The following is a 115,343-nucleotide window of genomic DNA, read 5'->3' as shown; positions in this document are numbered from 1 at the left end:
GATCCATGTGGTCGGCGGCGCCTGCTCGTTCAAGGATTTTGCGGCGGTTCTCGTCAGCCATACCGGACGCCGGGTCATCAAGCCCGTCGAGCCGCTGCTGGTCACGCCGCTTGGGATCGCGATGTATGAAGATGGAGGCTTGGCATGAGCATCGATGCCGCTCTCGATCGTATCCTGCTCGATCTTCTGTCCGATCGCATCATCGCGCGGATGGGTGGCAGAGCGCAGGCCAAGCCACGCTCGGCGCTGGTACTGTTTGCCGAAACGGATTTCGGGATCGAGGCAGCACTTGGCCAGCTGCAGCAGCTTCGCGATGCGGGATGGGCATTCGAGACGGTGATTGCGCCGGAGGTTCGGCCTCTGTTGGCGGATAAGCTTGCCGGGTTCGAGATGGTCGAAGCCGAAGGCAGGGCCGGGGATCTTCTGGATCGTCACACGATCATACTGGTTCCGACGCTCAGCGTTTCGCTTGCCGCCAAGGTAGCGCTCGGCATTGCCGACGATCCGTTGTCGAAAATTCTGCAGGGTGGACTTGAGAGAGGTACCCGCATCATCGCCGCCCGCGATGGCGTCTGCCCTAACGGACGGGATCGGCGCGCGCGCGGCCTGCTGCCGAATGCGGCCTATCAGGCGACGATGAGCGGCCATCTGCAGACATTGATGGGTTACGGCATCGAATTGAGCTGGGCGGCACGGTTTGCAGTCGCCTTCGAGGGTGACACGCTTGCGGCTGCACCGCCGATAGCTGCACAGAGGCTCATTGCTGTTCGAACCGAGGGCGTGTTCGGCCTGCGCGAGGCACGCAGCCTCAACGCCACGGAACTGCGTCTGGGGCATGCCGTGATCGTCACGCCGGCCGCTGCGGAAGAACTGCGCGCGCGCGACATCGCGCTTGTGAGGGAGTGAGGATCAAGCCATGTATCTCGCCAAAGTCATCGGACGGGTGGTCGCCACGACCAAGGATGCGAGCCTCTCGGGCTCGAAACTGCTGATCATTACCCGGCTCAATGAATTGTTGCAGCCACAGGATGTGACGCTAATTGCCGTCGATACGGTAGGTGCCGGCAAAGGCGAGACGGTCATCGTCACGTCCGGCAGCGCCAGCCGCTTTGCCGGCACGCTGCAACAGTCCGTCGTCGACGCCACGATTGTCGGCATTGTCGATACGGTCGAAACAGACGGGGGAGTGAGCGATGTTCGCCACCCGTGATTTCGCCCCCTGCGACCTGCGGCGGATCGAGATGGCACTTGCCGCCGAATTGGCTGGCCGGATTACCGACAGAAGTGTTGTTGCGCCGGGCATTTCGCTTGCCCATGCCTGCGCCATTGCTGAGCGCGCGGAGAGCCGCGCGCGGCAGATGTCGGTGCCGGTCTGCATCGCAATCGCCGATGCCGAGGGACGGCCAATACTGTTTCACCGGATGGAAGGCAGCCTGCTGGCCAGCACGAAGCTTGCGAGCGCCAAGGCCTGGACCGCTGCCGCCTATCGCATGGGAACCGATGAACTCGGGCTGCTGGCACAGCCAGGTGGCATGCTTTTCGGCGTTGGCGACACGGGCAGCGGCGCCGGCAACGGCTCGGGCGAAGGCCAGGTCGTGCTTTTCGGCGGGGGCATTCCCTGCCGCTCTGGAGGCACCGTGATCGGTGCCATCGGCATCAGTGGCGGAACGGTCGCTGAAGACATGGAGATCGCCCGCTACGCGATCGATGGATTTCCCGAAAGAAGGGGAACGGTCCCCGAGGAAGGAAGAGGATTATGAACGACCAAGACATCAACGCCGCCGTCAATCGCGTGCTTGCCGGGTTCAACGGCGCAATCGCTCCGGCTCCGACCCCTGTTCCCGTTCCTCCTCCGGTTAAGAGTGCATCATCCTCGGTTGAAGATACGGTAGCCCGCATTATCGCTGAAATGGGCGGTTCCAGGCCGGCTCCGGCCGCCGATCCGACCGCACCATTCAGCCAGGGCTGCATCGTAGCAGACGGCATGGTGACGAAGTCGGCCGGTGAGGTGAACTGCTCCTGCTGCGAGCGCGGTGATTGCGCTTTGTCTGCCGCATCGGTCTCGCTCGATATTTCGGATGAAGAAGCGGTCATCCTCGGTGACGGCGTGTTCGCCAGCATGGACGAGGCGGTGGAAGCCGCCGCTGAAGCGCAGAGGCAATATCTGTTCTGCTCCATGGCCGCGCGAAAGAGTTTTGTCGACGGAATCCGCGATATCTTCCTCGATCCGGCCATGCTGGAGAGGATTTCCAGGATGACGGTCGAACAGACCGGCATGGGCAATGCCAGCGACAAGGTGATCAAGAACCGGCTGGCCGCTTCCAAGACCCCCGGTATCGAGGATTTGAAGACCGAAGCCGAAAGCGGTGACGGCGGCCTGACGCTGGTCGAATATTCCGCCTATGGCGTCATCGGTTCTATCACACCGACCACCAATCCGACGGAAACGATCATCTGCAATACGATCGGCATGCTGGCAGCCGGCAATGCCGTCGTGTTCAGCCCCCATCCGCGTGCGAAGGTCGTGTCGCTCTTGGCAATCAAGCTGATCAACCGCAAGCTTGCGGGCCTCGGTGCGCCTGCAAATCTTGTCGTGACCGTTCAGGCACCGTCGATCGACAATACCAATGCGATGATGGCGCATCCCAAGGTGCGCATGCTGGTGGCAACCGGCGGCCCGGCCATCGTCAAGACGGTGATGTCGACCGGCAAGAAGGCCATCGGCGCCGGTGCCGGCAACCCGCCGGTCGTGGTCGATGAAACGGCCGATATCGAAAAGGCCGCCAAGGACATCGTCAGCGGTTGCAGCTTCGATAACAACCTGCCCTGTATTGCCGAAAAGGAAGTGATTGCGGTCAGCCAGATCGCCGATTTCCTGATCTCGCAGATGCAGAAGAACGGCGCCTATCTGGTCAAGGATATGGCGATCGTGAAGAAGCTCGAGGAACTGGTCCTGACGCTCAAGGGCGGGCCGCAGACCAATTGCGTCGGCAAGAGTGCCGTCTACCTGCTCGACAAGGTCGGGATCTCGGTCGGTCCGGACATCCGCGTCATTCTGATCGAACTGCCGAAGGACCATCCGTTTGTGCAGGAAGAGCTGATGATGCCGATCCTGCCGCTGGTGCGGGCAGGGGATGTCGATGAGGCGATCGATCTCGCCGTCGAGCTGGAGCATGGCAACCGCCATACGGCGATGATCCATTCCACCGACGTGCGCAAGATTACCAAGATGGCGAAGCTGATCCAGACGACGATCTTCGTGAAGAACGGCCCGTCCTATGCCGGCATCGGCGTCGGCGGCGAGGGCTACACGACCTTCACCATTGCCGGGCCGACCGGTGAGGGGCTGACATCGCCCAAGTCGTTCGCCCGTCGTCGCAAATGCGTGATGGTGGAGGCGCTGAACGTCCGCTGAGGCAAAGACGCTCACTGAAGTAAGGGCGTCCGCTTCGAAAGCAAGATTGGAAGAGAGGAGATCCGCCATGGCGACCCGCATCATCAACGCTCCGCATCCCGACGTGTTGCAGATGCTGCAGCGACGGATGCCGCCGCACGGCCGGGCCTGGGTGCAGGCCAACCGGGTGGATTCCGTCGGGCTGATGCAGATCCCGGTGGCGGACCTCTTCTACTTCTCCGATCTCGCATTGAAGGCTGCAGGTGTTTTCACCGTCGAACTCTACGGCACCTGCCCGCAGCACGTCACCTCGCTTGCCATCATGGGAGAGACCTCGTCCGTCCGCATGGCGATGGATGCCATCGCAGCAGCACAACAGTCCGAGTTCTGAACGGCGCCGGAGGAGGCGCCGGAACCCGGCATAAAAAGACAGAATATTGAAATGACCACGATCGACTACGACAAGGAAGGCATTGTCTTCGACATCCAGCGCTATTCCATCCATGACGGGCCGGGTGTGCGCACGATCGTGTTTCTGAAAGGTTGCCCGTTGCGGTGTCGTTGGTGCTCCAACCCGGAATCGCAGAACCCTGAGCCGGAACTGTTCTACCGGCGTTCGGCCTGCATCAAATGCGGCCAGTGCATCCCCGTCTGTCCAACAAAGGCGCTCGATCCCGGCAATGCCGGTTTCGTCGATCGCAGCAAATGCATCAAATGCGGAAGCTGTACGAAGGTCTGTCCGACACAGGCACTGAAACGTGCCGGCAAGACGATGAGCATTGCCGAGGTGATGCAGGAATTGCGCAAGGATGCCCATCATTACCGTCGTTCCGGCGGCGGGATAACTCTGTCTGGCGGAGAGCCGCTGTTCCAGCACGAGTTTGCAAAGCATCTGCTGATGGCCTGCCATGAACAGGGTTGGAATACGGCGATGGAGACGACGGGCTGCACGACGCGCGAGATCGTTCGCGATGTCATTCCGTTTGTCGACCATGTGCTGATGGACCTGAAGGCCATCGATCCGGCGGTGCATCGGGCCAATACCGGCATCGACAACCGCATCATTCTTGAAAACGCGCTCTGCATCGCCTCGCTCACCCATACGGTGGTGCGTATTCCAGTCGTGCCGGGGGTGAACAACAGTGTCGAGGCGATTACAGCGATCGGCAATTTCGCCAAGCTTATGCCGGGCGTCGATACCGTGCATCTCCTGCCCTACCACACCTATGGCGAAAACAAATACGAGCTGCTCGGCAGGCCTTATCCGATGGCGGATGCTCCCAATCTCAAGCCGGAGGACATGGACCCGTTCAAGGCGGCTGTCGAAGGGCTTGGCTTCAATTGCGTCATCGGCGGCTGAACCAAAAAGACGATGATCCGGGACGTGCATCCCGGGCCTGGATAAAGGAGGCGATCATGGTCGCGCGCTACACGACGGCAGAATCGGTGACGGAAGGTCACCCCGACAAGGTTTGCGACCAGATTTCGGATGCCATTCTCGATGCCCATCTTGCGCAGGATCCGATGGCGCGCGTTGCCGCCGAAGTCATGGTCTCGGGCAATACCGTCCATATCGCAGGCGAGGTGACGTCACGGGCTTCGGTCGATGTGATCCGTATCGCGCGTGATGTGATCCGGCGCATCGGCTATACCGATCCAGACCTTGGTTTCGATGCCGATGGATGTTTCATTCTCGCCGACCTGCATGAACAGTCGCCGGATATTGCGCTGGGCGTCGTGCGCGAGAAGGATTTCGGCGCAGGTGACCAGGGGATTTTCTACGGTTACGCCAGCAGCGAGACCGAAAGCCTGATGCCGGTTTCGATCGACTTTGCCCACAAGCTGACGCGCAGGCTGGCAGAGGTGCGCAAGAGCGGAAATCTTACCTGGCTGCGGCCGGACGGCAAGGCACAGGTGACATTCGCCCATGATAAGGAGGGGCGGCCGGAAAGGCTGATCAGTGTTGTCGTCTCGACCCAGCATTCAGAAGAGATCGAGCGCGAGCAGTTGCTGCGCGGCGTGCTGGAAGAGGTCATCGCGCCGGTGATGGGGCCATGGCTAAAGCGGGATACGCGGGTCCTCATCAATCCAACGGGACGTTTCGTCAAAGGAGGTCCGGCGGCCGATACGGGGCTTACCGGCCGCAAGATCATTGTCGATACCTATGGCGGCATCGGGCGTCATGGGGGAGGCGCCTTTTCCGGCAAGGATGCGACCAAGGTGGATCGCACTGGCGCCTATATGGCGCGGTATATTGCCAAGAATGTCGTCGCTGCCGGACTTGCGACAAATTGCGAAATATCGCTGGCTTTTGCGATAGGTCAGAAAGAACCGGAAATGGTCGCGGTATCATCCGCGGAGAAATTGTCGGTCGATTCCGCTTTGCTTGAGGAGGCGATACGCGAGCTTTTCCCGCTCAGCGTATCCGGAATGATCGATGTGCTTGGACTGAGACGTCCGATATTCGAGAAAACCGCATCCTATGGTCATTTCGGCCGAGATGCGGAGGGGTGGTCATGGGAGCAGACCGACCGAGCGGGCAGCCTGAGGAGGTGGTGCCGCAGATAAATCCGGAGATTCTGATCTTTCCGGAGGTTTTTCCTGCTGCGGCGGATCGACCTGCGGAAACCGCGCACCTGAGCAAGGCAGCGCGGCGCAAGAGGCTGCTGGAACTGATGAGCACCGAAATGCTCCAGAAGGTCCAGGACAATTTCAGTGCCGCAGTCGGGGTCGCGATGGTGATCGTCGATCCGGAAGGTGTTCCTGTCACCAAGCCGTCCGGGTTTTCGGCATTCTGCCAGGCCGTTCGCGCCAGAGCCGAGTGGCGGGAGCGGTGTTTTCATTGCGACGCGGTGGGCGGCCGCACCGCACTCTCTACCGGTGAGCCATCCATTTATCGATGCCATTGCAGCCTGGTCGATTTTGCGGCGCCCATCATCGTGCGCGGGGAATATCTGGGCGCGGTCATCTGCGGCCAGGTCAAGCTTACGTCTGATGAGGGGGCGACCGGTCTCGTCGATCTTTCCAATATTTTCCCGATAGAAGGGTCGTGGCGAGAACACCAGCCGCTGCTGGATGAACATCACCGGATCAATTCGGTCTCCTATGAGAAACTGCGCTCGGCTGCCTATTCGCTGTTCTACATCGCATCGCATATCGTCGAGGAGAGCTATTCGCGCGGCGTAGCCCAGGAGCTTTATGCGAAGAACCTGCGGTTGGCCGAGGAGTCGAAACGGCGGGCAGAGCTTGAAAGACTTCTTCGCGAGGCGGAACTGCAGGCGCTTTCCTATCAGGTCAACCCGCATTTCCTGTTCAATGTCCTGAATACGATCGGCAGGCTTGCGCTGGTCGAAGACGCTCCGGAAACCGAAAACACCGTGCATGCATTTGCTGATATGATGCGCTATGTCCTGAAAAAGAGCGGGTCGCAATTCGTGCCCTTGCGGATGGAGGTGGAACATGTCCGCAATTATCTGCATCTGCTGAAGCTTCGGGTTGGTGACCGCTTCGAATTTACTCTCGACATACCGGATGAATTTCTGGACGTGCTCTGTCCGGTGATGGTGCTTCAACCAATCGTGGAGAACTGCATCAATTACGCGATAGAACCGCGTGAGAGCGGCGGGTTGATAGAGATCACTGCCTATCGCGACGGGGTCGAGTTGATCATCGATATCGTCGACAACGGCGACGGCATATCGCCGGAGCGCAAGCAGGCTGTTCTGCGCGGCGAGGCCGATCGCGGCGGCCGCAAGAGCATAGGCATCTATAATATCGATAGCCGGCTTCGTTATTACTTCGGCACGGATCATGGGCTGGAGATTCTCAGTCCTTTTCGCCAGGGGCGCGGGACGCTGGTGCGCATGCGTTTCCCTCTGGAATTCGAGCCCTTCGACTTCTGAAGGCGTGGGGGCAGATTGACGGGAGATTTTTATGTTCAACATGGCCATCGTCGAAGATGAGGAACTGGAAAGGCGCGCTCTGCGCTCCATCATCGAGCGCAACGCCGATGACATAAGGATCGTCGGTGAGGCCAAAAATGGTTCTGAGGCGGTCAAGCTGCTAGAGAGCGAGCGTATCGACGTGATGTTGCTCGATATCAGGATTCCGCGCCCCAATGGGCTGGAATTGCTGCAGATGGTGCGTGAACGACATTTGGCTACAAAAGTGTTGATCGTGACCGCCTATGACTATTTCGACATCATGCAGGCAGCAATCCAATACAAGGCTGACGGTTTCCTTCTGAAGCCGGTGCGGGCCGACGCATTGCTCGACGGCGTTCGCGATTGCCTGGCCCTACCAGCTCCGGACAAGTCGCAGCAGAGCCTGCATCTGGTCCCGACAATGGATGTGGCCGAGGATGAAGCGGACGATGAGGCTGGCACTGCCGAAGAAATCCGGTCCTTGGTCGAAAGGCGTGCCTATCGGGATTGTCTGCGTTTCGTGCGCATGCGGCTTGAAAGCATTTATGCGCACAAGGACGTGGCGCCGCGCCATGAGGTGCTCGATCTTGCCGAGATCCTGACGGATCTTCTGGAGGAGATGGGCCGCAAATTGAGCCTGCCGATGGCGCGACAGGTGGACGAACTGGAAAGCCAGCGTCTCGATGTACGCAGCCAGTACAAGGTTCAGGAACTTTTGTGTCAGATCATCGACGTTCTGTTCGATCCCGGCCAGGAGCAGGGCGGGGCTGCCGGGGAAAGAATAGAAACAGTACTTCATTTTATCGAGCGCAACCTATCCAAGGGGGTGACTCTGGAAGAGGCGGCTGAATTCGCGCATGTCAGCCCGTGCTATCTCAGCCGGCTATTTCGCAAGAAAATGAATACGACCTTCATTTCCTACCTCAAAGGCCAGCGTATCGAACGCGCCAAGGTGCTGCTGCAAAACAGCGATCTGCCGATCAGCAATGTCTCGCTAGACCTTTCCTATGCGGATGCAAACTATTTCTGCAAAGCCTTCAAGAAGGAGGTGGGTGTTTCGCCGTCCGAATACAGACAGCAATTCCAGAAGGCTCGGGTCGGCTGACTGAAGCTCAGTCGGCTGGCCTGTTCTTTTCCTTCGGGCAGATGCCTATACAATCTTCATCGACCGTGACGAAGGCTAGGCCGCCTTCTTCAAAGGCTCGGCGGAGTTGGGCTTCCGTCGAGCGGTGGACTTCATGGCGGTCACCTTCGTAGTCCCTGATCGTGCTGCGAGACACGCCGGAGCGATCCGCCAGATCGCATTGCGTCCAGTCCAGAAAGCCACGGCCCGCCCGACAGAGCGCCGGCGACAAAATCTTTCCCTGATCCGGTTGACCCATTGTTCCAAATTGCCCATATTGGTCAGAATCAATCATATATGGCAGTTTGATCCGATTGGCTAGTGGGGCGCCCCATTACATGATAAAGGACTGAAATGCCTTGGAAATGAAGGAATAGGTCATTGGGATAACGCTTGCGCCGCACTTTCTCGTTCTGCTGCTGGCCCTGCCGTTTATCGGAAGTCTCCTTTCCGTAATGCTCCTGAACACGGCATCCGCGGCCCTTCCGTCGCGTCTGGCGTCTCTTGTTGCTTTCTCCTGCCTTGTCATCACCGTGCTGGCCTATCCGCAGGTGACCGATGGAAATGTCCTTCGCTATAACCTGGAATGGATTCCTCAGCTCGGGCTGAATTTTTCGCTGCGTCTGGATGGTTTTGCCTGGATGTTCAGCGTGCTGATCAACGGCATCGGTTTCCTGGTTACCGTCTACGCCCGCTATTATATGTCCGAAGAGGATCCGGTTCCGCGGTTCTTCTCCTTCTTCCTCGCCTTCATGGGGGCCATGCTCGGCATTGTCCTGTCGGGCAATGTCATCCTTCTGTCGATCTTCTGGGAATTGACGAGCATTTCGTCCTTCCTGCTGATCAGCTACTGGAACAATTCGGCCGCCGCGCGTGACGGCGCGCGTATGGCGCTGACGATTACCGGTATCGGCGGCTTCTGCCTGTTGATCGGCCTTTTGCTTCTCGGCAATATCGTCGGCAGTTATGATCTCGACAAGATCCTTGCATCCGGTGATCTGATCCGCAGCCACGCGCTCTATGTTCCGGCGCTCGTCTTCATCCTGCTCGGCGCATTGACGAAAAGCGCGCAGTTCCCCTTCCATTTCTGGCTGCCCAACGCGATGGCGGCGCCGACGCCGGTTTCCGCCTTCCTGCATTCGGCCACGATGGTGAAAGCCGGGGTTTTCCTGCTCGCCCGTTTCTCGCCGGCGCTGTCTGGAACCTACGAGTGGTTCTTCATCCTCGGCGCAGCGGGCATCCTCACATTGCTGATCGGTGCGTTTTTCGCGATCTTCCAGCAGGACCTGAAGGGGTTGCTCGCCTATTCGACGATCAGCCATCTCGGGCTGATCACCACGCTCTTGAGCCTCGGCAGTCCACTCGCCACGGTGGCGGCGATCTTCCACATGCTGAACCACGCGACGTTCAAGGCGTCGCTGTTCATGGCGGCCGGCATCATCGACCACGAGACCGGAACGCGCGACATGCGGCGGTTGAGTGGGCTTTTCCGCTATCTGCCCTATACGGCGACGCTTGCCATGGTCGCGAGTGCGGCGATGGCCGGCGTGCCGCTGCTCAACGGCTTCCTGTCGAAGGAAATGTTCTTTGCCGAAGCGATCGAGACCCATGCGGATTCGATCCTTGACGTCATCCTGCCCTACGTCGCAACGCTTGCCGGGGCGTTCAGCGTCGCCTATTCGCTGCGCTTCATTCACACCGTCTTCTTCGGTCCGTCGCCCACCAATCTGCCGAAGGATACGCCGCACGAGCCATCGCGCTGGATGCGTTTCCCAATCGAACTGCTGGTGGTCATCTGCCTGATCGTCGGTATTGCACCTGCGTTCTCGATCGGCCCGTTCCTCCAGGCGGCGGTCGTCAGCGTGCTGGGCGTCGATACGCCGGAATACAGCCTTTCCATCTGGCATGGCTTCAATCTGCCGCTGATCATGAGCCTGATTGCGCTTGCCGGCGGTGCGGCGCTCTATTTCGTGCTACGCCATTATCTCGCCACCTGCGAGGATGGCCCACCGCTTCTGCGCCGGCTGAAGGGCCAGCGTATCTTCGAACGCATTCTCGTCGAGGTGTCCTGGCGCTGGGCGCGTATGGCCGAGCAGCGGCTCGGTACGCGCAATCTGCAGCCGCAGCTGCGCTGGGTGGTCGTTACCGGCTTTATGGCCGGGCTTCTGCCGCTCTGGCTTTCCGGCTTCGAGCCGCGGGCCTTCGTCTTCTCCGGCGTCGACAAGGTTTTTGCCGGTATCTGGCTGATCGGCATCTGCCTTGCCATCGGCACGGCCTATCTGGCGAAATACCACCGGCTTGCGGCGCTGATCATGCTTGGCGGCATCGGTCTGATCGTCTGCATCACCTTCGTCTGGCTCTCGGCGCCGGATCTGGCGATTACCCAGCTGCTTGTCGAAATCGTCACCACCGTCCTCATCCTGCTCGGGTTGCGCTGGCTGCCAAAGCGGACGGAGAAGATGGATGAGTCGGTGACGTTCCGTGCAAGGTTCCGCCGCTTCCGCGACCTTCTGATCGCGATCATCTGCGGGATCGGCATGACCTTCATCTCCTATGCCGTGATGACCATGCCGGTGCCGGATGCGATCGCCAATTACTTCCTTGAAAACGCCTATTCGGAAGGCGGCGGGCGCAATGTCGTCAACGTCATCCTGGTCGATTTCCGCGGTTTCGATACGCTCGGCGAAATCGCCGTCCTCGGCATCGTGGCGCTGACCGTCTACGCCCTGCTCCGACGTTTCCGCCCCGCGCCTGATACGATGCTCATGCCGGAGCAGCAGCAGATCCAGGCCCGTTTCGATGAGGAGCGCCCGGAGCGCAATGCAGGCGACACGGTTCGCGAATATCTGCTGATCCCCTCGGTGATCATGCAGTGGATGTTCCCGGTGATCATCACCTTCGCGGTCTATATCCTGATGCGCGGCCATGATCTGCCAGGCGGCGGTTTCTCGGCCGGCCTGACATTGTCGATCGCCTTCCTCCTCCAGTATCTCGCCGGCGGCACACGCTGGGCGGAGGATCGCATCCGCATTCTGCCGCTGCGCTGGATGGGGGTCGGGCTCATCATGGCAACCGTGACCGGCATCGGCGCATGGTTCCTGGGCTACCCGTTCCTGACCTCGCATTTCCAGTATCTCACCGTGCCGCTGATCGGAAAGGTGCCGGCGGCGACGGCGCTGCTCTTCGATCTCGGTGTGTTCCTTCTGGTCGTCGGATCGACGGTTCTGATCCTCGTCGCGCTTGCGCACCAATCCATCCGCATCAACCGCCTGCGCGTCATCGAAGCCGAAAAGGGGAGGGACGACTAATGGAAATCATCCTCTCCATCGCGATCGGCGTGATGACAAGCTGCGGCGTGTGGCTGATCCTGCGCCCGCGCACCTATCAGGTCATCATCGGGCTTTCGCTTCTGTCCTATGCGGTGAACCTGTTCATCTTCAGCACCGGCGGGGTGAAGACCAATGTTCCCCCGATCCTCGGTGAGGGCGCATCCAGCAGCATGCTTGCCGATCCGGTGCCGCAGGCGCTGGTTCTGACCGCTATCGTCATCGGTTTTGCGACCACCGCGCTGTTTCTCGTCGTCCTGCTCGCCTCGCGCGGCCTGACCGGCACCGACCATGTCGACGGCAGGGGGGACAAGCGATGAACGGCTGGTCGCATCATCTCATCATCGCGCCGGTCCTCATCCCGCTGGCGGCCGCCGCGATCCTGCTGTTCATTGACGAAAGGCGCCGTGTCGCCAAGGCAATGGTGAGCCTCGTCTCGACGATGCTGCTGCTGGCCGTTGCCTTTATCCTGTTTGAGATCGAAAGCGGGCCCAACAGTTTCGAAGGTGTCTATCTGCTCGGCAACTGGGCGGCTCCCTTCGGCATCGTGCTCGTGCTCGACGGGCTTTCCGCGCTGATGCTGCTTCTGACGGCGATCGTCGGGTTTGCGGCGCTCGTTTATTCGCTGGCGCGCTGGCATGCGATGGGCGCGCATTTCCATTCGATGTTCCAGCTGCTCTTGATGGGCGTCAACGGCGCGCTTCTGACGGGTGACCTGTTCAATCTCTTCGTCTTCTTCGAAGTGATGCTGGCTGCATCCTACGGCCTTCTTCTGCACGGATCGGGTCCGCTCAGGGTGAAGGCGGGCATGCACTATATTGCCGTCAACCTGGCGGCGGCGCTTCTCTTCCTGATCGGCGTCAGCCTGATCTACGGTACGGCCGGTACGCTCAACATGGCCGATCTTGCAGCCCGCATTCCGGACATGGAAGCGGACCGGCGGATGCTGATGGAGGCGGGTGCGGGCGTGCTCGGCATCGCCTTCCTGATCAAGGCCGGCATGTGGCCGCTCTGCTTCTGGCTGCCTACCGCCTATAGCGCGGCGTCCGCCCCCGTTGCCGGCGTCTTTGCCATTCTCAGCAAGCTCGGCATCTATGTCATCCTGCGGCTCACCATGCTGTTGTTCGACAACGGTCCTTCCGCCGGTTTCGGCTCGACGGTGCTGCTCTATGGCGGCATGGCGACGCTGATCTTCGGCACGATTGGCGTTCTGGCGTCGCAGGCGCTTGGCAGGCTTGCCGGTTTCTCTGTTCTGGTCTCGTCCGGCACGCTGCTGATGGTTCTCGGCATCAATGACGGTGCGGTGTCTTCCGGCGCACTCCTCTATCTGGTCAGTTCCACGCTGACGATCAGTGCCTTCTTCATGCTGATCGAGCTTGTCGAGCGCAGCCAGGATGCGGGTGCAAACGTTCTGGCCGTGACGATGGAAGCTTATGGTGATGCCGATGAGGACGAGCCGGAAGAGGGTGAAGGTGTCACCATGCCGGGCACGATGGCGATCCTCGGCACCTGTTTTGCCATGTGCGGCATTCTTCTCTCCGGCCTGCCGCCGCTTTCGGGCTTCATCGCCAAGTTCGCCATGCTGTCTGCCATGATGGGGACCGGTGCGATCGGCGTGCCGCCGACCGCTGCGGTTTGGGCGCTGATCATTCTCGTTATCCTGTCGGGTGTCGCAGCACTCATTTCCATGACCCGCGTCGGTATCCGCACCTTCTGGACCTCGCTTGAAGGCGTAGTGCCGAGGGTTCTCGTTATCGAGATCGTGCCGGTCATGTTCCTTCTGGCTCTGACGCTTTTCCTGACGGTGCAGGCGAATGCGGCGATGCAGTACATGGATACGACGATCCGCTCGCTCAGTACTCCGAGCCTCTATATCGATGCGGTTCGCAACGCGATCGTCGTGCCGGGCGTCGACAGCGAGCTTGGTGGGGGAGATCACTGATGCTTCCCTATCCGATCCTGACGGTATCGCTGATCCTGATGTGGCTTCTGCTGAGCGGGTTCACGCTCGGGCAACTGGTCATGGGCTCGCTGGTTGCCGTCTTTGCCTCATGGGCGATGGCGTCGCTCAGGCCCGACAAGCCGAAGCTGAAGAAATGGTGGCTGCTGCCGAAACTGTTCTTCATCGTGCTTTTCGACATCATCCTGTCGAATATCGCGGTGGCGATGCTGATTATCCGCGGCCGCAAGAAGGGGCGCAAGGCCGGGTTCCTGACGATCCCGCTGGAACTCAAGGATCGCACCGCGCTTGCGCTTCTGGCGGTCATCCTGACAAGCACACCCGGCTCGGTCTGGCTGGAATATGATTCCTATGACGGTTCGATCCTCATGCACGTGCTCGATCTGGAAGAGGAAGAGCAGTGGGTCGCAACGATCAAGAACCGCTATGAGAAGCTGCTGATGGAGATATTCGCATGAGTGCCGTCATCATCTATACCGCAGTCGCAATCGCCCAGTTCATGCTCGTGGTCGCTATGGCGATTGCTGCGGTCCGGATGTTCCGCGGTCCGCGGGCGCAGGACAGGATCATCGGTCTCGACACGATCTACATCAACGCGATGCTGCTGCTGGTGACGTTCGGCATCGGCACGGGGCGGATGATCTATTTCGAGGCGGCGTCGGTGATCGGCTTGCTCGGTTTCGTCTCCACCGTGGCGCTGGCGAAATTCCTCATGCGCGGGGAGGTGATCGAATGATCTATCCTGCATCCGACCTTTCACTGCCAATCGCGCTCGCCGTGGCCTTCTTCCTGCTGCTCGGGGCGGCGCTCGCGCTGATCGGCGCCATCGGCTTCCTGCGTCTGCCGACCTTTTATGAGCGGCTCCATGCGCCAGCGCTCGGTACGAGCTGGGGTATCGGCGGGATCATGCTCGCGTCGATGATCTATTTCACTGCCGCGTCCTCGAGCCTCGTCGTTCATGAAATTCTGATCGGCACGTTCGTCACCTTCACCACGCCGATCACTTTCATGCTGCTGGCGCGTGCAGCGCTCCACCGTGACCGAACTGCTCGCAGTCATGGTGTTCCGCGCAAATACCCGATCGGCCCGGAAGAGCGTCCCCGTAAGGACGACGATCCGCAGGCTTCCTGACTCCGAAGCCATCTGCCCTAAAAATCACCACCGAGACGATCTGCCGCGTTGAGCGGCAATTCGTAATTGTGTGTATAGGCCGTCAGCCTCGCTGAAACACGCATTGTTTGCGTCGCAGCAGGCGCTTTCGCTCTGCGAATGCTGGACTTTATCGGTTTCGTGCTGCAATGCAGCATTCGAACGGCTGTCCTGCAGGCAGGGCATCGTCGCATGCTGTAGATCGCCGATACTACTGAATTCCTTTTCGAATTTTCTCCTCGTTCCGCACATACGTGTCGGGTCGAAGCCTGTCCCGGAGTTATCCATCCATGAGCAAGGGTGTCTCAGCCGCCGCGCTGCCGAAGCAGCAGGTTGTTCGTGCGGCAGATGTGCTTACCTTGGCGGCTGCGTTTCTCTTTGTCATCGCCAGCGTGACCTCCGGTTCCATCTGGTTGCTCCGGGCTGCTGCTGCGCTGGCTGCGGTCGCGGTGCTGTCCGATTGGAAGCGGCTGGCGACGATCGCGAAAGTGTTCGTGACGGCGGGTTTTGTTCTCTGCGCCACATCGGAATTCTTGGCTCCCGCCGACAAAGCTGCGGTCGTCGAGCGCGCGCTTTACCAGGGCGTCGGCTTTTCCTCGTTCCTGTCCGTGCTCGGCATGCTGCGTTACGCGGTCGGTAGTTCCGAGATTATCAGAAATGCGGCGGAATATCTGATGAGCATGCCCGGTCGCAGACGGTACCAGGCGGTCAAGGTCGGCAGCCATCTGCTCAGCCTGCTCTTCAATATCGGTATCATCTCGCTGCTCGGACAGATGGTGGCGAAGGCGACAGAGGGGCAGGATCGGCAGGGTGAGCGCCGCTCTATCCTGCTTGCGGCCATGCGCGGGACGGTTCTGATGACGATCTGGTCGCCGCTTGGTGTCGGGTTTGCCATCATCACCCAGTCTATTCCCAATCTTGCGCCAACGGCCTTCATCATCGCAGCCTTTGCGACTGCTGCGGCGCTGATCCTTGTGACGACCCTTTTTCATACCGAGGTGACCGGCCAGACAATCAATGTGTCGGCTGATGACGCGGACAGGCTATCGGCAGGCCCGCTTGCGGTAACGCTCTGCGCTTGCGTCGGGCTGTTTGGCGGCACGCTGGCAATTCACGCTGCGATCGATGTGAGCCCGCTTGTCGCCTCGCTGATCCTTCTGCCGCTGTTTGCCCTTGGCTGGATCGTCTATGAACAGCGTGTGCCGATTTCGGGGCTCGGACGCGAGGTAAAGGGCATGGTCGGCAACATGTCGGTGATGCGGACGGAGAGCGCGATCTATCTGTCGGCCAGCGTCATCGGGGCGACCGCTGTAGTCTTTCTCGATGGCAGGGGCGATTTTCTGGCGGATCTCAACCAGCTGCCACCTTCAGTACTGGCGGGGCTGTGCATCGTGGCGATCGCGACAAGTGCACTTCTTTTCGTGCCGCATTCGATCGTGGTGGTGTTTCTTGCCCAGCTGTTCGGGGCCGCCGCCTTCGGCAATGCTCATCCGATGCTTCTGGCGCTCTCACTTTCGCTTGGCTGGGCGGCTGGTATCGCGCTTTCACCGATTAGTGCGATGTCGATCACCATGGCGCGCCTGACATCCACTTCGGCCACGACGATCGTGCTCAAATGGAATGGCGCATTCGCAGCGACCGTGATGGCCAGCTCACTGCTTCTGGTGCTGGCCGTTTCATTCTTCTGATTGCTAGAAAGTTTCCGCGATCTCGGAAACCCAGGTATAGAGACGATGGTATTCTCAGCCGGAAAGCTCAGAGTTCGCGGTCGGCTATCTGCTGTTCGATGAGTTCGCGGGCGAGCTCATGCGTCCCGTCTTCATCATCACCGGCGACTTCACTGATCTTGTCCATCGCGGAGAGGTAGATTTCCTTTTCCTCGTCCGGGGTCAAAATACCCTTCTCGACCAACGTATCGATCAAGGAGGAAAGAACAGCCGCCGAAGAAAGCGTCATAGCCTCAGACATAAGTCTGGCGGATTCGTAAGTCATGCCGCACCTCAATTTTCCGATTCAGAAACACGCACTAAAGGGCGTCCGCAACATTGCTGTGACGTCCCCACCTTGCGGGACTATCAGCTCCGCGAGCGCTCTTATTTAATGAAAAGTGCCCATTTTTCGGCTTTGAGCAAGCCAGAATACCAAGCGAGGTTACGCGGTAAGGTTAATTCGAGCAATTTGGAGGCTTCAGGGTATTAGAATACCTTAAAATATAGGTACCAAAATTGGCCGCGCATCATGACATCTGCGAGCCCGGTCAATCCTCTTAGGGCTTCGGCTTTCCAAAGTTCCGTCCGGCTGCTCAATTCCAGTAGGCAGCGGCAGTGAAATCGCGTTTTTGCATGCCGCGATCGGTCAGGCAGATGCGGGCGGCCCGCGCCTGATCTGCATGTCCGGCAAACCAGACATAGGCGCCATCGACCAGCTCAAGCGCCTCCAGAGCCGGGATCAGGTCATCGACGGTCGAGACCCTGTCATCCGCAGCGAGTTCGCAGAGATCTTTACGGCTGGCCTGGATGAATGCGCGGACATCGCCCGGCGCTTCCTGAAGGATGCGGATGATGGCGGGCACGGCGGTTTCGTCACCGAAGAGGAAAAGGTTCTGGCTTTCCGGGCATCCGCCGCCACCCGGGCCGATGATGCCGATCGTCCTTCCGACCGGATCTTCAGCCAGCCAGGCGGATGTCGGGCTTCCTGCGTGCTCGAACACATCGAATTCGAGCCAGTTCTGGCCATGCGCCACTGTGGTGTAGACGGGCCGGTGCAGGGCGTCATCACCCTCGGGCCAGACGGTACGGCCGGATGCGGCGATACGCGGCCAGCACGGCGGCCGGCCCTTACGGGGAATGAGAAGGCGGAAATGATAGCTGCCTTCGCCGAAACGTTCCGCATCATGCCCTTCGAGGCGCACACGGGTGAAGCCCGGCGAGCGTTTGGTGATGGATGCGACCTGCATCAGCGACATGCCGGGCGCAAGTGCGCCTTCGGCCACTTCATCCCATTTCGGGCAGAGAAGGCATTCCTCGAAAAGCTCGGTCAGGCTGCCCTGCAGTGTCTGCAGCAGGCGCTGCTCCGGTGACGAGATCTCGATCGTGACGCCGGTTTCATCCGGATAGAGCGTCGCCTTGGAATTCCAGACATGGAAGCAGAAACCTTTTGCTTCCTGTGTCAGCGGCACTTCCCATTCCGCCGCACGTTTCTTCAGCGCATCGATTGCGGCGCCGTTGTCACGGGTGATGCGGCCTCGGGTCTGGTGGAGCATGGCGGTCGTCCGGAATGTCTGTCGTCTTCCCGGACTAAAATCATTCATGAGTTGTGAAGTCAACTATTGTCGACGGCGACCGGCTTTCGGGCATCGATCGCGTTGCTGTCAGTACCGCGGATCGAGCTGCGGATGCGGCTCTTGCCGACCTCGATCACGTGCCGCATGGCCGACATCGCCTTGGCGGGATCGCGTGAGGCGATGGCATGGACGATCCGCAAATGGTTGGTCGCCACTTCATCGATCGTCTCCGGCGAAGCGGCGGGGGACGAGAGTTCAAATGAAATTGCCAGTGCCGCCTCGATCAGCGCACTTGCCGAGCGCATGAAGGGGTTGCCGGACATGCGGGCGATGGCCAGATGGAATTCGAGATCGACCTTTGCGATCGATTCCGGCGTGTGGTTGAGGTTGTCGAATTTGGCTGCGATGGCATAGAGCGCTACGATGTCGTCGCTTGTGGCGCGGCCTGCGGCTGCAGAGGCTGCGGCCGGTTCCAGCGCCAGACGGATCTCGGCAAGATGTTCGATGAATTCGTAATCCAGCCCGCTCTCGAAACGCCAGCCGAGCACATCCGAATCGAAGAAATTCCAGCTGTCCCGCGGCAGGACGCGGGTGCCGACCTTTGCCTTTGCTTCGATCAGCCGCTTGGCGGACAGCGTCTTCATCGCCTCGCGCAGCACGGTGCGGGAGACGCCGAAGCGGCCTGAGAGCTCCGCATCGCCGGGCAGGAGCGAGCCTTCCGGTATCTTGCCGGAGACGATACCGCGCCCGAGCTCGGCGACCACATGGGCGTGGTTGCCGCGCCGCTTCCGGCCGCTGATGGTCGTTTCCAGAAGACCCAAAATCAAACCTCCTTCAATTGTCGGACTGCAAGTCGGCGGTCCGAATACCAGATGATGGTGCGCTGCAACACAATGAATACGAATAACAGGATGCCTATGACGATTTTCGTCCACCAGGAGGACAGCGTTCCGTCGAAGACGATGTAGGTCTGGATCAGCCCCTGCAAGAGGATGCCGATGAAGGTGCCGGCAACCAGGCCGACGCCGCCGGTCAGAAGCGTGCCGCCGATCACCACAGCGGCAATCGCATCAAGTTCGACGCCGACCGTCGCCAGCGAATAACCGGAGGACGTGTAAAGCGTATAGACGATGCCGGCGAGGCCGGACAGGAAGCCTGACAAGGCGTAGATGCGGATCGTCGTCGCACCCACCGGTACGCCCATCAGTTCCGCCGACTGGATGTTGCCGCCGATCGCATAGACATTGGCGCCGAAGCGCGTGCGCGATGCGACGATGATGCCGACGACAAAGACAATCAGCATCACCATGGCGAGCAGCGTCAACCTGCCGCCGCCTGGGAAGCGGATGTAGAAGCCGAGCATGGTGTCGATAAATTCATGGGTAATCGGCACGGACTGGGTTGAGACGAGATAGGCAGCACCTCGGGCGAGGAACATGCCGGCGAGCGTCACCACGAAGGGCGGGATCATCAGATAGCGGATCATCGCGCCCATCAGGCATCCGAACAGGGTCGAGATGACCAAAGCTGCGAGAAAGGCGGTGAGCGGATGCACGCCGAAGGAGCCGACCATGACGGCGACGAAGACGCTGGTGAAGGCAATCACCGATCCGACCGAAAGATCAATGCCGCCCGAGAGGATGACGAAGGTCATGCCGACCGCGGCGATGCCGAGAAAAGCGTTGTCGGTCAGAAGATTGCCGATCACCCGTGTCGACAGCATGTTGGGAAACTGCAGCACGCAGAGCCCGTAGGCGATGACGAAGATTGCCAGCGTGGTGACGAAGGGCAGGTTGCGGGCGTGGATCATCGTGTCGCCTCCTTCGTGCCGTGGTTGAGTTTTTCGCTGCGACGAGAGGCTTTGATGAAGCCGAAGAGGGTCATGATCGCTGGCGATTGCAGTGTCAGCACGACGATGATGATGCCGGCCTTGATGATCAGGTTGAATTCCGGCGGAAAGCCCGAAACGAGAATGCCGGTATTGATCGACTGGATGATCAGCGCACCGATCAGCGAGGCGGTGATCGAGAAGCGTCCGCCATTGAGCGAGGTGCCGCCGACGACGACCGCAAGGATCGCATCGAGTTCCAGCCAGAGACCGGCATTGTTGGCGTCGGCGCCGCGAATGTCGGCGGTGACGATCATGCCGGCGATGGCGGCACAGAGGCCGGAAATCGCATAGGCCGAAAAGAGCAGGAAGCGGGCACGCACACCGGCAAGGCTTGCCGCGCGGCGGTTGATGCCGGTCGCCTCGATCAGGAAGCCGAGGGCGGTGCGTCGCATCAGCAGGCCGATGACGAGTGCCGTCCCTACCCAGAGATAGATCGGGATCGGAATGCCGGCAAGCGAGCCGGAGCCGAGCGCTGCAAACGTGTCGTCGTTGAAGGTAAGGATGACGCCCTCGGTGATCAACTGGGCGATGCCGCGGCCCGCGACCATCAGGATCAGGGTAGCGATGATCGGCTGGATATCGAGAACTGCGACGAGCACGCCGTTCCACAACCCGCAGGCAATGCCGACGCCAAGCGAAACGGCAATCACCACCGGTAGCGAATAACCGTCGCTGATCAGTGTTGCGGCGACAGCGCCACATATGGCGATGACGGCGCCGATCGAGAGGTCGATACCGCGCGTCGCGATCACCAGGGTCATGCCGACCGTCAGGAGAGCGACGGGGGCAGCGCGGACCAGAATGTCGATCAGGCTGCCGTAAAGCCGTCCGTTCTGGACGGAAACTGTCAGGAAACCTGGGGCAATCAGGCTGATGATGCCGAGAATGATGGCGAGCGCGACGAGCTGTGGCGCCAGGCGACGCAGGCGGCGGGTGAACCAGGTCATTACGCGGCCTCCGTTTCGCCGGTGCCGGCAATCGCCCTGATGATGCCGTCCGTGGTCAACTGGCGGCCGGAAAGCTCGGCCACATGGCGGCGGTCGGACAACACGATGACGCGGTGGGCCACTGCCGTGAGTTCTTCCAGCTCGGAAGAGATGACGACGAGAGACATGCCTTCGGAGCACAGTCTTTCGATCATTTTCAGGATTTCCGCATGGGCGCCGATATCGATGCCGCGGGTCGGCTCGTCGAGGATGAGCAGCCGTGGTTCTGTCACCAGCCAGCGGGCAAGGATCGCCTTCTGCTGGTTGCCGCCGGAGAGGAATTTTATCGGCCTTTCGCGGTCTGCGGGGCGAATGTCGAGAGACTTGATGAAGCTGTCGGCGAGTTCGCGCTTCTGGGCTGATGAGATCGGCCGCATCCAGCCGCGCCGCGCCTGCAGCGCCAGCACGATATTATCGGCCACCGACAGATCACCGACGATGCCATCCGTCTTGCGCTCTTCCGGACAGAAGCCGAAGCGATTGGCGATAGCGGCTTCCGGCGAGGCGATGGACACGTCTTTGCCATCGATCGTGGCGGTGCCGCTGTCGGCGCGGTCTATGCCGAACAGCAGGAAGGCGGTTTCACTGCGGCCGGAGCCGAGCAGGCCGGCGATGCCGACGACTTCGCCCGGCCTGATATCGAGATCGAAGGGGGCGACGCTGCCTTTCTTGCCGTAATTCTGGAACTGGATCGATGGCGCGCCGCGATCGTCGATCGTTTCCGGCTCTGCCTGATGATCGCGGGTGATGTGCTGCAGCTCGCGGCCAAGCATCATCGAGATCAGATCGAGGCGCGGCAGTTCGGAGATTGCGCGGCTTCCGACCAGCCGACCGTTGCGCAGCACGGTGACGCGATCGGCAATCTCGTAAACCTGATCGAGGAAATGGGTGATGATGACGATGCCGACACCGTCTTCGCGCAGTTGGCGCAGAACGGTGAAAAGGCCTTTCACCTCGTTGGCATCAAGACTTGCCGTTGGTTCGTCGAGAACCAGAACCTTGCCGGAAAGATCGACGGCGCGGGCGATCGCGATGATCTGGCGGATCGCGACGGAATAGGACGAGAGCAGCGCGTCGACATCGATATCCAGACCATAGCGTGCAAGCAAAGCCTTGGATCGGTCGCGCATGCTGCGGCGGTCGATCATGCCGAAGCGGCGTGGCTGGCGGCCAAGAAACAGGTTCTCCGCCACCGTCAAGTTCTCCAGAAGATTGACTTCCTGGTAGACGGTGCCGATGCCGAGGGCCTGTGCGGCGGCGACATCATCGGGGGAAACTTCGCTGCCTTCCAGATAGATCGTGCCACGGTCGCGGCGATAGACGCCGGTCAGGATCTTGATCAGGGTCGACTTGCCGGCGCCGTTTTCGCCGAGAAGCGCATGGATCTCACCCCGCTCTAGGGTGAAATCGACGTCTTCAAGCGCGGAAATGCCGAAAAAGGATTTGCCGATGCCTCGGGCTTCGAGAAGAGCGTGTGATGCTGACATGTCTTCGTCCCGCATGCTGATGAGAAACCGAAGCGGGAAATCCCGCTCCGGTCATTGATCCTGTCCGGCTTCGAGCGCCGGACAGCGGGAGATCAGTAGCCGAGGCCCTTCTTGGCTTCGTAGACCTTCATCGGGTCATCGGCCGCCGTGTAGAGCTTGGACTCTGTCTGGATCCACTTCGGCGGTTCCTTCTTGTCCTTAAGGTAAGCTTCGAGTGCATCGAAGGCGGGGCCGGCCATGTTCGGCGTCAATTCGACGGTCGCATTGGCTTCACCCTTGGCCATGGCCTGGAAGATATCCGGCACGGCGTCGATCGAGACGATCTTGATGTCGGTGCCCGGTTTCAGGCCGGCTTCCTTGATCGCCTGGATGGCGCCGACAGCCATGTCGTCATTATGGGCATAAACGGCACAGATATCCTTGCCGCCGCCTTCGGCCTTGATGAAGCTTTCCATGACTTCCTTGCCCTTGGTGCGGGTGAAGTCGCCGGTCTGCGAGCGCACGATCTTGATGTTGGACGCGGCCTTGATGCCTTCTTCAAAGCCCTTCTTGCGGTTGATCGCCGGTGAAGAGCCGGTCGTGCCCTGAAGCTCGACAACCTTGCAGTCCTTGGAGCCGACATCCTTGGCGAGCCATTCGCCGGCAACCTTGCCTTCGAAGACCTGATCGGAGGTGACCGCCGTCAGATAGAGATCCTTGGGGGACTCGATCTCGCGGTCGAGAAGAATGACCGGGATGTTTTCCTCCTTGGCTTCCTTCAGAACCGCATCCCAGCCGGTGGCGACCACCGGAGCGATCAGGATTGCATCGACACCCTGGGCGATGAAGCCGCGGATCGCCTTGATCTGGTTTTCCTGTTTCTGCTGGGCATCAGCAAATTTCAGCGTGACGCCCCGCTTTTCGGCTTCCTGTTTCGTCACCGTCGTTTCGGCCGCGCGCCAGCCGGATTCCGATCCGATCTGAGAGAAGCCTACTGTCAGTGATTGTGCAGAAACGCCGGATGCTAGAGACGCAAGAATAGCGGCAGCAGCTGCCGCGACGAGAGCTTTTTTCATCTTAATCCTCCCAGAGATGATGAAGCTGACTGGCGAGGCAAGGATTGGCATATAATAATACTTTTTCAACCCCCAATTTTACGACTTGCTGAAAAATCGATCAAACTGTCGGAAATGTTGGCGAATTGCGTGTATTGGTTGGGCCTATAGCCTGAAAATTGATCAATGCCGATTTACCTTTACGGAAAAAGACGTTCTTGACATTGGCGGCGCAAATCCAATAGTCGTATTTTTGAAAGATGTCAGGTCCGCGACCTGATAGGAGGACGGCATGGCCTGTGGAGGCGCCATGTCAAATCAGACAAAATGGATGACGGGTTTGATGCTGAGAATTCTGCAGATTGCCGATGATGCGGGTGCGACCATGGTTGTTGCCTGGGAGGGACAGGGTTCCGGCCGTATCATAAGTGGCGTGACCTCGACTTATGATCTGGCAATGCAGGCGATTGCTGCCGGCCGCGGTCTCTCTGCTGAGATCGAAGCATTGGGTTACGCTGGCGACATTGATGTCGAAGCTGCAGCACGCGATGGCCGTATCGGCCTGCCGATCTCGCATCCCGATCCGGCCCATTTCATCGTTGCCGGCACCGGTCTTACGCATCTCGGTTCCGCCGATGGTCGTGACAAGATGCACAAGGCCGCGCAGGCTGAAGACAAGCCGACCGATTCCATGCGCATGTTCCTGTCGGGTGTCGAAGGCGGCAAGCCTGCCCCGGGTCAGGTCGGTGCGCAGCCGGAATGGTTCTACAAGGGCAATGGTTCGCAACTCAAATCCACCGGCTCCGATCTCGTCTCGCCGTCCTTCGCGCTCGATGGCGGCGAAGAGCCGGAACTTGCCGGCATCTATCTCATCGGTCCGGACGGCACGCCTTTCCGCGTCGGTTTCTGTCTCGCCAACGAGTTTTCCGATCACGTGACCGAGAAGGGCAATTATCTCTGGCTCGCCCATTCCAAGCTGCGCCAGGCGTCGCTCGGGCCGGAGCTTCTGGTCGGCGATCTGCCGGATCACGTCGAGGGCACGTCGCGCATCCGTCGCGGCGATCAGGTGATCTTCGAGAAGCCCTTCCTGTCGGGCGAAGCCAACATGTCGCACTCGATCGCCAATCTCGAATACCATAACTTCAAATACGACATCTTCCGCGCGCCGGGCGACCTGCACGTTCATTTCTTCGGCACGGCTACTCTGTCCGTTTCGCACGGCATCAAGACCGAAGAAGGTGATGTGTTCGAGATCGATGCTGCGCCCTTTAAGCTGCCGCTCGTCAACCGTCTGACCGTCGCCGCGGCGATGTCGGTTGACGTGCGCAAGCTTTAAGGAAAATGGATATGAGCAAAATTCGTCTCGGCATCGTCGGGCTTGGAAAGATCGCCAGGGATCAGCATCTCGGCGCGATCGAAGCGACCGACGGTATCGAACTGACGGCTGTCGCCAGCCGTAACGCCAAGCTGGAAGGCGTTCACTGCTTTCATGACATCGATGAAATGTTGGCATCCGGCATCGAGCTGGATGCGATCTCGCTCTGCACGCCGCCGCAGGGGCGTTTCGCCCAGGCCAAGGCCGCGATCGAGGCCGGCAAGCATGTAATGCTGGAAAAGCCGCCGGGTGCTACGCTGTCTGAAGTGTTTGCGCTGGAAAAGCTGGCAAAGGCGAAGGGGCTCAGCCTGTTTGCCACCTGGCATTCCCGCAGTGCTGCCGCCGTCGAGCCGGCACGGGCACTGCTTGCCAAGCGCAAGATCAAGAGCGCTTCGGTCTCCTGGAAGGAAGACGTTCGTCACTGGCATCCGGGCCAGGCCTGGATCTGGGAGCCGGGCGGTCTCGGCGTGTTCGATCCGGGCATCAACGCGCTGTCGATCGTCACCCGCATCATGCCGGAGACGTTCCATCTCACCCATTCGGACCTGACCATCCCATCCAATCGCGCCGCACCGATCGCCGCCAACCTGACGTTCGAAACCGCGTCGGGCCTGCCGATCGCCGCCGAGTTCGACTGGCGCCAAACCGGCCCGCAAACCTGGGATATCCGCGTCGAAACGGAAGAAGGTTCCGTCGTGCTGACCCATGGCGGCAGCCGCCTGATCGTCGATGGCGAGGCGCAGATCGTTGAGGAAGATCGCGAATATCGCAATCTCTACCGCGATTTCGTAGCGCTCGTCTCCAAGGGCGAAAGCGATACCGACTTTTCGCCGCTGGTGCATGTGGCCGATGCCTTCATGCTTGGCCGGCGCATCGAAACTGAAGCATTCGAGGACTGACAATGGCAGATCACGGCAAAACCCCGTCCACCGAGATTGCAACCACTGCTAAGCGCAAACTTCGTTCGCGCGCCTGGTTCGACAATCCCGACAATGTCGACATGACGGCGCTCTATCTGGAGCGCTACATGAACTTCGGCCTCAGCCAGGCCGAACTTCAGTCCGATCGTCCGATCATCGGCATCGCGCAGACCGGTTCCGATCTGTCGCCCTGCAACCGTCACCATCTCGAACTGGCGAACCGTCTACGCGAAGGCATTCGTGAAGCCGGCGGTATCGCGATCGAGTTCCCGGTCCATCCGATCCAGGAAACCGGCAAGCGCCCGACCGCGGGTCTCGACCGTAACCTTGCCTATCTCGGTCTGGTCGAAGTTCTCTACGGCTACCCCCTCGATGGCGTGGTTTTGACGATCGGCTGCGACAAGACCACGCCGGCCTGTCTTATGGCGGCGGCCACCGTGAACATTCCGTCGATCGCCCTTTCCGTCGGCCCGATGCTGAACGGCTGGTTCCGCGGCGAGCGCACCGGTTCTGGCACGATCGTCTGGAAGGCCCGTGAACTGCTGGCCAAGGGCGAAATCGACTATGCCGGTTTCGTCAAGCTGGTGGCCTCGTCGGCTCCGTCGACCGGTTACTGCAACACGATGGGCACGGCGACCACGATGAACTCGCTTGCCGAAGCGCTCGGCATGCAGCTTCCGGGTTCGGCTGCCATCCCGGCGCCTTACCGTGACCGTCAGGAAGTCGCGTATCTCACCGGCCTTCGCATCGTCGAAATGGTCAAGGAAGACCTCAAACCCTCCGATATCCTGACCAAGGATGCATTCGTCAACGCCATCCGCGTCAACTCGGCGATCGGCGGTTCGACCAATGCGCCGATCCACCTCAACGCGCTTGCCCGTCATATCGGTGTCGAACTGACCGTCGATGACTGGCAGACCTATGGCGAAGAGGTTCCGCTTCTCGTCAACCTTCAGCCGGCCGGTGAATATCTGGGCGAAGACTATTATCACGCCGGTGGCGTTCCGGCCGTCGTCAATCAGTTGATGGGCCAGGGCCTGATCAACGAAGACGCGATGACCGTCAACGGCAAGACGATGGGCGAGAACTGTCGCGGGGCGATCATCGAGGACGAGAACGTCATCAAGCGCTACGAGGCACCGCTCAAGGAGCGTGCCGGCTTCCGCGTGCTGCGCGGCAACCTGTTCTCGTCTGCGATCATGAAGACCAGCGTCATCTCTCCGGAATTCCGCGAGCGTTACCTGTCGAACCCGAAGGATCCGATGGCGTTCGAAGGCAAGGCAGTGGTGTTCGACGGTCCGGAGGATTACCATCACCGCATCGACGACCCGTCGCTTGGCATCGACGAGCATACGGTACTGTTCATGCGCGGCGCAGGCCCGATCGGTTATCCGGGTGCGGCCGAAGTCGTCAACATGCGTGCGCCGGACTACCTTCTGAAGAAGGGCGTCAATTCGCTGGCCTGCATCGGTGACGGTCGCCAGTCCGGCACGTCGGGCAGCCCGTCGATCCTCAATGCTTCGCCTGAAGCGGCGGCAGGTGGCGGCCTGGCGCTTCTGAAGACCGGCGACCGGGTGCGTATCGACCTTGGCCGCGGTGAAGCGAATATCCTGATTTCCGACGGCGAGCTTTCTGCCCGTCGCCGCGAGCTGGAAGCCAATGGCGGCTATCACTATCCCAAGCACCAGACGCCCTGGCAGGAAATCCAGCGCGGTATCGTCGGACAGATGGAGACAGGCGCGGTTCTTGAGCCGGCTGTCAAATACCAGCGCATCGCGCAGACCGAAGGTCTGCCGCGCGACAATCACTGACCTTTAAAGGCAGGCGTCCTTTTTAAGGTCGTGAGGGCGGCGAGGAGCCAGCCCAAACAAACTCGGTGGCCCGTTGGGGGCCACCGTTACGGAGGAGTGTACAATGAAAATACTTAAATTGCTTGCTTCGGCGGCGATGATGGCTTCGATCGCCTTCGCTGCACCCGCATTCTCGCAGGACAAGGGCCTCGTCGGCGTTGCCATGCCGACCAAATCCTCGGCCCGCTGGATCGCCGACGGCGACAACATGATCAAGGTCCTTCAGGAGCGCGGCTACACCACCGATCTCCAGTATGCCGAAGACGACATTCCGAACCAGCTTTCCCAGATCGAAAACATGATCACCAAGGGCGCCAAGGTGCTCGTGGTCGCCTCGATCGACGGCACGACGCTGTCCGACGTGCTTGCCCAGGCCCACAATGCCGGCATCAAGGTCATCGCTTATGACCGCCTGATCCGTGACACCCCGAATGTCGACTACTACGCGACCTTCGACAATTTCCAGGTCGGCGTTCTGCAGGCGACCTCGCTGGTCAAGGCTCTCAAGGCCGATACCGAAAAGGGCCCGTTCAACATCGAACTGTTCGGCGGTTCGCCGGACGACAACAACGCCTACTTCTTCTATGACGGTGCCATGAGCGTTCTGCAGCCGCTGATCGACAAGGGCACCCTCGTTGTCGGTTCCGGCCAGACCGGCATGGACAAGGTCGCTACCCTTCGCTGGGACCCGGCAACCGCCCAGGCCCGCATGGACGCTATCCTTTCCTCGACCTATTCCGACAAGAAGCTGAACGCAGTCCTGTCGCCTTATGACGGTCTGTCGATCGGCATTCTGTCGTCGGTTAAGGGCGTCGGTTACGGCTCCGGCGACATGCCGATGCCGTTCGTTTCCGGCCAGGACGCGGAAGTCCCGTCGGTCAAGTCGATCATTGCCGGCGAGCAGTATTCGACCATCTTCAAGGACACCCGCGATCTCGCCAAGGTTACCGTCGATATGGTCGATGCCGTCATGAGCGGCAAGGAGCCTGAGGTCAACGACACCAAGACCTACAACAACGGCAACAAGGTCGTTCCGTCCTACCTCCTGAAGCCGGTTGCCATCGACAAGACCAATGTCGATGTCCTGGTCAAGAGCGGTTACTATACCGAAGACCAGATCAAGTAATCCATTCAGGCCGCGCGGCGACCTGCCGCGCGGCCCCTTCATATTGGGAGTCGTCATGCTTGATCCCGTATTGTCCGCGGCGGAAAAGCCGCCCATTCTCGAAATGCGGGGCATTTCGAAGAGCTTTGGCGCCGTAAAGGCGCTTTCCGATGTCAGCTTCACCGTTCGGGAAGGCGAGATCCATGCTCTCGTCGGCGAAAACGGTGCCGGCAAGTCGACGCTGATGAAGGTTCTGTCGGGGGTCTACCCGCACGGGTCCTATGAGGGATCGATCCTTTTCGGCGGCGAAGAACGGCAGTTCCGCGACATCAACGATTCCGAAAAACTCGGCATCATCATCATTCACCAGGAGCTTGCGCTCATTCCGCTGATGTCGATCGCGGAAAACATCTTTCTGGCCAATGCGCCGTCGAAATTCGGTGTCATCGATCGGGACACGCGTTATGTCCGTACCAAGGAACTGCTCGCCAAGGTGGGCCTGACCGAAGCGCCGGAAACGCTGATCACCAATCTGGGCGTCGGCAAGCAGCAGCTGGTTGAAATCGCCAAGGCGCTGTCGAAGGATGTGCGCCTGCTGATCCTCGACGAGCCGACCGCATCGCTTAACGAAACCGACAGTGCGGCGCTTCTGGAGCTACTGAAGGAATTCCGCCGGCGCGGCATTACCTCGATCATGATCAGCCACAAGCTGAACGAGATCACCGAAGTCGCCGACCGCATCACGGTTCTGCGCGACGGCCGCACCGTCGGCACGCTCGATTGCCATGAAGGCGCGGTCGACGAGGACGAGATCGTGCGCCGCATGGTCGATCGCGATCTCGAAAGCCGCTATCCGGCCCGCACGCCGAAGATTGGCGACGTGATTTTCGAAGTCGAGAACTGGTCGGTCAACCACCCGCTGCATGCGAACCGGAAGATCGTCAAGAATGTCTCGATGAAGGTTCGGGCCGGCGAAGTTGTCGGCATCTCGGGCCTGATGGGGGCGGGGCGCACCGAATTCGCCATGAGCGTCTTCGGCCACACCTATGGTCGCGACATTACCGGAACCGTGAAGATCCACGGGAAGGAAGCCGACACGTCGAACGTCCACCGGGCGATCAAGGCGGGTCTGGCCTATGTCACCGAGGACCGCAAGCAGCTTGGGCTGATCCTTGCCGAAGACATCCGCAAGAATATCTCGCTCGCACATCTCGGTGGCGTCGCGTCCAATGGTGTGATTGACGACATAAGGGAAATGAAGGTGGCGCAGGAATTCCGCACGCGCATGCGGATCCGCAGCCACAACGTCTATCAGGAGACCGGCAAGCTTTCGGGCGGCAACCAGCAGAAGGTGGTTCTGTCGAAATGGCTGTTCACCGGTCCCGACATCCTGATCCTCGACGAACCGACGCGCGGCATCGATGTCGGCGCGAAATACGAAATCTATTCGATCATCAACGAACTTGCGGATGCCGGTAAGGCCGTCGTCGTGATCTCGTCGGAAATGCCGGAACTGATAGGCACCTGCGACCGGATCATGGTGATGCACGAGGGAGAATTCGTCGGCGAAGTGGCCGGCGAAGAGGCCACGCAGGAAAATATCATGCGCGCCATCATGCGCCGCAAAGGGAGATAACCCATGAGCACCCCACAGGAAGCAGTAGTGGCTCCGAAAGCGGGCACCGGTTTCTGGAAGGACAATCTGCGCGATTACGGCATGCTGATCTCGCTTGTCGCCATCGTCATCTTCTTCCAGATCGCCACCGGCGGCATTCTCTTGAGGCCGCTCAACGTCACCAATATCGTGCTGCAGAACGCCTATATCGTCATCATGGCGCTCGGCATGCTGATGATCATCGTCACCGGCCATATCGACCTCTCAGTCGGGTCGGTTGCCGGCTTCATCGGCGGGTTGGCAGGCCTATTGATGGTCAGGTGGGGCATCAACCTGCCGCTCGCCATTCTGACCTGCTTGGTTGTCGGCGGCATCATCGGCGGTATCCAGGGCTATTTCGTCGCCTATTTCAAAATCCCGTCCTTCATCGTGACGCTGGCGGGCATGCTTGTCTTCCGCGGCTTCATGATCGCGATCCTCGGCAGCCAGGCGATCGGCCCGTTCCCGCCGATCTTTCAGAAACTGTCTTCCGGTTACCTCGTCGAGCTGATCTCGTCGGATGGCGGCATCTATGTCACCTCCTTCATCATCGGCCTGATCGTTGCCGGCTTGATGGTCTGGCAGAATTTCCGCAGCCGTGCGCGCCGGGTTCTTCATGACGTCGAAAGCGAACCGATGGGCTTCTTCGTCGCCAAGAACGTTCTGGTCTTTGGAGCGATCGCCTTCGTCGCCTATCTGATCTCATCGCATCGCGGCCTGCCGAATGTGATGATCATCATGGCCGTGCTGATCGTCGCCTACGGCTTCTTCACCAACCGCACGATCCTCGGCCGCCAGATTTATGCCGTCGGCGGTAACGCCCGCGCGGCGGAACTTTCGGGTATCAAGACGACGCGTCTGGTGTTCTGGACTTTCGTCAATATGGGCGTGCTGGCAGCTCTTGCCGGTCTCGTCGTTGCCGCGCGTCTCAACAGCGCCACGCCGAAGGCCGGTACCGGCTTCGAGCTCGACGTGATCGCGGCCTGCTTCATCGGCGGCGCATCGGCCTATGGCGGCGTCGGCAAGGTGACGGGTGCGGTGATCGGCGCGTTCCTGATGGGCGTGATGAACAACGGCATGTCCATCCTCGGCATCGGCATCGATTACCAGCAGGTGATCAAGGGCCTGGTCCTGCTCGGCGCGGTCTGCGTCGATGTCTATAACCAGCGGCGATAAGCCGGTTCGCATTTTGTTTAGGAAAGGGGCGTCTCGGCGCCCCTTTCTGTTTGAGAGGCAATTACAAAACGCCGTCATCCTCGGGCTTGTCCCGAGGATCCAACCACGTTGCAATTTATCGAAGCGTAGCAGATTCTCGGGACAAGCCCGAGGATGACGGCAGAGAGGGTCGTTTAGCCCTTCGCAAACATCGGCCCACCTTTGTGGGTCGGAAAACCGTAGCCGTTGATCATCACCAGATCGATGTCGCTTGCGCGGGCCGCTATGCCTTCCGCCAGCAGCGCCTCGCCTTCCGCCGCCATGGCACCGAGCAGCCTTTGCTCGATCTCTTCCTGAGAGAAGCTGCGCGGTGTGATGTGCTTTTTCGTTCGTTCAGCCTCGATGATCGCGGTTACCTCGGGATCGACCGTGCGTTTGCCATCCGGATAGGCATACCAGCCGCGGCCGGATTTCTGGCCCAAGCGCCCCGCCTCGCACAGCCTGTCGGCGATCTCGACATAGCGTTCGGATGGATCGCGCGTTGCTGCCTGGCGCTTGCGGCGCGCCCATGCGATTTCCAGTCCCGCCATGTCATAGACGGCAAACAGGCCCATCGGGAAACCGTAATCCTCCAGCGCCGCATCGATGTCATGCGGCAGCGCGCCGTCTTCCAGCAGGAACTCGGCCTCGCGGCGATAGGCGGAAAAGATGCGGTTGCCGATGAAACCTTCGGTGACGCCGGTCACCACCGGCAGTTTTCTCAGCCGTTTTGCAACATTAAGGCTGGTGGCGAGAACATCCGGCGCAGTCTCTTTGCAGCGCACGACTTCGAGCAGTCGCATCAGATGAGCGGGTGAGAAGAAATGTAGCCCGAGCACGCGCCCCGGATGCTGGGTCGCGGCGGCGATCTCGTCCGGGTTCAGGTAGCTCGTGTTGGTGGCCAGAATGGCGTCCGAACGGATCGCCTTGTCGAGGCGGCGGAAGAGGTCGATCTTGACGTCGAGATCGTCGAACACGGCTTCGATGACGAGATCACAGGGGGCAAGATCAGCATCGGTTGCGGTAACCGACAGGCGGGCCGTCTGCGCGTCGAATCCGGCCCTGTCCAGCCGCCCAGAGGCAAGGTTGCGCTCCAGAAGGCCGATGATTCGCTCGCGGCCTTTTTCGGCCGCCTCCGGTGTCTGGTCGAGACCGATGACCGTGTAGCCTGCACCAAGTGCCGCAACGGCAATGCCGCTGCCCATCAGGCCAAGCCCGCAGATGCCGATCGTGTTGACTTGGCGCGCTTCGACGCCCTCCAGCCCGGCAATCTTCGAGGTTTCCCGTTCGGCAAAGAAGACGTGCCGCAGCGCTGCCGCTTCAGGGCTTTCTCGCAAGGCGAGAAAGGTCGCTCGCTCATCCGCTAGCCCTTCGCCAAGCGGGCGATGCGAGGATGCGATCAGCCGCACGGCTTCCGCCGGTGCCTTCTGTCCACGTGCCTTTGCGAGGAGCTTGGCCGATACCTTTTCGATCTCCGCCGGATCGGCCGAAGCAATAGCCAGCTCACCCGTCCTGCGAAGTGGCGTACCCACCAGCTTTTGCGCGGCGTCGATGGCCACGTCGATAAGATCGGTCTCGGCGATTTCATCCACGATGCCGAGCGACAGGGCCTCTCCGGCCTTGGTAATCCGTCCAGATGCAATAAGCTCGATCGCTGCCGGAATGCCGATCAGGCGCGGCAGGCGCTGGGTGCCGCCGGCACCGGGGACTATGCCGAGCTTCACCTCGGGCAGGCCAAGCTGCGCCGTAGGGGAAGCGATGCGGTAATGACAGGCCAGCGCCACTTCCAGCCCGCCGCCGAGAGCCGCGCCATTCAGGGCCGCGACGACCGGTTTCGACAGGGCTTCGATCGTCTCGATCACGTCGGGCAGCATCGGCTCTACCGGAGGCTTGCCGAATTCCTTTATATCCGCTCCACCGATAAAGGTTTTTCCCGCGCCGGTGATCACAAGGCCAGAGATCGCGCCCCCTGCCTCGGCATGGGCGAGCGCCCGGGACAAGCCCAGGCGGACATCGGCGGAGGTGGCGTTGACCGGCGGATTGTCGATGGTGACGACCAGAATGCCGTTTCGGGTCGTTGCGGAAACCGTGGCGGAGAAGGTCGTCACTTCGCTCATCGCCTTACTCCGGAACGACGGCCGTCGCCTGGATCTCGATTTTGGCGCGATCCTCGACCAACGCCACGACCTGCATCGCAGCCATTGCCGGGAAATGCTTGCCGATCACCTCGCGATAGGCTTGGCCGATACCCTTCAGGTTGCCGAGATATTCGGCCTTGTCGGTGAAGTACCAGGTCATGGTGGTGATGTGTTCTGGCTTTGCGCCGCCCGCGGCCAGCACCGCGACGATATTTTCCAGCGTCTGTTTCACCTGACCAACGAAATCGTCGGTTTCGAACCGGCACTGGGCATTCCAGCCGATCTGCCCGCCGACGAAGATCTGGCGGCCGGTGGCAGATACGCCGTTGGCGTAACCGATCGGTTTGGCCCAGCCTTCAGGCTGCAGAATGGTGTGCATCTTCGTTCTCCAAATGCTGTGTCAGCGCGGCGCGCAGATCATCCGGCCAGGGGCAGGCCTTGGTTGTTTCGTGAGAGGTGAGGACGAGCCGTTGCCGGGCCGTCCAGAGCAGGCGGTTTTCAGCGCGGACTTCGTGCTCAAGATCGAGCGAGCTGTTGCCGAGCCTTGCGACATTGAGGGTGAAATCCATCCGGTCGCCGTGGAAACCGGGATTGATGAAGGTCAGTTCCAGCGTGACGGTCGGAAAACCGAGCTTTCGTTCGTTGATCATTTCCGGCCACGGAAACCCGAGGCTTTCGAAGAATTCCTCGTAAACCCCGACCAGGATATGCAGATAGGAGGGAAAGTAAGCGATGCCGGAAGGGTCGCAATCTCCGAAATTCAGCCGGCGCGTTGTCGTGTAAGCCATGGTCAAGCCTTCAGCAATTCGCGGGCGATGATGAGTTTCTGCACCTCGGTCGCGCCTTCATAGATGCGCAAAGCCCGGATTTCCCGGTACAGGCTTTCGGTGATCTCGCCGACGCGAACGCCGCGCCCACCGAACATTTGTACGGCGCGGTCGATCACCTTCTGGGCATTTTCGGTGGCGACCATCTTTGCCATCGCCGCTTCCTTCGTGGTCGGCAAGCCTTGCACATCGCGACGCCATGCGGCGCGGTAGGTCAGAAGTGCCGCGGCATCGATCTCGGCGGCCATCTCGCCAAAGGCCGCCTGTGTCAGCTGCAGGTCGGACAGCGTATTGCCGAACATCTTTCGGGATTTCGCATGGGCAAGCGCTTCATCCAGCGCGCGTTTGGCAAAACCCAGGGCCGCTGCCGCCACAGAAGCGCGAAAAATATCGAGCGTGCGCATGGCGATCTTGAAACCTTCGCCGGGAGCGCCGAGCAGGCGAGCCGCGGGGATGCGGCAATTGTCGAAGCGGATCGTCGCCAGCGGATGCGGGGCGATCACGTCGATGCGCTCGGCGATGGAGAAGCCGGGGTCATCTGCAAAGACGACGAAAGCGGAAATGCCACGCGTGCCGGGCGCTTCGCCGGTGCGGGCAAAGACAGTGTAGACACCGGCGATGCCGCCATTGGAGATCCAGGTTTTTTCACCGTCGAGCACATAATGCTCGCCCTCCCTGCGGGCGGCGCAGGCCATGGCTGCGACATCGGACCCGGCATCCTTTTCAGAAAGAGCAAAGGCGGCGATCCATTCACCGGACCGGGCTTTCGGCAGGACGGTGGCGCGAAGTTCTTCCGAGCCGGAAAGGCCGATCGCGCCGGTGCCGAGGCCCTGCATGGCGAAGGCGAAATCGGCTAGGCCGTCATGCCAGGCCAGCGTCTCACGCGTCAGGCAGGCGGCTCGGCTGTCGATTGGCTGTTTGCCACCGGCGCCGGTTGCGGCATCCAGAAGACCTGCCTCGCCGAGTGACCTAACCAACGCACGGCAGGCCTTGTCGGTGTCGGCATGATCGATATCGCCAAGCGCGCCGGAGGCTGCAAAGGCATCGAGTTTTGCTGCCAGCGCCTTATGATCATCGTTGAAGAAGGGCCAGTCGAGAAAATCGCGCGCGGGGCCGGGGAGCTTTGAGTGCACTGCCATCAGTTGCCCTCGAAAACCGGCTTGCGTTTTTCGGCAAAGGCTTCGAAGGCCCGGCGGAAATCCTTTGTCGCCATGCAGATCGCTTGAGCCTGGGCTTCGCTCTCGATCATCTCGTCGAGACCCATGGCCCATTCCTGATTCAGCATGGTTTTGGTCATCGTATGGGCAAACCACGGGCCATCGGCCAGCGAATGAGCGAGTTTCAGCGCTTCGGCTTCAAGGGCATCCGATGGATGAAGGGCGTTGTAAAAACCCCAGGCATGCCCCTCATCTGCTGTCATCGAGCGGCCGGTGAACAGAAGCTCGGCGGCGCGGCCCTGGCCGATGATGCGTGGCAGGATCCCGCAGGCGCCCATATCTGCACCGGCAAGACCGACGCGGGTGAAGAGGAAAGCGGTTTTCGCTTCAGGGGTCGCCAGCCTCATATCGGAGGCCATGGCGAGGATTGCGCCAGCACCGGCGCAGATGCCATCGACGGCGGCAATAATGGGCTGCGGGCATTTCTTCATCGCCTTGACCAGATCGCCGGTCATGCGGGTGAAAGCCAGAAGCTCGGGCATCGGCATTTTCGTCAGTGGCTCGATGATCTCGAAGACATCGCCGCCGGATGAGAAATTGCCGCCGGCACCGGTCAGGACGATGGCGCGGATATCGGACGCGTAGGCCAGATCGCGAAAGAGGTCGCGCAGCTCGGCATAGCTTTCGAAGGTCAGCGGGTTCTTGCGCTCCGGCCGGTTCAGCCGGATCGTGCCGACACGGCCGTCTTCGCTGACCTGCCAGACAAAATGCCGGGTCTGGTGATCGCGAAAACTACGCTCCGTCAGATTGCTCATGCCTTCTCCTCTCCCAGTCTCCATCAGCCGCCCTTGAGGACGGCCGATGGTGATCCATTCTTTTTAATCGTTGGCCGCCGGCGGCAGGAAATCCACGTCGTGCGCTGCCGAAAGCCTGACGATTTCGTCCACGTCGGTCTTCTCGTCCAACTCGATGAACAGGTCTTCCAGCCTTCCTGCCGGCGACACCCAGAAGAGTGCGCGGCAGGGCTTGTCGGACTTGTTGAAATAGCCATGCGGCACGCCGCGCGGCATGCGAACCAGATCGCCCGCCCTCGCCTTGCTCCACACTCCATCGAGCTTGAGATCCAGTTCGCCTTCCTGGACGAGGATGAATTCGTCCTGGTTCGGATGGATATGCACGGGCACGAACTGGCCCGGTGCGCTGTTGGTCTCGAAGGCGAACGTGTCGTCACAGACCGCCTTGGGAAAATAGACTTGGCCCAGGATGTTCCATTTCACATCGTTGTAGCCGGTACCGTTCTCGGTAATGCCTTTCTGCAATTCCATCTGCTACTCCCCGTTCCCGTTCACCTGGATCATGTTTTCGGCTTATGCCCTCTGCTCATTGTGTCTCAGCCGGCCATGATTTCTCCCCCGGCCACGACGATGGATTGGCCGGTTATCGACGAGGCGCCGGGAGAGGCGAGCCAGAGGACCGCATCGGCGACTTCCTCCGGATTGACCAGCCGCCCTTGCGGATTGGCTCTGGTGAATTCGCTCAACGCCTCTTCCGCGCTGCGGCCTGTCTTGGCAACGATCTCGGCGATCGAGCGCGAGATGATCGGTGTGTCGGTGAAGCCGGGGCATACGGCGTTGACCGTGATGCCCTTCTTCGCCAGTTCCAGTGCCAGCGCGCGGGTCATGCCGATCACACCATGCTTGGCGGCACAATAGGCAGAGACATAGGCATACCCCTTGAGGCCCGCCGTAGAGGCCAGATTGATGATGCGCGCGCCTTCTCCGTGGGCCTTCAGGTCGGGCAAAACCGCCTGGGTAACATTGAAGACGCCGTTGAGATCGACATTGATGATCTGCGACCAGAGGTCGGCGGTGGTCTTTTCAAACGGCGCACTCGGCGCTTCGCCGGCATTGTTGATCAGGATATCGACCGGTCCGAAGGCCTTTCGCGCCTCTGCAAGTCCCGCATCAATGGCCGCGCGATCGGTAACGTCGAAGCCATCGGCTACGAAGCTGTTTGCGCTGCCGATTTCGTGGGCCAGCTTTTCCAGCGGTTCGCGCCTGCGGCCGGCAAGCGTGATGCGTGCGCCTTCGGAACTGAGCGCGCGCACGATCGCAGCGCCGATACCGCTTCCTGCGCCCGTTACCAGCGCATGTCGTCCCTTGAACTTACCGTCTGCCGCCATGCACCCAGTTCCTTCACTTGGCCGATGCCGCGGCACGGGCAAGGCCCGTTTCATACTGCAGCTTGCCGGAATAATATTGCTTCGGCCACGCAATGCTGGTCAGGCCGATCTTCGCCGCCTCATGCAGAACCCAGGCCGGGTCTGCCAGATGCGGGCGGGCGACGGCGCAGAGATCGGCGCGACCGGCAGCGATGATCGAGTTCGCCTGATCGGCCTCGGAAATCGCACCGACGGCGATGGTCGGAATGCCGATCTCGTTGCGAATCTTGTCGGAAAACGGCGTCTGGAACAGGCGGCCATAGACCGGCTTTTCTTCCTTCGACACCTGGCCGGACGAGCAGTCGATCAGGTCTGCGCCTGCATCCTTGAACATTTTCGCAAAGATTGCGGCGTCTTCCGGCGTGTTGCCGCCTTCGGCCCAGTCGTGGCAGGAGAGGCGTACTGAAATCGGCTTTTCTTGCGGCCAGACTTCGCGGATTGCGGCGAACACTTCCAGCGGATAACGGGCGCGGTTCTCGTGGCTGCCGCCATAATCATCGGTGCGGATATTGGTCAGCGGCGAGAGGAAGCTCGACAGAAGATAGCCGTGGGCGCAGTGCAGCTCCAGCCAGTCCGCGCCTGCCTCGGCCGCATATCTTGCGGCGCGCACATGGTCGGCCTTCACGCGGTCCATCTCGGCCCGGTCCATTTCTTTCGGTACCTGGCTGTTTTTCAGATAGGGCAGGGCCGAAGCGGAAATCAGCGGCCATGCGCCGGTTTCCAGCGGCTGGTCCATGCCATCCCATGCGAGGTTCGTTGCGCCCTTTCGTCCCGCATGGCCGAGCTGGATGCCGACCTTGGCTTCCGAATTGGCGTGGACGAAATCAACGAAACGCTTCCAGCCCTTGGCCTGCTCATCGTTCCAGAGGCCGAGACAGCCGGGAGTGATGCGGGCATCGGGCGAGACGCAGGTCATTTCGGCAAAGACGAGACCAGCGCCGCCCAAAGCACGGGCGCCGAGATGGACGAGGTGGAAATCGTCGAGCAACCCGTCCTTTGCCGAATACATCGCCATTGGCGACATGACGATGCGGTTCGGCAGGTCGGTACCGCGCAGAGAATAGGGGGTGAACATCGGCGGCAGGGTACGGCCGTTGCCCTGCACCTCGATGCCGTTCTTCTCGGCGAACCAGCGCTCGTAACCTTCCAGCCAGACAGGATCGCGCAGGCGCAGGTTCTCGTGGCTGATACGCTGCGAGCGGGTCAGCATGGAATACATGAATTGCGGCGGCTCCAGCGTCTCGGCGTAGCGCTCACCCACCACTTCGAACCATTCCATCGCATTGCGCGCCGCGTTCTGAATGCGGGCGACGTCGATGCGGCGGATATCCTCATAGGTTTTCAGAACCTCAGGGATAGCATCCTTCGAATGACCGAGCTTGTTGAACTGGTTGGTCAGTTCGATTGCATCGTCGATCGCAAGCTTGGTACCGGAGCCGATGGCGAAATGGGCGGTGTGGGCGGCGTCGCCCATCAGCACGACATGGGAATTGCCGTTGAAATGGCTCCACTTGCCGCAGATCAGCCGGTTGAAGTTCAGCCAGGCCGAGCCGCGCAGATGCCGCGCATTGGTCATCAGGTCTGCGCCTTCCAGCACTTCGGAAAACAGATCCTGGCAGAAATCGATCGAACCCTGCTGGTCCATCTGGCCGAGACCGTGCTTCTCGTAAGCCTCTTCGGTCGTTTCGACGATGAAGGTCGAGGTGTTTTCGTCGAACTTGTAGATATGCGCCTGGAACCAGCCGTGGTCCGTCCGGCGAAAATCGAAGGTGAAGGCGTCGAAAAGCTTGTTGGTGCCGAGCCAGATATAGCGGTTCGGCCGCACCGCGAGATCCGGATCGAAAACCTGCGGATAGCGATTGCGGATCTTCGAGTTGAAGCCGTCGGAGGCGATGATCAGGTCGGCATCGGGATAATCGGTATCGCCATCGGAATCGGTTTCGAACACCAGTTCGACGCCGAGCGCCTCGCAGCGGCGCTGCAGGATGTTCAAGAGCTTCTTGCGGCCGATGCCGACGAAGCCGTGGCCGGATGTGCGCTGGCGGGTGCCCTTGAACAGAAGCTCGATGTCGTCCCAATGGTTGAACGCATCCTCGATTTCGGCTGCGCTCACCGGATCCCAGGCGCGCATCGACACCATGGTGGCATCGGAAAACACCACGCCCCAGCCGAATGTATCGTAAGGTCGATTGCGCTCGACAACCGAAATCGAGTGCTCGGGATGAAACTTCTTCATCAACAGGGCGAAATAGAGCCCAGCCGGGCCGCCACCGATGCAGACGATGCGCATGAATATCTCCCGAAGTTCCCATATGTCATTATTTTAAGTTTAAACTATATGGGCCGCGTAGAATCCGTCAAGCGATATTAAGGAGCATATGATAGGAGCGATTGCGCAAATCAGCCGATGACACACTTAAGCCGTGATCCGGTTGCTTAGGCTCCGCGTTTCCAGATTTTACCGCTTGTCTCTGAGGCAAAGCAGACCATGGCGTCCAATAGTCCTAGCAGTCACGTCCGCGATTTTTTCCAGGCCCATCGCGGCCTGTTCGTTTCCTTCATCGTCCTTCTGGTTTTCGGCTTTACCGCGTTCGCGATCTACGAGCTGACGACGGAAGTCAGTTATGACGAGGTTATCCAGGCGCTGGTCTCGACCTCGTGGTCGTCCATTGCGCTTGCCGTTTTCTTTACCGGCCTAAGTTTCGCGGCGCTGGTCGGCTATGACCTCAATGCGTTGACCTATATCGGCCGCAAGCTGCCGCCGGTGCCGGTGGCAATGACGGCGTTCAGCGCCTATGCGGTCGGCAATACGGCGGGTTTCGGTGCGCTGAGCGGCGGCGCGATCCGGTTTCGCGGTTATTCGAGGCTTGGCCTTTCGCCGGAAGATATCGGCCGGGTCATCGCCTTCGTCACCTTCGCTTTCGGTATCGGCCTGCTTTCGGTCACTGCCCTTGCTTGCCTGATTACCGCTCCCCGGGTCGGCCAGATCATCGGCGTCAGCGATACGGTTATCCGCGCCATCGCTCTCATCATTATCATCGGGTTGAGCATCCTGGTCTTCATCGGCCGTGACGGGCGCAGGATCTCCGTCGGCCGGGTGAACCTGCGGCTGCCCGACAGCCGCACCTCATCGCAGCAATTTCTCGTCACGGCGCTCGATATCGCCGCCTCGGCGTCCGTGCTTTACGTTCTTTTACCGCAGACGAATATCGGCTGGCCCTCGTTCCTGGCGATCTATGCGACGGCTGTCGGTGCCGGCGTGCTCAGCCATGTTCCGGGAGGTCTCGGCGTTTTCGAGACCGTCATCGTCGCGGCACTCGGCAATACGGTCGATATCGATCAGGTTCTCGGCAGCCTCGTACTCTACCGTGTCATCTATCACGTCCTGCCGCTGTTGATCGCGACGCTGGTCGTGATTTTCCTCGAAGCCCGACAGCTGTCGAAACATCCGGTCGCGTCGACCTTGCGAAAGCTCGAATTCCGGCTGGCGCCACTGCTTCTGGCCGCATTCGCGCTGATCGCCGGTGCTATGCTTGTTCTTTCGAGCGTCACGCCGACTCCGGATTCCAATCTCGATTTTCTCGGCAGCTACATGCCGCTTCCGCTGGTGGAAAGCGCACATTTCCTCTCCAGTGTTGTCGGCATCCTGCTCTTCGTCAGCGCCCGCGGTATCGCCCAGAGGCTCGACGGGGCGTGGTGGACAGCGGTCATCTGTACGGCGCTCGGCCTGCTTTTCTCGTTGCTCAAGGCGCTGGCGCTTTTCGAGGCTATCTTCCTGACCGTTCTTCTGGCGGGGCTTCTGCTCAGTGCGCGACAGTTCAACCGCCCGGCCTCGATGCTGCGTCAGGCGCTGACACCGCCCTGGATCGTGGCGATGCTCATTCTCGTTGCCGCGGCAACGACGATCCTGTTCTTCGTCTATCGCGAGGTCGATTACAGCCGCGAACTGTGGTGGCAGTTCGAATTTTCCGCAGAAGCGCCGCGCGGGCTGCGCGCAATACTCGGTATTGCCATCGTCGCCGCCGTGGTTTCGATCTTCAGCCTGTTGCGTCCTGCCGTCAGGCGTTCGGATATGTCGACTGCGGATGAGCTCGTGCAGGCGACAGACATCGCCATGGCGCAGGATTTCGCCGATGCCAACCTTGTGCGCATGGGCGACAAGCGGCTGATGTTTTCGGAAAGCGGCAACGCCTTCATCATGTATGGCATCCAGGGCCGTTCGTGGATTGCGCTGTTCGATCCGGTCGGCCCAAGTGAGGAGATCGGCGAGCTGGTCTGGCGTTTCGTCGAAGAAGCGAGAACCGGCGGCGGTCGTGCCGTCTTCTACCAGATCTCGCCGGAGCTTCTCGCCAACTGCACCGATGCCGGCATGCGCGCCTTCCGGCTCGGCGAACTTGCCGTGGTCGATCTTCCGTCATTCGAACTGAAAGGCAGCCGGCTTGCCGGGCTGCGGCAGGCGATCAACAAGGGTGTGCGCGAAGGGCTGGAATTCGAGATGCTGCAGCCCGATCAGGTGGCCGAACATCTGGAAGCGCTGCGCGCAGTTTCCGACAGTTGGCTCGATGAACACAATACGCGGGAAAAGACCTTTTCGCTCGGTGCTTTCCGCGATGACTACGTGCTGTCGCAGCCGGTTGCCGTTCTGCGCAAGGAGGGGCGGATCGTTGCCTTTGCTACGCTTGCCGTGACCGATACCAAGCAGGAAGGCACGGTCGACCTGATGCGGTTTGCGCCGGATGCGCCAAAGGGATCGATGGATTTTCTCTTCGTGCGGATCATGGAGCATCTTCGCGATGCCGGGTTCCGGCAGTTCAACCTCGGAATGGCGCCGCTTTCCGGCATGGCGCAGCGCGAGGCGGCACCGGCCTGGGACCGGATCGGCAGCGTTATTTTCGAACACGGCGAGCGGTTTTATAACTTCAAGGGTCTGAAAGCCTTCAAATCAAAGTTTCACCCGCGCTGGGAACCGCGCTATCTTGCTGTTTCCGGGATAGGTCCGGCGGTCGCGATGATGGATGCGACGCTTCTGATCGGCGGCGGGTTGAGAGGAGTCGTGGGTAAATGAGTTTGCGTCTTGCCGTCCTTGTTGCTCTCGGCCTTTCGGCTGCATCGAGCGCCGTCCATGCCCAGCAAGCTGCTCCAGCGCCAGCTACAGCCAATGCTCCGGCCTCAACCTCAGCTCCGGCCGCGAACGCGGATTATCACACCGGCTTCATTCCCTCGCCGCATGTCTATCTGCCGCAGGGCCAGGATCTGACCGGAATGGTGTTCCTGATTTCCGATGCCAATGGATGGAATGGCGTGGAAGAGGCCCAGGCGAAGGATCTCGTCGATGCCGGTGCTGCCGTCGTCGGTATCGATTTTCCCTCCTACATGCAGTCGCTTGCGGCCGATGACGGCGACTGCATCTACATGGTCTCCGATATCGAGGATCTTTCGCAGCAGGTGCAGCGCCGGGTGGAAAACCGCGAATACCGGCACCCGATCCTGGCCGGTGCGAAGGAGGGCGGGGCGCTGGCGCTTGCGATGATCGCGCAAAGCCCGTTGGCGACGATCGGCGGTGCCGTTGCTGTCGACCCGACGGAGGTCATTCCGCTGAAAAAGCAACTCTGCACTCCGGCGGAAAAACGCCCGACCGATACCGGCATCGTCTACGGCCTGACCGACGGCGCCCTGCCGGCTCCGGTGACAATCGCGTTCACACCGGATGCCGATCAGGCCGGCAAGGTGCACGCCCTGTCGCTGAAGCAGGCGCATGGGGATATCGTCGCCAAGGAAACTTCGGACGATGCAGAGGATTATCTTTCGACATGGCTGCAGAGCCAGCTTGCAGCCGGAAAATCCGAAGGGGCGCTAGACCTGCCGCTTTCGGTGCTGGAAGCAAAGCCGACTATGGACACGATGGCGATCGTCTATTCCGGCGATGGCGGATGGCGCGATCTCGACAGCGAACTCGGCTCCTATCTGCAATCCCAGGGCGTGCCTGTCATCGGCGTCGATTCGCTGCGTTATTTCTGGGCCAAGCGTACGCCGCAGGAAACGGCGGATGACCTGAAACGCATCATCGACACCTATACGGAAAAATGGGGTGTCTCGAATGTCGTGCTGGTCGGCTATTCGTTCGGTGCGGATGTTATTCCCGCCTCCTACAATCTTCTGCCCAAGGCGACGAAGCGACGGGTGAAGCAGCTTTCTCTTCTGGCGCTGTCGAAAGAGGTCGATTTCGAGATTTCCGTCACCGGCTGGCTCGGCATGGCGGGAGCCGGCGATGGCGGCACGACGACAGACGATATCGCCAAGATCAAGAGCAGCCTCGTGCAGTGCATTTACGGTACCGAGGAGGATGATGATCCTTGCCCGTCGATGAAACCTTCCGGCGTGGAAACTGTCGCCATCGATGGCGGGCATCATTTCGACGAGGATTATCAGGCGCTCGGCAAGCGGATACTCGACAGCCTGCAGAAGCGTTTGCCGAAATAAGGCAACCATCCGGCCAAGCTGCGCGGTCGTTCCATGGATCACGAAGACCTGACGGTTTTGTGATCGGGCCACTTGAGTTCGGCGAAGTCTGGCGCTAAATCTCGCTAGACCAGGACCGGGCCCCTCTGGCAGCTTGTTTTCAAGCTGTGATGTCGGACTGGATTTTTCCAATGCCGGTGCCTGGTGTCGTGATGGTTTTTGGTCTGAAAGAGCGTGCATTGCACGGGCGTGTCCCGTTGTGCGCTTCAGTAGTGTTCCCAAGGCTCGTCAGGACATGGGGCACCCCATCTTGAGATAGGGTGTCAAATGATGGAATTTTTCACGCCGGAGGCGTTGTCCGCCCTCGCGCAAGTTATCATGATCGATCTGGTTCTGGCGGGTGACAATGCGATCGTCATTGGTCTTGCCGCTGCCGGCCTGCCGAAGGAACAGCGTGCCAAGGCCATTCTGGTCGGCATTATCGCAGCCACCGTGCTGCGTATCGGCTTTGCACTTGCCACGACGCAATTGCTGCAGATCGTCGGCCTTTTGCTCGCCGGTGGCGTGCTGCTTTTGTGGGTCTGCTGGAAGATGTGGCGCGAGCTGCGCACACCGCATCACCATGAAGACGAAGCCAATGAGGCACTCGCCAACGAGGACCTCAATGCCGATGGCACGGTTGCCGGCGGCGCACCGCGCAAGACCTTTGCCCAGGCCGCATGGCAGATCGTTATCGCCGACGTCTCGATGTCGCTCGACAACGTGCTCGCTGTTGCTGGTGCCGCACACGAGCATCCTGAAGTCCTGATCTTCGGTCTGTTCCTGTCGATCGCCCTGATGGGTATTGCGGCAAGCTTTATCGCGCGCCTGCTCAACAAGCATCGCTGGATCGCCTATGTCGGTCTTGCCGTCATCCTTTATGTCGCGCTCGAAATGATCTGGCGCGGATCGCATGAAATCCTGCCCTATATCACGGGCTGATTGCAGTTCTCATCGCGATAAAAAGCGGCGCGGTCTTCGGATCGCGCCGTTTTCCTTTTCACGCTCATAACCTGATTACTGTGTCGCTACTCTGTTCTTGAGCTTTCGCTCGTTCACCCAGTCGGCACTTGCCCTTATACCGCCGAGCGGGAAGACATGGATCTGCTCGATCAGGCTTTGCGGATGGGTCGCCTTGTAATTGGCGATCTCGCTCAGAAACTCGTCCGGTTCGTAGGGGATGAGCAGCTTGCTCAGGTCCATGGCGCGCCGTTGCAGCACGCTCAGTGACGGGCCGACGCCACAGGAAATGGCGAACTTGATCAGCGTCTGCAGCTTGGTCGGGCCGGCAACGCCAAGATGGATCGGCAGCGTCACGCCGGCTTCTGCGATACGCTCCGCCCAGCGGGTTATCGATCCGGCATCGAAGGCAAACTGGGTGACGATCGCCATCTCGGCATCGGTGTTTTCCGAATAGGCCTGCTTGAATTTCAAGGCCCGGTCGATGAGCCTCGTTGTGCCGTCCTTGTCGATGTCCTTGTTGCCTTCCGGATGGCCTGCGACGTGCAGGCGCTTGAAGCCGTAACGGTCAAACAGGCCGGTTTCGAGAAGCTGCAGCGAGCTTTCAAGCTCACCCCGCGGCGAAGTGAGGCCACCGGCCAGCAACAGGGCCTGACTGACGCCAGCCTCGTTCACGTAACGGCTGATCCAGTCTTCCAGCATCGCCTTGTCGCGAATGAGACGTGCGGGAACATGCGGCATTACCGCGTAACCATCGTCCGTCAGGCGTTTTGCCGTCGAAACCATGTCCTCGATCGGCGTGCCATCGATATGAGCGATGTAAACGCGCATTCCTGCCGGCAGGAACTCGCGGAAATTCTCGATCTTTGCCGCAGTGCGCGGCATGACTTCGATCGAATAGCCGTCGAGAAGCGCGCCGAAGCTTGCTCTCTCCGCCTTTTCGTCCGCACGCCTGTTCTTGAATAGGTTCAGAATTGCCATATCGACTGCCTTCTACATCACAAGACTGTCTGCCTGCCACTGTCATCTAAGTGTGCAAGACGGCATTTCTGGCACAGCTTTGTGTAGAGCAGTTTTCTCGCAGCGTCACTTTCGGTTTGATTTCCTCCGTCACAAACGGGATCAGATTCGTTGACAAGCGTGTCCTCACATTGGACAACAGCGCATCCGACGGCTGCCACGGGGGAGACTGACCATGTCTAGGCGCGCGATCTTCGGCTTTTCAGCTCTTGTGCTTTCATCTCTTGTTCTCGGCTCTCCGCTTGCTGCGCAGGAGCGGCGGATCGAAACGACAGCGGATGGCGATTATCTCGGCTTCGACCTTCGAACCGTGAAGAATGTCAGCCAGGACCAGTGCGAGACCGCCTGCATCGGCGACAACCAGTGCCGCGCCTTCACCTACAATGTAAAAGCCAAGTGGTGCTTCCTGAAATCCGACCACGGCCAGCTCAATACGTTTGCCGGTGCCGTCGCCGGCAAGATCGTCGAAGTGGCTGTCTTGCCCGATATCGGCGCGCCGCCGCGGCTGAGCTTCCTGTCTGACGACGTGCTGCAACAGGCGCGCGAGCAGAAGGATGGCCTGGCGCTCGGCGACAACCAGCAAGGTTACGGTATCGAGACCCTGAAAACCGTGGCGCAGTCCGAACTGCTCGCCGGCCGGGTCGATACGGCGATCTACAATTACAAGGGCGCCCTGTCGCTTGCCCCGGATGATGGCGATCTGTGGATCGCGCTTTCGCGTGCCGCCGGCATCGCCAAGAACAACGGGTCTGCCGATAGCGAAGGCACGCTTGCGGCGATCAACGGTTATCTTCTGTCACGCAGCACCCAGGCGCGTGCCGATGCGCTTGCCGTGCTCGGTGCAGCGCTCGCCAAGCAGCAGAACTATCGTCAGGCGCTCACCGCCTACAAGCAGAGCCTCGCGCTTGTCAGCGCCCGCACCGTCCAGGCCGCCTATAACGATCTGCGCGAGCGCCAGGGTTTTCGCGTCAGCGGCAATACGGTCGATGCCGACAGCGCCAATCCGCGTGCCTGCGTGCAATTTTCCGAGCCGCTGGTGAAGGCCGGTGTCGACTACGCGCCTTTCGTCACGCTGGACGGTCAGGCGCCGAAGGCGATGGAAGCCAAGGATAACCAGATCTGCGTCGAGGGCCTGACGCACGGCCAACGCTACAAGCTCTCGCTGCGCCGTGGCCTGCCGTCCTCGGTCGACGAGCCGCTGCCGGCGCAGGTGGATCTCGACATTTATGTCAAGGATCGCTCGCCGATGGTGCGATTTACCGGCGACAGCTTTGTCCTGCCGTCCACAGCGCGCCGTGGCATCCCGATCGTGTCGGTGAATACGGAACGGGCCAACCTGAAACTCTACCGGATCGGCGACCGCAATATCGCGCCGCTGCTCACCAATTCGCAGTTCCTGACCCAGATGAGCGGCTATAGCGCGGACCGGATCGAGCAGGAAAACGGCGAGCTGGTCTGGCAGGGCACGATCGATCTTGGGCAAGACCTCAACAAGGATGTAACGACCAGTTTCCCGGTCGATGAGGCCCTGCCGGAACGCAAGCCCGGCGTCTATGTGCTGACGGCGTCCGCTGCCAATGCCGTCAATCAGGAATGGGACAACAAGGCGACGCAGTGGTTCGTCGTTTCCGATATCGGCCTCACCACCTATGCCGGCACCGATGGCTTGCATGTGTTTGCCCGCGCGCTCGGGTCCGCCAAGCCGATGGCAGACGTGGACCTGCAGCTTCTCGCCAAGAACAATGAAATCCTCGGCACGGCGAAGACGGATGCGGATGGCCGCGCGACATTCACCGCCGGGCTGATGCGCGGCACGGCGGCGATGGTGCCGGCGGTGCTTTCCGCGCAGAACGAGGGCAAGGACTATGTCTTCCTCGATATGACCCGCGCCGGCTTCGATCTGTCCGACCGTGGCGTCACCGGCCGACCGGCTCCCGGCGCGATCGACCTTCTCTCCTGGACCGAACGCGGTATCTATCGGCCCGGCGAGGTGGTGCATGCGAGCGCGCTTGCTCGCAATGTCGATGCAACGGCGATCGAAAACCTGCCGCTCACCTTCGTTTTCCTGCGCCCCGATGGCGTGGAAGATCGGCGGATGGTGAAGAACGGCGATATCGGCGGCTATACGCTCGATCTGGCCCTGCAGGACACGTCGATGCGCGGCACCTGGACGATGCAGGTGTTTACCGATCCCAAGGGCTCGGCGATCGGCGAAAAGACATTTCTCGTCGACGATTTTGTGCCGGATCGTATCGAGTTCGACATGACGAGCGAAGCCAAGGAGATCGTTGTCGGTGAACCGGCGAAGGTTTCCATCGACGGGCGTTATCTCTACGGCGCACCTGCGGCCGGCCTTGGCCTCGAAGGCGAAATTGCCCTGAAGCCGACCCGCGAAAATCCGGCCTTCCCCGGCTACCAGTTCGGCCTTGCCGACGAGGAAGAGACCGAGACCGTCCGCATCCCGCTCGATGCGCTGGAGGATACGGACGAGGACGGCAAGGCCACGTTCGATGCGGATGTGGCGGAACTGCCGTCGACGACAAAACTGATCAACGCGGATATCGTCGTGCGCATGCAGGAAACCGGCGGCCGCGCGATCGAGCGCAACCTGTCGCTGCCGGTCAAGGCTGATGGTCCGCGGATCGGTATCAAGCCGGAATTTTCCGGTGACCTGCCGGAAGGAGCGGTCGGCAATTTCACTGTCATCTTGGTCAACGAGGCCGGCGCCAAACAGGCGCTGAAAGGCCTGCCGTGGAAGCTCGTCAAGGTCGAGCGGGATTACCAGTGGTATCGCGACGGCAATTCCTGGCGTTATGAACCGATCACCCGCACGCGGCAGGTTTCCAACGGCACGGTCGACGTGACGACCGATGGTGGCCGCGTTTCCGTTCCCGTCGAATGGGGGCGTTATCGCCTCGAGGTCGAAACTGCCGATATCGGCGGCCCGGCCTCCAGCGTCGAATTCGATGCCGGCTGGTTCGTCACCGCAACCTCGACCGAAACGCCGGATGCACTGGAAGTCGCGCTCGACAAACCGAGCTACAAGATCGGTGACACCGCCAAGCTGAAAATCTCGTCGCGTTATGTCGGCGAGCTGATGGTGATGGCCGGTTCGGAAGAGTTGATCTCTGTCGAGACCGCCAGCATTGCGGAAAATGGCGGCGAGGTCGAAATCCCGGTGACTGCGGATTGGGGCGCAGGTTCCTATGTCACCGCAACCCTTTATCGCCCCGGCGAAGCGCGTGAAAACCGCATGCCGATGCGGGCGATCGGGATCACATGGCTGAAGGTCGATCCCGAGGCTCGTGATCTGGCGATTGCCATCGACGCGCCGGAAAAGACGCTGCCGCGCCAGCCGCTCGATATTTCGCTGCAGGTGGCGGGAGCGGGGGCCAATGAGGACGCCTATGTCACGGTCGCGGCCGTTGATGTCGGCATCTTGAACCTCACCCGTTACGAACCGCCGGCGCCCGATGACTGGTATTTCGGCCAGCGTCGTCTGGGGCTGGAAATTCGCGATATCTATGGTCGGCTGATCGATGGTTCGCTGGGTGCGACCGGGCGGTTGAGGACCGGCGGCGATGGCGGCAGCATGGCGCTGCAGGCAAGCCCGCCGAAGGAAAAGCTGGTCGCCTTCTTCTCCGGTCCGGTGAAGCTGGATGGCGAAGGCAAGGCGAAAGTCTCCTTCGATATTCCGCAGTTCAACGGCACGGCGCGGGTCATGGCTGTTGCATGGTCGAAAACCGGTGTCGGCCACGGCGTCAAGGATGTCATCATCCGCGATCCGATCGTCATCACGTCGAGCCTGCCGCGCTTTCTGGCACCCGGCGATGACAGCAATCTGCGGCTCGACATCGCCAATACCGATGGCCCGGCGGGAACCTACGATCTGACGATTGAGACCAGCGATGCGGTGGCTATTGGCCAGAGTGCGGTGAAGCCGGTGGAACTGACTGCTGGCGGCAAGACAAGCGTCACGCTGCCGCTGGTCGGTATCGAGCCAGGCGATGGCACTCTCTCGATCAAGCTTGCCACTAACGCTGGGCTCTCCGTCGATCAGGTTCTCCACATCCCGGTTCGCCCGGCGGCGATGCCGGTAACGGAGCGGCGGCTGGTCGATCTTCGACCGGGCGCAAGCGTCACCGTCGATGGCAATCTGTTGGCCGATAGCGTGCTGCAGGGGGCATCGGTCAGCGTCAATGTCAGCCGTTCCAACGCCTTCGATATCCCGGCGCTGCTGATGAGCCTCGATCGCTACCCCTACGGCTGCGCCGAGCAGACGACGAGCCGGGCGCTGCCGCTGCTTTATCTCAGCGAAATGGCGGTGCAGAACGGGCTGGCCGATGATGCCGAGGTGAAGAAGCGCGTACAGGATGCGATTTATCGCGTGCTGTCCTTCCAGGCATCTGCCGGCAGTTTCGGCCTCTGGGGCCCGGATGGCGCAGGCAATGATCTCTGGCTCGATGCCTATGTCAGCGATTTCCTCTCGCGTGCTCGCGAACAGGGTTACGATGTGCCGGAACAGCCGCTGGTGCAGGCGCTGGAAAACCTGCAGAACACGCTTGCCTATACGACGAACGTGCGCGACCAGGGCAACCAGATTGCCTATGCGCACTATGTTCTTGCCCGTAACCGCAAGGCCGCGATCAGCGATCTCCGGTATTACGCCGATACGATGCTCAATGATTTCCCGACGCCGCTTGCGAAGGCGCATATCGCGGCGGCGCTTTCGCTTTACGGCGATGGACAGCGGTCGCAGAGCATCTTCAACGATGCGCTGCAGATGTCGGAAAATGCGCAGGTCCACAAGGTGAGCCTTGCCCGTTCCGATTACGGTTCGTCGCTGCGTGACGGGGCTGCGGTTCTGGCGCTTGCCGCCGAAAGCCGGCCGGTGCCGCCGATCGTGCCGGTGCTGGCGGAAGTCGTTGCCAAGGAATGGGGGCAGAAAAAATACACCAGCACCCAGGAGCAGACCTGGATGCTGCTTGCCGCCCGGGCGCTTCAGAATGGCGATGACAACCTTCGTCTCAACGTCAATGGCGCAGCCCATAGCGGCACGCTGATGTCGCAGATGGCGGGCGATGTTCTGCTCGATCATCCCCTGACCATCCGCAATGACAGCGGCGACGCCCTGTCTGCCGCGATCACCACGGTTGCGGCGCCGGCCACGCCTTTGCCTGCCGGAGGCGACGGGTTCGAGATCTCGCGGACTTACTACACGATGGAAGGCGAGGAGGCGAATGTCAGCGCGGCGAAGCAGAACGAGCGTTATGTCGTTGTCCTGAACGTCACAGAGACCAATGACTGGCCGTCGCGCATCGTCGTCACCGATCTCCTGCCGGCCGGTTTCGAGATCGACAATCCGTCGATCGTCAACAGCGCCAATCTTGCCAATTTCGACTGGATCGAGGAGGTGCAGGCGGCGCATACGGAATTCCGCAACGACCGCTTTGTCGCCGCCTTCGATCGTAGCCAAGGCGACAATCGGCAGATCACGCTGGCTTACGTCGTGCGCGCCGTGACGCCGGGCGTCTATGATCACCCGGCCGCCCAGGTGGATGACATGTACCGTCCGCAGTTTTCGGGCCGGACGGCGATGGGCAAGATGGAGGTTTTGGCGGCGCAGTGACGTCGGAGCACATGAAGAAGACACCCCTCCCCACCGACCGGGGCCGAGCCACATGTCTCGTCCCGTCCTCTCGGACCCCCACAAGGGGAGGGCTTAACCCAGCCGTTTCGCCGAGCTTCAATCGAGGCAGGCGGATGCCGCAGTTTTCTCCCCCCTTGTGGGGGAGATGGCCGGCAGGCCAGAGGGGGAATTGCCAGAGATGAGAACAGACATTTGAAACGCAGGTGGAAATTCTCGATCGGTCTCGCCGCCTGCCTTTTGCTGGCAGGAGCGGCGACCCTCGGCCTCGATTGGGCCGATCGTGCCTATCCGCCGCCGCTCGAGAATACCACGGTCACATCTCGCGAAGTGCTTGATGCCGATGGCGAACTGTTGCGGGCCTTCGCGACGCCGCAAGGGCGCTGGCGGTTGAAGACTGATGTCGAGGATGTCGATCCGCGTTTTCTGGCGATGCTGATCGGCTATGAGGACCGGCGGTTTTATGAGCATGGCGGTATCGATCCACTGGCGATTGGGCGCGCGGTCTTCCAGCTTCTGAACAATGGCCGGATCGTCTCCGGTGCCTCGACGCTTTCCATGCAGGTGGCGCGGTTGATCGAACCGCGCGAGACCCGATCGTTCTCGGCAAAGTTTTTACAGCTTGCACGCGCCATCCAGATCGAACGCCGTCTCGACAAAAAGGCAATCCTCGAACTTTATCTCACCCACGCGCCCTATGGCGGCAATCTGGAAGGGGTACGGGCCGCGAGCCTCGCCTATTTCGGCAAGGAGCCGAAACGGCTGACGGTGGCGGAGGCCGCCCTTCTTGTCGCCCTGCCGCAATCGCCGGAATCCCGTCGGCCGGATCGCCATCCGCAGGCGGCGCATGCCGCACGCGAACGGGTGCTGACGCGCCCTGCGGTTGCGGAGATGACGGGCGAGGGCGAGGCCGAGCGGGCGTCGCTTGATGCGGTGCCGCGGCAAAGGCTGCAATTGCCGGCCTTGGCCGCGCATCTGGCCGAAGCCGCCATTCGTAAGCAGCCGAAGGCGGAAGAGTATCGCACGACGCTGAAACGCGGCATCCAGAGAAAACTGGAGGAGGTGGCGCGAGAGGCTTCCGCCAAGCTTGCCCCAAAGGTTTCGCTCGCGATGGTGATGGCGGATGCGAAGACTGGCGAGATCGTCGGGGAAGTCGGCTCGGCTGATTATTTCGATGCGGGACGTTCCGGCTGGATCGACATGACGCGGGTACTGCGCTCGCCGGGTTCGACGCTGAAGCCGTTCATCTATGGTCTTGCCTTCGAGCAGGGACTGGTTTCCCAGGAAACCATGATCGAGGACCGACCGGCGGATTTCTTCGGCTACCGGCCGAAGAATTTCGACATGACCTATCAGGGCGACGTGACCGTTCGTCAGGCGCTGCAATTGTCGCTCAATGTGCCTGCGGTTAGACTGCTCGATGCGGTCGGGCCGTCGCGGCTGATGATCCGGTTTCGCCGTGCCGATGTGCGCCCGGTTCTGCCGCCGAGCGAAGCGCCGGGGCTGGCGATCGGGCTTGGCGGCGTCGGTATCACGCTGAAAGATCTGGTGCAGTCTTATGCGGCGCTCGCCAATGGCGGGCAGCCGATGCGGGTCGGCAACGGTATCGACGAACAGCCGGCAGTGCTCGACAGCGAGATGCTTTTGGAGCGGCAGGCGATCTGGAATGTCACGGATATTCTTTCCGACGTGCTGCCGCCGACCGGCAGCCGGAAACTTGGGATCGCGTACAAGACCGGTACCAGCTACGGTTATCGCGATGCATGGTCGGTCGGTTATGACGGGCGCTATGTGCTCGGTGTCTGGGTCGGGCGGCCGGATAATGGCGCGGTGCCGGGAATTGCCGGTTACCAGACGGCAGCGCCGATCCTGTTCGAGGCGTTTTCGCGCTCCGGCGTACCGTTCACGCCGCATCCTTCTGCACCGCCGGGTGCGGTGCGGCTGGCGCAATCGGATCTGCCGATTGCCCAGCGACGGTTTGCGGTCACCGCAAGCGGGCTTATCCGCTCGTCATCCCGCGAGACAGCGCCGCAGATCGTCTATCCGCCGGAAGGGGCGAAAGTCGATCTCGGCGCTTCGTCGGGCGATATTTCACCGTTGGTGCTGAAACTGCAGGGCGGCCGCCCGCCGTTCCGCTGGCTCGCCAACGGCAAGCCGCTGGATGCTCTCTCACGCCGCCGCACCAACGAATGGCAACCGGAAGGGGCGGGGTTTTCGACGCTGACGGTGATCGATGCAGCGGGCAGGGCTGCGACGGTGCGGGTGTTTGTGGAGTAAGTTGAGGGATGGGGTGCGCCCCGGCCTTTCGCTTGAACTCAAGGCGTTCGTCCTGCGAAACGATTCACTGGATCGTTTCGTCGGCTTTGCCGACCAGTCCTCACCCCCTCACTTGCGATTTCTGAAACTTAGCCTTTGGCTAAGATTTCGAAATCGCTTTCTCTCCCACAAGGGGAGAGATACTGGCGCGTGCAGCGCCCGCGAGGCCCTACCTCTCCCTTGGTGGGAGAGGTTACAAAATCAGCATCTTAGCCGAAGGCGAAGTGCTAGATTTTGTTGGTGAGGGGGTATGTCACATCAAGCCGCCGAAGCAGCCTTCTTCGCCGCGATGCGGGCGCGGATCGACTCCACATCGGCCTTTGGCGTCGCCTTGAACAGGGTCTGCGTGTATTCGTGCTTCGGGTTGGAAAACACCTCGTCGCGGGTGCCGTATTCCACTGCCTCGCCGAAATACATCACCATCACCTCGTCGGCGATGTAACGCACGACGGACAAATCGTGGCTGATGAAGACATAGGTCAGGTTGAACTCGTCCTGCAGATCGGCGAGCAGGTTCAACACCTGGGCCTGAACCGAAAGGTCGAGCGCTGAAACCGGTTCGTCGAGCACGAGCAGCTTCGGGTTCATCATCAGCGCGCGGGCAATGGCGATACGCTGGCGCTGGCCGCCGGAGAACATGTGCGGATAGCGATTGTAGTGTTCCGGGCCGAGGCCGACCTTGATCAGCATTTCGGTTGCGCGGTCGCGACGGTCATTGGCCGACATGTCGGTGTTGATCGCCAGCGGTTCGCCGAGAACGTCACCGATCTTCTGGCGCGGGTTGAGCGAGCCGTAAGGGTTCTGGAAGATGATCTGCACCTTCTGGCGCATTTCCGACGTCAGGTGACCGGGGCGGGTGTCCATCTTCTTGCCATCGATGATCAGTTCACCCGATGTCGGCTCGTCGATGAAGGTGATCATGCGGGCGAGCGTGGATTTTCCGCAGCCCGATTCGCCGACGATTGCCAGCGTCTTGCCGCGTTCGAGGCTGAAGGAAACGCCCTTCACCGCATGCAGCGTCTTCTTCGGCTTCATGAAGCCGCCCGGCAGTTCGTAGTCGCGCTTGATGTCGCGGACTTCGAGCATGGTGTCGGTGGTCTTTACGTCGCTCATGCGAATGCTCCTGCGGCCGATGCTCCTGCGGAAGGTGCCGGTTCCGGGTTGCCGTCGAAGAAGGCGGACACCGTGGTCAGGCGGTCACCCGTGGCGTTTTCGGGCAGAGCCGCCAGAAGCGCCTTGGTGTAATTGCTCTTCGGGTTTTCGAACAGCGAAAGCACGTCCGCTTCCTCCATCTTGCGGCCCTTGTACTGCACGACGACGCGGTCGGCGGTTTCCGCCACAACGCCCATGTCGTGGGTGATCATGATCAGGCCCATGCCGGTGCGCGCCTGCAGGTCCATGATCAGATCGAGGATCTGCTTCTGGATCGTCACGTCGAGCGCCGTCGTCGGCTCGTCGGCAATCAGGAGCTTGGGATTACAGGCGATCGCGATGGCGATCATCACGCGCTGACACTGGCCGCCCGACATCTGGTGCGGAAAGGCGTTCATCCGCTCTTCCGGGTTGGGAAGGCCAACCTGCTTGAACAGTTCGATCGCACGCGCACGGCGCTCCTTTTTGCCCAAGCCGAGATGGATGCGCAGAACTTCCTCGATCTGGAAACCGACCGTGAAGCACGGGTTGAGGCTGGCGATCGGCTCCTGGAATATCATGGCGATATCCTTGCCGATCAGCTTGCGCCGCTCGGTGCCGGAGAGGCTCTGGATATCCTTGCCTTCAAACAGCATGCGGTCAGCGGTGATCTTTGCCGTGTCCGGCAGCAACCCCATCACGGCCAGCATGGAGACCGACTTGCCGGAGCCGGATTCCCCGACGATGGCGAGCACTTCGGCCTTGTCGACGGAAACCGAGACGCCGTCGACGGCGCGGAACCAGCCGGTCGAGGTTTCGAATTCGACGGTGAGATTATCGATTTGCAGAAGCGACATGATCAGGACCTCTTCAGCTTCGGATCAAGCGCATCGCGCAGGCCGTCGCCCATCAGGTTGATGGCAAGAACGGTGATGAGGATTGCAAGGCCCGGGAAGGTGACGACCCACCAGGCGCGCAGGATGAATTCGCGGGCTTCGGCCAGCATCGTGCCCCATTCCGGAGACGGCGGCTGCACGCCCATGCCGAGGAAGCCGAGAGCGGCGAGATCGAGAATGGCGTTGGAGAACGACATCGTCGCCTGAACGATCAGCGGTGCGGTGCAGTTCGGCAGGATGGTGCGGAACATCAGGCGCAGCGGGCTTGCACCGGCAATGCGGGCAGCCGTTACATAGTCACGGGACTTTTCGGCCATCACGGCAGCGCGGGTCAGGCGCACGAAATGCGGCTGCAGCGTCACGGCAATGGCGATCATCGCACTGTTGAGACCGGCACCGAGAATGGTGACGAGCACCAGTGCGAGAAGCAGCGACGGGATGGCCAGGATCATGTCCATCAGGCGCATGATGATCGTATCGACCCAGCCGCGATAATAACCGGCGATGACGCCGACGATGATGCCGGCGGCCAGCGACAGCGTGGTGACGACCAGACCGACGAACAGCGAATATTGTGCGCCGTAGATCAGGCGCGAAAGAATATCGCGGCCGATCGGATCGGTGCCGAGGACAAAGGTCCAGCTACCGCCTTCGACCCATGCTGGTGGCTTCAGCACGGCATCGCGGTATTGTTCGAACGGCGAATGCGGCGCGATCAGAGACGCGAAGATCGCAACGAGGACAAGGGCTACGAAAACGTAGAGGCCGATGACGGCGCCGCGGTTTTCGGAAAAGTAGAACCAGAACTCCTTGAGCATCTGGCGTCGCATTTGGGCTGAGGAGACAGGCTCCGCAGCCTTTGCAGTAAGAGTGGCGTCGGCCATGGGATTTTGCTCCTTCTTAGTGGCGAATACGCGGGTTGACGAGACCATAGAGCAGGTCGACGATCAGGTTGACGGTCATGATGATCGCAGCGATCAGCAGAAGGCCACCCTGGATGACGGCATAGTCACGACGGAACACGCTATCGAGGATCCACTTGCCGATGCCCGGCCAGGAGAAGATCGTTTCAGTCAGGATGGCGCCGGCCAGCATGACGCCGACCTGTAGGCCAACGGTGGTGACGACCGGGATCATGGCATTGCGCAGCGCATGCACGCCGATGACGCGGAACGGCGACAGGCCCTTCGCGCGGGCGGTGCGGACATAATCTTCCGACAGCACTTCCAGCATGGCCGAACGCGTCTGGCGGGCGATGACGGCCAAGGGAATGGTGGAGAGCACGATCGACGGCAGCGCCAGATGGCTGAGCGCCGAGGCGAACGCGCCCTTCTGGCCCGAGATCAGGCTATCGATCAGCATGAAGCCGGTGACCTGCGGGAAATAGAACATCAGCGAGATGCGGCCGGTCACCGGGAACCATTGCAGGATGCCGGAGAACAGGATGATGAGAAGCAGGCCCCACCAGAAGATCGGCATAGAATAACCGACAAGCGCGATGCCCATAAGACCCTGATCGAAGATCGACCCGCGCTTTACGGCGGCGATGATGCCGGCCGGAATGCCGAGCGCGACGGCGATGATGATGGCACAGAAGGACAGTTCGACCGTCGCCGGAAACAGCGTCAGGAACTGGTCGAGAACCGGCTTCTTGGAGACGATCGAAGTGCCGAAGTCGCCGGTCAGAACGCCGCCGAGATAATCGAAATACTGGATGACCATCGGCCGGTCCATGCCGAGCTGCGCGGAAATTTGCGCGTGGCGCTCCGGAGACATGACGCGCTCACCCGAGAGGAGCGCGACCGGATCGCCCGGCAGAAGCCGGATGAAGGAGAAAGCGATGATGGAGACCCCGATGAAAGTCGGGATCAGGACGGCGAGGCGCCGCAGAAGGAAGCCAAACATTTTAAGCCTTTGCGGAAAAGGAGCGGGCCGGTTCCATGGATTTTGTCAAGCCACAGACCCGGTCATAACGGCGTCACCGCCATATTTTTAGGCATCTCATAAGAAAATGCCGCGGGAAACGCAACGCGTCCCGCGGCAAAAAGTTGTGATGGCGCCTGATTACTCGGCGATATCGACTGCTTCGAAGGTGAAGTCGCCGAGCGGGCTCTGGGTGAAGCCGGTTACGCCCTTACGCATCGGAACAACCGACAGGGAGTGGTCGAGGGTTGCCCAGGGGGCTTCCTTCTTGAAGATGACCTGCGCCTGCTCATAGAGCTTGGTGCGTTCAGCCTGGTCAGAAGTCGACTTGGCCTTCTTCACGAGAGCGTCGAATTCCTGGTTGCACCACTGCGCACGGTTGTTGCCGCCGACGGCATCGCAGCCGAGCAGGGTGTCGAGGAAGTTGTCCGGGTCGCCGTTGTCGCCGGTCCAGCCGAGGATGGCGGCACCGTCACGGTTCTTGTCCTTCGAACGGGACAGGTATTCAGCCCATTCGTAGGAAACGATCTCGACCTTGACGCCGATCTTGGCGAAATCGTCCTGCATGATTTCAGCAGCACGACGTGCGTTGAGCATGTACGGACGCGAAACCGGCATTGCCCAAATCTTCATGGACAGATCCTTGACGCCTGCGTCGGCCAGCATCTTCTTGGCGGCGTCGAGGTCGTAGGTGTCGTCTTTGGTCTCGTTGTTATAGGACCACATGGTCGGCGGAATCGGGTTGGTTGCCGGAGTTGCCATGCCCTGGAAGACGGCGTCGACGATGGCTTTCTTGTTGATCGCCTTGTTCAGCGCGATACGAACTTCCGGCTTGTCGAACGGAGCCTGGGTCGTGTTGTAGGCGAGGTAGGCGATGTTGAGGCCTTCCTGCTCCAGAACTTCCAGGTTCGGGTCCGACTTCATCGATTCAACGTCGGCAGCGTTCGGGTAAGGCATCAGGTGGCATTCGCCGGCCTTGAGCTTCTGGTAACGAACGGCAGCGTCGGTGGTGATTGCGAAGACGAGATCGTCGATCTTCGGAGCGCCACCCCAGTAGTCGGCGTTCTTCTTGTAGCGGATGATCGCATCCTGCTGGTAAGCGACGAAGGTGAACGGACCGGTGCCGACCGGCTGCTGGTTCAGCTGTTCCTTGGTGCCGGCTTTTTCGAGGCTGTCTGCATATTCCTTCGACAGGATCGAAGCAAACGGCATGGCGATGTTGGCCAGGAACGGTGCTTCCGGACGGTTGAGCGTGATCTTGACCGTCAGGTCATCGACCTTTTCGATCGACTTGATCAGCTTCGGGAAGCCCATGCCTTCGGCATATTCCCAGGTGCCGCCGGTGATGTACTTGTTCCAGGCGTTCTTTTCGTCGATCTGACGGCCGAGCGAGAAGATGACGTCGTCAGCATTGAAGTCGCGGGTCGGGGTGAAGTAGTCCGTGGTCTGGAACTTGACGCCCTTGCGCAGCTTGAAGGTGTAGACGGTGCCGTCAGAAGAAATGTCCCAGCTCTCGGCGAGACCAGCTTCCGGCTGCGTCGTGCCCGGCTTGAACTCGAGCAGGCGGCTGTAGATCGGGTGGCCCGAAGCATCGAAGGTCGTGCCGGCGGTGTAGAGGCCCGGATCGAAGCCTTCCGGAGAACCTTCGGAGCAATATACGAAGGTCTTGGCGCTGGCTGCGCCTGCAAAGAACGTTGCGGACAGAAGCGCTGCCGCTGCGAGAGTAAGTGTACGTTTCATCGATTAGTCTCCCTACCTATGCCGGCTCTGCCAGCATGGTTGATTTCCCTGATTATGATGCGTTTTGCCGCATCTTTTTGCCAAGTCCTGTGTTCGTCACCTCCTGACCGGCAGGTCTTCACGCTTGCCGGTCGAAACTTATGTCCCCATCTCGGGTGAAACTGCAGGATCATGCGGTCGTCATGCCTTTCGACGGTCTAAGGAATAATCTTCCATATCGACTGCGAAATGCAGAACATCATGCTTGGCCTTTGCGCATTCACTCCATATTTGTTTTGCGGTGAAGCATTACTCGCTCAGCGTGTCTGCTTCCCGTGGCGCGCGAGAATAGCGATTATCGACCGGTTGTCGAGACGGTAAGATTTAGGTTTGGATCACAACTGCGATGCTGCTGCCCAATTGATGCGCATAGCCTTAATTCTTTGCATTATGCGTTGCGCTCGCGGCGGAAAGGGATAGGTATGCAGTGACTGCATTCCATATCCAAAATTCAAGGCGGCTGTTTATGACAGAAGGCAATTCGAACCTCCCTCTCGTCTGGGATCTCGTGGACCGTAAGACGGAAGTGTTTACGGAGTTGGCGAACCAGGTCTGGGAGACGCCCGAAACCTGCTACATGGAGACCCAGTCCGCCGCCGCCCATCGCGAGATGCTGGAAGCGCAGGGGTTCCGGATCACCGATGCCGTTGCCAAGATCCCGACCGCCGTCATGGGCGAGGCAGGCAGTGGCGGTCCGGTCATCGCTTTCCTCGGTGAATATGATGCGCTTGCCGGTCTCAGCCAGAAGGCGGATGCGACGGAGCATGATCCGCTTATCGCAGGAGCCAACGGCCATGGCTGCGGGCACAACCTGCTCGGTTCGGCATCGATGCTTGCCGCAACCGCGCTCAAGGACTGGCTCGAAAAAACGGGCACGCCCGGCCGCGTTCGCTATTACGGCTGCCCGGCGGAAGAGGGTGGTGCCGCCAAGGCCTTCATGGTGCGCGACGGCGCGTTTTCCGATGTCGATATCGCCATCAGCTGGCATCCGAGCAATTTTGCCGGCGTCCAGCGCGAGACGTCGCTTGCCAATTGCCGCATCGACTTCACCTTTACCGGCCGTGCCGCCCATGCCGCCGCCGTGCCGGAACTGGGGCGCAGCGCACTCGATGCCGTCGAACTGATGAGTGTCGGTGTCAATTATATGCGCGAGCATATGCCGTCCGAATGCCGCATCCATTATGCGGTTCTCGATACGGGCGGCATCTCGCCGAACGTCGTTCAGGCGCATGCGAAGGTTCGCTATGTCGTGCGCGCCGCTGACCTTTCCGGCCTCTTTGCGCTCATTGAGCGGGTGAAGAAGGTTGCCGAGGGTGCCGCGCTGATGACCGAAACCAAAGTGGAAGCCGTCACGCTTGCCGGCGTTTCCAACCTCGTGGTCAACACGCCGCTGATGGATGTGATGCAGGATATCTGGGAGAGCATGGGGCCGCCGGCCTTCGATGCCGAGGATGTTGCATTTGCAGAAAAAATCCGCGCCACGCTGACGCCCGAGGATGTTGCGGCCAGCTGGGCGCAGGAGCGTCTCGAGCAGCGGGATATCCCGCTTGCCGATTTCATTCTGCCTGCCCATAACGAGCTTCGCCAGATGGGCGGATCTACCGATGTGGGCGATGTCAGCTGGGTCGTGCCGACCGTTCAAGCCTATGGCGCGACGCTCGCCATCGGCACGCAGCTGCATACCTGGCAGGTGGTTGCGCAGGGCAAGAGTGCGCTCGCCCACAAGGGCATGGCTTCCGTTGCAAAGGTGATGGCGGCCACGGGGCTTGCGGCGATGACCAGCGAGCAGCTGCGCGAAGCCGCATGGGCCGATCTGAAGCGCCGGCACAAGGGGCAGGAATACAAGAGCCCGATTCCGGCTGAAGCAGAGCCGCCGATCGCAGCCATGTCGGTGCGCTGATCGCACCCATGAAATTTAGTCATGAGCCCGTCAATTATTTTAAACGGCGGGCTCGACCAAATCGCGTTTAAGGACTGGAAATCCGCTTAATTCCTCTTATGAATTTCCTATTCGCGTTCGTGCGAGAGGAGAACAGCCCGTGACGATCCAGCCCAATTCCATCGAGGCCCGTGACAAGGCCTACCATCTGCATTCCTACACGAACGCACGGGCGCTGGAGCGCGACGGCGCGCTGGTGATCGAGCGCGGCGAAGGCATCCATGTCTACGATAATGCCGGCAAGCAATATATCGAGGGCATGGCGGGGCTCTGGAGCGTCGGCGTCGGTTTCGGTGAAAGCCGTCTGGTCGAGGCTGCCACAAAGCAGATGGCCAAGCTGCCTTACTACCACACGTTCACAGCGCGCACGCACAGCCCTTCCGTCGAGCTTGCCGAAAAGCTTATCGAGATCGCGCCGGTGCCGATGTCGAAAGCCTATTTCACCAATTCGGGTTCGGAAGCCAATGATACGGCGATGAAGATCGTCTGGTACCGATCGAATGCGCTCGGAAAGCCGGACAAGAAGAAGATCATTTCCCGCACCAAGGGCTATCATGGCGTCACCATCGCCTCGGCCAGCCTGACCGGCCTGCCGAACAATCACCGCTCCTTCGACCTGCCGATCGCGCGCGTGCTGCACACGAGCTGCCCGCATTACCGCGCCTTCAAGACCGAGGGTGAGACCGAGGCGCAGTTCGTCGAGCGTTGCGCCAAGGATCTGGAGGACCTGATCCTCAAGGAAGGTCCCGATACGGTTGCCGCCTTTATCGGCGAGCCGGTGATGGGGGCGGGCGGCGTCATCGTGCCGCCGACCGGTTACTGGGAAGCGATCCAGAAGGTTCTGAAAAAATACGATGTCCTGTTCATCGCCGACGAAGTGATCTGCGGTTTCGGTCGCACGGGCGAGATGTTCGGCACGACGACCTATGCGCTGCAGCCCGACATGATGACATTGTCGAAGCAGATCTCGTCTTCCTATCAGCCAATCTCGGCGCTTTTGATCAATGAGAATGTCTATCAGCCGCTGGCGGATGAATCGGCGAAGATCGGCACATTCGGCCATGGCGTCACCGCTGCCGGCCATCCGGTTGCCGCTGCCGTTGCGCTGGAAAACATCAAAATCATCGAGGAACGCGATCTTGTCGGCAATGTCAGGTCGCTCAGCCCGAAATTCCTGGCGCGGTTGAAGTCGATCGCTGACCATCCTTTGGTCATCGAACACCGCGGCGTCGGCCTGATCGGCGCTTTCGAGCTTGCGCCGCGCGAAGGCTTTGCCGCCGGACAGCTCGGGCCGAAACTGTTCGGATATCTGATGGACGAGGGCGTCATCAGCCGCGCGATCGGCGATTCGATCGCGTTTTGCCCGCCGATGATCATCACCGACGAGCAGGTCGACGACATGTTCGACAAGGTGGAGCGCGGGCTTGAAACGTTCGCTAGGGAGCTTTCGGCGTAAGCCGCTGATTTCTCCAATTGTCTGGCCGCATTGCCTAGCTTCATGGCGTCCCTATATTGGACGCCATGATCTCGCTTTTCGACGCCTATTGGCCGCACATCCTGTTCATTATCTCGGTGGTGGCCGGCGCGTCTGCGGCCATTCATGCGACCATGACCAAGGAGGAGGTCCGCTCAGCGGTCGGCTGGGTCGGCGTGATCCTGCTGTCGCCCATCGTCGGCGCCGCATTCTATATGATCGCCGGCGTCAATCGGATCCGTCGCAATGTCATCGGTGATCGTCGCTCGCTGTTGCAAGGAGCCGAGCGTTTCGATTTCGCTTCCTATGATGCGACCGACGATCAGGTGATCGAGGATTTCGGCTACCGGTTCCGGGCGATGAAGACGCTCGGTGATCGTGTCACCCGGCATCATCTGACGACCGGCAATGCGATTTCGGCTTTCGACAATGGCGATGCCGCCTATGGCGCGATGATCGAGGAGATAGGGCGGGCGAGCCGTTCCATCCTGCTTGAAACCTATATTTTCGACAGGGACCGGATCGGCGCGCGGTTCATCGAGGCGTTGAGTGCGGCGGCGCGGCGCGGCGTCGAGGTCCGGGTGCTGATCGATGCGGTCGGTGCGCGGTATTCGGTGCCTAGCGTGCTCGGCATGCTGCGTGAGGGCGGCGTCACCGTCGATGTGTTCAACGGCAATGTCATTACCGGCCTGCGCCTGCCCTATGCGAACCTGCGCACTCACCGCAAGATCATGGTTATCGATGGCAGAACAGCCTTTACCGGCGGCATGAATATCCGCGAAGGGTTCTCCTGCGAATTCAGCGGTGAAAAATCCGCCGCCGACACGCATTTCAGGGTAACCGGCCCGGTCGTCGCCGATCTATTGGCGATTTCGGCGGCGGACTGGGAATTCTCGACAGGCGAGAAACTGGAGGGCGAGGCCTGGAAGGTGCCGACCCCCGATGCTGAGCCCGGTTCGCCAACGATAATGCGTACCGTCTCTTCCGGTCCGGATCGCAGCGTCGAGACGAACCAGAAGATGCTGATGGGTGCTTTTTCCATCGCCCGGTCCTCGATCAAGATCGTCTCTCCCTATTTCCTGCCCGACCGGGAACTGATTACGGCACTGATCACGGCGGCGCGGCGCGGCGTGGTGGTCGATATCGTCGTGCCGAGCGCCAACAACCTGAAACTCGTCGATCTCGCCATGACGGCGCAATTCGACCAGATGCTGAAAAACTACTGCCGTATCTGGCGGGCAACGGGGCCGTTCAATCATTCCAAGTTGATGGCGATCGATGGCTGCTGGGCCTATGTCGGATCCTCGAATATCGACCCGCGGTCGCTGCGGCTGAATTTCGAAGTCGATCTTGAAGTTTTCGATCGCGGATTTGCGCAAGCCTTGGAACGAAGGATCGATCTGGCTATTTCCTCTGCGGAAGAGGTGACGCTGCATGGTCTTCGTTCACGACCATTTGCAAAACGTCTGCTTGAACGGGTGCTCTGGTTGGGGTCACCCTATCTGTGATTTCTACCGGTCGGCGTGATCTGCGTCGGTGTAAACTGAAGAACGACGACGATGCATGAGAAACGTACAACCCTGCCGGCCAGCATCATAGCGTCGATCCGCGCCCACAAGACGCGCGGAAACGGCATGCATTCCGCCCATGATCCGGCAACCGGCCTGCTCGTCGCATCCTATAACGTGCACAAATGCGTCGGGGTTGACGGCAGGTTCGATCCGGGCCGGATCGCCCAGGTGATCCGCGAGATCGGCGCCGATATCATTGCGCTGCAGGAGGCGGATACGCGCTTCGGTGAACGCCGCGGGCTTCTCGATCTTGCCTGGATGGAGCGGGAAACGGGGCTTTTCCCGGTGCCGGTCTCCGGTGTTGCCCGTGCGCATGGCTGGCACGGCAATGTCGTGTTTTTCCGCGAAGGCGTGGTGCGGGATGTGCACCAGGTGAAGTTGCCGGGGCTGGAGCCGCGCGGCGCGCTGATGGCGGAACTCGACCTTGCAGGCGGAAATACGTTTCGGGTGATTGCCGCGCATCTCGGCCTGCTCAACCGGTCCCGCCAGCAGCAGGCGCGAATGATCCTCGATATTCTCCGCGCCCGCGAAGAGCACCCGACCGTGCTGATGGGCGATCTCAACGAATGGCGGCTTGGCGATCGTTCGTCGCTCAACACGCTGGCAACGGTATTCGGCCTGCCATCGGCCGTGCCGAGTTTTCCATCACGACTGCCGGTGCTGGCGCTGGACCGTATCATGGCCAACCGGCCGGGCTTGATCGATCGTGTCGAAACCCATGATACGCCGCTTTCCCGGCGGGCATCGGACCATCTGCCGATCAAGGCAGTGGTGAAGATCGGTGCGAGGCTTGCACGTTGAAATTGGCTTGCTGAATTGACTGGGTGACAATCTTCCCGGCGACCTTCGCTTTACGCGGGTCCGAGCCGATAATAGGCTTTTGTCATTCACCTACCGCAGCCTTTCCGAGCAAGGATTTCCATGACCGATATTGCCATGATCGAAGCCGCCCGAGCCCGTCTCGACGGCCATGCCCGTCGCACGCCCCTGCTTTCCTCGCCCTTCCTCGACAAGATCGCCGGACGCCGGATTTTCGTCAAACCCGAATGCCTGCAGCATACGGGCTCGTTCAAGTTTCGCGGTGCATGGTCGGCAATTTCGGGGCTTGCGCCGGAGGTTCGTGCGAAGGGCGTGATCGCATTTTCTTCCGGCAATCATGCGCAGGGCGTGGCGCTTGCCGCAAAGCTGCATGGCATTCCGGCGGTCATCATCATGCCGTCCGATGCACCGCGCATCAAGATCGAGAATACCCGTGCCTATGGCGCTGAAGTGGTGCTTTTCGATCGCGCGACCGATGATCGCGATGCGATCGGCGCACGGCTTTCGGCCGAGCGCGACCTGACGCTGGTCCGGCCGTTCGATGAACCGCTGGTGATCGCGGGGCAGGGAACGGCGGGTCTCGAAATCGCCGAACAGGCGGCTGAATTGGGGATCGAAAAGGCCGATGTTCTCGTGCCCACAGGCGGCGGCGGTTTTATTTCCGGCGTGTCTCTGGCGCTTGCGGCCAAGGCGCCCGGCTTTATCGTCCACCCTTGCGAGCCGGAAGGGTTCGATGACGTCACGCGTTCGCTGGCATCCGGCACGATAGAGAAGAACGCCAGGCAATCAGGTTCGCTTTGCGATGCGATCATCACGCCGCAGCCGGGAAACATCACTTTCCCGATCATGTCAAAACTTTGCGGCGCAGGGCTTGTCGTCACTGAAGCCGAGGCATTGAAGGCGATGGCGCTTGCCTTCAGCCGGTTGAAGATCGTCGTCGAGCCGGGTGGTGCCGTGGCGCTTGCGGCAGCGCTTTTCCACGGTGAGGCGCTTGGTGACACCGTGATTGCGGTCTGCTCGGGCGGCAATGTCGATGGCGACATCTTTCGCATGGCGCTGGAGCGGAACCCGGATTGAGGCGACAAAAAGGCGCAGTCGGGAACCGTGGGGCATAATAAACCGTTAACGCCACAATACAGGCATTAACGGAAAAGGATTTTCCAATCCGCTCGTTCTGCTTGGAACTTTATCTCTACCAAGTTGATAGGGATAAGGTAGCATCAGTCATCACCCGGAGAATGGTGGCTTAAGAAAAGCTGGAGGAAGATCATGCGGCATTCGACTGTTCAGACACGATCGCTTTCCCACCGCCACACGGTTCACGGCAGTTGGCAGACTGTTACGCATCTGGCACTCGCCGTGGCGGCTTTCGCCTTCGTCGGCGCGGTTACACTCGGAATTTTCTAAGACATTCCTCTTGTCATCCCGGGGCTCTGCCTGGGATGACAATCAGGCTGCAAGTAGCCGCGGCGGTATCCGAAGCTCCGTACAAAGCAGGAGTATTTCGGCAGGCCTGTATTCTTCCCCGCGAACCTATTGGCGCCGGGGATGAAAATAGCAATTGCTGCAAAAATCGCTCTTTGCGATCAAGTCTTTGCCGAAAACACCTTCCCCTATCATCCACGCCTCGATGTTTCGCCGTAACCTGATCCCGTCATCGAGCATGGGGCCGGGTCGCGAACCGGACGCCTACGGAGCAAGATCCGGCGCGAGATTATGGTCGTCATGCGGGAAGTGATGCCGTCAGGGCAAAACCTCCACCGGAAGGCAAAAGCGGAATGCGCCACATCCGCCAACCTTCGGAACGCCAAACGATCGGGCGGGCAGAATGCCTGACACCCATACCACCCACTATCGCACTGCCCGCCTCTCCCAATGAGCCGGCCGTGACGGGATCTCCCGTTGCGGTCACCTGTGCTGCCCTTCTTTTCCAAGGGAGTTTGCGATCATGCCCATCTAGAAAAGCATCGCCCCGAAAACCATTCCGGTCTCCGGGGCGATGCCATATCAAATGATAGTCGAAACGCAGGCCTTATTTAGACGACAGCTTGAACCCGCCATCCTTGCCGGCCTTCTTGCCGTCGACGGTGACCGTTCCGCCCGCGACCTTGATCACATGAGCCTTGCCGTCGATCGTCAGTTCGGCCTCGAAACCATCCCAGCCGGTCGGCAGCGACGGATCGACGGTCAGTCGATCGCCATTGCGCTTGATGCCGAGAATACCTTCGATCGCCGCGCGATAGAGCCAGCCCGCAGAACCCGTATACCAGGTCCAGCCGCCGCGGCTCTGGTAGTCACCGGCGCCATAGACATCAGCGGCAACGACGTAAGGCTCGACGCGATAGGTTTCGGCCGCCTCGCGGGTCAGCGCGTGGTTGATCGGGTTCAGGATCTGGAAGCACTTCCAAGCATCGTCCCCGCGCTTCATCTGCGCCAGCGCCATCACGACCCAGATAGCCCCATGGGTATACTGGCCGCCGTTTTCACGCACGCCCGGCGGATAGGCCTTGATATAGCCCGGATCCTGGCGGGTTTTCTCGAACGGAGGTGTGAACAGGCGAATGACGCCCGCTTGCTCGTCCACCAGTTCCTTCATCACCGCATCCATCGCCTGGTCGCGCCGGTCCATCCGGCCTTCGCCGGACAATACGCTCCACGACTGGCCGAGGCTGTCGATGCGGCATTCGTCGCTCTTGGCAGAGCCGAGCGGCGTGCCGTCGTCGAAGTAACCGCGACGGTAATAGGCACCGTCCCAGCCGTCGGTTTCGAGCGCATCCTTCAGCGTGTCGATATGCTTCTTCCAACGGTCGACGCGTTTCTTGTCCTTGCGTGCTTCCGCATAAGGAATGAAGTCACGCAACGCAGCTGCCAGGAACCAGCCGAGCCAGACGCTCATGCCGCGGCCATTGACGCCGACACGGCTCATGCCGTCGTTCCAGTCCCCGCCGAGTATCAGCGGCAAGCCAAGGTCCCCGGTGCGATCAATCGCGAGATCGAGCGCACGCGCCGCATGCTCGTAAAGATCGGCGATCTCGTTCGTCACCTCGGGCTGGATGAAGGCATCGTGCTTCGTCTTTTCGAGGATCGGGCCGGAGAGGAACGGCAGTTGCTCGTCCAGAATGGTCTGGTCACCGGTGACCGAGACATACTGGTTGATCCCATAGGCGAGCCAGACAACATCGTCGGAGATCGTCGTGCGCACGCCGGAGCCGTTATGCGGCAGCCACCAGTGCATCACGTCGCCTTCCTTGAACTGGCGCGAGGCGGCATTGATGATCTGACGACGGGCCAGCGACGGCTCGTGCACGAGGAAGGCCAGCGTATCCTGCAACTGGTCGCGGAAGCCGAATGCACCCGAGGCCTGATAGAAGGCGGTACGGGCCATGATGCGGCAACCGAGCGCCTGATAGGGCAGCCAGTGATTGACCATGTTGTTGAGCGACTTGTCCGGCGTCGAGATTTTCAGACGTCCGGTGAACTCGTTCCAGAAGCCGCGGTTTGCCGCCAGCGCGCCGTCGAACCTGACGGTCTTGAGCTCGGCGGAGAGTGCAACCGCCTCCTCCTTCGTCGCGGCATCGCCGAGGAAGAAGGTGACTTCGGTTTCCTGGCCCGGAGCAAGCTCCACGTCGTAGGCGAGTGCAGCACACGGATCGCCGTCGAGATCGAGCGAACCGCTGAGCGAAGACGCACCCATCACGGCCGCCGGCATCTGTACCGAACCGAAGCGGCCGATGAATTCACGGCGGCTCGCCGTGAAGCCGGTCGGCATTTCAGCCATGCCGAGGAAAGCGAAGCGGCTGAAATTGATGCTGAACGCATTGGTGGCAAACAGCGTGCCCGTCGCTTCGTCTCGCGAAGGCAGGATGAAGGGCACGGTCTTTGCAGAGTTCGAACCGAGCAGCCATTCGACGTAGCCGTAAAGCTTCAGCTTCTTCGTTTCCGAGCCGGAGTTTTTCAGCTTGATATGCGAGAACTTGGCATGACGCGTCCGGTCGACGGTCTGCGTCAGTTCCAGCTTCAGGCCGTCCTCTTCGGATGAGAAGACCGAATAACCGAGGCCATGGCGGGCTTCGAACTGGACTTCCGAACGACGCGAGAGTGCGGCAAACGGAGTATAGACCTTGTTCGTTGCCGTGTCGGACACGTAGAAACCTTCGCCCGGCCGATTGATGACGAGGTCGTTGGTCCACGGCGTCAGCTGGTAATCGCGGGAGTTTTCCGCCCAGGAGAAGCCGGCGCCTTCCGCCGAAACGTGGAAGCCGAACGTATCGTTGGAGATGATGTTGATCCACGGATGCGGCGTCGACTGGCCGCCATTAAGGCGCACCACATACTCGTTGCCCTCTTCCGAGAAGCCGCCGATACCGTTCCAGAATTCGAGATCCGTCGGTTCCTTCGGCAGCACTTCGGGAGCGGCAAAGATCTCGCCGTTCAGAAGCGGACGGCGATCGGCTTCGATCTGCTGTTCCGTCGACGGCGCGAAGATCGTGCTTGTGCGGTTCAACTGATCCCCGAACTGGCCGTTGCGGGCATGCAGGACGACGCGAGAAGCGGCGATCATGCCTTCGGCGCCTGCACCTTCCAGAAGATCGCGACGCAGGGTGAACACATGCTGGCGTCCGCCTTCCTGGCCCATGCGGGTTGCCATCTGCTCGATCGATTGCTGCATGTCCTGCGCGTCTTCGGATGCCCGCTCGTTGAAGATGACGAGATCGGAGAGCACGCCGCGCGAACGCAGATATTGCTGCGCCAGGATCGCTTCCTTGGCGACAGGCATGTCGGCTTCGTCATTGATCCGAAGGGTGAAGATCGGCAGGTCACCCGAGACGGACGAGGTCCAGAGGCCCGACTGCGCCTGCATTCCGGCCTGCAGCGTCTGCTGGTCGGCGCGAAGCTGCATGTCGGGATAGACGAGATAACGCGCCAGATGCTGGAATGCGGCAGCATCCTGCGAGGTGACGCCGAGATGGCGCATCTGCATCTGGGTGCGGGTCCAGGCCTGGGTCAACTCGCTCTGGAAGCTCTCCGCATGGCGGTAATGTTCGATCGCCTTGTCGAGATCCTCGCGCTTCGGTGCCGCGATGGTCCAGAACACGACGCTTACCTTCTTGCCCGCCGGCACCCGGACGCTGCGGCGCAGCGACAGGATCGGGTCGAGCGTGAAACCGTCCGTGTTCGACAGCGACGCGCCCGGATCGAAGGCGGCAGCCTCCGACAGCGTGCGGCCGCGGCCGAGGAATTTTCGGCGGTCGGTCTCATATTCCGTCGGGCGATCCGTTCCGGCGTGGTCGGCGGCGAGATGGGCCACCAGCATGTCCGGTTCGCTCGGATCACGCTTGTTGCGCCAGGCGCGGATCACGTCGCCGCGCTTGCCGATCTCGGTGTTGATGAACATGCGCGAAAAGACCGGGTGGCCGTTATCGCCATCATCACCGGCAATCACCGGCTCCATATAGGAAGTGACTTCGATGAAGCGGTCTTCGGTGCCCATGTTGAGCAGCGTCACGCGACGGCCTTCGGCATCGTGTTCAGTGCCGACAATGACCTCGACCGTGCTGGTCAGGTCGCCGACCGTTTTGTGGAACTCGGCCTTTTCATCGCCGAACACGGCCTTGGACTGCTCGCCTTCCGCACGACGCGGCTCGGTCGTCGTCGACCACCAGTCGTTGGTTGCAGTGTCGCGCAGGAAGATGAACTGGCCCCAGCGGTCTTCCGTCGGGTCGGGCTTCCAGCGCGAAACGGAAAGACCGTTCCAGCGGGAATAACCAGAGCCGGTCGCCGTCATCATCAGCGAGTAATGGCCGTTGGAAAGCAGAACCAGTTCTCGGTCCTTGGTGGCCGGGCTGTTGATCGTGCGGATTTCCGGGCGCAGCAATTCGCCGCCGCCGGTGCCCGGCTTTTCCTCGTGCTTGGCGCTCATGACAGGGATGTCGCGCGGCGCCTTTTCCTGCAACAGCAGTTCGGCCGCTTCGATCACCGGATCGGCATGGAAGAGTTCGCGCAGCAACCCGTTCATGACGACGTTGGCGACAGCCGCGATCGACATGCCATGGTGGTGGGCATAGTAGTTGTAGACGACGGCGCAGCGCTTGCCTTCCGGCACGCGGGTCGGGGTGAAATCGACCGCATCGTGGTAACCATAGATGCCGAGCGCACCGAGATCGCGCAGTTCGGCAAGGTTTTCGACGGCGGCCGTCGGATCGTACTGGCTGGCAAGGATCGACGCGTAAGGCGCGATGACGGCATTTTGGCCGAGACCACGCTTCAGGCCCAGCGTCGGCACACCGAAATTGGTGTACTGATAGTGCATCTGATGGTCGAGCGCATTGAACGCGGCTTCCGAAATGCCCCACGGCGTGCCGAGACGGCGGCCATGGTTCATCTGTTCCTTGACGATCAGGTTGTTGGTCTGGTTGAGAATACCGCCCTGACGCTCCTGCATGACGAGCGGCGGCATCAGGTATTCGAACATCGAGCCCGACCAAGACACCAGCGCACCACGAGCACCGATCGGCACGACATGGCGGCCGAGCTTGTACCAGTGCTCGTTGGGCAGGTCGCCCTTGGCGATGCCGAACAGGCTGGTCAGGCGCGCTTCGGAGGCGAGAAGGTCGTAGCAGGCCTCGTCGACTTCATTGCTCTCGACCCGGTAGCCGATCGACAGAAGGCGGCGATCCTTGCGGAACAGGAACTTGAAGTCCATCGCAAAGGCGATCTTGCGGGCGCGCACGGCAAGCGATGCCAGACGATCCCGCAGCTCTTCGACATTGGCGTTGTCGAATGTCGAGTCGGCAATATGCGCTTCGCAGGTGGTGACCAGAGAGGCCGCCCACTTGGTCACTTCTTCGCTCTGGGCAGAGCGAACTTCGTGGTCCAGGTTATGCGACAGCTTCTGGATCTCGCGGGCGAGAACCGACAGGTTGATGATGCGGATCGAGGCGAATTCGTGCTCGCGCTTGACGGCGGCCAGCGCATTGGCAAAGCCGTTGATCCGCTCTTCGAGGCGGCGACGCAGCGGGCGAACCGTCTTGCGATCGTCGGGCAGCGCCTTCAGCGTTTCGCCGAGAATTCCGGCGACGTCGCCCAAACCATCGAGATTGCCCTGCAGATGCGCCGACGGCGCTTCCGCCCAGATGCGGCAGGCCGACGAAATGGCGATCAGGTGACCGGCGAAGTTGCCGCTATCGACCGACGACACGTAACGCGGCATCAGCGGCTTCATCGTGTCGATGTGATACCAGTTATACATATGGCCGCGGAACTTGTCGGCCTTCTCGACGGTCGCGATCGTCTGTTCCAGCCGCTCGACCGTTTCGGCAAAGCTGATCCAGCCGAAATGACGCGCCGAAATGGTCGACAGGAGATAGACGCCGATATTGGTCGGCGAAGTCCGCTTGGCGACCGACGGGTTCGGCTTTTCCTGATAGTTGTCCGGCGGCAGATAGCTGTGCTCCGGCGTCACGAACATTTCGAAATAACGCCAGGTGCGACGAGCGATCTTACGCAGCTCGACCGAGACGTTTTCCGGCACGAACAGCTTGTCTTCCGTCTCGGCCGACTGGCTGACATACCAGGCAACGAGCGGTGAGAAGATCCACAGGATGGCGAACGGAATGCCGACGAGGAAGGCGTTGTCGCCCGGAATGGCGGCCAGAAGAATGCTGAGCACGGCAATTGCCGGCGCATGCCACATGGCGCGGTAATAATCGGTCGGGCTGCCCTGCGCATTCGACTGGATCGACGCGGCGGTCTTCCATTCGAGCATCAGCTTGCGGGAAACAAAAAGGCGATAGAGCGAACGCCCGATCGCATCCGTCATGATGCAGGCGGAATCGGCGATGAAGACGATCCGAAGCGCTACCTGCGCATTGGTCGAACGGACATCAGACCATACCGAATAGAAATGCGCCTTCGCGACATTGTCGCTGGAACGCGGCAGAAGGTTGGTCAGAAGCGAGATCGTCGGGGCGACGAACAGCGAGAAGATCAACAGGATCTGCCAGATCAGCGCGCCGAGCGGGTCCATGAAATACCAGCCGAGCACGGAGGCGAAGAACCAGGCGATCGGGGTAAGCGACCGGCGCAGGTTATCCAGCATCTTCCAGCGGCCGAGCGCAGTCACGCCACGCTTCGCATCGATGATATAAGGGATGAGCTGCCAGTCGCCGCGGGCCCAGCGATGCTGGCGCGACACTTCCACTTCGTAACGGGTCGGGAAATCCTCGACCAGCTCGACGTCGGTGACGAGAGCGCAACGCGCGAACGAGCCTTCGAGAAGGTCGTGCGAAAGAACCGCGTTTTCTTCGATCCGGCCCTTCAGCGACGCTTCAAAAGCATCGACGTGATAAAGGCCCTTGCCGGTGAACGAACCTTCGGCGGTGAGGTCCTGATAGACGTCGGAAACGGCGAAGACGTAAGGGTCGAGACCACGGCCGACCGAGAAGACGCGCTGGAAGACAGAGGCTTCCGTTCCTGTCGTCAGCGACGGCGTCACGCGCGGCTGCATCAGACCGTAACCACGCACGACCTGATTGGTCTCAGGGTCGAGCACCGGACGGTTGATCGGGTGGTGCATCTTGCCGACAAGCTTTGTCGCCGCATCGCGAATGAGGCGGGTATCGGCATCAAGCGTCATCACATACTGGACATTCGCCGGAACCGTGTTGGCGCCCTGAAGATAGGTCGTGTCGCGGTCGCCGCGCAGGAGCAGGTTCAGCTCATGCAGCTTGCCGCGCTTGCGCTCCCAGCCCATCCACACGCCTTCGTTCGGGTTGAACAGGCGGCGGCGGTGCAGCAGGAAGAAGCGGTCGCTCGGCACCTCATCCTTGTAGCGGGCATTCAGCGATGCGATTTCACGCTTGGCGTAATCGAGGATTTCGAGATCGGCCTCGGTCTGCTCCAGCTTGCTGTCACGCCAGTCGGAAAGCAGCGAGAAATAGATCTCGCCCTGCGGGTTGGCGAGATAATGAACTTCGAGATTGCGCACCAGTTCATCGACCGTATCGCGGTCGGTGATCAGGCACGGCACGACGACCAGCGTCTTTGCCTCTTCCGGAATGCCTTCCTTGAACTCGTAACCGACGAGACGCGCCGGTTTGACGAAATAGGTGACGACCGTATTGAACAGGCCTGTTGCACCTTCGGACGCCGGAAGCGCGAACATCAGGAGGAGGAAGAAGACGACGATCAGCGGGATCGCGGCCTGGACCAGGAAATGGCCGGTAATCACCAGCGCCAGAACGGTCAGCAGGATGACCGGAGCCGCAATCGCCAGCCAGTTCAGCTTGCGATAGGCGCGCACCGCCCGCTGCAGGATCGGCGGATTGTAACCGACGGCCGCTTCAAGCTCCTTGCGGTGACGGCCGACGATGAAGGCGCCGACATTGGTCTCGCGCACATCCGGGTCTTTCTCGGCAGCATCCTGCGAAAGCTTGATCGCCGCCTGGGTGACTTCCGCCTCGCTGCGCTTGGAAAGCCGTGCAAGCTTTTCGATGCGGTTGCGATAGGCATTGCGCGAACCGAAATCGAGCGCTTCGTAATCGGTATGCTCGCGGAACAGCTTGTCGATCTGCGAGACGTCCTCGAACCAGACGCTCCATTCCGTATCGATGATCAGGCGCAGGCTCTTGATAATGTTGCCCATCGTCACGTTGCCGGAGGAGAGACGGCTCTGCTCTGACTGGGTGACGGTCTCGACATCGGTGCCGGCTTCGGCCAGTCGCTCTTCGATCCACTGCGTGGCAAACGTCGTCGACTGCGAGGCATTGCGCATGCGGTAGAGGAACTGCGCCGCAAACGTGTTGTCGCGCGCCAGATCCGCGACGCCGGCCAGCACCTTGGCGCTTTCGGTTTCGTCGTTCAGGCGGATAATTTCGTCGGCGACGTCATTGGCGCGCTTGCGCATGTTGCGCGAACGGTCGACGCGGGTTGCGATACGGCGCAGGTTCTCGATCAGCACGAAGCGGATGAAGGACGGCAGCGCCCAGAGTTCACCGATTTCGAGCGGTTCGTTCTCCTGGAAACCCTCGACCATGGCGGCCAGCGTCTCGCGGTTCACGCCCGAATGGGTGTGCGCGACATAGAGCCATGCAAGCGCCAGAACGCGCGGCATCTTCTGCCCCTCTATGACGCGCGTCGGCAGCTGTTTGAAGAACTTCTTCGGGAAGTCGCGGCGGACTTCCTGGATCGCCTCTTCTACGATGTAATAATTGTCGAGCAGCCATTCGGCCGCCGGCGTGATCGAAGCGCCCGCATCCACATCGAGAGCCGCTGCGCGATAAACGCGAAGGATTTCCTTCTCGTTATCGGAATGCTGCTGGAAGAACTCGAAGGACATCAGTCCAGGCAACTCTTGCGCCTCACCACGGCCAAGTCTGACACCGCAGTCTCTCAGGTCATCTATCGTCAGGTAGGTCGCACGGATCGAATCATTGTGATCGATCTGCTTGACGTCTGTTTCGCGCGAGGAACCGGGCTTCGGAGTATCAAGGGACATGGACACGCTTCTGAATGAAAGATCGGGGTTTATCGGCCAAATTTCTCGGGCCTACGCCGGAAAGTCACGCCGCCATCTGGGAAATGGCGCCGGGCTCCGGTGCAATCCGCGCGAAGGGAGATAGAGGCCGGCTTGAATATTGCAAATCAAAGACACCAATTATCGCCAGCCACAGCTCGGATTGACACAATCTACCCCATTAGCCTTGGCTGCCTGAATAAAGGCTGAACGGATTCAAACGATTGGATTCCGGGAGAAAAATGCGGACCCGGCAAGCGTTCGATTGGCGCATGGCGGCCAATGGGCTATACCCGCGCCTTCTCTTCGCGAAAGCCAGAAAGGCCCACCAGATGACGCTGCGATTTTCAAACGACATGACCGACGTGATCGCAATCCGCCGGCATCTGCATGAAAATCCGGAAATCGGCCTTTCCGAATTCAACACCTCGGATTTCATTGCCGGAAAGCTTGAGGAATACGGCTACGAGATTACGCGCGGGCTGGCAAAGACCGGCATCGTCGCAACCCTTAGAAACGGTGACAGCTCGCGCTCCGTCGGCATCCGCGCCGATATCGACGCGCTGCCGATCACCGAAGAGACCGGCGTGGACTATGCCAGCAAGAACAAGGGCGTGATGCATGCCTGCGGCCATGACGGGCACACCGCCATGCTGCTTGGTGCCGCAAAAATCCTTGCTGAGCGCAAGAATTTCGACGGCACGATCCACCTGATCTTCCAGCCAGCCGAAGAGAATTTCGGCGGTGCCAGGATCATGATCGAAGAGGGCCTGTTCGAAAAATTCCCCTGCGATGCCGTTTTCGGCATGCACAATGATCCGGCCATGCCCTTCGGCAAGGTCTTCGTCAAGGACGGTCCGCTGATGGCTGCGGTCGATGAGGCTCGCATTACCGTCAACGGCCGTGGCGGTCATGGTGCAGAACCGCAGACGGCATCTGATCCGATCGTCGCCGGCGCCAGCATCATCATGGCGCTGCAGACGGTCGTGTCGCGCAACATCCATCCGCTCGATCAGGCGGTCGTCACTGTCGGCGCCTTCAATGCCGGCATTGCCAGTAACGTCATCCCCGAACGCGCAACGATGGCAATCACCATCCGCTCCTTCGATCCGAAGGTTCGCGACATGCTGGAAGAGCGCATCCGCGGCATCGCCGAAGGACAGGCCGCAAGCTACGGCATGTCGGTGACGATCGATTATGAACGCGGTTATGAGGCGACGATCAACCATTCGGCGGAAACGGATTTCGTCCGCGATCTGGCGAAAAAGGTGGTCGGCGCGGAAAATGTCGCGGAGATCGAGCGCCCGATGATGGGAGCGGAAGATTTTGCCTATATGCTGGCGGAGCGCCCGGGCAGCTATTTCTTCCTCGGCACGGCGAAGACGGACAACGATCCTTCGCTGCATCATCCTAAATTCGACTTCAACGATGATGCCCTGCCGATCGGCGTCAATCTGTGGGTCGAGCTGGCCGAAACCTATCTGGCGGCGAAGTGATGGTCTGATTTGTCATAGCCATTGGGCAAGACCTTTTTCCGAAACAAAAAGACCCGGCGCTGAATGAAGCGCCGGGTCTTCTGATTTTGCCGTCAGAGCCAGATCACGCCGGACTAGGCGAGCTCTCGGGCTTCTTGTCCTTGCCGGAAGCATCGTCATCGTCGCTGTCGTCCAGCAGGCCACTGGTTCTTAAGAGCGAGGCGAAGCGGCCGCCGAGGCGGCTCAGTTCGTCGTAACTCCCCATTTCGGCGACGCGGCCGCCATCGAGGAAGATGACGGTGTTGGCATCGCGCACGGTCGACAGGCGGTGAGCGATGATGAAGGTGGTGCGGTCCTGACGCAGCTTGTCGATCGCGACCTTCACGCGCGCTTCGGTTTCCACGTCGAGCGCGCTTGTCGCTTCGTCTAGAACGAGGATCGGGGCGTTCTTCAGGATTGCGCGAGCGATTGCAATACGCTGGCGTTCGCCGCCCGACAGCTTGTTGCCGCGTTCTCCCACAGCCGTCTCGTAACCGTTGAGGCGGTCCTCGATGAATTCGGTCGCGGCTGCGGCTTCGGCCGCCTTGATGATATCGGCTTCCGTGGCGCCTTCGCGACCGAGGCGAATGTTGTCGCTGATCGAGCGGTTCAGAAGACCGGCGTCCTGGAAGACGGTGGCGATCTGCTGGCGCAGCGATTTGCGGGTGACGGTTGCGATATCGATCCCGTCGATCAGGATCTTGCCTTGCTGCGGGTCGTAAACCCGCTGGAGAAGGTTGATCAGCGTTGTCTTGCCGGCTCCGGTCGGCCCGACGATCGCAACCGTCTGACCGGCCTTGGCGGTGAACGAGATATTGTGGACGCCCTGCTTGGTATTGGCGAAACCGAAGCTCACATCGCGGAACTCAACCTCGCCGCTGACATCGCGCAGCTCGCCGGCACTGGCCGGTTCGGTGCGGTCATCAACCGAATCTTCCAGAACGAAGAAGTCTTCCAGCTTGGCGCGCGCCTCGAAGATCTGGGTGGCGAACTGGCGCAGCAGGTCGAGGCGGGCGATCAAGAGGTTGGCGAAACCGATGAAGGCAACGACATCGCCGACACGGATTTCGCCGCGCTGGACCAGCATGGTGCCGATGACGAGGATGACGCCCATCGAGACGGTCGAGGCTGTGCGGTTGAGGCCACCTGCCAGCGCCCACCAGTCGAGAACCGGATACTGGGCTTTCAGCAGGTCCTTGGTATAGGCCTTGAGCGCCTGGGTCTCCGCCTCGATACGGTTGTAGCTATGCAGGACCGAGACGTTGCTGATCGAATCGCTGACATGGGAAAAGACCTGGTGATAGTGGCTTTCCACCGATGCCTGGCCTTCCTTGGTGCGCTTCATCACTGCGACGCCGATGACCCAGTAGAAGATGCTGAGGCAAAGAAGCACGAGGCTGAGGCGCCAGTCCATGGAGATTGCGGTCGGGATCAGGAAGAGGATCGCCACGCCGGTCGCCAGATGCGTGCGCATGAATTCGAGCCACAGGCCGAACAGGCTTTCGGCGGCGCGAAGCAGCGTGTGCAAGGCGTTCGAGGTGCCTCGCTGGTGATGCCAGGAGAGCGGCATCGAGATGATCCGGCCGAAGGCTTCCGTCAGAAGTGATGCGCGGCGGCCATGGGCCAACCGGTCGGCTTCGCGCGCCACGAGAACGTAAGCTATCGTATTGAAGACGCCGAAAGCTGCCCATAAGATCAGGACATTGGTCACTGCGCCGCCGGAGGATATCGCATCGATGATCCAGCCGAACAGGATAGGCTCGGCAATGGTGATCACGGCCAGCACGATGTTGGCGATGACGATAGCCGTCACGCGCCACTTGTTCTTGCCCAGGTATCTAAGTGCCCGCGCATAAACCTGAAATAGTGTCAACCGTTCAACCTCTTCAGTCATTTCCACCCTAATGTGGGTCACTGAGCTTTATGGACAATACAAGGCGATTCCAAGCCATTATCGTAGGATCGATTGTGTCAGTATGGTGTGTCGTGTAAAAAAACATAAATGCACGTAATTGTGGTGTTTGTCGTTTCAGCAATGCTAGATTTGGCTTTACGGTTTCAACATATCCTAACCGTCGGCCTGAACGGTCGAGGCGATAGTCGCATATGTAATTCGGCATGCCCGGTTCGGGCTCGGGGGCGGTATTGAATATTACCATGATTGTCCAGTTCCTGGTCTTGCTTGGGGAAGCAAGAACACCGGAACAGGTTGCCAGCCAGACCAAAAAGCTGGTTGGCGGATATGGCTTCGAATTTTACAGTGTTCTTATCCAGCCATTGCCGCAGCTAAAGCTCCAGCGGTCGGTTCTGGCTGCGGAATGGCCGAAAAACTGGACAGAGCTTTACAGGCAGCGAAAATATTCGCTGATCGATCCGACGCTGCGCTGGCTGCGGCTGGCTCAACGGCCGTTTCGCTGGAAGGAGATGCTTCTGACCTTGAAGGCCGATCCGCATCGGCAGCGGATGAAGCGAATGCTGCAAGAGGCCATGCGGCATGGGCTGGATGACGGCTATGTGTTTCCCATCCATGGCCGAAACGGACTGATCGGCAGCTTTGCGATCGGTGGCAAGCCCGTCGATCTTTCGCCGGCTGAAATCAGCCTGTTCGATGCGGTCGGCAAGGCGGTGTTCTGGAAGTTGCTGGAGCTTCGCCATAAAGTCGAGATCTTCGAGAATGCACCGCTCAGCGAGGCTCAGCTGACGCGGCGGGAAATGGAAGTCACGCTCCTTCTCGCCAACGGGCTTACCTCCAACGAGATTGCCAAAGAACTCGACATATCCAGCCATACGGTGGATTGGTACATTAACGGCCTGCACGAAAAGCTCGGCGCGAACAACCGGCAGCATCTGATCGCGCTGGCCTTCCGTTTGGCACTGATCGCCTGAGGCAATCTGTGCAACCTGAGGCTCCATTTTCGATCAACTTTATACTTGCGTAATTTCAGGGATATTGATCTCTTGCGCTGCAACAAGTCCAATTCTGCCCTTGGGAGAGCGCTTTGCAGATAAAGAAGATCCTTGTTGCCAACCGATCCGAGATTGCTATCCGCGTTTTCCGCGCAGCCAATGAGCTCGGGATAAAGACGGTCGCGATCTGGGCGGAAGAAGACAAACTCTCGCTGCATCGGTTCAAGGCGGATGAGAGTTATCAGGTCGGCCGTGGGCCGCATCTTCAAAAGGATCTTGGGCCGATCGAGAGCTACCTGTCGATCCCGGAAGTAATCCGGGTCGCAAAGCTTTCCGGCGCCGACGCGATCCATCCCGGTTACGGTCTGCTTTCCGAAAGCCCGGAATTCGTCGATGCCTGTGACGAGGCCGGCATCATTTTCATCGGTCCCCGGCCGGACACGATGCGCCAGCTCGGCAACAAGGTGGCTGCCCGTAATCTTGCCATTTCGGTCGGCGTGCCTGTCGTGCCGGCGACCGATCCGCTGCCGGACGATGCCGCGGAAGTGGCGCGGATGGCCGAGGAAATCGGTTATCCGGTGATGCTCAAGGCCTCATGGGGCGGCGGCGGTCGCGGCATGCGCGCCATTCGTGATCCCAAGGATCTCGCCCGTGAAGTCGTTGAGGCCAAGCGCGAGGCAAAGGCCGCTTTCGGCAAGGACGAGGTCTATCTGGAAAAGCTGGTCGAGCGTGCCCGTCACGTCGAAAGCCAGGTGCTCGGCGATACACACGGCAATGTCGTGCATCTGTTCGAACGCGATTGTTCCATCCAGCGCCGCAACCAGAAAGTCGTGGAGCGCGCGCCTGCACCCTATCTGACCGAAGCGCAGCGGGCGGAACTCGCCGGCTATTCGCTGAAGATCGCCAAGGCGACGAATTATGTCGGCGCCGGCACGGTCGAGTATCTGATGGATGCCGAGACCGGCAAATTCTACTTCATCGAGGTGAACCCGCGCATCCAGGTCGAGCATACGGTGACGGAAGTCGTGACCGGTATCGATATCGTCAAGGCGCAGATCCATATTCTCGAAGGCTTTGCGATCGGTACGCCGGAATCGGGTGTTCCTGCTCAGGAAAATATCCGGCTTAATGGCCATGCCCTGCAATGCCGCATCACCACGGAAGATCCGGAGCAGAACTTCATCCCGGATTACGGGCGTATCACCGCCTATCGTTCGGCGGCCGGTTTCGGCATTCGTCTGGATGGCGGCACGGCTTACACCGGCGCGATCATCACCCGTTATTACGATCCGCTGCTGGTCAAGGTTACGGCGTCTGGTTCCACGCCGGCCGAAGCGATCAGCCGCATGGACCGTGCGCTGCGCGAATTCCGTATTCGCGGTGTCGCCACCAACCTGACCTTCCTCGAGGCAATCATCGCCCATCCGAAATTCCGCGACAATTCCTATACGACGCGGTTCATCGATACGACGCCGGAATTGTTCGAGCAGGTGAAGCGTGCCGACCGCGCGACGAAGCTTCTGACCTATCTTGCCGACGTCACCGTCAACGGTCATCCGGAAACGAAGGGCCGGCCGACGCCGTCCGACAAGATTTCCAAGCCTGTCCTGCCCTTCATCGAAGGGACGATCCCGGCCGGCACCAAGCAGAAGCTCGATGAACTCGGGCCAAAGAAATTTGCCGAATGGATGCGCGGCGAAGGTCGGGCACTGATCACCGACACGACGATGCGCGACGGTCACCAGTCGCTGCTCGCCACCCGCATGCGCACGCATGACATTGCCAGCATTGCCGGCGTCTATGCGCGGGCGCTGCCGAACCTGTTTTCGCTGGAATGCTGGGGTGGCGCGACCTTCGATGTTTCCATGCGCTTCCTCACCGAAGACCCGTGGGAGCGGCTAGCGCTGATCCGCGAGGCGGCGCCGAATATCCTCTTGCAGATGCTTCTGCGTGGGGCAAACGGCGTCGGCTATAAAAACTATCCCGACAATGTGGTGAAATATTTCGTCCGCCAGGCTGCCAAGGGCAGTTCCGAAAATGGCGGCATCGATCTTTTCCGTGTGTTCGACTGCCTGAACTGGGTCGACAACATGCGCGTGTCGATGGATGCGGTGAATGAGGAAGGCAAGCTGTGCGAGGCGGCGATCTGCTATACCGGCGATCTGACCAATTCCGCACGGCCGAAATACGACCTCAGATATTATGTCGGGCTGGCGCAGGAACTGGAAAAGGCCGGTGCGCATATCATCGCCGTCAAGGACATGGCAGGGCTTTTGAAGCCGGGTGCGGCAAAGGTTCTGTTCAAGGCCCTGCGTGAGGCGACTTCGCTGCCGATCCATTTCCATACGCATGACACGTCTGGTATTTCGGCAGCCACCGTGCTTGCCGCCGTCGATGCCGGCGTCGACGTGGTCGATGCGGCGATGGATGCGTTTTCCGGAAACACGTCGCAGCCGTGTCTCGGTTCGATCGTCGAGGCGCTTTCAGGCTCCGAGCGTGATCCGGGCCTCGATCCGGAATGGATCAGAAAGATCTCGTTCTACTGGGAAGCGGTGCGTAACCAGTATGCGGCCTTCGAAAGCGATCTCAAGGGACCGGCATCGGAAGTCTATCTGCACGAGATGCCGGGTGGCCAGTTCACCAATCTCAAGGAACAGGCGCGTTCGCTGGGCCTCGACACCAAGTGGCATAAGGTCGCCCAGACCTATGCCGACGTGAACCAGATGTTCGGCGATATCGTCAAGGTGACGCCGTCCTCCAAGGTTGTCGGCGACATGGCGCTGATGATGGTCTCCCAGGACCTGACGGTGGCCGATGTCGAGAACCCGGACAAGGACATCGCGTTTCCGGAATCGGTCGTCTCGATGCTGAAGGGTGATCTAGGCCAGCCTCCGGGCGGATGGCCGGAAGCACTTCAGAAGAAGGCGCTGAAGGGTGAGAAGCCTTACACGGCCGTGCCCGGTTCGCTGCTTGCGCCGGCCGATCTTGCCAAGGAGCGCAGTGACGTCGAGGAGAAACTTGGCCGCAAGGTCGATGACTTCGAGTTTGCCTCGTATCTGATGTATCCGAAGGTGTTCACCGACTTCGCAATGGCGTCGGAAACCTATGGTCCGGTCTCAGTGCTGCCGACGCCCACCTATTTTTATGGACTGGCAGATGGCGAGGAGATGTTGGCCGATATCGAGCGGGGCAAAACGCTTGTCATCGTCAATCAGGCGATGAGCGCTGCGGATGCGCAGGGCATGGTGACGGTGTTCTTCGAACTCAACGGCCAGCCACGCCGCATCAAAGTGCCGGATCGCAATCGCACTGCTTCCAGTGCCATCCGCCGCAAGGCGGAAGCCGGTAATGTCGCACATCTCGGCGCGCCGATGCCGGGTGTCGTATCGACCGTTGCCGTGGCTGCCGGCCAGACGGTGCAGGCGGGCGATGTGCTCCTGTCGATCGAGGCGATGAAGATGGAGACCGCGCTACATGCCGAGAAGGACGGAGTGATTTCCGAAGTTCTCGTCAAGGCCGGCGACCAGATCGATGCCAAGGATCTGCTGGTGGTCTACGCCGCCTGAGGCCTACCGATGACTGTTTGATAAAAGGGCGGCTCGTCATGCGGGCCGCCCTTTTTGCATTCCGACATAATTCGTGTTTTTGCACGATATTGCATATTTATGCCGACTCGAGCATGATTTCGGCATGGATCAATTCGTCAGTGAAAGACAGGCGCATATCCTTGCCGAACTTCGCGCCAAGGGGCGGGTCTCGGCGCAGGATCTTGCCCAGACATTCGGTGTCTCCGAGGATACGGTAAGGCGCGACCTGCGGGAAATGGCCGGGCGCGGTGAATGCGAGAGGGTCTATGGCGGGGCGTTGTTGCCGGGCAGGCAGACGGTCCCGCTGAAGACGCGTATTGCCGAGCAGCCGGATCGCAAGGTGGCCCTGGGGCAGAAGGTCGTGGAATCGATTGTCGAAGGCAGCGTCGTTTTCTTCGATGCCGGTTCGACCAATCTTGCCGTTGCCCGCAGCTTGCCTGAAAATTTCGGGCTGACTGCCGTTACCAATACGCCGGCAATTGCCGCAGAACTCTCCGGCCGGCCGGGCGTGGAGTTGATCATGATCGGTGGCAGAGTGGACCCGGCTGTCGGGGCGGCGCTCGATGCGACGGCAATCCGGCAGCTTGAGACGATACGGCCGGATCTTTGCATTCTCGGTGCTTGCGGCCTGACGCTTGAAGGTGGGCTGGCGGCGGATATCTTTGAAGACGCAGCCTTCAAGCGTCTTGCCTGTGCTGCCAGCAAAAACAGCCTTGCCGCGATCACCTCGGACAAGCTGGGGTTGAGAGCCGCATTTCACGTGCATGCACTTCAAGCGCCGCTGTCGCTCGTGTTCGAAGCCGATGCGGATGAGGCGCTGGTCAGAAAAATATCTCTTCAGGGTGTCGAGGCACATCGATGCGGTGCCGCCACCTCAAGCAACGGAAAAAGCGTATCGAGAGGAAACACGCCATGAGCCAATCCGAGATAGAGAAGGCTACACGGCCGCTTGGATCCTACCTGACCAAGGAGCGGGCCGGCGTGGCGCTTCTCTTCCTGATGAACGGCTTCATGATCGGGTCATGGGCGCCGAAAATCCCGGAATTCGCCTCTCGTCTCGGTCTCAGCGAAAAGGAACTGGGACTGATGATCCTAGCCTTTGGCCTCGGCTCGATCATCATGATGCCGATTGCCGGCAGCCAGATCGCCCGTTTCGGCTCCAGCACCGTTTCCAAATTTGCGGCCGTGCTGCTGACGCCCATGCTTTTTCTGCTCTCGCTGACCGGGGATGTCTGGACGGGTGCGATTGCGATCTCGCTGTTTGGCGGGTTGATCGGTGCCATGGACGTGGCGATGAATGCCAATGCGGTGGCGACCGAAAAGCATATGCGCCGGGCAATCATGTCGTCCTGCCATGCCTTCTGGAGCCTCGGCGGTTTGCTGGGGGCTTCCAGCGGTGGTTTCCTGATCCAGAAGCTCGGGGTTTTCAACCACTCCGTCATCGTCACGCTGGTTGCCGCGCTGATGGTTGTGCTCTGCTGGAAGATCGTGCTGCATGACGCACCGCATCCCGATGAAGCAAAGGACGAGACGCGCAGCAGGCTGCCGCGCTCGCCGCTGCCCTGGCTGATCGGTGTGATCGCACTGTTCTGCATGATCCCGGAAGGGGCCATCCTCGATTGGGGGGCGCTTTACATGCGCAACGAACTCGGGGCGTCTGTCGCTCTCTCCGGCTTCGCCTTTGCCGGTTTCTCCCTCACCATGGCGATCATGCGGTTTGCCGGCGATCTCATCCGTGACCGCCTGGGTGCAGTCATGACGCTTAGGATCTGCGGTACGATTGCTATCTGCGGGCTGGCCATTATCGGACTTGCGCCGAATACGACCATCGCGATCGTGGGCTTTGCGCTCGCCGGTATCGGGATTTCCAACATGGTGCCGATCGTATTTTCGGCGGCCGGCAACCTTCCGGGCATGGCGGCCGGCGTTGGCTTGTCGGTTGTGACGACGATGGGGTATTCGGGAATTCTGCTTGCGCCTTCGGTTATCGGCTTCGTTGCGGAACATACGGGGCTTGCCTCGATCTTTCTGGCTTTGTCCGGTTTCCTCGTCGTTGTGCTGGCGGTGTCGCGGCTTGCCCGTCATGCGGATGGCGCTCATCATTGAGCGCCATGCCGTAAAAGTGCCTCAGGTGAGTGGTTGACAAGCGGCAGCGCATACGCCACCTGAAATGCAACTCTGCTTGAGGCACCGAGACCCGACCATGACATCACCCATCGATTTTGATCCGAAACCGCGCCGTCAGACCGTAGCGGTCGATGTGGGTGGGGTGATCGTGGGCGGTGGCGCACCGGTCGTCGTGCAGTCGATGACCAATACGGACACGGCCGATGTCGATGCAACGGTGGCGCAGGTCGCAGCCCTCTACAAGGCCGGTTCGGAAATCGTCCGCATCACCGTCGATCGCGACGAAAGTGCCGCCGCCGTGCCGAAGGTGCGCGAACGGCTGCTCCGGCTCGGCATGGATGTGCCGCTTGTCGGCGATTTTCACTATATCGGCCACAAGCTTCTTTCCGACCACCCGGCCTGCGCCGAAGCGCTGGCGAAATACCGCATCAATCCGGGCAATGTCGGCTTCAAGGACAAGAAGGACAAGCAGTTCGGCGACATCATCGAGATGGCGATCCGCTACGACAAACCTGTTCGTATCGGCGTCAACTGGGGTTCGCTCGACCAGGATCTCCTGACCACGCTGATGGACCGCAATGCGGAAGCCGGTTCGCCGCTTTCCGCCCGCCAGGTCATGCATGAGGCGATCGTGCAGTCGGCGCTGATTTCCGCCGAGTTGGCCGAATCGATCGGCCTGCCGCGCAATCGCATCATTCTGTCCGCCAAGGTCAGCCAGGTTCAGGACCTGATCGCCTGTTATTCGATGCTGGCGGAGCGTTCCAACCATGCGCTGCATCTCGGCCTCACCGAGGCGGGCATGGGTTCAAAGGGCATCGTCGCGTCGTCGGCTGCCATGGGCTACGTTCTGCAGCACGGGATCGGCGACACGATCCGCGTTTCGCTGACGCCGGAGCCGAATGGCGACCGGACGAAGGAAGTGCAAGTGGCCCAGGAAATCCTGCAGGTCATGGGGTTCCGCCAGTTCATTCCGGTCGTTGCCGCGTGTCCGGGCTGCGGCCGCACGACCTCCACCGTGTTCCAGGAACTGGCCCAGAAGATCCAGGCCGATATCCGCAAGAACATGCCGGTCTGGCGCGACAAATATCCGGGCGTGGAAGCCTTGAACGTCGCCGTCATGGGCTGCATCGTCAATGGTCCGGGCGAGAGCAAGCATGCCGATATCGGCATTTCGCTGCCCGGTACGGGCGAAACGCCATCTGCCCCCGTCTTCATCGACGGCAAGAAGGCGATGACGCTGAAAGGCCCGAATATCGCGGGTGATTTCGAAAAGCTTGTCGACGACTATATCGAGAACCGTTTCGGCCAGAACCGCACGGCTGCGGAATAATCACTCAGCTTCAGCCAAAGCTTTTGCGAGCATGGCCTGCGCCGACCAGCGCACGACCTTTTCTGCCCGGTCGATATCCATGGCGCAGACATCGCGCAGCACGATGATCGCCTCTATGCCGGTCAGCAGCGAAAGGCCGGCGATGAGATCCTCGTAAGCCGGTTTCGACAATTTGCCTTCAATCGGCTTCAACGCTTCCGCAAGCCAGGGGAGACGGCGACCCGAACGCGGGATCTCGTCGCTGGTGACCGCTGCCGAAAGAAACGCGCGAAAAACGCTCTCGTTTTCGGCAACCATCCGAAAAATCTGGCCGACCATCTCATCCAGCCGCTGTTCCACCGTGCCGCCTTTGGCGATCTCGTCGGGCAGATGTACGTTTTCGGCAATCGCATCCAGTGCCGCCTCGCGCAAAATGTCTTCCGGCCTGGAGAAATAACGATAGGCGGTGGCGCGAGAAATGCCCGAGGCATCGGCCACGTCGGCGACGGAAAACGAGCTTCCCTCCTCGATCAGCCGGCGCGCCGTTCTCAGCAGTTCGGAACGGGTTCTCTTCTTCTGGTTGATCCTCTCGGATGTCGTTTCGCGCAATACTTGACCGGTCATCATATTTCCTTTATGAGAAATCCGTCTCATTAAGAGGCGATCGTATCATAAATCCAGAAGAGGACAAGACGATGATGGCCGCCAAGGTCGATGCCCCCGAAACTGGTCCGATGACCGTGCATTTTCTCGGCAACCTGCTGACCTTTCATATCCGCAGCGCCGTAACCGACGACAAGTTCACCCTGATCGAGAACCGCACGGCACCCGGCCAGGGCGCGCCACTGCATCGGCAGGCGGATAACGAGGCGTTTTATGTTCTGGAGGGCCAGTATGAGTTCTTTCTCGATGGCGCCTGGCAGCTGAAAGGTCCCGGCGCGGTGGTCCATATCGTGCCCGGTACGGTTCACGCTTTCCGCAACCCCGGAAAGACGGATGCGCGGATGCTGATCATCAATTCGCCGGGCAGTCTTCACGAAGCTTTCTTCGTCGATGTCGGCGAAAAAACAGAGCTTCACCAGACGGCATTTCCGCCGATGACCGAGCCGGATGTGCCGGCAATCGTTGCCAGCGGATTGCGCAACCATATCGAAATTCTGCCACCCGCTGCATAAGGGCGGATGACTGCAATGTGTACTCCTCGCCGGTGGCCAACGACGGGGAGAATGCAGCCGCTTCGTTGTTTTGCCGTATTTCGTGGTAAGGAAGTGCGACCACCTAGGACGGGAAACGATTCGAATGCTCAAGAAATTTGCCATCGTCGCGCTGGCCGCGACCTTCCTTTCTGCCTGCACCACGACCGATCCGTATACGGGCGAGCAGAAGGTTTCCAACACTGCGGGCGGCGCCGCAATCGGTGCCGGTATCGGCGCACTCGGCGGTCTCGTCATCGGCGGCGGCAACAAGGGCCGCAACGCGCTGATCGGTGCTGCAATCGGCGGTCTCGCCGGGGGTGCTATCGGCAATTACATGGACCGTCAGGAGTCCGAGCTGCGCGCTCAGCTGCAGGGAACCGGCGTTTCGGTGACCCGTCAGGGCGACCGCATCATCCTCAACATGCCGTCGAACATTACGTTCGCGACCGACCAGGATCAGGTGATTCCGCCGTTCTACGATACGCTGAATTCCGTGGCGATCGTGCTCAACAAGTTCGGCAAGACCTATATCGATGTGAACGGTCACACCGATTCCACCGGCAGCCTGCAGCATAACCAGGGCCTTTCCGAGCGCCGTGCGGCTTCCGTCGCCAACTATCTCGGCGGCCGTGGTGTCGACCAGCGCCGTATCTCGACCATGGGCTTCGGCCCGTCGCAGCCGGTCGCTTCCAACGCAACGCCGGACGGCCGCGCGCAGAACCGCCGCGTCGAAGTGGCGATCGCGCCGATCGAACAGCAGTAAAAGAAAAACCCACCGCCGGCCGTTCGGGCTGGCGGTGGGGTATCATTTCCGGTGACGTCTTTTACGTGCCGGCTTAACTTTGGCGATTGGCGACGAAACGTGCCGCCTCTTGCAGGATTTCAGCTCTCTGACCATAGGGCGAGAGCAGATCGACGGCCTCGGTCGTCAGCGCATTGAGCGTCTTTTCCGCCCATTCCATTCCGTGCAATCCGACCAGCGTGCCCTTGCCGCGTCCGGCATCCTTGCCGGCTGCCTTGCCGAGCGTTGCCGCATCCGACGTCACGTCGAGGAGATCGTCGGCGAGCTGGAAGGCGAGGCCGATCTTTTCTCCAAATGTGCGAAGTCTCTTGCGATCCTCGTCGGAGGCGCCGGCGATGACCGGCCCGGCTTCGCAGGCGAAGCGCAGCAATGCGCCGGTCTTCATCGCCTGCAGGGTGCGAATGCCCGCCTCATCGGGCGCGTTCTTTTCCGCGGCCAGATCGAGCGCCTGGCCACCGGCCATTCCGCCGATGCCGGCTGCGCGGGCGAGTGCCGAGACGAGGCGGACCTTGCGGTCGGCGGCAAGCTCGGTTTCGGGCGCCGCGATAATGTCGAAGGCGTAGGTCAGCAGGCTGTCGCCGGCCAGAATGGCGGTGGCTTCGTCAAAAGCCTTGTGCACCGTCGGCTGACCACGGCGCAGATCGTCGTCGTCCATGGCGGGAAGATCGTCATGGATCAGCGAATAACAATGCAGGCATTCGAGCGCCGCGCCGATGCGCAGTGCAGTCTTTCGGTCGGCACCGAACATGGCAGCACTTTCGATGACGAGAAAGGGGCGCAACCGTTTGCCGCCGTTCAGCGTTCCATGGCGCATGGCGGCCGCCAGGTTTTCCGGCCTCGCGATCTCATCATCCTGCGTTTGAGATGACAGAAGGCGCATGAGCAGTGCCTCGGTTTCCGCGGCGCTCTCTTTCAGTCGGGTCTCAAAGGATGTCTGATCGGTGTCGATGATGCTCATAGCGGCTGTGTTGCATGCCGCCAGAGCGCTGGCAACGGGATTTACCAACCCCACAGGAAGTTTAACGGCAAAGACTCGTCATGCGCGATCATACTGGCTATGAAACATCGGGTTGCTTATCGGCGGATTTGGGGACTGCGTTTGGATATCACGCCAGACCGACAGGCTGAGGAAGAGGAACCCGCCATGCCGCGACGGCAAAAGGCGGGATCGTTTTCGCGCGTGGCCCGAAAGGCTATTCTTGTCATCGCCGCGCTCCTTATCCTGCCCTATCTGCTCATTCCGGTTTACGCCGTACCTTTTACCCGGCCGGTTTCGACGCTGATGCTGTCGGAACTGTTTCTGCTTCGCGGATATGACCGGCGCTGGAAGGATATCGACGAGATATCCCCCAATCTGGTGCGTGCCGTGATGATGTCGGAAGACGGGCAGTTCTGTTTCCATGGCGGCGTCGATTGGCGGCAGATGCGCGGTGTCGTGGAAGATGCGCTTGGCGGTGAGGCAACGCGCGGCGCCAGCACGATCTCGATGCAGACGGCAAAGAACCTGTTTTTATGGAACGGCCGGTTCTTTGTGCGCAAGGTGCTGGAAATACCGCTGGCGATCGCTGCCGATACGGTCTGGACCAAACGGCGGATGCTGGAAATCTACCTCAATGTCGCGGAATGGGGGCCGGGCATCTATGGCGCGGAAGCCGCCGCTCAGCATTATTTCAAGACCAGTGCTTCAAAACTCAACCGTAGCCAGGCGGCGTTGCTTGCTGTCGCATTACCCAATCCGTTTACCCGTGTTGCCAGCAAACCGGGCCGTGGCATGCGAAACCTTTCTGCCTTGATTGATCGCCGAGCGAGGAATTCGGGCGAATATATCAAATGCATTTATGAGTGAGATCGGAACTTGTCGTTGGAAACAGGCGGCGTCATGCGTCAGTCTTATCGATGACATAGAAGCTCGGATATCGAGTTGATCCGGACGATAGCCATGACCGAGAACCAGTTTTCTGCCGAACTTCTTCATTATGCCGCATCTCACAATCCGGCCGCGCCGAGCCATCTCGGTACACGCTACGGCAAGAGAGGTGGCTTTCGTCGCGAGCCGGGAAATACGGTCGTCTGCCATGTCGCGAGCGGCTCGGAGACGGAACGCGCGCTCGTTGATGTGCGCGACGGCTATCTGGAGATGCCGGAAGCCGACAAGTTGTTGCTGACGCCGATCACCAGTCTGCATATGACATTGTTTCAAGGCATTATCGAGTATCGGCGCGAGCCGGGTTTCTGGCCGGCCGATCTGCCGCTCGATACGCCGATCAACGACATGCACGAGATCATGGCCGAGAGGCTTGTGGCCTTTCAGGCGCTCGATCCGTTCCGCGTGGTCGTTTCCGGTGCCCATCCGGCCGGGCTGACGGTCGAGGGGCGACGCGAGGAAGACCGGCGAGCCATGCGCGCCTGGCGGGATGCATTTGCCAACCTGCTCGGCTATCGTCACCCAGATCACGATAGTTACATCTATCACATCACATTCGGTTACCCGATCGATCGCCTTTCCGATGCGGCGTTGCCGGCTTGGCAGTCCATGCTCGATAGCATTCCGGGCAGGATCGCCGGCCGCGTGCCGGAACTGGAGCTTACCCCGCCGGCATTCTGCGTTTTCGAAGACATGAACCATTTCCACGAAATCCTGGTCTTCGATACCGAGGAGGATATGGAGACAATCGATGACTGAAGAACTGACGCTTTATATCGGTAACAAGAATTATTCGTCCTGGTCGTTTCGGCCATGGATCGCGCTGACGGCGGCGGGCGTGCCGTTCGGTGAAGTGCTGATCCCCTTCGATGACGAGGGCGGGAATCCGAAATTCAGGGAAATCTCGCCGACGGGCCGGGTGCCTTGCCTGCACCATGGTGAGTTTCGCGTGTGGGAATCGCTTGCGATCATCGAATATGCAGCCGAGCTTTTTCCGGAAAAGGTGATCTGGCCGAAGGATCGCGCCCACCGCGCGATGGCGCGCGCCGTCTCGATGGAGATGCTGTCCGGCTTTCGGGCTTTGCGTAATGCCTGCCCGATGAATATCCGCCGAAGCAAACGCCGCCTTGAACTGCCTGCGGATGTTCAAGCGGGAGTGGATGCAGATGTGGCACGGATTTCGGCGATCTGGACGGAGCTGACGGCGCGTTCCGGCGGGCCTTATCTTTTCGGAGAATTTTCGGCGGCGGATGCGATGTTTGCGCCAGTGGTCAACCGGTTCGAGGCCTATGATCTCGTCTCCGACAAGGCGGTGCTTGACTATATGGCGGCGATGAAGGCGCATCCGGCGTGGAGGACGTGGGAAACGGCAGCACTTGCCGAGACCTGGATCGTGCCGGCGGACGAGGCCTGAAAGCCGTGATTCACCGAATCCGGCGGATCAGCGAAAAAATCCCTGTGGGGACTGGTCAAAGCCCTGACGTGCATGTATAAGCCAGCCCAATTTCCGAGATCGGGACGTGATGGGTTCGGCCTCACAGAGGCCGGATATTACGTTTTGCACGAAGTGGAGTAACACAAATGGCAGTACCAAAGAGAAAAGTTAGCCGATCCAAGCGCGGTATGCGCCGCTCCGCAGACGCGCTGGCTACCCCGACGTTCGTCGAGGACAAGAATTCCGGCGAACTTCGCCGTCCGCACCACATCGACCTGAAGACCGGCATGTACCGCGGTCGCCAGGTTCTGACGCCGAAGGAAAGCGCATAAGCGTTTTTCTGAAGCAGAAACTTTAAAGCCCGGTCTGACCGGGCTTTTTTGTTGCGTGGATTTCTATTCTTAAATGTCGCTAAGTCAGGCGCCGAGACTGTCCAGCCGGCTCTGGAGATTGCGCAGCTGCTCCTTCAACTCGTCGATATCACGGGCTTCCGCCTTTTTCGGTGCGGGACTTGCCGGTGGTGCGGAATAGGGCGCGAACATCTGCATGGCCTGACGGAACATTTCCGTGTTGCGCCGCACCTGATCTTCCATCATCTGCATCGGCGCCTGGAAATTCTTGGCGAGCGGTGTTTCACCGAAGGCGCGTGTCATCTGCTCGCGCATCTGCACCTGCTGCTCGGTAAAGGCATGCATCGACTGTTCAAGGAAGGTCGGCACCACCATCTGCATCTGGTCGCCGTAAAAGGAAATCAGCTGCCGCAGGAATGAAACAGGCAGAAGCGTGTTTCCGGTCTTGGATTCCTGCTCGAAGATGATCTGCGTCAGAACCGAATGGGTGATGTCCTCGCCGGTCTTTGCATCCTGCACCGCAAAAACCTCACCCTTCTTCACCATCTTGGCGAGATCCTCCAGGGTGACATAGGTGCTGGTGCCGGTGTTATACAGCCGCCGGTTGGCGTATTTCTTGATTATCGTCTCGCCTTCGGCTTTCGCCATAGCTTTGCCTCCCACAGCATCGAGCTTATGATTTTTCGGGCAAACGCCCTTCTCCCAATCGGAAATGTAAGCCCAACCATGGCTTGAGACAATGTTTTTGTGCGGCGCGACGAAAATCGTGTTGCGCAGCAAATAGCGTCAAGTTGGTCCTTCTTGCGTCCATTTGACACCTTGAGCGAGCTTTGCCAGTGTCCGGCCAACACATCCGGAGGAAATAGATGCCCAATCCCTCAATCGTCATCGCCGCTGCGGGGCGTACCGCTGTCGGCTCCTTCAATGGCGCCTTTGCAAGCGTGCCAGCGCATGAACTCGGCGCGCTTGTTATCAAGGGAGCGCTGGCGCGAGCCGGTGTCGAGGTGCGTGAGGTGGATGAGGTCATCCTCGGTCAGGTCCTGCCGGCAGGCGAGGGGCAGAACCCTGCACGTCAGGCGGCGATGAAGGCCGGCGTGCCGCAGGAGGCGACTGCCTGGGGTGTCAACCAGCTTTGCGGATCGGGCTTGCGTGCCGTTGCGCTCGGCATGCAGCAGATCGTGCTTGGTGATGCGAAGATCATCGTTGCCGGCGGGCAGGAATCGATGTCCATGGCGCCGCATTGCGCGCATCTGCGCTCCGGCGTGAAGATGGGCGATTTCAAGATGGTCGATACGATGCTGAAGGACGGCCTGACCGACGCATTCCACGGTTATCACATGGGGATCACGGCGGAAAACATCGCCCGTCAATGGCAGCTTTCCCGTGACGACCAGGATGAATATGCGGTCTCCTCGCAGAACAAGGCCGAGGCCGCGCAGGCGGCCGGGCGATTCCGGGACGAAATCCTGCCTTTCGTCATCCGAGGCAAAAAGGGCGACGTCACGGTCGATCAGGACGAATATATCCGCGCCGGCGCGACGCTCGAGCTGATGGCGAAGCTTCGCCCGGCTTTCGACAAGGACGGGACGGTGACGGCCGGCAATGCGTCCGGGATCAATGACGGTGCGGCCGCAGTCGTGCTGATGACGGAGGAGGAAGCCAATCACCGGGGTATCGAGCCGCTCGCGCGTATCGCGTCCTGGGCAACGGCGGGTGTGGATCCGCAGATCATGGGAACGGGACCGATCCCGGCATCACGCAAGGCGCTGGCGAAAGCCGGCTGGAAGATCGCGGATCTCGACCTGATCGAAGCGAATGAAGCATTTGCAGCGCAGAGCTGCGCGGTGGTTCGCGATCTCGGCCTTGATCCGTCGATCGTCAACGTCAATGGCGGGGCAATTGCCATCGGCCATCCGATCGGTGCCTCCGGCGCCCGTATTCTCAACACTTTGTTGTTCGAAATGAAGCGGCGTGGATCAGCAAGGGGCCTTGCGACGCTGTGCATCGGAGGCGGCATGGGTGTCGCCATGTGCCTGGAACGTCCTTGAACACCGTGCACGTTTAAAGAAAAGGAAGAGTGATGGGGCGTGTGGCTCTCGTTTCAGGTGGTACGCGCGGCATCGGCGCTGCGGTTTCGAGCGCGTTGAAGGATGCCGGATATCGGGTGGCCGCGAGTTATCACGGCAATGACGAGAGGGCTTCGCAATTTCACGAGGAGACCGGCATTCCGGTGTTCAAGTGGGATGTGTCGGATTACGACGCCTGCGTCGTCGGGGTCGAGACGGTCGAAAAGCATCTCGGTCCGATCGATGTTCTGGTAAACAATGCCGGAATTGCGCGGGACAACATGTTCCATCGCATGACGCCGCAGCAGTGGAATGCGGTGATCGCCACCAATCTCACCGGTCTGTTCAACATGACCCATCCCGTCTGGCCGGGCATGCGGGAGCGCGGCTTTGGCCGGATCATCAGCATATCCTCGATCAACGGCCAGAAGGGCCAGTTGGGCCAGGCCAATTATGCTGCGGCGAAGGCGGGCGACCTCGGGTTCACCAAGGCGCTGGCGCTCGAGGGCGCATCGCGCAATATCACGGTCAATGCGATCTGCCCCGGTTATACGGAGACGGACATGGTAAAAGCTATTCCGCAAAACGTGCTGGAGGAAAAGATTCTGCCGCATATCCCGGTCGGGCGACTTGGTAAGCCGGAGGAAATTGCCCGCTGTGTGGTGTTTCTGGCATCCGACGATGCAGGCTTCATTACAGGCTCGACGCTGACTGCCAATGGCGGCCAGTACATGGCAAGCTGAATACTGGGCAAGCTGAAACAGAAAAGGCCGGGATCACGATAGCGATCCCGGCCTCGACAATTTTTTGAAGCAAACCGCTTAGCGGCAACGTGCTTCGTAGGTGCGGCCATAACGATCGCGATAGACGCAGTAGCCGTTACGCTTCTGAGATTCGCCGATTGCTGCGCCAATCAGGCCGCCGCCAACAGCGCCGATTGCTGCGCCGCCCCAGCTGTTGGTCACTGCACCGCCGATCAGTGCGCCGGATCCGGCGCCAATGGCCGTTCCCTTTTCAGTCGAGGTGCACGATGCGAGAGTGCCGACAAGTGCGGCGATCAGCATGATCTTTTTCATTGCTCGGTTTCCTTCCCTTCCACGTTAATTGGTCAGATCCTGCCCATCAAAAGCAGGATGATGATGATAAGAACGACGAGACCCAAGCCTCCGGACGGTCCGTAGCCCCAGTTCCGGCTGTGACCCCAATTCGGCAAGGCGCCGATAAGGAGCAGGATGAGAATTACGAGTAGGACCGTTCCGAGCATGTGCTTATCTCCGCTTTCCTGAAGCCAGGATGAATTTGCGGTGAGAACGTGATTGTGAAACATTTGTTCCGTTGGTCGCGAAGTCCTTGTTCTCACTCCTTGTTACCGGCTGTTAAAGGGCGTCGGACGATGCAGACGAATTGTGATCACCGAAAAAATCTCGAGTCGCCGGCAATTGACTCTTCAGGCAATGCGAGTCCTCCAGGCATTTTGATCGGGAATCATCGCGGATTGGGCATGAACACAATATGGAGTGCTTGTCTCTGTCGGATGCCTATATGTTGTGAGAACGGAGCATGAATCCCGCGAGTCTTCGATTCGTCGCCGATTCGTTCGCGTTTGTTCCAAAGCGCGGGCAGGCCCGGTTTTCAACCGCTTCCAACGTCTTTCTTCTTGCGTTTGTCGCGATGCGTCGCCATGTGTTCTCGAACTTTGGGCGAAAACTTCGCCTGACGTTGGTTAGACGCGGAACTTCGCTTTGAATTCTCAGCCCATGATTTTTAGCGGGCGTGGCGTAACCGCCGTGCTTGGACCCACCAATACCGGCAAGACCCATTACGCGATCGAGCGCATGGTGGCGCATGGATCCGGTGTGATCGGCCTGCCGCTTCGGCTGCTTGCGCGTGAAGTCTATACGCGACTGGTGGAAAAGGTCGGGCATCACAATGTTGCGCTGATCACCGGCGAAGAAAAGATCACCCCGCATATGGCGCGCTACTCGGTTTGCACCGTGGAAGCGATGCCGCGCGAGACGAAGGCCTCCTTCGTTGCGATCGACGAGGTGCAGCTTGCCGGGGATCTCGAGCGCGGACATATCTTTACCGATCGTATCCTGCACTTACGCGGCCGTGACGAGACTCTTCTGCTCGGGGCCGCCACCATGCGGCCTATCCTCGAAAATCTTCTGCCGGGTATCACGATCGTCGAGCGACCTCGCCTGTCCCAACTCTTTTATGCCGGCCAGAAAAAGATCACGCGCCTGCCGCAGCGAACCGCGATCGTCGCGTTTTCTGCCGACGAGGTTTATGCGATCGCCGAATTGATCCGCCGTCAGCGCGGCGGAGCGGCTGTCGTGCTCGGAGCGCTCAGCCCACGCACCCGCAATGCCCAGGTCGGTCTCTATCAGGAAGGTGATGTCGAATATCTGGTCGCAACCGACGCGATCGGCATGGGTCTCAATCTCGATGTTGACCATGTCGCCTTTGCGCAGGACCGGAAATTCGACGGATACCAGTTCCGCAATCTCAACCCTGCCGAAATGGCGCAGATTGCCGGGCGCGCCGGGCGGCATCTTCGTGACGGGACGTTCGGGGTCACCGGGCAGGTCGCGCCGTTCGATGATGAATTGGTGGAGCGGATCGAAGGGCATCACTTCGATAGCGTGAAAGTGCTGCAGTGGCGTTCGAAAAACCTGAATTTTTCGTCGCTGAACGAGTTGCGACGCAGCCTTGATGCCAATCCGACGGTGCAGGGGCTGACACGTGCTTTGCCGGCTACCGACAGCCAGGCACTCGACTATCTGTCCCGCTATCCTGAGGTAAAGGATATCGTCAGCAGCCCCGAGCGGGTGGAAAAGTTATGGGATGCCTGCGCGCTTCCCGATTATAGAAGAATTGCGCCCGCGCAGCATGCGGACCTCATTTCGACGCTTTTCTTCGATCTTGTGCGTCGCGGCACGGTGAACGAAGACTTCATGTCGGAGCAAGTTCGCCGGGCCGACCGCACCGACGGCGAAATCGATACCCTATCTGCCCGAATCGCGCAGATCAGAACCTGGACCTATGTGTCAAACCGACCCGGTTGGCTTGCCGATCCGACACACTGGCAAGAAAAGACACGGGAAATCGAGGATAGGTTGTCGGACGCGCTACATGAAAGGTTGACGAAACGCTTTGTTGATCGCAGGACATCTGTGCTCATGAGGCGCCTAAGAGAGAATGCGATGCTGGAAGCAGAAATCAGTGTGAATGGCGATGTGTTTGTCGAAGGACATCACGTCGGACAGTTGGCGGGATTCCGCTTTACTCCGGTCTCGGGGACCGAAGGACCGGATGCCAAGGCTGTTCAGGCCGCCGCACAGAAGGCGCTTGCGCTGGAGTTCGAGGCGCGCGCCGCCCGTCTTTACGCGTCAGGCAATAACGATCTCGCCCTCGGGTCCGATGGCTTCGTGCGCTGGCTCGGCGATCCGGTTGCCCGTCTTGCGGCAAGCGACCATGTCATGCGTCCGCGCGTCATCCTGCTGTCGGACGAACAGTTGACCGGCAATGCCCGCGAACACGTGGCCGCTCGTATCGAGCGCTTCGTCAATCATCACATTGCAACCGTTCTGAAGCCGCTCGACGACCTGTCGCGTGCTGAAGATCTGCAGGGTCTCGCAAAGGGCCTGGCGTTCCAGATCGTCGAAAATCTCGGCGTTCTGTTCCGCCGTGATGTTGCCGATGATGTGAAATCCCTGGATCAGGACGCTCGCGCTTCGATGCGCCGCTATGGCATCCGTTTCGGCGCCTACCACGTCTTCATGCCGGCGTTGTTGAAGCCGGCTCCGGCCGAACTCATCACGCTGCTCTGGGCGCTGAAGAATGACGGTCTCGACAAGCCGGGCTACGGCGATCTTATTCCGGCGCTTGCCGCAGGACGTACGTCGGTGGTTGCCGATCCGTCCTATGAGCGAATGTTCTACAAGCTTGCCGGTTTCCGTTTCCTCGGAAAGCGTGCGGTGCGCGTCGATATTCTCGAGCGTCTCGCCGATCTAATCCGTCCGCTGCTGCAGTGGAAGCCGGGTGCGACGCCGCGTCCGGAAGGCGCCTATGACGGTCGCCGCTTCACCACGACGACGGCCATGCTGTCGATCCTTGGTGCAACACCGGACGATATGGAAGAAATCCTCAAGGGTCTCGGCTATCGCGCCGACAGCGTGACGGCGGAAGAGGCTCAGGCCTATCTGGCTGCCCAAGCGCCTGCCGCAGCATCCGCAGTTACAGATGAGACCGCTTCGGCGGACGCACCTGTCGCTGAAGAGACGGCAGACGCTGAGACCGAAACTGCGGAAGCCCAGCCGGAAACGACGACGGAAGCTGTTGCCGAAGCCGCTGCGGCAGAAGCCGTTTCCGAGCCTGCTGCAGCTGAAGCATCTGCCGATGCGCCGGTTGAAGCTGTCGCGGAAGCTGAAGAGCCGAAGCCGGTTCTGTTGTGGCGTCCGGGCGGTGGCCGTGAAAACAACCAGCGTGGCGGCCGTCCGCAGGGCGAGCGTCGTGGGCATGGTGGAGACCGTGGCGGTGATCGTGGTGGCCAGCGCAATGCCGGTGGCGAAAATGCTTCGCAGGGCCGCCGTGATGGCGATCGTCGTGACAGCCGCCGTGGCGGTGAGCAGGACAAGCGCGAAGGCCAGGGTCGCGATCGCAACAACGACCGTCGGGGGGATAAGCGTCCGCAGGGCGATCGTCCGTTCCGCGGCGAGCGCAACGAGGGTGGTCCGCGTCCGGAACGCGGCGGGCAGAAGAACAATCAGCCCAATCGCTTCGAGGCCAAGCCGCCGCGCAAGGAAAAGCCGCTCGATCCGGATTCTCCGTTCGCCAAGCTCGCTGCCCTCAAGGAGCAGATGAAGAAGTAAAGGGTTATGAGCGAAAAGCCATCAGCGGATTTGCGGCAACGCATCGACAAATGGCTTTTCTTCACCCGCATGGTGAAGTCCCGATCACTCGCCCAGGGCCTGCTCAATTCAGGCCATGTGAAAGTGAACGGGACTTCGATCCGCCAGCCGAGCTTTCAGGTGAAAGTCGGTGACAGGGTTGAAATTGCGCTCGATCGGCGTGACCTGATCCTGGTCGTCAAATCCGGCGGCGAACGGCGCGGCCCTTATGAAGAGGCCAAACAGCTCTACGAGGACCTTACCCCGCCGCGCGAAAAGGTCGAGCGGATGAGCGCATTCGAACAGGCGCAACGCGTGAAAGGTTCGGGGCGACCGACCAAGAAAGAGCGGCGGGAGACCGACCGGCTGTTTCCTGATGTGGGCGGTTCCGACATCGGTTGGGGCGATGATTAGAAAACCTGCCCTCTCGCGACGCTTTTTCGGAAAGCTTTATCCTTGCTAAGCTAAAGCAAAGGCTTTAGGTCACATTCGAAAATGCCGGATAGCCCGCCTCTGGTTCCAGCGGTTGCGTTTCACGTCCGGCGATTGGCCTGATGGTTCCAGTCGGGCCTGATCAACGCGTTGATGTGGAGTGCTTCATGACTTACGTCGTGACCGATAACTGTGTCCGCTGCAAATATACCGACTGTGTCGAAGTCTGCCCGGTGGATTGCTTCTATGAAGGCGAGAACTTTCTCGTCATTCACCCCGACGAATGCATCGATTGCGGCGTATGCGAACCCGAATGTCCCGCCGAGGCGATCAAGCCCGATACCGAGCCGGGGCTGGACAAGTGGCTTAAGGTCAATGCCGAATTCGCCCAGATCTGGCCCAACATCACGATCAAGAAAGATCCGATGGAAGGCGCCAAGGAACTTGACGGCGAAGAAGGCAAGTACGAGAAGTATTTCTCGCCGGAACCGGGCAAGGGCGACTGAGCCCAGACGATCAGCCCGGCATGCGCCTGCCTTGCTGTCGCAGGCGGCATTCAAGCGTTGCTGCTTTCATAGGCAGGGCGCTATGATGTTGCTTTGCGGACTCGGTGAAGCAAATTATTGATTTCCGCACTTTTTTGTGGTAGACAAGCAATACTGTTCCACAAGGCGGCACTCGCGTGCCCAAAAAACATCACGAAAGCACAGATCAATCACACGCGCTCTCCGAGACATAAACTCGTTTCATGTTGTCGGTCGCAGCTCAGCGATGGGATTTGTTTTTTCGCGCGCGTTTTGTCGGACCAGTATGGAGTGACCCGACGGTTTCCCCCGTCTCATCCGGGCCTGACAGACCCGGCTTTCCCCTGACCCAGATGTGGGTGAGTAGAAGGGAGTTTTTGAAACGAATGACGACTCAGCAGAAAAAGAATTCCCCGGCTCGCCAGGGCTTCAAGACCGGCGAATCGATCGTATATCCCGCTCATGGCGTTGGTACGATTACCGCGATTGAAGAGCAAGAAGTTGCTGGCATGAAGCTCGAGCTTTTTGTAATCGACTTCGAAAAGGACAAGATGCGCCTGAAGGTTCCGGTTGCAAAGGCCGTCGCCATCGGCATGCGCAAGCTTTCGGAAACGGATTTCGTCGAGCGTGCGCTCAAGGTCGTACAGGGCAAGGCCCGCGTGAAGCGTACCATGTGGTCGCGCCGCGCCCAGGAATATGATGCCAAGATCAATTCCGGTGACCTGATTTCCATCGCTGAAGTTGTCCGCGATCTCTATCGCGCTGAAAACCAGCCGGAGCAGTCCTATTCCGAGCGTCAGCTTTATGAAGCTGCCCTCGACCGGATGGCTCGTGAAATCGCAGCCGTCAACAAGATGTCGGACACCGAAGCGGTTCGCCTTGTCGAAGTCAATCTCGCCAAGGGTCCGAAGCGTGGCAAGAGCCTCGAAGAGGATGACGCGCAGGAAGAAGAAGCTGCCTGATTTACGCGAAATTGCGATAATAAAAAGCCCGGCCTTGAGCCGGGTTTTTTATTGGAACTTCTGCGCCGTTGCCGCGTTAACCCGCCGGAACGGCGAACTGAATGCTGCGTAACGCTGCCCTCGGTTCCCGTCTGAATTGATTGCGGCCAGGATATCCCGGTCGTTTCACAAGAGGGGGCGAGAGCAGCAGTCAGAACTTGCAAGGGCGTTCTTTTCGGCGGCCATTTGCCTGTCTCCCAGCTGTTTATCGTCATATCAGAACCGTTGACGGAGAAGACGATGACAGCCATGTCCGCAGACCGCGCAATGATCAAGATAGCGATGTCGGCTCCCTATCTCGCCCGAGAAGAGGAGCGGGATCTCGCCGTCCGCTGGAAAGACGGCCAGGACCAGAACGCACGCAACCAGATCGCGCTTGCCCATATGCGTCTCGTCATCGCCATGGCATCGAAGTTTCGCGGCTTCGGTCTGCCGATGAGCGACCTCGTACAAGAAGGTTATGTAGGGCTGCTCGAAGCGGCGGCAAGGTTCGAGCCGGCGCGCGATGTGCGTTTTTCGACCTATGCCAGCTGGTGGATCCGTGCCTCGATGCAGGACTATATCCTGCGTAACTGGTCGATCGTGCGCGGTGGCACCAGTTCGGCGCAGAAGGCTCTGTTTTTCAATCTTCGTCGTCTGCGCGCCAAGCTGGCACGGGGCGACAGCAATCTGACCGCCCGCGCTATCCATGAGGAAATCGCGGTTGCGCTTGGGGTCAGCGTCAACGACGTGCAGACGATGGATGCACGGCTTTCCGCCAATGACGCCTCGCTGCAGGCTCCGACGATTGCCGGCGATTCCGACAGCGGCGAGCGTCTCGACATGCTGGAAAGCAACGAGCCGCTTCCCGACGAGCAGGTTTCAGGGATGATCGACGGTGAGCGCCGGCTGAAATGGCTGCAGGGCGCGCTGACCAAGCTCAACGATCGCGAAAAGAAAATCATTCGCGCACGCCGGCTGACGGATGACGGTGCAACGCTCGAAGCGCTTGGTACCGAGCTCGGCATTTCGAAGGAACGCGTGCGCCAGATCGAAAGCCGCGCGATCGAAAAGCTGAAGTCCGCACTCGTTTCTGCCAATCCGCAGATGGCCGCTGCCGCCTGCTGAATGACGGGCGGTGAGCTTTCACCGCTTTATTCGGAAATGATCTTCATCTTCTGGCCGGGCGACACCGTCGCGCCGGCCGGCAGCGCGTTGATGAGCTTGAACAGGTCAAGTTTACGATCAGTCCCCATCATGCGCCCGGAGAGCGATGCCAGCGTGTCGCTCGGGCCGACCGTGACGATGCGGATACGCAAAGGCTTCAGGGACGCAATTTCGGCCGGGGTCATGCGGCGGAAACTGTTGCGCAGCGTATCGGCGGTCGATTGCAGCGTCGTCGTTCCCTTGGGCACAGCCGTGAGGAAGCGGAAAATCTGATCGTTGAGCCGCACGACGGTGACGTCGAAATCCCAGCGTTCGGCGGAGGCTCGGGCCGTTGCCGCAGGAAGGCCGTTGACGGTCGTCTCGCGCACGGTTTCCGGCTGCAATCCGGCGACCCAGCCGCTTGTCAGGTAATTGGTCAGGCTATTGTTGTCGCCGGCGGCAACGCCGTCGAAACGGATGGCGCTTTCACCGGGTCCGGTTGCGAGCACAGCCTCGACCTTGTTGTCGATCCTGAAATCGGCGGGCACATCGAAACGGATGCCAAGGCTGCCATGCAGAAAGGTCTGGCCGCGGACATAGCCCTCCTGCGGGCTGTCACCGTAAAGAAGGCCGTCGATGCCGGCAAGATAATAGTCCCGGCCGCGGTCTCCGACACCTTCCTGGCCGAAGGCACGCGCGTGGCGGCGGGCGAGATCGACGCGCTGGGCCGAATTCGGGTGGCTGGAGAGGAAGTCGAGGCTCTGGTCGTTATCCGGGTCTACGGCGGAGTAGCGCGCATAGGCCGCCATGGAATCGAGGAAGCGGGCGGCCGCGTAAGGATCGTAACCGGCTTCACCGAGCATACGCACGCCGATCACGTCCGCCTGCAGTTCCTGCTGGCGGGAGAAGGCGGCGAGGCGCAGCTTGCCACGGGCAAGCGCCTGCTTGCCGGCGAGATCACTCGACAAAACTTCGGCGACGACGCGGCTGGCGATGACTTCCGCCTCTTCGCGCTTCTGGCGCTCGATGCCGTGATTGGCGGTGACGTGGCCCATTTCGTGCGACAGCACGGCTGCCACTTCCGAGGCATCGTTGGCGAGCGCCAGGAGGCCACGGGTGACATAAAGATAACCGCCCGGCAGCGCGAAAGCGTTGATTGCCGGAGAATTCAAGATGGTGATGCGGAAGGACTGGGTCGGGTTTTCCGACACCGCCGTCAACGCACCGGTGATGCGGGCGACGAGACGTTCGGTCTTCGCATCGCGATATTCGCCGCCGTAGCTTGCGACGATACGTGGGTGTTCGCGGGCGCCCATGGCCGCACGCGGGTCGTTCTTCTGTACCTGATCGACAGTCTGCGGGTTTTCCGACGGCGAGACATTCGGCGTATAGGCCTGATCGAAGATCGACTGGCAGCCGTAAAGCATCGAGGTGGCGAAAAAGAGCGTGGCTGCGGAACGGAATGCGCGGCTACGCTGCCAAAATTTCGGCCACCTGGCACGATCCGTCTTTACAGTCTTCGCCTGCACTATCATCTCCGGAATTACACTTCGGCATCCTGCCGTCGCGTCTGGCCTCGTCTTCCGCCTGTTGTCGCTTACCGTCTTTCGCGCCAACTGCACAGATATTCCTAAATGAATATGTATCGTCCACTGGGTATGAAAAGAAAATAAACTTGAACGCCGATGCCATCGGGCCACGTCCAAATTGTGGCGGTGGTCACGCACGCTTGATGACTTTCGTTCACATAGAGCCGGAAGGGGGCGAAACGGCTGCGGCAAATCGCGGAAGATAGTCCATCGTCGCCTCGTTCGAGATAACTCGCCCAGCTTCCACCCTGACAACGCGATCCGCCACGCGGGCGATCTCTTCGCGGTCGTGGGTGATCATCACGACCGTGTTTCCCGTTTCGTGGTGCAGTTTGAGGAGAAGATCGGCCATCTGCAGCCGCAGGTCGGCGTCAAGCGAAGCGAAAGGTTCGTCCAGAAGCAGGACCGGCTTGTTCCGCACAAGGGCGCGCGCAAAGGCGGCGCGTTGTTTCTCTCCACCGGACAGGGAACCGGGCATGCGCTTGCCGAAGCCGGCAAGGCCGACCCGCGACAGCGCGGTTTCGATATTGTCCCTGTCTGTTGAGGAAAGCCGCATGGACGGGCTGATGCCCAGCGCGACATTGGTGAAAATGTCGAGATGGGCAAAGAGGTTGTGATCCTGAAAGACCACCGAGATCGGCCTTTTCGAAGGATGGCTCACGGTTTGGTCGGTTCCAGCAATGAGGATGCGGCCGGATTGCGGGCGCTCGAAACCGGCAATGAGATTGAGCAGCGTCGATTTTCCCGCGCCCGACGGGCCGGCGATGGCAGTGATGGCGCCAGTTTCGATACGGCAATCGAAATCGAAGCTTGTGGTGCCGAGCTTCAGGGCGACTTGTTCCAGCACGATGCCGTCATGCATGCTTGTGTTCCTTCTGGCCGGCAGTGCCGAGAATGGTCAGGGCAAGGCAGATTGCACCGAGGATTAGCGCCAGCCCGTCCGCATCATTGGTCCTGTAGCTCGATAGCGTGCTGTAGACCAGCCAGGGCAGGGTGACGAGGTCGCTGGAGCCGAACAGGGCAACCGCGCCGAGATCACCAAGCGAAAGCGCCATGGCGAAGGACAGGGCAGTGAGGACGGGGCGCGTCAGGACGGGAAGATCGATCAACCGCCATTTGGCCGGACCCGTGACGCCGAGTGCTGCGGCCAGCCGTGCCGTCTGATGCCGATGGTCTTGCAGCGCCGGCTCCAGCACCCTTACGGCAAAGGGTAGCGCCATCATGGCGTTGATGATCGCGACGAGATATGGGGCGAAAGGTGCGACATTGCCGAGTTGCCGAAGCACAAGGAACCAGCCTGTGCCGAGAATGATCGGAGGTACGACGAGAACCAGCGAAGATGTGCCGGCGAGCGAGATCGAGAGCAGTCTTTCGGCAAGATTGGGATCGCGTCGGTCCTTTATCGCCTGCCGGGCCGTGATGATCGCGAGTGAAGCGGTCACTGCGATCACGCCGGCTGTCACGGCGATTATCAGGCTTGTGGTTGCTGCCTGGATGAAGCGAGGTCCGTTGACAAGTTTCCAGAGATCGGCCCGGAGGCCGGCGACCAGAACCGAGAGCAGCGGTGAGGCGACGAAGATCACGGCGGCGGCGATGATGAGCCCATCCCACAGGCGGGACGCGGCCGAGCGTCCGTCGAGGCGCAGCACCTTCCGGCCTGCGGTCCTCACCGTATCGGTCGCCGCCGGGAGAAGCGCGATGAGGGCGATTACGGCTGCGGTCAGCGCAATCTGCAGGAAGGCGAGCGCGATGGCGCGCGGGGGATCGAAATCGAAACGCAGAGCCTGGTAGATGGCCACTTCCAGCGTGGTCGCGGCCGGTCCACCGCCAAGCACGAGAACTAGGGTGAAGCTGGTGGCGCAGAGCATGAAGACCAGCCCCGCGACGCCGGGCACAACACGCGCAAGCGCCGGCCATTCAACAAAACGGAAGATCGAGACTGGTTTCATGCCAAGGCTGGCGGAGAGAAGCCAGTATTCCGCCGGCAATCGCTCAAGCACGGCAAGCAGCAGGCGCACGGCAAGCGGGATGTTGAAGAATGTGTGGGCGAGCAGGATGCCGGAAAGGCCGTAGACGCTGACCGGCTGTTCCAGTCCGGCGGTGTTGAGCCAGCCGTTCATCACGCCCTGTCTGCCCCAGACGCCGAGCAGGCCGAGCGCGCCGACGAGAGCCGGCAGGCCCATGGGCAGGGCCATGAGGCGAAGGATCCAGGTTCTGCCGGCAAAGCGGGGGCGGCGGGCAAGCGCAAGTGCTACCGGAATAGCGAAGGCGACCGACAGCAATGTCGAGAGTGCCGCCTGAAGAAGCGTGAAACGCAGAATGCTCCAGGTATAAGAAGTGAAAAGCCGGGATGCCGATTGATCGCCATCCCAGGCCAGCAGCGTTGCGACCGCAGTGCCGACGAACAGCAGGACGGCGGCAAGCACGGTGAGGCCGGCCCCGATGCCGCGTCGTCTTTCAGCAGCCGTCAGCAAATGCGATATCCCAGTTGTCGTGTTACTTGCGGCTCATGGCGGTCAGCCATTCGTCGATCCAAGCTTGTCGGTTCTTCGCCACTTCGTCGGAGCCGATCAGCAGCGTGTTTGCCGGCTTTACCAGCTTGTCGAAAGCATCCGGCAGCGGTGCAGATGTGGCGGCGGCCGGCATCATCCAGTTGGTGGTCGGGATGATATCCTGTGCGGCCGGCGATATCAGGAAGGTCAGGAAGCTCTTTGCCAGATCCTTGTCCTTGGCGTGTTTCAGCATGCCGGCGACTTCGATCTGGATGTAATGGCCATCCGAAAAGCTTGCAGCCTGATATCGATCGGTCTTTTCCTCGACCATGTGATAGGCGGGCGAGGTCGTGTAGGAGAGCACCATCGGCGCTTCGCCCTTGGTGAATAGGCCATAGGCTTCAGACCAGCCGGGAGTGACGGTCAAAACCCGGTCCTTGAGTTTCGCCCAGGCTTCCGGCGCCTTGTCGCCATAGACGGCCTTGACCCAGAGCAGCAGGCCGAGGCCTGGTGTCGAGGTGCGCGGGTCCTGAATGGCGATCTTTTGCGAGGTATCACCTTCGATTAGGTCTTTCAGGCTCTTCGGCGGGGTCTTGATTGTCTGCGTATCGTAGATGACGGCGAAGTGGCCGTAGTCATAGGGCAGGAAGGTGTCGTCTGCGTAATTGCCGGGAACCTTGACTGCGCTTTTCTCGATGCCGTTTGCCTCGAACAGGCCGGTCGCCTTGGCTTCCGAAATCAGGCTGGTATCGAGGCCAAGCGCGATATCGGCCTCAGATCCTTCGCCTTCCAGCTTGAGGCGGGTCAGAAGTGCCACGCCATCGGCAACGCCGATAAGATTGACGGTGCAGGCGCAGGTCTTTTCGAACTCGGCCTTGATCTTCGGGCCGGGACCCCAGTCTGAGGTGAAGCTCTCATAGGTATAGACGGTGAGCGTCTTGTCCTGAGCCTTAGCGGCAAAGGGGGCAAGAACCGCGGCCGTGGCGGCCAGAAGAAAAGTCGAAATCCCGCGCATCAGCGCCTCCTCAAAATGTCGATATGGGGAATAGGCGCTGGTTGCGAGCCGTCTAATCCCTCCGCCGGTGTTAGCCGGATCAGGTTCCGCGGGTTGGCGTTGAGCCTCTCAGCCCTGCATACGCAGGGCACCCCGTTAGAGCGTGCAAAGATTTACCGGTCTCGCTTCATGCTGGCAAGAGGGGGACGTAATCGTTCTGCCCGTGGAAATTCCCCCTCTGGCCTGCCGGCCATCTCCCCCACAAGGGGGGAGAAAGGCTGCCGCACCCGCTTGCTTTCAAGAGCATAGGCGGGACGTCCGGATTAAGCCCTCCCCCTTCTGTGGAGGGTTGGGAGGGGGCTTTTATGGGTAAGGCGCAATTGCCGCGGATTACCCGCCGGACATATCCATATACATGACTTCCCAGACATGGCCGTCGAGATCCTGGAAGCTGCAGCCGTACATCGGGCCCATTTCCATATTGGGCTTCCATTCACCGCCGCCGGCGGCAAGTGCCTTTGCCTTGAAGTCGTCGACCTCGTCGCGGCTCGAGGCGGAAAGGCAGTTTAGTACTTCCTTCGTCTTTCTGGCATCGGAAATATCGCCATTAATGAACATGCGGAATTTGTCGTGGGTGAGGAGCATCACATAGATCTGCTCGCTGACGACCATGCAGGTCGCGGTGTCATCGGAAAAATCGGGATTCTTGTTGAAACCGAGGGCCGTATAAAACGCCGTCGAAGCCTGAAGATTCGCCACCGGCAGGTTCACGAAAATCATCCGCATGTCGATATTCCTCCTTGATTAAAGGACGCCATCGGTTGGCGTCTTTCCTCCAAGGACGAAAGATGCGGCAAGGATCCGACAAGTCCATGCCGGAATTTCAGCTCAGTGTGCGTTTCCGCGAAAAACCTTGAGTTCGCGCGGGACGATGGCCATGCCGCCGAGGCGATTGGCTATCGCGTAACTGATCGTCTTTTCGACGACTTCCGGCATGACGGGCTTTGTCAGGACGCCGAGAGTGCCTTCGATGCCGTCCGCGACATCTTCCGGGTTGCCGGTCATGAAGACGACGGTCAGGCCGTATTGTTCGGCAAGTTCGCGGCCGATCTCCGGTCCCGTCCTGCCATCGGCGAGGTTGACATCGACGAGCGCGATATCCGCATGGGCGGCAAGCGATAGGGCATGCTTGCGGGCGTTTGCCAGCCCCACGACCTTCAATCCCATGTTCTCGATCGTGTCCGCCACGTCGAGCGCTATCAGAAACTCATCCTCGATAATCAATACACGCTGGTTCATCGCCTCACTTGCCAGCCGACGACGCGATACACTTGTCAGCATTGGACATCTCCAGAGTTCATCTCGGGTCTGGCCGATCGCGTGTTTTAGCAATCGGACAGGCACCAAACGCGATGAACACCGGGATTGTTCCGCAGCGAGACACTGTTTTCTGTAATTAAGTATCTGTTAAGGCTAACAAATATTTAATGTTGAAGCGCTGCGTGGGTGGCCTTTTAGCCTTCGATTTCCTCGCGCAGCATCTCAAGCTCCAGCCATTCCTCTTCCATCTGCGTCAGCTTTTCGCGCAGCTTTTCCATCTCTGCCGCCAGCTTGTTGAAGCTGGCCGGGTCCTTGGTGAAGAGGTTGGGATCGGCCATCTTCTTTTCGCGAAGGGCGATCTCGGCTTCGGCCTTTTCCATTTCCTTGGGAATATTCTCCAGCGCGAATTTCTGCTTGTAGGAGAGCTTTCCCTTGGATTTGGGCGCGTCAGAGGGTGAAGCCGTGCTTTCGGCCTTCGGCTTTTCGGCCGCTTTTTCCGCCTTTTTTCGCTCTTCCTGAGCGCCCTTGCGCTGTGCCAGCATGTCCGTATAGCCGCCAGCATATTCGATCCAGCGGCCATCGGGCGCATCAGGCGTCGCCGGGGCGATGGTCGAGGTCACGGTACGGTCGAGAAAGTCACGGTCGTGGCTGACGAGGATGACGGTGCCGTTATAACCGGCGACGATTTCCTGCAGCAGGTCCAGCGTCTCGATGTCCAGATCGTTGGTCGGTTCGTCGAGGATCAAGAGGTTCGACGGTCTTGCCAGCATGCGGGCGAGCATCAGGCGGGCGCGTTCGCCACCCGACAGGTTCTTGATCGGCGTGCGGATCTGTTCAGGCTGGAACAGAAAGTCCTTCATATAGCCTGCCACATGCCGCTGCTCGCCATTGACCAGCAGGGTCTCGCCGCGGCCATCGGTCAGATAATGGGACAGAGTATCCTCGGGATCGAGGGCCTCGCGCTTCTGGTCGAGGGTTGCGATTTCCAGATTGGTGCCGAGCTTGATCCAGCCGCTGTCGGGCTCCAGCTGGCCGGTCAGCATTTTCAGAAGCGTCGTCTTGCCGGCGCCGTTCGGGCCGACGAGGCCGATCCGGTCGCCGCGATGGACGCGGATCGAGAAGGGGGCGACCACCGGCTTGTCATAGGTCTTGGTGATGTTTTCCGCTTCGATGACGAGCTTGCCGCTTTCCTTGCCTTCGGCCACGGAAGCCTGAACAGAGCCCTGCGGTCCATTGTGACCGCGATAGGCAGCGCGCATCGCCTGCAACTCGCCGACGCGGCGCATGTTGCGCTTGCGGCGTGCGGTGACGCCGTAGCGCATCCAGTGTTCTTCGCGCTCGATCGCCTTGCCGAGCTTGTGCTGTTCGATCTCTTCCTCTTCGAGAACCTGATCGCGCCAGGCTTCGAAATGGCCGAAACCGCGGGAAAGACGGCGGGCCGTGCCGCGGTCGATCCAGACGGTGGCGTTGGAGACCTTTTCAAGGAAACGACGGTCGTGGCTGATCACCACCAGCGCGCTGCGCGTCTTGCGCAGCTCGTCTTCCAGCCATTCGATGGTCGGCAGGTCGAGATGGTTGGTCGGCTCGTCGAGCAAAAGGATATCGGGTTCCGGCGCCATGACACGGGCAAGCGCTGCACGGCGGGATTCGCCGCCGGACAACCGGTTCGGATCTTCCTCGCCGGTCAGGCCCAGATGTTCGAGCAGATAGGTGACGCGATAGGGATCGTCACCCGGGCCAAGGCCCGCCTCGGCATAGGCCTGCACGGTTGAATAACCGGCGAAATCGGGAGCCTGTTCGAGATAACGGATGGTTGCGGACGGATGGCGGAAAACTTCGCCCGACTGTGCCTCGACCATGCCGGCCGCAATCTTCATCAGCGTCGACTTGCCAGAGCCGTTGCGGCCGACGAGGCAGATGCGGTCACCCGGTTCCACCTGCAGGCTGGCGCCGTTCAAAAGCGGCGCGCCGCCGAAGCTCAGGAAGATGTCGTCAAGCTTGAGAATGGGAGGTGCCATGAGGACCGTTTATGCTCCGGAAAAATCGTGGGGACGGGCAAGGATCATCGCCCTGCCGCTCTTTAGATGGAATTCGACCGGCCCTTCCGCAACATTAGAGACGGTGCGGGATGAACCGAAAGGCAGTGCGAAATCCTGCAAGGGATATCGTGCGCCAAGGATGTCGAGGCCAGACAGGGTGGAAAAACCGAGGACGGAAAACAGCGCGCCCTTGGGAAGGTCGATCACTTTCGTGCCCGGCAGGAACGGAATGGCCTCTTCATCACCCGAGGCGAGAAGCACATCGAAGCCGCGTTCGGCAAGGCCCATGGCAAGCAGGAAGTGCTGCAATGCGTGGTCGGAGCGCTCGCCGCCAAGTGCCCCGATGAGGATCAGGCGCTTTGCTCCGCGCTCGATCGCCTCGGCCGTGGCGATCTCGCCATCGGTCTCGTTCTTGGCCGGCGGATAGGTCTTTCGCTCGACCTTGGGAAAACGGGCGATCAGGTCTTCATCGGAAGAATCGAAATCACCGACCCAGAGCTCCGGCACAACGCCAAGCCCGGCCGCATGGCGCATGCCGCTATCGGCAGCAATCACGCGGCTTCCCGCAATCGCGCTTTTGACGCGATCGGTAACGGCCAGATTGCCGCCAAGCAGGATTGTAAAGGTCGAATTGGCCATGGGCATTGCCCATAGCGCAAAGGGTGGGGGCAGGGGAAGCTCAAGTGTTCATGCTATCGTGATGCACTAGAGTAGCGGCAGGACCTAAAACTTCCTTTTCGGACTGAAAATTGGCTCAGTCGATGGATTTGCCTTCAAGCTTGTCCAGCAATTCTACCATCAGTTTGTAACCGGACTTCTCTCGGCTTGCCTCGCCGCTCATCTCCATATTGGTGATCGCGCTACGGGTTTCGTCAATGAAATTAATCTGCTGCGATGGATCCAATTCCGTCCGGTTGCCGGATGTATCCAAGTGCAGTCTGCCATCCGGATGCTGGAAGCGGAACATATCATCAATGGTGATCTCGCCGCGCTGGAACAGATGCTGCCCGGCGTCGGCTATTTCCTGCCTCGACATGCTGGAAAAGTCATACTTCTCCGACGATGAGGATGTGCCTTGTTCCAGAAGGTTGTTGAAATCCGGTACCGTCTCGGACTTACGGTTCTCTCGATATGGTGTGCTGATACTTGTCTGAGACGTAGAGGTGATCGAAACCATCTTGAGTTGCCTTTCTGTTGCCGGCGATTTGTTCATTTGAGGCTTACGTGAAGCTGAGCTTGGCGTTTTGGGGGGGCTAGCAGAAGGTCGCAACATGGGGCATTTGGCATAATGAGGCGTAGGGTCGAATTTGCTCCCATTGACGCCGCCTCCTGCAAGGATTATCTGATAAATCGAACTTCCGTGGTGATTTGGCCGGCCGGCTTGCAGCCACGTTAAAAAAGTCGCTAAAGGGCCGCGAGAAGTTGGACTTCACTTCCCACGGGCCGGTTGCGATTTTTCGTGCCGGCTTTTTGTTTGTGGGGCCTGAACATGCCGATCAAGATTCCCGATACGCTTCCTGCGTTTGCCACCCTCGTTTCGGAAGGCGTGCGCGTCATGACCGAAACGATCGCCGTCAGGCAGGACATCCGTCCGCTGCAGATCGGGCTTCTCAATCTCATGCCGAACAAGATCAAGACCGAAGTGCAGATGGCGCGCCTCGTCGGCGCCTCGCCACTTCAGGTTGAGTTTTCATTGATCCGGCTCGGCACGCACAAGGCGAAGAACACCTCCGAGGAACATCTCCTCTCCTTCTACCGCACCTGGGAAGAGGTGAAGGATCGTAAGTTCGACGGATTCATCATCACCGGCGCGCCGGTGGAGCAGATGGATTATGAAGATGTGAGCTACTGGGACGAGATGCGCCAGATTTTTGACTGGACGCAGACCAATGTGCATTCGACGATGAATGTCTGCTGGGGCGCTATGGCGGCGATCTATCATTTTCACGGCGTGCCGAAACATGCGCTGACCGAAAAGGCTTTCGGCGTTTACCGCCACCGCAATCTTTCGCCGGCCTCGGTCTATCTCAACGGCTTTTCCGATGATTTCCAGGTCCCGGTGTCACGCTGGACGGAGGTGCGTCGCGAGGATGTCGAAAAGACCTCCGATCTGGAAATCCTGATGGAATCCGACGAGATGGGCCTTTGCCTCGTGCATGAGAAAAAGGGCAACCGGCTCTACATGTTCAACCATGTCGAATATGATTCCACCTCGCTGGCGGATGAATATTTTCGCGACGTGAATGCCGGCATCCCGATCAAGATGCCGCATGACTATTTTCCGCATAACGACGATACGCTGACGCCGCAGAACCGCTGGCGCAGCCATGCGCATCTTCTGTTCGGAAACTGGATCAACGAGATGTACCAGACGACCCATTACGATCTGGACAAGATCGGCACCGTATAAGAACTGGTGTGGCTTTTGAGGCGGCGTTTGGAAAAGACGCCGCGCGTCGCCGTTTCCCATTGCGGGACTTTGCCAAATCGCGCAGTTTGCCGCCGATAAAAAGGCGGAGGAACTCATGGCAGGGCAGGCATTCGAGGTTTTCGGCACCACGCAGGACGGCGAGCCGGTCTATCGTGTGCAGATCAGTGGCGGCGGGCTGACTGCCAATGTCATCACTTGGGGTGCCGTCATCCAGGACCTGCGCCTGAAAGGGCATGATGCGCCGCTGGTGCTCGGCTTCGACGACTTTGCCTCCTATCCGGCTTATTCGCCTTATTTCGGCGCTACGCCGGGCCGCTGCGCAAACCGTATCGGTGATGGAAAATTCTCGATCGATGGCCGCGATTACCAGCTCGAACTCAACGAGCGCGGCGTCACGCATCTGCATGGCGGCTCGGACGGGATGGGAAAGCGCAACTGGACGATTGTCGAACATAAAGCCGACAAGGTGGTGCTGACGATTGTCGATGCCGATGGACGCGCAGGGTATCCCGGCAACTGCAGCGTGACCGCGACCTACCAGCTTAAGGCTGATGGCGTATTCTCGGTCATCTACGAAAGTGTCTCTGACCAGCCGACGCCTGCCAATGTTTGCCAGCATTCCTATTTCAACCTCGATGGTCGCGACGACATCTTCGGCCACGACATCATGATCGCTGCCGACAGGATAACGGATGTCGATGCAAGGCTCGTCCCGACCGGCAGGCTCAATGACCTGACAGGTTCGCCCTTCGACCTGCGCCGGATGGGGCCGGTGCGGCGCACGCTCGACGATGGCCGCCAGGT

At 60.1% G+C, this 115,343-nt stretch carries 93 protein-coding genes and 2 riboswitches (2 of these 95 cut by a window edge); of the genes, 55 read left to right on the top strand and 38 right to left on the bottom strand.

Going from position 1 to position 115,343, the window contains the following annotated elements:
- From eutJ to JNB91_RS05665, 10 genes are all read left to right on the top strand, one after another.
- On the top strand, positions 1 to 148 hold the 3' end of the coding sequence (gene eutJ, locus JNB91_RS05710; protein WP_220324548.1) for an ethanolamine utilization protein EutJ. 692 nt of this gene lie to the left of the window's left edge; only the last 148 of its 840 coding nucleotides appear in the window; the start codon falls outside the window, past its left edge; it ends in the stop codon at positions 146 to 148.
- Positions 145 to 906 (top strand): hypothetical protein, encoded by a 762-nt coding sequence (locus tag JNB91_RS05705; RefSeq protein WP_220324547.1) that lies wholly within the window; start codon positions 145 to 147, stop codon positions 904 to 906. The genes eutJ and JNB91_RS05705 overlap by 4 nt, the downstream gene beginning before the upstream one ends.
- 10 nt (positions 907 to 916) lie before the next feature.
- Positions 917 to 1,210: a EutN/CcmL family microcompartment protein gene (locus tag JNB91_RS05700; protein ID WP_220324546.1), complete on the top strand. Its 294-nt coding sequence runs from the start codon at positions 917 to 919 to the stop codon at positions 1,208 to 1,210.
- Positions 1,194 to 1,760 carry a GlcG/HbpS family heme-binding protein gene (locus JNB91_RS05695; protein ID WP_220324545.1) on the top strand — a complete coding sequence of 189 codons (567 nt, stop codon included), beginning with the start codon at positions 1,194 to 1,196 and terminating at the stop codon, positions 1,758 to 1,760. The genes JNB91_RS05700 and JNB91_RS05695 overlap by 17 nt, the downstream gene beginning before the upstream one ends.
- The gene (locus JNB91_RS05690) at positions 1,757 to 3,415 is read left to right on the top strand and encodes an aldehyde dehydrogenase family protein (protein WP_275957782.1); all 1,659 of its coding nucleotides are present in this window, start codon (positions 1,757 to 1,759) and stop codon (positions 3,413 to 3,415) included. The genes JNB91_RS05695 and JNB91_RS05690 overlap by 4 nt, the downstream gene beginning before the upstream one ends.
- Before the next feature lie 67 nt (positions 3,416 to 3,482).
- Entirely contained in the window at positions 3,483 to 3,785 is a 303-nt protein-coding gene (locus JNB91_RS05685; protein WP_148147694.1) for a BMC domain-containing protein, read from the top strand.
- A gap of 51 nt (positions 3,786 to 3,836) precedes the next feature.
- Entirely contained in the window at positions 3,837 to 4,754 is a 918-nt protein-coding gene (locus JNB91_RS05680) for a glycyl-radical enzyme activating protein (protein ID WP_220324544.1), read from the top strand.
- Between the two features lie 56 nt (positions 4,755 to 4,810).
- On the top strand, positions 4,811 to 5,962 hold the full coding sequence (metK, locus tag JNB91_RS05675) for a methionine adenosyltransferase (protein WP_220324543.1): 1,152 nt from the start codon (positions 4,811 to 4,813) through the stop codon (positions 5,960 to 5,962).
- Complete coding sequence (locus JNB91_RS05670; RefSeq protein WP_223218063.1) at positions 5,911 to 7,296, top strand: sensor histidine kinase; 1,386 nt, start codon at positions 5,911 to 5,913, stop codon at positions 7,294 to 7,296. Before metK ends, JNB91_RS05670 begins: the two co-directional genes overlap by 52 nt.
- Positions 7,297 to 7,327: 31 nt before the next feature.
- Complete coding sequence (locus tag JNB91_RS05665; RefSeq protein ID WP_220324542.1) at positions 7,328 to 8,422, top strand: response regulator; 1,095 nt, start codon at positions 7,328 to 7,330, stop codon at positions 8,420 to 8,422.
- Positions 8,423 to 8,429: 7 nt separating this feature from the next.
- Here JNB91_RS05665 and JNB91_RS05660 read toward each other — a convergent pair whose 3' ends face one another.
- On the bottom strand, positions 8,430 to 8,744 hold the full coding sequence (locus JNB91_RS05660; protein ID WP_220324593.1) for a helix-turn-helix transcriptional regulator: 315 nt from the start codon (positions 8,742 to 8,744) through the stop codon (positions 8,430 to 8,432).
- An 82-nt stretch (positions 8,745 to 8,826) separates the two neighbouring features.
- Here JNB91_RS05660 and JNB91_RS05655 point away from each other — a divergent pair, with 82 nt between their 5' ends.
- The 7 genes from JNB91_RS05655 (at position 8,827) to JNB91_RS05625 (ending at position 16,563) form a co-directional block, all read left to right on the top strand.
- The gene (locus tag JNB91_RS05655) at positions 8,827 to 11,748 is read left to right on the top strand and encodes a monovalent cation/H+ antiporter subunit A (protein WP_220324592.1); all 2,922 of its coding nucleotides are present in this window, start codon (positions 8,827 to 8,829) and stop codon (positions 11,746 to 11,748) included.
- Positions 11,748 to 12,086, top strand: a complete 339-nt coding sequence (locus JNB91_RS05650) for a Na+/H+ antiporter subunit C (RefSeq protein WP_220324541.1) — start codon at positions 11,748 to 11,750, stop codon at positions 12,084 to 12,086. Before JNB91_RS05655 ends, JNB91_RS05650 begins: the two co-directional genes overlap by 1 nt.
- Entirely contained in the window at positions 12,083 to 13,708 is a 1,626-nt protein-coding gene (locus JNB91_RS05645; protein ID WP_220324540.1) for a monovalent cation/H+ antiporter subunit D, read from the top strand. The genes JNB91_RS05650 and JNB91_RS05645 overlap by 4 nt, the downstream gene beginning before the upstream one ends.
- Positions 13,708 to 14,184 carry a Na+/H+ antiporter subunit E gene (locus JNB91_RS05640; protein WP_220324539.1) on the top strand — a complete coding sequence of 159 codons (477 nt, stop codon included), beginning with the start codon at positions 13,708 to 13,710 and terminating at the stop codon, positions 14,182 to 14,184. Before JNB91_RS05645 ends, JNB91_RS05640 begins: the two co-directional genes overlap by 1 nt.
- Positions 14,181 to 14,462, top strand: a complete 282-nt coding sequence (locus tag JNB91_RS05635; protein WP_220324538.1) for a K+/H+ antiporter subunit F — start codon at positions 14,181 to 14,183, stop codon at positions 14,460 to 14,462. The genes JNB91_RS05640 and JNB91_RS05635 overlap by 4 nt, the downstream gene beginning before the upstream one ends.
- Positions 14,459 to 14,857, top strand: a complete 399-nt coding sequence (mnhG, locus tag JNB91_RS05630) for a monovalent cation/H(+) antiporter subunit G (protein ID WP_220324537.1) — start codon at positions 14,459 to 14,461, stop codon at positions 14,855 to 14,857. Before JNB91_RS05635 ends, mnhG begins: the two co-directional genes overlap by 4 nt.
- Before the next feature lie 308 nt (positions 14,858 to 15,165).
- The gene (locus tag JNB91_RS05625) at positions 15,166 to 16,563 is read left to right on the top strand and encodes a hypothetical protein (RefSeq protein ID WP_220324536.1); all 1,398 of its coding nucleotides are present in this window, start codon (positions 15,166 to 15,168) and stop codon (positions 16,561 to 16,563) included.
- Between the two features lie 67 nt (positions 16,564 to 16,630).
- Here JNB91_RS05625 and JNB91_RS05620 read toward each other — a convergent pair whose 3' ends face one another.
- The 7 genes from JNB91_RS05620 to ytfQ all read right to left on the bottom strand — a co-directional run bounded on the left by JNB91_RS05620 (position 16,631) and on the right by ytfQ (position 23,577).
- Positions 16,631 to 16,867: a hypothetical protein gene (locus tag JNB91_RS05620; RefSeq protein ID WP_220324535.1), complete on the bottom strand. Its 237-nt coding sequence runs from the start codon at positions 16,865 to 16,867 to the stop codon at positions 16,631 to 16,633.
- A gap of 310 nt (positions 16,868 to 17,177) precedes the next feature.
- The gene (locus tag JNB91_RS05615; protein ID WP_220324534.1) at positions 17,178 to 18,137 is read right to left on the bottom strand and encodes a siderophore-interacting protein; all 960 of its coding nucleotides are present in this window, start codon (positions 18,135 to 18,137) and stop codon (positions 17,178 to 17,180) included.
- Positions 18,138 to 18,196: 59 nt separating this feature from the next.
- Positions 18,197 to 18,979 (bottom strand): FadR/GntR family transcriptional regulator, encoded by a 783-nt coding sequence (locus JNB91_RS05610; RefSeq protein ID WP_220324533.1) that lies wholly within the window; start codon positions 18,977 to 18,979, stop codon positions 18,197 to 18,199.
- A 2-nt stretch (positions 18,980 to 18,981) separates the two neighbouring features.
- Positions 18,982 to 19,968, bottom strand: a complete 987-nt coding sequence (yjfF, locus tag JNB91_RS05605; protein ID WP_220324532.1) for a galactofuranose ABC transporter, permease protein YjfF — start codon at positions 19,966 to 19,968, stop codon at positions 18,982 to 18,984.
- Positions 19,965 to 20,996 carry an ABC transporter permease gene (locus tag JNB91_RS05600; RefSeq protein ID WP_220324531.1) on the bottom strand — a complete coding sequence of 344 codons (1,032 nt, stop codon included), beginning with the start codon at positions 20,994 to 20,996 and terminating at the stop codon, positions 19,965 to 19,967. Before JNB91_RS05600 ends, yjfF begins: the two co-directional genes overlap by 4 nt.
- Positions 20,996 to 22,522, bottom strand: a complete 1,527-nt coding sequence (locus JNB91_RS05595) for a sugar ABC transporter ATP-binding protein (protein ID WP_220324530.1) — start codon at positions 22,520 to 22,522, stop codon at positions 20,996 to 20,998. The genes JNB91_RS05600 and JNB91_RS05595 overlap by 1 nt, the downstream gene beginning before the upstream one ends.
- Before the next feature lie 92 nt (positions 22,523 to 22,614).
- The gene (gene ytfQ, locus JNB91_RS05590; protein ID WP_220324529.1) at positions 22,615 to 23,577 is read right to left on the bottom strand and encodes a galactofuranose ABC transporter, galactofuranose-binding protein YtfQ; all 963 of its coding nucleotides are present in this window, start codon (positions 23,575 to 23,577) and stop codon (positions 22,615 to 22,617) included.
- Positions 23,578 to 23,899: 322 nt separating this feature from the next.
- Between ytfQ and araD1 the strand changes: the two genes are divergently transcribed.
- From araD1 to mmsB, 6 genes are all read left to right on the top strand, one after another.
- The gene (gene araD1 / locus JNB91_RS05585; protein WP_220324591.1) at positions 23,900 to 24,892 is read left to right on the top strand and encodes an AraD1 family protein; all 993 of its coding nucleotides are present in this window, start codon (positions 23,900 to 23,902) and stop codon (positions 24,890 to 24,892) included.
- 11 nt (positions 24,893 to 24,903) lie between these two features.
- Positions 24,904 to 25,830, top strand: a complete 927-nt coding sequence (locus tag JNB91_RS05580) for a Gfo/Idh/MocA family protein (protein WP_220324528.1) — start codon at positions 24,904 to 24,906, stop codon at positions 25,828 to 25,830.
- A 2-nt stretch (positions 25,831 to 25,832) separates the two neighbouring features.
- Entirely contained in the window at positions 25,833 to 27,662 is a 1,830-nt protein-coding gene (locus tag JNB91_RS05575) for an IlvD/Edd family dehydratase (protein ID WP_220324527.1), read from the top strand.
- A gap of 103 nt (positions 27,663 to 27,765) precedes the next feature.
- The gene (gene chvE, locus JNB91_RS05570) at positions 27,766 to 28,827 is read left to right on the top strand and encodes a multiple monosaccharide ABC transporter substrate-binding protein (RefSeq protein WP_430736243.1); all 1,062 of its coding nucleotides are present in this window, start codon (positions 27,766 to 27,768) and stop codon (positions 28,825 to 28,827) included.
- Positions 28,828 to 28,882: 55 nt separating this feature from the next.
- Positions 28,883 to 30,442, top strand: coding sequence for a multiple monosaccharide ABC transporter ATP-binding protein (gene mmsA / locus JNB91_RS05565; RefSeq protein ID WP_220324526.1), 1,560 nt, complete (start codon positions 28,883 to 28,885; stop codon positions 30,440 to 30,442).
- 3 nt (positions 30,443 to 30,445) lie between these two features.
- Positions 30,446 to 31,636, top strand: a complete 1,191-nt coding sequence (gene mmsB / locus JNB91_RS05560; protein WP_220324525.1) for a multiple monosaccharide ABC transporter permease — start codon at positions 30,446 to 30,448, stop codon at positions 31,634 to 31,636.
- 173 nt (positions 31,637 to 31,809) lie between these two features.
- Here mmsB and JNB91_RS05555 read toward each other — a convergent pair whose 3' ends face one another.
- The 8 genes from JNB91_RS05555 to JNB91_RS05520 form a co-directional block, all read right to left on the bottom strand.
- Positions 31,810 to 33,771: a 3-hydroxyacyl-CoA dehydrogenase NAD-binding domain-containing protein gene (locus tag JNB91_RS05555; protein WP_220324524.1), complete on the bottom strand. Its 1,962-nt coding sequence runs from the start codon at positions 33,769 to 33,771 to the stop codon at positions 31,810 to 31,812.
- Between the two features lie 4 nt (positions 33,772 to 33,775).
- Entirely contained in the window at positions 33,776 to 34,171 is a 396-nt protein-coding gene (locus JNB91_RS05550) for a RidA family protein (protein WP_220324523.1), read from the bottom strand.
- Complete coding sequence (locus JNB91_RS05545) at positions 34,149 to 34,580, bottom strand: acyl-CoA thioesterase (RefSeq protein ID WP_220324522.1); 432 nt, start codon at positions 34,578 to 34,580, stop codon at positions 34,149 to 34,151. The genes JNB91_RS05550 and JNB91_RS05545 overlap by 23 nt, the downstream gene beginning before the upstream one ends.
- Before the next feature lie 2 nt (positions 34,581 to 34,582).
- A complete protein-coding gene (locus tag JNB91_RS05540; protein ID WP_220324521.1) occupies positions 34,583 to 35,758 on the bottom strand; it encodes an acyl-CoA dehydrogenase family protein in 1,176 nt (391 codons plus the stop codon).
- The gene (locus JNB91_RS05535) at positions 35,758 to 36,591 is read right to left on the bottom strand and encodes an enoyl-CoA hydratase family protein (protein WP_220324520.1); all 834 of its coding nucleotides are present in this window, start codon (positions 36,589 to 36,591) and stop codon (positions 35,758 to 35,760) included. The genes JNB91_RS05540 and JNB91_RS05535 overlap by 1 nt, the downstream gene beginning before the upstream one ends.
- A gap of 63 nt (positions 36,592 to 36,654) precedes the next feature.
- Positions 36,655 to 37,101 carry a cupin domain-containing protein gene (locus JNB91_RS05530; protein WP_220324519.1) on the bottom strand — a complete coding sequence of 149 codons (447 nt, stop codon included), beginning with the start codon at positions 37,099 to 37,101 and terminating at the stop codon, positions 36,655 to 36,657.
- Positions 37,102 to 37,166: 65 nt separating this feature from the next.
- Positions 37,167 to 37,958: an SDR family NAD(P)-dependent oxidoreductase gene (locus JNB91_RS05525; protein WP_220324518.1), complete on the bottom strand. Its 792-nt coding sequence runs from the start codon at positions 37,956 to 37,958 to the stop codon at positions 37,167 to 37,169.
- Positions 37,959 to 37,971: 13 nt separating this feature from the next.
- Positions 37,972 to 40,287 carry a bifunctional salicylyl-CoA 5-hydroxylase/oxidoreductase gene (locus JNB91_RS05520; protein ID WP_220324517.1) on the bottom strand — a complete coding sequence of 772 codons (2,316 nt, stop codon included), beginning with the start codon at positions 40,285 to 40,287 and terminating at the stop codon, positions 37,972 to 37,974.
- 198 nt (positions 40,288 to 40,485) lie between these two features.
- On the opposite strand from JNB91_RS05520, the gene mprF reads away from it, so the two are divergent.
- From mprF to JNB91_RS05505, 3 genes are all read left to right on the top strand, one after another.
- Entirely contained in the window at positions 40,486 to 43,062 is a 2,577-nt protein-coding gene (gene mprF, locus JNB91_RS05515) for a bifunctional lysylphosphatidylglycerol flippase/synthetase MprF (protein WP_220324516.1), read from the top strand.
- A complete protein-coding gene (locus JNB91_RS05510) occupies positions 43,059 to 44,477 on the top strand; it encodes a virulence factor family protein (RefSeq protein WP_220324515.1) in 1,419 nt (472 codons plus the stop codon). The genes mprF and JNB91_RS05510 overlap by 4 nt, the downstream gene beginning before the upstream one ends.
- Positions 44,478 to 44,783: 306 nt before the next feature.
- Positions 44,784 to 45,437: a TerC family protein gene (locus JNB91_RS05505; protein WP_220324514.1), complete on the top strand. Its 654-nt coding sequence runs from the start codon at positions 44,784 to 44,786 to the stop codon at positions 45,435 to 45,437.
- A 75-nt stretch (positions 45,438 to 45,512) separates the two neighbouring features.
- Here JNB91_RS05505 and JNB91_RS05500 read toward each other — a convergent pair whose 3' ends face one another.
- Positions 45,513 to 46,436, bottom strand: coding sequence for a methylenetetrahydrofolate reductase (locus JNB91_RS05500; protein WP_220324513.1), 924 nt, complete (start codon positions 46,434 to 46,436; stop codon positions 45,513 to 45,515).
- A 214-nt stretch (positions 46,437 to 46,650) separates the two neighbouring features.
- Here JNB91_RS05500 and JNB91_RS05495 point away from each other — a divergent pair, with 214 nt between their 5' ends.
- Positions 46,651 to 52,104 carry an alpha-2-macroglobulin family protein gene (locus JNB91_RS05495; RefSeq protein ID WP_220324512.1) on the top strand — a complete coding sequence of 1,818 codons (5,454 nt, stop codon included), beginning with the start codon at positions 46,651 to 46,653 and terminating at the stop codon, positions 52,102 to 52,104.
- A 213-nt stretch (positions 52,105 to 52,317) separates the two neighbouring features.
- Entirely contained in the window at positions 52,318 to 54,399 is a 2,082-nt protein-coding gene (pbpC, locus tag JNB91_RS05490; protein WP_220324511.1) for a penicillin-binding protein 1C, read from the top strand.
- 297 nt (positions 54,400 to 54,696) lie between these two features.
- Here the strand turns inward: pbpC and JNB91_RS05485 are convergent, their stop codons facing one another.
- The 5 genes from JNB91_RS05485 to JNB91_RS05465 all read right to left on the bottom strand — a co-directional run bounded on the left by JNB91_RS05485 (position 54,697) and on the right by JNB91_RS05465 (position 60,128).
- On the bottom strand, positions 54,697 to 55,551 hold the full coding sequence (locus tag JNB91_RS05485; protein ID WP_220324510.1) for an ABC transporter ATP-binding protein: 855 nt from the start codon (positions 55,549 to 55,551) through the stop codon (positions 54,697 to 54,699).
- Positions 55,548 to 56,426 carry an ABC transporter ATP-binding protein gene (locus tag JNB91_RS05480; protein WP_220324509.1) on the bottom strand — a complete coding sequence of 293 codons (879 nt, stop codon included), beginning with the start codon at positions 56,424 to 56,426 and terminating at the stop codon, positions 55,548 to 55,550. Before JNB91_RS05480 ends, JNB91_RS05485 begins: the two co-directional genes overlap by 4 nt.
- A gap of 2 nt (positions 56,427 to 56,428) precedes the next feature.
- On the bottom strand, positions 56,429 to 57,349 hold the full coding sequence (locus JNB91_RS05475; RefSeq protein WP_220324508.1) for an ABC transporter permease subunit: 921 nt from the start codon (positions 57,347 to 57,349) through the stop codon (positions 56,429 to 56,431).
- A 16-nt stretch (positions 57,350 to 57,365) separates the two neighbouring features.
- Positions 57,366 to 58,370 carry an ABC transporter permease subunit gene (locus JNB91_RS05470; protein ID WP_220324507.1) on the bottom strand — a complete coding sequence of 335 codons (1,005 nt, stop codon included), beginning with the start codon at positions 58,368 to 58,370 and terminating at the stop codon, positions 57,366 to 57,368.
- 159 nt (positions 58,371 to 58,529) lie between these two features.
- Positions 58,530 to 60,128, bottom strand: a complete 1,599-nt coding sequence (locus JNB91_RS05465; protein WP_220324506.1) for an ABC transporter substrate-binding protein — start codon at positions 60,126 to 60,128, stop codon at positions 58,530 to 58,532.
- A 505-nt stretch (positions 60,129 to 60,633) separates the two neighbouring features.
- On the opposite strand from JNB91_RS05465, the gene JNB91_RS05460 reads away from it, so the two are divergent.
- The 6 genes from JNB91_RS05460 (at position 60,634) to JNB91_RS05435 (ending at position 67,377) form a co-directional block, all read left to right on the top strand.
- Entirely contained in the window at positions 60,634 to 62,067 is a 1,434-nt protein-coding gene (locus JNB91_RS05460) for a M20 family metallopeptidase (protein ID WP_220324505.1), read from the top strand.
- 139 nt (positions 62,068 to 62,206) lie between these two features.
- On the top strand, positions 62,207 to 63,562 hold the full coding sequence (locus JNB91_RS05455) for an aspartate aminotransferase family protein (RefSeq protein ID WP_220324504.1): 1,356 nt from the start codon (positions 62,207 to 62,209) through the stop codon (positions 63,560 to 63,562).
- Positions 63,563 to 63,627: 65 nt separating this feature from the next.
- Positions 63,628 to 65,088, top strand: coding sequence for a phospholipase D-like domain-containing protein (locus tag JNB91_RS05450; protein WP_220324503.1), 1,461 nt, complete (start codon positions 63,628 to 63,630; stop codon positions 65,086 to 65,088).
- A gap of 51 nt (positions 65,089 to 65,139) precedes the next feature.
- Entirely contained in the window at positions 65,140 to 65,952 is an 813-nt protein-coding gene (locus JNB91_RS05445; RefSeq protein ID WP_220324502.1) for an endonuclease/exonuclease/phosphatase family protein, read from the top strand.
- 120 nt (positions 65,953 to 66,072) lie between these two features.
- Positions 66,073 to 67,047, top strand: a complete 975-nt coding sequence (locus tag JNB91_RS05440) for a threonine ammonia-lyase (protein WP_220324501.1) — start codon at positions 66,073 to 66,075, stop codon at positions 67,045 to 67,047.
- Positions 67,048 to 67,239: 192 nt separating this feature from the next.
- Positions 67,240 to 67,377: a hypothetical protein gene (locus tag JNB91_RS05435; protein WP_220324500.1), complete on the top strand. Its 138-nt coding sequence runs from the start codon at positions 67,240 to 67,242 to the stop codon at positions 67,375 to 67,377.
- Between the two features lie 625 nt (positions 67,378 to 68,002).
- On the opposite strand, the gene JNB91_RS05430 is transcribed toward JNB91_RS05435, so the two are convergent.
- On the bottom strand, positions 68,003 to 76,465 hold the full coding sequence (locus JNB91_RS05430) for a glycoside hydrolase family 94 protein (RefSeq protein ID WP_220324499.1): 8,463 nt from the start codon (positions 76,463 to 76,465) through the stop codon (positions 68,003 to 68,005).
- 350 nt (positions 76,466 to 76,815) lie between these two features.
- Here JNB91_RS05430 and JNB91_RS05425 point away from each other — a divergent pair, with 350 nt between their 5' ends.
- Positions 76,816 to 77,979, top strand: coding sequence for a M20 aminoacylase family protein (locus JNB91_RS05425; RefSeq protein WP_223218061.1), 1,164 nt, complete (start codon positions 76,816 to 76,818; stop codon positions 77,977 to 77,979).
- Between the two features lie 103 nt (positions 77,980 to 78,082).
- Here JNB91_RS05425 and JNB91_RS05420 read toward each other — a convergent pair whose 3' ends face one another.
- Positions 78,083 to 79,870, bottom strand: coding sequence for a glucan ABC transporter ATP-binding protein/ permease (locus JNB91_RS05420; RefSeq protein WP_220324498.1), 1,788 nt, complete (start codon positions 79,868 to 79,870; stop codon positions 78,083 to 78,085).
- Positions 79,871 to 80,142: 272 nt separating this feature from the next.
- Here JNB91_RS05420 and JNB91_RS05415 point away from each other — a divergent pair, with 272 nt between their 5' ends.
- The 5 genes from JNB91_RS05415 to ispG all read left to right on the top strand — a co-directional run bounded on the left by JNB91_RS05415 (position 80,143) and on the right by ispG (position 87,948).
- Complete coding sequence (locus JNB91_RS05415) at positions 80,143 to 80,883, top strand: LuxR family transcriptional regulator (RefSeq protein WP_220324497.1); 741 nt, start codon at positions 80,143 to 80,145, stop codon at positions 80,881 to 80,883.
- A gap of 113 nt (positions 80,884 to 80,996) precedes the next feature.
- Positions 80,997 to 84,470 (top strand): pyruvate carboxylase, encoded by a 3,474-nt coding sequence (pyc, locus tag JNB91_RS05410; RefSeq protein ID WP_220324496.1) that lies wholly within the window; start codon positions 80,997 to 80,999, stop codon positions 84,468 to 84,470.
- 124 nt (positions 84,471 to 84,594) lie between these two features.
- Positions 84,595 to 85,407 carry a DeoR/GlpR family DNA-binding transcription regulator gene (locus tag JNB91_RS05405; RefSeq protein WP_220324495.1) on the top strand — a complete coding sequence of 271 codons (813 nt, stop codon included), beginning with the start codon at positions 84,595 to 84,597 and terminating at the stop codon, positions 85,405 to 85,407.
- Positions 85,404 to 86,597, top strand: coding sequence for an MFS transporter (locus tag JNB91_RS05400; protein WP_220324494.1), 1,194 nt, complete (start codon positions 85,404 to 85,406; stop codon positions 86,595 to 86,597). The genes JNB91_RS05405 and JNB91_RS05400 overlap by 4 nt, the downstream gene beginning before the upstream one ends.
- Positions 86,598 to 86,694: 97 nt before the next feature.
- The gene (ispG, locus tag JNB91_RS05395; RefSeq protein ID WP_220324493.1) at positions 86,695 to 87,948 is read left to right on the top strand and encodes a flavodoxin-dependent (E)-4-hydroxy-3-methylbut-2-enyl-diphosphate synthase; all 1,254 of its coding nucleotides are present in this window, start codon (positions 86,695 to 86,697) and stop codon (positions 87,946 to 87,948) included.
- Here the strand turns inward: ispG and JNB91_RS05390 are convergent, their stop codons facing one another.
- On the bottom strand, positions 87,949 to 88,551 hold the full coding sequence (locus JNB91_RS05390; protein ID WP_220324492.1) for a TetR/AcrR family transcriptional regulator: 603 nt from the start codon (positions 88,549 to 88,551) through the stop codon (positions 87,949 to 87,951). It lies immediately after the preceding gene.
- 71 nt (positions 88,552 to 88,622) lie between these two features.
- On the opposite strand from JNB91_RS05390, the gene JNB91_RS05385 reads away from it, so the two are divergent.
- Positions 88,623 to 89,102: a cupin domain-containing protein gene (locus tag JNB91_RS05385; RefSeq protein WP_220324491.1), complete on the top strand. Its 480-nt coding sequence runs from the start codon at positions 88,623 to 88,625 to the stop codon at positions 89,100 to 89,102.
- A 124-nt stretch (positions 89,103 to 89,226) separates the two neighbouring features.
- Positions 89,227 to 89,886, top strand: a complete 660-nt coding sequence (locus JNB91_RS05380) for a YiaD family glycine zipper/OmpA-like lipoprotein (RefSeq protein ID WP_220324490.1) — start codon at positions 89,227 to 89,229, stop codon at positions 89,884 to 89,886.
- 73 nt (positions 89,887 to 89,959) lie between these two features.
- Here the strand turns inward: JNB91_RS05380 and JNB91_RS05375 are convergent, their stop codons facing one another.
- Positions 89,960 to 90,883, bottom strand: a complete 924-nt coding sequence (locus JNB91_RS05375; protein ID WP_222857445.1) for a polyprenyl synthetase family protein — start codon at positions 90,881 to 90,883, stop codon at positions 89,960 to 89,962.
- Between the two features lie 186 nt (positions 90,884 to 91,069).
- Between JNB91_RS05375 and mtgA the strand changes: the two genes are divergently transcribed.
- The 4 genes from mtgA (at position 91,070) to rpmF (ending at position 93,616) form a co-directional block, all read left to right on the top strand.
- On the top strand, positions 91,070 to 91,771 hold the full coding sequence (gene mtgA / locus JNB91_RS05370; RefSeq protein ID WP_223218060.1) for a monofunctional biosynthetic peptidoglycan transglycosylase: 702 nt from the start codon (positions 91,070 to 91,072) through the stop codon (positions 91,769 to 91,771).
- 93 nt (positions 91,772 to 91,864) lie between these two features.
- Positions 91,865 to 92,608, top strand: a complete 744-nt coding sequence (locus tag JNB91_RS05365; protein WP_220324488.1) for a DUF1868 domain-containing protein — start codon at positions 91,865 to 91,867, stop codon at positions 92,606 to 92,608.
- Positions 92,601 to 93,263, top strand: a complete 663-nt coding sequence (locus JNB91_RS05360) for a glutathione S-transferase family protein (RefSeq protein WP_220324487.1) — start codon at positions 92,601 to 92,603, stop codon at positions 93,261 to 93,263. Before JNB91_RS05365 ends, JNB91_RS05360 begins: the two co-directional genes overlap by 8 nt.
- Positions 93,264 to 93,430: 167 nt before the next feature.
- Entirely contained in the window at positions 93,431 to 93,616 is a 186-nt protein-coding gene (rpmF, locus tag JNB91_RS05355; RefSeq protein WP_112458846.1) for a 50S ribosomal protein L32, read from the top strand.
- An 84-nt stretch (positions 93,617 to 93,700) separates the two neighbouring features.
- On the opposite strand, the gene phaR is transcribed toward rpmF, so the two are convergent.
- Positions 93,701 to 94,282, bottom strand: coding sequence for a polyhydroxyalkanoate synthesis repressor PhaR (phaR, locus tag JNB91_RS05350; RefSeq protein WP_220324486.1), 582 nt, complete (start codon positions 94,280 to 94,282; stop codon positions 93,701 to 93,703).
- 218 nt (positions 94,283 to 94,500) lie between these two features.
- On the opposite strand from phaR, the gene JNB91_RS05345 reads away from it, so the two are divergent.
- Together JNB91_RS05345 and phbB are read left to right on the top strand one after the other, a co-directional pair.
- A complete protein-coding gene (locus JNB91_RS05345) occupies positions 94,501 to 95,682 on the top strand; it encodes an acetyl-CoA C-acetyltransferase (RefSeq protein WP_220324485.1) in 1,182 nt (393 codons plus the stop codon).
- Between the two features lie 32 nt (positions 95,683 to 95,714).
- The gene (gene phbB, locus JNB91_RS05340) at positions 95,715 to 96,443 is read left to right on the top strand and encodes a beta-ketoacyl-ACP reductase (protein WP_220324484.1); all 729 of its coding nucleotides are present in this window, start codon (positions 95,715 to 95,717) and stop codon (positions 96,441 to 96,443) included.
- A gap of 78 nt (positions 96,444 to 96,521) precedes the next feature.
- Here phbB and JNB91_RS05335 read toward each other — a convergent pair whose 3' ends face one another.
- Positions 96,522 to 96,776 (bottom strand): YMGG-like glycine zipper-containing protein, encoded by a 255-nt coding sequence (locus tag JNB91_RS05335; RefSeq protein WP_112505799.1) that lies wholly within the window; start codon positions 96,774 to 96,776, stop codon positions 96,522 to 96,524.
- Positions 96,777 to 96,808: 32 nt separating this feature from the next.
- The gene (locus JNB91_RS05330) at positions 96,809 to 96,964 is read right to left on the bottom strand and encodes a DUF3309 family protein (protein WP_112458869.1); all 156 of its coding nucleotides are present in this window, start codon (positions 96,962 to 96,964) and stop codon (positions 96,809 to 96,811) included.
- 493 nt (positions 96,965 to 97,457) lie between these two features.
- Here JNB91_RS05330 and JNB91_RS05325 point away from each other — a divergent pair, with 493 nt between their 5' ends.
- The 5 genes from JNB91_RS05325 to JNB91_RS05305 all read left to right on the top strand — a co-directional run bounded on the left by JNB91_RS05325 (position 97,458) and on the right by JNB91_RS05305 (position 103,656).
- Complete coding sequence (locus tag JNB91_RS05325; RefSeq protein ID WP_220324483.1) at positions 97,458 to 100,574, top strand: helicase-related protein; 3,117 nt, start codon at positions 97,458 to 97,460, stop codon at positions 100,572 to 100,574.
- Positions 100,575 to 100,580: 6 nt separating this feature from the next.
- A complete protein-coding gene (locus JNB91_RS05320; protein ID WP_220324482.1) occupies positions 100,581 to 101,006 on the top strand; it encodes an RNA-binding S4 domain-containing protein in 426 nt (141 codons plus the stop codon).
- 185 nt (positions 101,007 to 101,191) lie between these two features.
- Positions 101,192 to 101,530 (top strand): ferredoxin FdxA, encoded by a 339-nt coding sequence (gene fdxA / locus JNB91_RS05315; protein WP_220324481.1) that lies wholly within the window; start codon positions 101,192 to 101,194, stop codon positions 101,528 to 101,530.
- Between the two features lie 404 nt (positions 101,531 to 101,934).
- A complete protein-coding gene (locus JNB91_RS05310; protein WP_220324480.1) occupies positions 101,935 to 102,510 on the top strand; it encodes a CarD family transcriptional regulator in 576 nt (191 codons plus the stop codon).
- A gap of 279 nt (positions 102,511 to 102,789) precedes the next feature.
- Positions 102,790 to 103,656 carry an RNA polymerase factor sigma-32 gene (locus tag JNB91_RS05305; RefSeq protein ID WP_220324479.1) on the top strand — a complete coding sequence of 289 codons (867 nt, stop codon included), beginning with the start codon at positions 102,790 to 102,792 and terminating at the stop codon, positions 103,654 to 103,656.
- A gap of 26 nt (positions 103,657 to 103,682) precedes the next feature.
- Here the strand turns inward: JNB91_RS05305 and JNB91_RS05300 are convergent, their stop codons facing one another.
- The 9 genes from JNB91_RS05300 to JNB91_RS05260 form a co-directional block, all read right to left on the bottom strand.
- On the bottom strand, positions 103,683 to 105,101 hold the full coding sequence (locus tag JNB91_RS05300; protein WP_223218070.1) for a M48 family metalloprotease: 1,419 nt from the start codon (positions 105,099 to 105,101) through the stop codon (positions 103,683 to 103,685).
- Between the two features lie 316 nt (positions 105,102 to 105,417).
- The gene (locus tag JNB91_RS05295) at positions 105,418 to 106,125 is read right to left on the bottom strand and encodes a thiamine ABC transporter ATP-binding protein (RefSeq protein ID WP_220324477.1); all 708 of its coding nucleotides are present in this window, start codon (positions 106,123 to 106,125) and stop codon (positions 105,418 to 105,420) included.
- On the bottom strand, positions 106,118 to 107,737 hold the full coding sequence (thiP, locus tag JNB91_RS05290; protein WP_220324476.1) for a thiamine/thiamine pyrophosphate ABC transporter permease ThiP: 1,620 nt from the start codon (positions 107,735 to 107,737) through the stop codon (positions 106,118 to 106,120). The genes JNB91_RS05295 and thiP overlap by 8 nt, the downstream gene beginning before the upstream one ends.
- A gap of 22 nt (positions 107,738 to 107,759) precedes the next feature.
- Complete coding sequence (thiB, locus tag JNB91_RS05285; RefSeq protein ID WP_220324475.1) at positions 107,760 to 108,770, bottom strand: thiamine ABC transporter substrate binding subunit; 1,011 nt, start codon at positions 108,768 to 108,770, stop codon at positions 107,760 to 107,762.
- A 39-nt stretch (positions 108,771 to 108,809) separates the two neighbouring features.
- Positions 108,810 to 108,915, bottom strand: a riboswitch (TPP riboswitch).
- Between the two features lie 224 nt (positions 108,916 to 109,139).
- Positions 109,140 to 109,535, bottom strand: a complete 396-nt coding sequence (locus JNB91_RS05280; RefSeq protein ID WP_220324474.1) for a VOC family protein — start codon at positions 109,533 to 109,535, stop codon at positions 109,140 to 109,142.
- A 102-nt stretch (positions 109,536 to 109,637) separates the two neighbouring features.
- Complete coding sequence (locus JNB91_RS05275; RefSeq protein ID WP_220324473.1) at positions 109,638 to 110,090, bottom strand: response regulator; 453 nt, start codon at positions 110,088 to 110,090, stop codon at positions 109,638 to 109,640.
- A gap of 173 nt (positions 110,091 to 110,263) precedes the next feature.
- Positions 110,264 to 112,087, bottom strand: coding sequence for an ABC-F family ATP-binding cassette domain-containing protein (locus tag JNB91_RS05270; protein ID WP_220324472.1), 1,824 nt, complete (start codon positions 112,085 to 112,087; stop codon positions 110,264 to 110,266).
- A 9-nt stretch (positions 112,088 to 112,096) separates the two neighbouring features.
- Positions 112,097 to 112,753 (bottom strand): thiamine diphosphokinase, encoded by a 657-nt coding sequence (locus JNB91_RS05265; RefSeq protein ID WP_220324471.1) that lies wholly within the window; start codon positions 112,751 to 112,753, stop codon positions 112,097 to 112,099.
- A gap of 109 nt (positions 112,754 to 112,862) precedes the next feature.
- A complete protein-coding gene (locus JNB91_RS05260; protein ID WP_220324470.1) occupies positions 112,863 to 113,321 on the bottom strand; it encodes a hypothetical protein in 459 nt (152 codons plus the stop codon).
- A 137-nt stretch (positions 113,322 to 113,458) separates the two neighbouring features.
- A riboswitch (SAM riboswitch) is annotated at positions 113,459 to 113,536 on the top strand.
- 61 nt (positions 113,537 to 113,597) lie between these two features.
- On the opposite strand from JNB91_RS05260, the gene metA reads away from it, so the two are divergent.
- Both metA and JNB91_RS05250 read left to right on the top strand, forming a co-directional pair.
- Positions 113,598 to 114,518, top strand: coding sequence for a homoserine O-acetyltransferase MetA (metA, locus tag JNB91_RS05255; RefSeq protein ID WP_220324469.1), 921 nt, complete (start codon positions 113,598 to 113,600; stop codon positions 114,516 to 114,518).
- Between the two features lie 115 nt (positions 114,519 to 114,633).
- Positions 114,634 to 115,343 carry the 5' portion of an aldose epimerase family protein gene (locus tag JNB91_RS05250; protein WP_220324468.1) on the top strand. The gene runs 313 nt beyond the window's last position, so only the first 710 of its 1,023 coding nucleotides appear in the window; its start codon is at positions 114,634 to 114,636; its stop codon lies off the right edge, out of view.

This window comes from Aliirhizobium wenxiniae, from assembly GCF_019511445.1.
GTDB lineage: Bacteria > Pseudomonadota > Alphaproteobacteria > Rhizobiales > Rhizobiaceae > Neorhizobium > Neorhizobium wenxiniae_A.
Note: the sequence above shows the minus strand (reverse complement) of the source record. Positions and strands in the feature narration are given on the sequence as shown.

What these genes read in the sequence shown, in the direction of transcription:
- JNB91_RS05705 (WP_220324547.1), top strand. Translation starts at nt 145, where the DNA reads ATGAGCATCGATGCCGCTCTCGATCGTATCCTGCTCGATCTTCTGTCC.
- JNB91_RS05700 (WP_220324546.1), top strand. Translation starts at nt 917, where the DNA reads ATGTATCTCGCCAAAGTCATCGGACGGGTGGTCGCCACGACCAAGGAT.
- JNB91_RS05695 (WP_220324545.1), top strand. Translation starts at nt 1,194, where the DNA reads ATGTTCGCCACCCGTGATTTCGCCCCCTGCGACCTGCGGCGGATCGAG.
- JNB91_RS05690 (WP_275957782.1), top strand. Translation starts at nt 1,757, where the DNA reads ATGAACGACCAAGACATCAACGCCGCCGTCAATCGCGTGCTTGCCGGG.
- JNB91_RS05685 (WP_148147694.1), top strand. Translation starts at nt 3,483, where the DNA reads ATGGCGACCCGCATCATCAACGCTCCGCATCCCGACGTGTTGCAGATG.
- JNB91_RS05680 (WP_220324544.1), top strand. Translation starts at nt 3,837, where the DNA reads ATGACCACGATCGACTACGACAAGGAAGGCATTGTCTTCGACATCCAG.
- metK (WP_220324543.1), top strand. Translation starts at nt 4,811, where the DNA reads ATGGTCGCGCGCTACACGACGGCAGAATCGGTGACGGAAGGTCACCCC.
- JNB91_RS05670 (WP_223218063.1), top strand. Translation starts at nt 5,911, where the DNA reads ATGGGAGCAGACCGACCGAGCGGGCAGCCTGAGGAGGTGGTGCCGCAG.
- JNB91_RS05665 (WP_220324542.1), top strand. Translation starts at nt 7,328, where the DNA reads ATGTTCAACATGGCCATCGTCGAAGATGAGGAACTGGAAAGGCGCGCT.
- JNB91_RS05650 (WP_220324541.1), top strand. Translation starts at nt 11,748, where the DNA reads ATGGAAATCATCCTCTCCATCGCGATCGGCGTGATGACAAGCTGCGGC.
- JNB91_RS05645 (WP_220324540.1), top strand. Translation starts at nt 12,083, where the DNA reads ATGAACGGCTGGTCGCATCATCTCATCATCGCGCCGGTCCTCATCCCG.
- JNB91_RS05640 (WP_220324539.1), top strand. Translation starts at nt 13,708, where the DNA reads ATGCTTCCCTATCCGATCCTGACGGTATCGCTGATCCTGATGTGGCTT.
- JNB91_RS05635 (WP_220324538.1), top strand. Translation starts at nt 14,181, where the DNA reads ATGAGTGCCGTCATCATCTATACCGCAGTCGCAATCGCCCAGTTCATG.
- mnhG (WP_220324537.1), top strand. Translation starts at nt 14,459, where the DNA reads ATGATCTATCCTGCATCCGACCTTTCACTGCCAATCGCGCTCGCCGTG.
- JNB91_RS05625 (WP_220324536.1), top strand. Translation starts at nt 15,166, where the DNA reads ATGAGCAAGGGTGTCTCAGCCGCCGCGCTGCCGAAGCAGCAGGTTGTT.
- JNB91_RS05620 (WP_220324535.1), bottom strand. Translation starts at nt 16,867, where the DNA reads ATGACTTACGAATCCGCCAGACTTATGTCTGAGGCTATGACGCTTTCT.
- JNB91_RS05615 (WP_220324534.1), bottom strand. Translation starts at nt 18,137, where the DNA reads ATGCTCCACCAGACCCGAGGCCGCATCACCCGTGACAACGGCGCCGCA.
- yjfF (WP_220324532.1), bottom strand. Translation starts at nt 19,968, where the DNA reads ATGATCCACGCCCGCAACCTGCCCTTCGTCACCACGCTGGCAATCTTC.
- JNB91_RS05600 (WP_220324531.1), bottom strand. Translation starts at nt 20,996, where the DNA reads ATGACCTGGTTCACCCGCCGCCTGCGTCGCCTGGCGCCACAGCTCGTC.
- JNB91_RS05595 (WP_220324530.1), bottom strand. Translation starts at nt 22,522, where the DNA reads ATGTCAGCATCACACGCTCTTCTCGAAGCCCGAGGCATCGGCAAATCC.
- ytfQ (WP_220324529.1), bottom strand. Translation starts at nt 23,577, where the DNA reads ATGAAAAAAGCTCTCGTCGCGGCAGCTGCTGCCGCTATTCTTGCGTCT.
- araD1 (WP_220324591.1), top strand. Translation starts at nt 23,900, where the DNA reads ATGCTGAGAATTCTGCAGATTGCCGATGATGCGGGTGCGACCATGGTT.
- JNB91_RS05580 (WP_220324528.1), top strand. Translation starts at nt 24,904, where the DNA reads ATGAGCAAAATTCGTCTCGGCATCGTCGGGCTTGGAAAGATCGCCAGG.
- JNB91_RS05575 (WP_220324527.1), top strand. Translation starts at nt 25,833, where the DNA reads ATGGCAGATCACGGCAAAACCCCGTCCACCGAGATTGCAACCACTGCT.
- chvE (WP_430736243.1), top strand. Translation starts at nt 27,766, where the DNA reads ATGAAAATACTTAAATTGCTTGCTTCGGCGGCGATGATGGCTTCGATC.
- mmsA (WP_220324526.1), top strand. Translation starts at nt 28,883, where the DNA reads ATGCTTGATCCCGTATTGTCCGCGGCGGAAAAGCCGCCCATTCTCGAA.
- mmsB (WP_220324525.1), top strand. Translation starts at nt 30,446, where the DNA reads ATGAGCACCCCACAGGAAGCAGTAGTGGCTCCGAAAGCGGGCACCGGT.
- JNB91_RS05555 (WP_220324524.1), bottom strand. Translation starts at nt 33,771, where the DNA reads ATGAGCGAAGTGACGACCTTCTCCGCCACGGTTTCCGCAACGACCCGA.
- JNB91_RS05550 (WP_220324523.1), bottom strand. Translation starts at nt 34,171, where the DNA reads ATGCACACCATTCTGCAGCCTGAAGGCTGGGCCAAACCGATCGGTTAC.
- JNB91_RS05545 (WP_220324522.1), bottom strand. Translation starts at nt 34,580, where the DNA reads ATGGCTTACACGACAACGCGCCGGCTGAATTTCGGAGATTGCGACCCT.
- JNB91_RS05540 (WP_220324521.1), bottom strand. Translation starts at nt 35,758, where the DNA reads ATGGCAGTGCACTCAAAGCTCCCCGGCCCCGCGCGCGATTTTCTCGAC.
- JNB91_RS05535 (WP_220324520.1), bottom strand. Translation starts at nt 36,591, where the DNA reads ATGAGCAATCTGACGGAGCGTAGTTTTCGCGATCACCAGACCCGGCAT.
- JNB91_RS05530 (WP_220324519.1), bottom strand. Translation starts at nt 37,101, where the DNA reads ATGGAATTGCAGAAAGGCATTACCGAGAACGGTACCGGCTACAACGAT.
- JNB91_RS05525 (WP_220324518.1), bottom strand. Translation starts at nt 37,958, where the DNA reads ATGGCGGCAGACGGTAAGTTCAAGGGACGACATGCGCTGGTAACGGGC.
- JNB91_RS05520 (WP_220324517.1), bottom strand. Translation starts at nt 40,287, where the DNA reads ATGCGCATCGTCTGCATCGGTGGCGGCCCGGCTGGGCTCTATTTCGCC.
- mprF (WP_220324516.1), top strand. Translation starts at nt 40,486, where the DNA reads ATGGCGTCCAATAGTCCTAGCAGTCACGTCCGCGATTTTTTCCAGGCC.
- JNB91_RS05510 (WP_220324515.1), top strand. Translation starts at nt 43,059, where the DNA reads ATGAGTTTGCGTCTTGCCGTCCTTGTTGCTCTCGGCCTTTCGGCTGCA.
- JNB91_RS05505 (WP_220324514.1), top strand. Translation starts at nt 44,784, where the DNA reads ATGATGGAATTTTTCACGCCGGAGGCGTTGTCCGCCCTCGCGCAAGTT.
- JNB91_RS05500 (WP_220324513.1), bottom strand. Translation starts at nt 46,436, where the DNA reads ATGGCAATTCTGAACCTATTCAAGAACAGGCGTGCGGACGAAAAGGCG.
- JNB91_RS05495 (WP_220324512.1), top strand. Translation starts at nt 46,651, where the DNA reads ATGTCTAGGCGCGCGATCTTCGGCTTTTCAGCTCTTGTGCTTTCATCT.
- JNB91_RS05485 (WP_220324510.1), bottom strand. Translation starts at nt 55,551, where the DNA reads ATGAGCGACGTAAAGACCACCGACACCATGCTCGAAGTCCGCGACATC.
- JNB91_RS05480 (WP_220324509.1), bottom strand. Translation starts at nt 56,426, where the DNA reads ATGTCGCTTCTGCAAATCGATAATCTCACCGTCGAATTCGAAACCTCG.
- JNB91_RS05475 (WP_220324508.1), bottom strand. Translation starts at nt 57,349, where the DNA reads ATGGCCGACGCCACTCTTACTGCAAAGGCTGCGGAGCCTGTCTCCTCA.
- JNB91_RS05470 (WP_220324507.1), bottom strand. Translation starts at nt 58,370, where the DNA reads ATGTTTGGCTTCCTTCTGCGGCGCCTCGCCGTCCTGATCCCGACTTTC.
- JNB91_RS05465 (WP_220324506.1), bottom strand. Translation starts at nt 60,128, where the DNA reads ATGAAACGTACACTTACTCTCGCAGCGGCAGCGCTTCTGTCCGCAACG.
- JNB91_RS05460 (WP_220324505.1), top strand. Translation starts at nt 60,634, where the DNA reads ATGACAGAAGGCAATTCGAACCTCCCTCTCGTCTGGGATCTCGTGGAC.
- JNB91_RS05450 (WP_220324503.1), top strand. Translation starts at nt 63,628, where the DNA reads ATGATCTCGCTTTTCGACGCCTATTGGCCGCACATCCTGTTCATTATC.
- JNB91_RS05445 (WP_220324502.1), top strand. Translation starts at nt 65,140, where the DNA reads ATGCATGAGAAACGTACAACCCTGCCGGCCAGCATCATAGCGTCGATC.
- JNB91_RS05440 (WP_220324501.1), top strand. Translation starts at nt 66,073, where the DNA reads ATGACCGATATTGCCATGATCGAAGCCGCCCGAGCCCGTCTCGACGGC.
- JNB91_RS05435 (WP_220324500.1), top strand. Translation starts at nt 67,240, where the DNA reads ATGCGGCATTCGACTGTTCAGACACGATCGCTTTCCCACCGCCACACG.
- JNB91_RS05430 (WP_220324499.1), bottom strand. Translation starts at nt 76,465, where the DNA reads ATGTCCCTTGATACTCCGAAGCCCGGTTCCTCGCGCGAAACAGACGTC.
- JNB91_RS05425 (WP_223218061.1), top strand. Translation starts at nt 76,816, where the DNA reads ATGACGCTGCGATTTTCAAACGACATGACCGACGTGATCGCAATCCGC.
- JNB91_RS05405 (WP_220324495.1), top strand. Translation starts at nt 84,595, where the DNA reads ATGGATCAATTCGTCAGTGAAAGACAGGCGCATATCCTTGCCGAACTT.
- JNB91_RS05400 (WP_220324494.1), top strand. Translation starts at nt 85,404, where the DNA reads ATGAGCCAATCCGAGATAGAGAAGGCTACACGGCCGCTTGGATCCTAC.
- ispG (WP_220324493.1), top strand. Translation starts at nt 86,695, where the DNA reads ATGACATCACCCATCGATTTTGATCCGAAACCGCGCCGTCAGACCGTA.
- JNB91_RS05390 (WP_220324492.1), bottom strand. Translation starts at nt 88,551, where the DNA reads ATGACCGGTCAAGTATTGCGCGAAACGACATCCGAGAGGATCAACCAG.
- JNB91_RS05385 (WP_220324491.1), top strand. Translation starts at nt 88,623, where the DNA reads ATGATGGCCGCCAAGGTCGATGCCCCCGAAACTGGTCCGATGACCGTG.
- JNB91_RS05380 (WP_220324490.1), top strand. Translation starts at nt 89,227, where the DNA reads ATGCTCAAGAAATTTGCCATCGTCGCGCTGGCCGCGACCTTCCTTTCT.
- JNB91_RS05375 (WP_222857445.1), bottom strand. Translation starts at nt 90,883, where the DNA reads ATGAGCATCATCGACACCGATCAGACATCCTTTGAGACCCGACTGAAA.
- mtgA (WP_223218060.1), top strand. Translation starts at nt 91,070, where the DNA reads ATGCCGCGACGGCAAAAGGCGGGATCGTTTTCGCGCGTGGCCCGAAAG.
- JNB91_RS05365 (WP_220324488.1), top strand. Translation starts at nt 91,865, where the DNA reads ATGACCGAGAACCAGTTTTCTGCCGAACTTCTTCATTATGCCGCATCT.
- JNB91_RS05360 (WP_220324487.1), top strand. Translation starts at nt 92,601, where the DNA reads ATGACTGAAGAACTGACGCTTTATATCGGTAACAAGAATTATTCGTCC.
- rpmF (WP_112458846.1), top strand. Translation starts at nt 93,431, where the DNA reads ATGGCAGTACCAAAGAGAAAAGTTAGCCGATCCAAGCGCGGTATGCGC.
- phaR (WP_220324486.1), bottom strand. Translation starts at nt 94,282, where the DNA reads ATGGCGAAAGCCGAAGGCGAGACGATAATCAAGAAATACGCCAACCGG.
- JNB91_RS05345 (WP_220324485.1), top strand. Translation starts at nt 94,501, where the DNA reads ATGCCCAATCCCTCAATCGTCATCGCCGCTGCGGGGCGTACCGCTGTC.
- phbB (WP_220324484.1), top strand. Translation starts at nt 95,715, where the DNA reads ATGGGGCGTGTGGCTCTCGTTTCAGGTGGTACGCGCGGCATCGGCGCT.
- JNB91_RS05335 (WP_112505799.1), bottom strand. Translation starts at nt 96,776, where the DNA reads ATGAAAAAGATCATGCTGATCGCCGCACTTGTCGGCACTCTCGCATCG.
- JNB91_RS05330 (WP_112458869.1), bottom strand. Translation starts at nt 96,964, where the DNA reads ATGCTCGGAACGGTCCTACTCGTAATTCTCATCCTGCTCCTTATCGGC.
- JNB91_RS05325 (WP_220324483.1), top strand. Translation starts at nt 97,458, where the DNA reads ATGATTTTTAGCGGGCGTGGCGTAACCGCCGTGCTTGGACCCACCAAT.
- JNB91_RS05320 (WP_220324482.1), top strand. Translation starts at nt 100,581, where the DNA reads ATGAGCGAAAAGCCATCAGCGGATTTGCGGCAACGCATCGACAAATGG.
- fdxA (WP_220324481.1), top strand. Translation starts at nt 101,192, where the DNA reads ATGACTTACGTCGTGACCGATAACTGTGTCCGCTGCAAATATACCGAC.
- JNB91_RS05310 (WP_220324480.1), top strand. Translation starts at nt 101,935, where the DNA reads ATGACGACTCAGCAGAAAAAGAATTCCCCGGCTCGCCAGGGCTTCAAG.
- JNB91_RS05305 (WP_220324479.1), top strand. Translation starts at nt 102,790, where the DNA reads ATGACAGCCATGTCCGCAGACCGCGCAATGATCAAGATAGCGATGTCG.
- JNB91_RS05300 (WP_223218070.1), bottom strand. Translation starts at nt 105,101, where the DNA reads ATGCTTTACGGCTGCCAGTCGATCTTCGATCAGGCCTATACGCCGAAT.
- JNB91_RS05295 (WP_220324477.1), bottom strand. Translation starts at nt 106,125, where the DNA reads ATGCATGACGGCATCGTGCTGGAACAAGTCGCCCTGAAGCTCGGCACC.
- thiB (WP_220324475.1), bottom strand. Translation starts at nt 108,770, where the DNA reads ATGCGCGGGATTTCGACTTTTCTTCTGGCCGCCACGGCCGCGGTTCTT.
- JNB91_RS05280 (WP_220324474.1), bottom strand. Translation starts at nt 109,535, where the DNA reads ATGCGGATGATTTTCGTGAACCTGCCGGTGGCGAATCTTCAGGCTTCG.
- JNB91_RS05275 (WP_220324473.1), bottom strand. Translation starts at nt 110,090, where the DNA reads ATGCTGACAAGTGTATCGCGTCGTCGGCTGGCAAGTGAGGCGATGAAC.
- JNB91_RS05270 (WP_220324472.1), bottom strand. Translation starts at nt 112,087, where the DNA reads ATGGCACCTCCCATTCTCAAGCTTGACGACATCTTCCTGAGCTTCGGC.
- JNB91_RS05265 (WP_220324471.1), bottom strand. Translation starts at nt 112,753, where the DNA reads ATGCCCATGGCCAATTCGACCTTTACAATCCTGCTTGGCGGCAATCTG.
- JNB91_RS05260 (WP_220324470.1), bottom strand. Translation starts at nt 113,321, where the DNA reads ATGAACAAATCGCCGGCAACAGAAAGGCAACTCAAGATGGTTTCGATC.
- metA (WP_220324469.1), top strand. Translation starts at nt 113,598, where the DNA reads ATGCCGATCAAGATTCCCGATACGCTTCCTGCGTTTGCCACCCTCGTT.